The organism is Streptomyces sp. NPDC002888 (assembly GCF_042888465.1).
Taxonomy (GTDB): domain Bacteria; phylum Actinomycetota; class Actinomycetes; order Streptomycetales; family Streptomycetaceae; genus Streptomyces.
This window is the reverse complement of sequence record NZ_JBIAPU010000028.1, coordinates 57,672-160,283: the sequence shown is the minus strand read 5'-3', so window position 1 is coordinate 160,283 and position 102,612 is coordinate 57,672. Positions and strand designations below refer to the sequence as shown.

The 102,612-nt window shown below is 71.9% G+C and carries 76 protein-coding genes and 3 pseudogenes (1 of these 79 cut by a window edge); 36 read left to right on the top strand and 43 right to left on the bottom strand.

All coding sequences use genetic code 11. The features are described 5' to 3' along the window. The coding region (locus tag ACFYWX_RS35970) for an ABC transporter permease (RefSeq protein WP_389429043.1) at window positions 1-610 on the bottom strand (610 nt) is incomplete at its 3' end. Then, window positions 610-1,629, bottom strand: coding sequence for a sugar ABC transporter substrate-binding protein (locus tag ACFYWX_RS35965; protein WP_389429042.1), 1,020 nt, complete (start codon window positions 1,627-1,629; stop codon window positions 610-612). The genes ACFYWX_RS35965 and ACFYWX_RS35970, both read right to left, overlap by 1 nt. A 338-nt stretch (window positions 1,630-1,967) precedes the next feature. Here ACFYWX_RS35965 and ACFYWX_RS35960 point away from each other — a divergent pair, with 338 nt between their 5' ends. The 5 genes from ACFYWX_RS35960 to ACFYWX_RS35940 all read left to right on the top strand — a co-directional run bounded on the left by ACFYWX_RS35960 (window position 1,968) and on the right by ACFYWX_RS35940 (window position 7,344). Next, window positions 1,968-2,990: a LacI family DNA-binding transcriptional regulator gene (locus tag ACFYWX_RS35960; RefSeq protein WP_389429048.1), complete on the top strand. Its 1,023-nt coding sequence runs from the start codon at window positions 1,968-1,970 to the stop codon at window positions 2,988-2,990. A gap of 43 nt (window positions 2,991-3,033) precedes the next feature. Continuing rightward, window positions 3,034-3,489 carry a PaaI family thioesterase gene (locus ACFYWX_RS35955; protein ID WP_389429041.1) on the top strand — a complete coding sequence of 152 codons (456 nt, stop codon included), beginning with the start codon at window positions 3,034-3,036 and terminating at the stop codon, window positions 3,487-3,489. A gap of 58 nt (window positions 3,490-3,547) precedes the next feature. Then, window positions 3,548-4,723, top strand: coding sequence for a pyridoxal phosphate-dependent aminotransferase (locus ACFYWX_RS35950; RefSeq protein ID WP_389429040.1), 1,176 nt, complete (start codon window positions 3,548-3,550; stop codon window positions 4,721-4,723). 125 nt (window positions 4,724-4,848) lie between these two features. Continuing rightward, window positions 4,849-6,429 carry a bifunctional 3-(3-hydroxy-phenyl)propionate/3-hydroxycinnamic acid hydroxylase gene (locus ACFYWX_RS35945; RefSeq protein ID WP_389429039.1) on the top strand — a complete coding sequence of 527 codons (1,581 nt, stop codon included), beginning with the start codon at window positions 4,849-4,851 and terminating at the stop codon, window positions 6,427-6,429. Between the two features lie 555 nt (window positions 6,430-6,984). Further along, a complete protein-coding gene (locus ACFYWX_RS35940; RefSeq protein WP_389429038.1) occupies window positions 6,985-7,344 on the top strand; it encodes a hypothetical protein in 360 nt (119 codons plus the stop codon). Window positions 7,345-7,413: 69 nt separating this feature from the next. Here ACFYWX_RS35940 and ACFYWX_RS35935 read toward each other — a convergent pair whose 3' ends face one another. Beyond that, complete coding sequence (locus ACFYWX_RS35935) at window positions 7,414-8,271, bottom strand: alpha/beta fold hydrolase (RefSeq protein ID WP_389429047.1); 858 nt, start codon at window positions 8,269-8,271, stop codon at window positions 7,414-7,416. A gap of 60 nt (window positions 8,272-8,331) precedes the next feature. Between ACFYWX_RS35935 and ACFYWX_RS35930 the strand changes: the two genes are divergently transcribed. After that, on the top strand, window positions 8,332-8,928 hold the full coding sequence (locus ACFYWX_RS35930) for a TetR/AcrR family transcriptional regulator (RefSeq protein WP_389429037.1): 597 nt from the start codon (window positions 8,332-8,334) through the stop codon (window positions 8,926-8,928). A 54-nt stretch (window positions 8,929-8,982) separates the two neighbouring features. On the opposite strand, the gene ACFYWX_RS35925 is transcribed toward ACFYWX_RS35930, so the two are convergent. From ACFYWX_RS35925 to ACFYWX_RS35890, 8 genes are all read right to left on the bottom strand, one after another. After that, entirely contained in the window at window positions 8,983-9,825 is an 843-nt protein-coding gene (locus ACFYWX_RS35925; protein WP_389429046.1) for a PaaX family transcriptional regulator C-terminal domain-containing protein, read from the bottom strand. A gap of 53 nt (window positions 9,826-9,878) precedes the next feature. Continuing rightward, window positions 9,879-11,258, bottom strand: a complete 1,380-nt coding sequence (locus tag ACFYWX_RS35920; RefSeq protein WP_389429036.1) for an alpha/beta hydrolase family protein — start codon at window positions 11,256-11,258, stop codon at window positions 9,879-9,881. Further along, window positions 11,255-12,607 (bottom strand): MFS transporter, encoded by a 1,353-nt coding sequence (locus ACFYWX_RS35915; protein WP_389429035.1) that lies wholly within the window; start codon window positions 12,605-12,607, stop codon window positions 11,255-11,257. Before ACFYWX_RS35915 ends, ACFYWX_RS35920 begins: the two co-directional genes overlap by 4 nt. Before the next feature lie 135 nt (window positions 12,608-12,742). Next, window positions 12,743-14,137, bottom strand: coding sequence for an MATE family efflux transporter (locus tag ACFYWX_RS35910; RefSeq protein ID WP_389429034.1), 1,395 nt, complete (start codon window positions 14,135-14,137; stop codon window positions 12,743-12,745). Continuing rightward, window positions 14,137-15,210, bottom strand: a complete 1,074-nt coding sequence (locus ACFYWX_RS35905; RefSeq protein WP_389429033.1) for a cysteine synthase family protein — start codon at window positions 15,208-15,210, stop codon at window positions 14,137-14,139. The genes ACFYWX_RS35910 and ACFYWX_RS35905 overlap by 1 nt, the downstream gene beginning before the upstream one ends. 18 nt (window positions 15,211-15,228) lie before the next feature. After that, window positions 15,229-16,569: an alanine racemase gene (locus tag ACFYWX_RS35900; protein ID WP_389429032.1), complete on the bottom strand. Its 1,341-nt coding sequence runs from the start codon at window positions 16,567-16,569 to the stop codon at window positions 15,229-15,231. Next, window positions 16,566-17,585: an ornithine cyclodeaminase family protein gene (locus tag ACFYWX_RS35895; protein WP_389429031.1), complete on the bottom strand. Its 1,020-nt coding sequence runs from the start codon at window positions 17,583-17,585 to the stop codon at window positions 16,566-16,568. Before ACFYWX_RS35895 ends, ACFYWX_RS35900 begins: the two co-directional genes overlap by 4 nt. Then, on the bottom strand, window positions 17,582-18,526 hold the full coding sequence (locus ACFYWX_RS35890; RefSeq protein ID WP_389429030.1) for a TauD/TfdA family dioxygenase: 945 nt from the start codon (window positions 18,524-18,526) through the stop codon (window positions 17,582-17,584). The genes ACFYWX_RS35895 and ACFYWX_RS35890 overlap by 4 nt, the downstream gene beginning before the upstream one ends. A 263-nt stretch (window positions 18,527-18,789) precedes the next feature. On the opposite strand from ACFYWX_RS35890, the gene ACFYWX_RS35885 reads away from it, so the two are divergent. The 4 genes from ACFYWX_RS35885 to ACFYWX_RS35870 are packed head-to-tail and all read left to right on the top strand — an operon-like array spanning window position 18,790 to window position 23,820. Next, complete coding sequence (locus tag ACFYWX_RS35885) at window positions 18,790-20,346, top strand: ABC transporter substrate-binding protein (protein ID WP_389429029.1); 1,557 nt, start codon at window positions 18,790-18,792, stop codon at window positions 20,344-20,346. Further along, a complete protein-coding gene (locus tag ACFYWX_RS35880) occupies window positions 20,331-21,350 on the top strand; it encodes an ABC transporter permease (RefSeq protein ID WP_389429028.1) in 1,020 nt (339 codons plus the stop codon). Before ACFYWX_RS35885 ends, ACFYWX_RS35880 begins: the two co-directional genes overlap by 16 nt. A gap of 38 nt (window positions 21,351-21,388) precedes the next feature. Beyond that, entirely contained in the window at window positions 21,389-22,231 is an 843-nt protein-coding gene (locus ACFYWX_RS35875; protein ID WP_389429045.1) for an ABC transporter permease, read from the top strand. Beyond that, window positions 22,228-23,820, top strand: coding sequence for an ABC transporter ATP-binding protein (locus ACFYWX_RS35870; RefSeq protein WP_389429027.1), 1,593 nt, complete (start codon window positions 22,228-22,230; stop codon window positions 23,818-23,820). The genes ACFYWX_RS35875 and ACFYWX_RS35870 overlap by 4 nt, the downstream gene beginning before the upstream one ends. Window positions 23,821-23,863: 43 nt before the next feature. Here the strand turns inward: ACFYWX_RS35870 and ACFYWX_RS35865 are convergent, their stop codons facing one another. From ACFYWX_RS35865 to ACFYWX_RS35855, 3 genes are read right to left on the bottom strand one after another with little or no spacing between them, the layout of a single operon-like run. Then, window positions 23,864-24,892 (bottom strand): L-idonate 5-dehydrogenase, encoded by a 1,029-nt coding sequence (locus ACFYWX_RS35865; RefSeq protein WP_389429026.1) that lies wholly within the window; start codon window positions 24,890-24,892, stop codon window positions 23,864-23,866. A gap of 20 nt (window positions 24,893-24,912) precedes the next feature. Then, the gene (locus ACFYWX_RS35860; protein ID WP_389429025.1) at window positions 24,913-25,683 is read right to left on the bottom strand and encodes an SDR family oxidoreductase; all 771 of its coding nucleotides are present in this window, start codon (window positions 25,681-25,683) and stop codon (window positions 24,913-24,915) included. Window positions 25,684-25,696: 13 nt separating this feature from the next. Next, complete coding sequence (locus ACFYWX_RS35855; RefSeq protein ID WP_389429024.1) at window positions 25,697-26,689, bottom strand: 2-hydroxyacid dehydrogenase; 993 nt, start codon at window positions 26,687-26,689, stop codon at window positions 25,697-25,699. 129 nt (window positions 26,690-26,818) lie between these two features. Between ACFYWX_RS35855 and ACFYWX_RS35850 the strand changes: the two genes are divergently transcribed. Beyond that, window positions 26,819-27,586, top strand: a complete 768-nt coding sequence (locus tag ACFYWX_RS35850) for an IclR family transcriptional regulator (RefSeq protein WP_389429023.1) — start codon at window positions 26,819-26,821, stop codon at window positions 27,584-27,586. 395 nt (window positions 27,587-27,981) lie between these two features. Continuing rightward, window positions 27,982-28,308 carry an SCO4225 family membrane protein gene (locus ACFYWX_RS35845; RefSeq protein WP_389429022.1) on the top strand — a complete coding sequence of 109 codons (327 nt, stop codon included), beginning with the start codon at window positions 27,982-27,984 and terminating at the stop codon, window positions 28,306-28,308. Between the two features lie 64 nt (window positions 28,309-28,372). On the opposite strand, the pseudogene ACFYWX_RS35840 reads toward ACFYWX_RS35845, so the two are convergent. The 3 genes and pseudogenes from ACFYWX_RS35840 to ACFYWX_RS35830 form a co-directional block, all read right to left on the bottom strand. Next, window positions 28,373-29,334 (bottom strand): annotated as a pseudogene (locus ACFYWX_RS35840) (NADPH:quinone reductase). Beyond that, window positions 29,335-29,679 (bottom strand): hypothetical protein, encoded by a 345-nt coding sequence (locus tag ACFYWX_RS35835; protein ID WP_389429021.1) that lies wholly within the window; start codon window positions 29,677-29,679, stop codon window positions 29,335-29,337. A 24-nt stretch (window positions 29,680-29,703) separates the two neighbouring features. Further along, window positions 29,704-29,790 (bottom strand): annotated as a pseudogene (locus ACFYWX_RS35830) (PadR family transcriptional regulator); the annotation flags it as partial. 216 nt (window positions 29,791-30,006) lie between these two features. Between ACFYWX_RS35830 and ACFYWX_RS35825 the strand changes: the two are divergent. Further along, the gene (locus ACFYWX_RS35825) at window positions 30,007-30,807 is read left to right on the top strand and encodes a VOC family protein (RefSeq protein ID WP_389429020.1); all 801 of its coding nucleotides are present in this window, start codon (window positions 30,007-30,009) and stop codon (window positions 30,805-30,807) included. Window positions 30,808-30,868: 61 nt separating this feature from the next. Here the strand turns inward: ACFYWX_RS35825 and ACFYWX_RS35820 are convergent, their stop codons facing one another. From ACFYWX_RS35820 to ACFYWX_RS35805, 4 genes are all read right to left on the bottom strand, one after another. Beyond that, window positions 30,869-31,900 carry a LacI family DNA-binding transcriptional regulator gene (locus ACFYWX_RS35820; protein WP_389429019.1) on the bottom strand — a complete coding sequence of 344 codons (1,032 nt, stop codon included), beginning with the start codon at window positions 31,898-31,900 and terminating at the stop codon, window positions 30,869-30,871. A gap of 83 nt (window positions 31,901-31,983) precedes the next feature. Then, a complete protein-coding gene (locus tag ACFYWX_RS35815; RefSeq protein WP_389429018.1) occupies window positions 31,984-32,820 on the bottom strand; it encodes an ATP-binding cassette domain-containing protein in 837 nt (278 codons plus the stop codon). Further along, window positions 32,817-33,830, bottom strand: a complete 1,014-nt coding sequence (locus ACFYWX_RS35810) for an ABC transporter permease (protein ID WP_389429017.1) — start codon at window positions 33,828-33,830, stop codon at window positions 32,817-32,819. Before ACFYWX_RS35810 ends, ACFYWX_RS35815 begins: the two co-directional genes overlap by 4 nt. A 104-nt stretch (window positions 33,831-33,934) precedes the next feature. Then, window positions 33,935-34,951: a sugar ABC transporter substrate-binding protein gene (locus ACFYWX_RS35805; RefSeq protein ID WP_389429016.1), complete on the bottom strand. Its 1,017-nt coding sequence runs from the start codon at window positions 34,949-34,951 to the stop codon at window positions 33,935-33,937. A 249-nt stretch (window positions 34,952-35,200) separates the two neighbouring features. Here ACFYWX_RS35805 and ACFYWX_RS35800 point away from each other — a divergent pair, with 249 nt between their 5' ends. Together ACFYWX_RS35800 and ACFYWX_RS35795 are read left to right on the top strand one after the other, a co-directional pair. Next, complete coding sequence (locus ACFYWX_RS35800) at window positions 35,201-36,163, top strand: carbohydrate kinase (protein ID WP_389429015.1); 963 nt, start codon at window positions 35,201-35,203, stop codon at window positions 36,161-36,163. 28 nt (window positions 36,164-36,191) lie between these two features. Then, window positions 36,192-36,491 carry a putative quinol monooxygenase gene (locus ACFYWX_RS35795; protein WP_389429014.1) on the top strand — a complete coding sequence of 100 codons (300 nt, stop codon included), beginning with the start codon at window positions 36,192-36,194 and terminating at the stop codon, window positions 36,489-36,491. 57 nt (window positions 36,492-36,548) lie between these two features. On the opposite strand, the pseudogene ACFYWX_RS35790 reads toward ACFYWX_RS35795, so the two are convergent. Further along, window positions 36,549-36,974: pseudogene (locus ACFYWX_RS35790) on the bottom strand (hypothetical protein); the annotation flags it as partial. Between the two features lie 283 nt (window positions 36,975-37,257). On the opposite strand from ACFYWX_RS35790, the gene ACFYWX_RS35785 reads away from it, so the two are divergent. Then, window positions 37,258-37,689 (top strand): VOC family protein, encoded by a 432-nt coding sequence (locus tag ACFYWX_RS35785; RefSeq protein ID WP_389429013.1) that lies wholly within the window; start codon window positions 37,258-37,260, stop codon window positions 37,687-37,689. Between the two features lie 29 nt (window positions 37,690-37,718). Here the strand turns inward: ACFYWX_RS35785 and ACFYWX_RS35780 are convergent, their stop codons facing one another. Beyond that, a complete protein-coding gene (locus ACFYWX_RS35780; protein WP_389429012.1) occupies window positions 37,719-38,255 on the bottom strand; it encodes a CorA family divalent cation transporter in 537 nt (178 codons plus the stop codon). Between the two features lie 280 nt (window positions 38,256-38,535). Here ACFYWX_RS35780 and ACFYWX_RS35775 point away from each other — a divergent pair, with 280 nt between their 5' ends. Next, window positions 38,536-39,645: a winged helix DNA-binding domain-containing protein gene (locus ACFYWX_RS35775; RefSeq protein WP_389429011.1), complete on the top strand. Its 1,110-nt coding sequence runs from the start codon at window positions 38,536-38,538 to the stop codon at window positions 39,643-39,645. Window positions 39,646-39,762: 117 nt separating this feature from the next. Here ACFYWX_RS35775 and ACFYWX_RS35770 read toward each other — a convergent pair whose 3' ends face one another. The 3 genes from ACFYWX_RS35770 to ACFYWX_RS35760 all read right to left on the bottom strand — a co-directional run bounded on the left by ACFYWX_RS35770 (window position 39,763) and on the right by ACFYWX_RS35760 (window position 44,788). Continuing rightward, a complete protein-coding gene (locus ACFYWX_RS35770) occupies window positions 39,763-40,554 on the bottom strand; it encodes a S1 family peptidase (RefSeq protein ID WP_389429010.1) in 792 nt (263 codons plus the stop codon). A gap of 467 nt (window positions 40,555-41,021) precedes the next feature. Beyond that, window positions 41,022-43,835 (bottom strand): AAA family ATPase, encoded by a 2,814-nt coding sequence (locus ACFYWX_RS35765; protein ID WP_389429009.1) that lies wholly within the window; start codon window positions 43,833-43,835, stop codon window positions 41,022-41,024. A 191-nt stretch (window positions 43,836-44,026) separates the two neighbouring features. After that, window positions 44,027-44,788: a LuxR C-terminal-related transcriptional regulator gene (locus tag ACFYWX_RS35760; protein WP_389429044.1), complete on the bottom strand. Its 762-nt coding sequence runs from the start codon at window positions 44,786-44,788 to the stop codon at window positions 44,027-44,029. 200 nt (window positions 44,789-44,988) lie between these two features. On the opposite strand from ACFYWX_RS35760, the gene ACFYWX_RS35755 reads away from it, so the two are divergent. Beyond that, window positions 44,989-46,659, top strand: coding sequence for an AMP-binding protein (locus ACFYWX_RS35755; RefSeq protein ID WP_389429008.1), 1,671 nt, complete (start codon window positions 44,989-44,991; stop codon window positions 46,657-46,659). Continuing rightward, window positions 46,656-48,266, top strand: coding sequence for an AMP-binding protein (locus ACFYWX_RS35750; protein WP_389429007.1), 1,611 nt, complete (start codon window positions 46,656-46,658; stop codon window positions 48,264-48,266). The genes ACFYWX_RS35755 and ACFYWX_RS35750 overlap by 4 nt, the downstream gene beginning before the upstream one ends. Before the next feature lie 4 nt (window positions 48,267-48,270). On the opposite strand, the gene ACFYWX_RS35745 is transcribed toward ACFYWX_RS35750, so the two are convergent. Both ACFYWX_RS35745 and ACFYWX_RS35740 read right to left on the bottom strand, forming a co-directional pair. Continuing rightward, window positions 48,271-48,774: a GNAT family N-acetyltransferase gene (locus ACFYWX_RS35745; protein ID WP_389429006.1), complete on the bottom strand. Its 504-nt coding sequence runs from the start codon at window positions 48,772-48,774 to the stop codon at window positions 48,271-48,273. A gap of 89 nt (window positions 48,775-48,863) precedes the next feature. After that, window positions 48,864-49,577 carry a hypothetical protein gene (locus ACFYWX_RS35740; protein WP_389429005.1) on the bottom strand — a complete coding sequence of 238 codons (714 nt, stop codon included), beginning with the start codon at window positions 49,575-49,577 and terminating at the stop codon, window positions 48,864-48,866. A 208-nt stretch (window positions 49,578-49,785) separates the two neighbouring features. On the opposite strand from ACFYWX_RS35740, the gene gcl reads away from it, so the two are divergent. Further along, window positions 49,786-51,525: a glyoxylate carboligase gene (gene gcl, locus ACFYWX_RS35735; RefSeq protein ID WP_389429004.1), complete on the top strand. Its 1,740-nt coding sequence runs from the start codon at window positions 49,786-49,788 to the stop codon at window positions 51,523-51,525. Between the two features lie 91 nt (window positions 51,526-51,616). On the opposite strand, the gene ACFYWX_RS35730 is transcribed toward gcl, so the two are convergent. The 4 genes from ACFYWX_RS35730 to ACFYWX_RS35715 form a co-directional block, all read right to left on the bottom strand. Continuing rightward, window positions 51,617-52,234 carry a TIGR04222 domain-containing membrane protein gene (locus ACFYWX_RS35730; RefSeq protein ID WP_389429003.1) on the bottom strand — a complete coding sequence of 206 codons (618 nt, stop codon included), beginning with the start codon at window positions 52,232-52,234 and terminating at the stop codon, window positions 51,617-51,619. 135 nt (window positions 52,235-52,369) lie between these two features. Continuing rightward, window positions 52,370-52,615: a hypothetical protein gene (locus ACFYWX_RS35725; protein WP_389429002.1), complete on the bottom strand. Its 246-nt coding sequence runs from the start codon at window positions 52,613-52,615 to the stop codon at window positions 52,370-52,372. Between the two features lie 223 nt (window positions 52,616-52,838). Further along, complete coding sequence (locus ACFYWX_RS35720) at window positions 52,839-53,732, bottom strand: 2-hydroxy-3-oxopropionate reductase (protein WP_389429001.1); 894 nt, start codon at window positions 53,730-53,732, stop codon at window positions 52,839-52,841. Window positions 53,733-53,757: 25 nt separating this feature from the next. Beyond that, window positions 53,758-54,579, bottom strand: coding sequence for a TIM barrel protein (locus ACFYWX_RS35715; protein ID WP_389429000.1), 822 nt, complete (start codon window positions 54,577-54,579; stop codon window positions 53,758-53,760). A 136-nt stretch (window positions 54,580-54,715) separates the two neighbouring features. Here ACFYWX_RS35715 and ACFYWX_RS35710 point away from each other — a divergent pair, with 136 nt between their 5' ends. From ACFYWX_RS35710 to ACFYWX_RS35685, 6 genes are all read left to right on the top strand, one after another. Beyond that, a complete protein-coding gene (locus ACFYWX_RS35710) occupies window positions 54,716-54,964 on the top strand; it encodes a hypothetical protein (RefSeq protein WP_389428999.1) in 249 nt (82 codons plus the stop codon). Next, window positions 54,961-55,329, top strand: a complete 369-nt coding sequence (locus tag ACFYWX_RS35705; protein ID WP_389428998.1) for a helix-turn-helix domain-containing protein — start codon at window positions 54,961-54,963, stop codon at window positions 55,327-55,329. The genes ACFYWX_RS35710 and ACFYWX_RS35705 overlap by 4 nt, the downstream gene beginning before the upstream one ends. A 115-nt stretch (window positions 55,330-55,444) precedes the next feature. Further along, window positions 55,445-55,954, top strand: a complete 510-nt coding sequence (gene uraD, locus ACFYWX_RS35700; RefSeq protein ID WP_389428997.1) for a 2-oxo-4-hydroxy-4-carboxy-5-ureidoimidazoline decarboxylase — start codon at window positions 55,445-55,447, stop codon at window positions 55,952-55,954. 7 nt (window positions 55,955-55,961) lie between these two features. Beyond that, complete coding sequence (uraH, locus tag ACFYWX_RS35695; protein ID WP_389428996.1) at window positions 55,962-56,366, top strand: hydroxyisourate hydrolase; 405 nt, start codon at window positions 55,962-55,964, stop codon at window positions 56,364-56,366. Window positions 56,367-56,368: 2 nt separating this feature from the next. Continuing rightward, entirely contained in the window at window positions 56,369-57,271 is a 903-nt protein-coding gene (gene pucL / locus ACFYWX_RS35690; protein ID WP_389428995.1) for a factor-independent urate hydroxylase, read from the top strand. Between the two features lie 10 nt (window positions 57,272-57,281). After that, window positions 57,282-58,661 carry an 8-oxoguanine deaminase gene (locus tag ACFYWX_RS35685; RefSeq protein ID WP_389428994.1) on the top strand — a complete coding sequence of 460 codons (1,380 nt, stop codon included), beginning with the start codon at window positions 57,282-57,284 and terminating at the stop codon, window positions 58,659-58,661. Window positions 58,662-58,751: 90 nt separating this feature from the next. On the opposite strand, the gene ACFYWX_RS35680 is transcribed toward ACFYWX_RS35685, so the two are convergent. Beyond that, on the bottom strand, window positions 58,752-59,555 hold the full coding sequence (locus ACFYWX_RS35680; protein ID WP_389428993.1) for a helix-turn-helix domain-containing protein: 804 nt from the start codon (window positions 59,553-59,555) through the stop codon (window positions 58,752-58,754). A 96-nt stretch (window positions 59,556-59,651) separates the two neighbouring features. Between ACFYWX_RS35680 and ACFYWX_RS35675 the strand changes: the two genes are divergently transcribed. Beyond that, complete coding sequence (locus tag ACFYWX_RS35675; RefSeq protein WP_389428992.1) at window positions 59,652-60,503, top strand: NAD(P)H-binding protein; 852 nt, start codon at window positions 59,652-59,654, stop codon at window positions 60,501-60,503. A 107-nt stretch (window positions 60,504-60,610) separates the two neighbouring features. Here ACFYWX_RS35675 and ACFYWX_RS35670 read toward each other — a convergent pair whose 3' ends face one another. Beyond that, on the bottom strand, window positions 60,611-62,086 hold the full coding sequence (locus ACFYWX_RS35670; RefSeq protein WP_389428991.1) for an MFS transporter: 1,476 nt from the start codon (window positions 62,084-62,086) through the stop codon (window positions 60,611-60,613). A gap of 120 nt (window positions 62,087-62,206) precedes the next feature. On the opposite strand from ACFYWX_RS35670, the gene ACFYWX_RS35665 reads away from it, so the two are divergent. Then, window positions 62,207-62,608: a winged helix-turn-helix transcriptional regulator gene (locus ACFYWX_RS35665; protein ID WP_389428990.1), complete on the top strand. Its 402-nt coding sequence runs from the start codon at window positions 62,207-62,209 to the stop codon at window positions 62,606-62,608. 24 nt (window positions 62,609-62,632) lie between these two features. Here the strand turns inward: ACFYWX_RS35665 and ACFYWX_RS35660 are convergent, their stop codons facing one another. Genes ACFYWX_RS35660 through ACFYWX_RS35645 form a run of 4 tightly spaced genes read right to left on the bottom strand, consistent with a single transcriptional unit; the run spans window position 62,633 to window position 65,588 of the window. After that, window positions 62,633-63,055, bottom strand: coding sequence for an acyl-CoA thioesterase (locus ACFYWX_RS35660; RefSeq protein WP_389428989.1), 423 nt, complete (start codon window positions 63,053-63,055; stop codon window positions 62,633-62,635). A 30-nt stretch (window positions 63,056-63,085) separates the two neighbouring features. Further along, window positions 63,086-63,712: a hypothetical protein gene (locus tag ACFYWX_RS35655; protein WP_389428988.1), complete on the bottom strand. Its 627-nt coding sequence runs from the start codon at window positions 63,710-63,712 to the stop codon at window positions 63,086-63,088. A gap of 48 nt (window positions 63,713-63,760) precedes the next feature. Further along, window positions 63,761-64,360: a histidine phosphatase family protein gene (locus tag ACFYWX_RS35650; RefSeq protein WP_389428987.1), complete on the bottom strand. Its 600-nt coding sequence runs from the start codon at window positions 64,358-64,360 to the stop codon at window positions 63,761-63,763. A 19-nt stretch (window positions 64,361-64,379) separates the two neighbouring features. Then, window positions 64,380-65,588 (bottom strand): pyridoxal phosphate-dependent aminotransferase, encoded by a 1,209-nt coding sequence (locus tag ACFYWX_RS35645; RefSeq protein ID WP_389428986.1) that lies wholly within the window; start codon window positions 65,586-65,588, stop codon window positions 64,380-64,382. A gap of 87 nt (window positions 65,589-65,675) precedes the next feature. Between ACFYWX_RS35645 and ACFYWX_RS35640 the strand changes: the two genes are divergently transcribed. Beyond that, window positions 65,676-66,302: a winged helix-turn-helix transcriptional regulator gene (locus ACFYWX_RS35640; RefSeq protein WP_389428985.1), complete on the top strand. Its 627-nt coding sequence runs from the start codon at window positions 65,676-65,678 to the stop codon at window positions 66,300-66,302. 59 nt (window positions 66,303-66,361) lie between these two features. Here ACFYWX_RS35640 and ACFYWX_RS35635 read toward each other — a convergent pair whose 3' ends face one another. The 3 genes from ACFYWX_RS35635 to ACFYWX_RS35625 are packed head-to-tail and all read right to left on the bottom strand — an operon-like array spanning window position 66,362 to window position 69,974. Beyond that, window positions 66,362-67,165, bottom strand: coding sequence for a hypothetical protein (locus ACFYWX_RS35635; protein ID WP_389428984.1), 804 nt, complete (start codon window positions 67,163-67,165; stop codon window positions 66,362-66,364). Then, window positions 67,165-68,436: a VWA domain-containing protein gene (locus ACFYWX_RS35630; protein ID WP_389428983.1), complete on the bottom strand. Its 1,272-nt coding sequence runs from the start codon at window positions 68,434-68,436 to the stop codon at window positions 67,165-67,167. Before ACFYWX_RS35630 ends, ACFYWX_RS35635 begins: the two co-directional genes overlap by 1 nt. A 32-nt stretch (window positions 68,437-68,468) precedes the next feature. Then, on the bottom strand, window positions 68,469-69,974 hold the full coding sequence (locus tag ACFYWX_RS35625) for an IucA/IucC family protein (RefSeq protein WP_389428982.1): 1,506 nt from the start codon (window positions 69,972-69,974) through the stop codon (window positions 68,469-68,471). A gap of 101 nt (window positions 69,975-70,075) precedes the next feature. Between ACFYWX_RS35625 and ACFYWX_RS35620 the strand changes: the two genes are divergently transcribed. Then, complete coding sequence (locus ACFYWX_RS35620) at window positions 70,076-71,620, top strand: IucA/IucC family protein (RefSeq protein WP_389428981.1); 1,545 nt, start codon at window positions 70,076-70,078, stop codon at window positions 71,618-71,620. A gap of 46 nt (window positions 71,621-71,666) precedes the next feature. Here the strand turns inward: ACFYWX_RS35620 and ACFYWX_RS35615 are convergent, their stop codons facing one another. Further along, on the bottom strand, window positions 71,667-72,836 hold the full coding sequence (locus tag ACFYWX_RS35615; protein ID WP_389428980.1) for a cupin-like domain-containing protein: 1,170 nt from the start codon (window positions 72,834-72,836) through the stop codon (window positions 71,667-71,669). 641 nt (window positions 72,837-73,477) lie between these two features. Here ACFYWX_RS35615 and ACFYWX_RS35610 point away from each other — a divergent pair. The 4 genes from ACFYWX_RS35610 to ACFYWX_RS35595 all read left to right on the top strand — a co-directional run bounded on the left by ACFYWX_RS35610 (window position 73,478) and on the right by ACFYWX_RS35595 (window position 78,984). After that, window positions 73,478-75,223: a fatty acyl-AMP ligase gene (locus ACFYWX_RS35610; RefSeq protein WP_389428979.1), complete on the top strand. Its 1,746-nt coding sequence runs from the start codon at window positions 73,478-73,480 to the stop codon at window positions 75,221-75,223. Next, window positions 75,220-76,908: an acyl-CoA dehydrogenase family protein gene (locus ACFYWX_RS35605; RefSeq protein ID WP_389428978.1), complete on the top strand. Its 1,689-nt coding sequence runs from the start codon at window positions 75,220-75,222 to the stop codon at window positions 76,906-76,908. The genes ACFYWX_RS35610 and ACFYWX_RS35605 overlap by 4 nt, the downstream gene beginning before the upstream one ends. Further along, window positions 76,905-78,647, top strand: a complete 1,743-nt coding sequence (locus ACFYWX_RS35600; protein WP_389428977.1) for an acyl-CoA dehydrogenase family protein — start codon at window positions 76,905-76,907, stop codon at window positions 78,645-78,647. The genes ACFYWX_RS35605 and ACFYWX_RS35600 overlap by 4 nt, the downstream gene beginning before the upstream one ends. A 61-nt stretch (window positions 78,648-78,708) precedes the next feature. Next, complete coding sequence (locus ACFYWX_RS35595; protein WP_389428976.1) at window positions 78,709-78,984, top strand: acyl carrier protein; 276 nt, start codon at window positions 78,709-78,711, stop codon at window positions 78,982-78,984. Window positions 78,985-79,086: 102 nt separating this feature from the next. Here ACFYWX_RS35595 and ACFYWX_RS35590 read toward each other — a convergent pair whose 3' ends face one another. After that, complete coding sequence (locus ACFYWX_RS35590) at window positions 79,087-80,247, bottom strand: cytochrome P450 (RefSeq protein WP_389428975.1); 1,161 nt, start codon at window positions 80,245-80,247, stop codon at window positions 79,087-79,089. Window positions 80,248-80,805: 558 nt separating this feature from the next. Here ACFYWX_RS35590 and ACFYWX_RS35585 point away from each other — a divergent pair. Beyond that, window positions 80,806-93,696: an amino acid adenylation domain-containing protein gene (locus ACFYWX_RS35585; protein ID WP_389428974.1), complete on the top strand. Its 12,891-nt coding sequence runs from the start codon at window positions 80,806-80,808 to the stop codon at window positions 93,694-93,696. Then, window positions 93,696-102,612, top strand: partial view of an amino acid adenylation domain-containing protein gene (locus tag ACFYWX_RS35580; protein ID WP_389428973.1) — the 5' portion only. 7,085 nt of this gene lie beyond the right edge of the window; 8,917 of the gene's 16,002 nt are visible here — the first part of the coding sequence; it begins with the start codon at window positions 93,696-93,698; its stop codon lies beyond the right edge, outside the window. Before ACFYWX_RS35585 ends, ACFYWX_RS35580 begins: the two co-directional genes overlap by 1 nt.

Sequence of the window (102,612 nt, the reverse complement as noted above, 5' to 3'; positions counted from 1 at the left end):
TCACGTTGACGCCGCCGACCTCGAAGGTCGAGGCGAAGATCTTCTTGGCCTGGCCGAAGCCGTCCATGTCGCTGATGTCGTCCGTGGCCACGTTGCCGGTGATCAGCTTGGTGACCGCGAGGTTCACGCCCTGGAGGATCAGGAACGTGCCCAGCGTGACCAGGAAGCTGGGGAGGCCGGTCCTGACCAGCAGCCAGCCGTTGAAGAGGCCGACCCCCAGGGACGCCAGGAGCGCGACGAACACGCCGACCCAGACGTTCGTGGTCAGCTGGTAGCTGAGCATGGCCGCGGTGAGCGCCGAGGTGATCACGGCGACGCCGGCCGACAGGTCGAACTCGCCGCCGATCATCAGCAGCGCCACCGGCAGCGCCATGATCCCGATGGTCGACGACTGGTAGAGGATGTTGGCCATCGAGCTGCCGTCGCGCACCGGCGGCGCAGCGACGAGGAAGAACACGAAGACGGCGACGGCGCCGAGGAAGACGCCGACCTCGGGCCGGGCGAGCAGCCGGAGCGCCAGGGGGCGCTGCTTGGTCCGCCCGTCGCTCTGCTTCGGGCCGGGAGCCGGCGGTGTGCTCACCGCCGGCGCAGCCTGCTGGGTCATGCTCATCACCGAGTGCCCTTCGCGGCGAACTTGGCCACGGTCTCGACGTTGGACTTGTCGACGAACGCGGGACCGGTCAGCACCGGCTGCTCACCGCCTCCGCTGAAGTTGCCGTTGGTCTTGTAGAGCCAGAGGGAGTCGACGGCGAGGTAGCCCTGGAGGAACGGCTGCTGGTCGACGGCGAACTGGATGGAGCCCTTCTCGATGGCGGAGACGAGGTCCTTGTTGAGGTCGAAGGTGGCGACCTTGGCCTTGCTGCCCGACTCGGACACCGCCTGCGTGGCGGTCATCGCGACGGGGGCGCCGAGGGTGACCACCTCGTCGATGGAGCTGTCCTGCTTGAGCTTGGCGGTGATCGTCGACTTCACCGACGGCATGTCGGTGCCGTTGACGTAGAGGATGTCGGTCTTGCCGGAGAACGTCTTCTTCACGCCGGCGCAGCGCTCTTCGAGGTTGACGTCTCCCTGGGCCTGGATCACGCACAGCGCGTGCTTGCCGCCGGTGCCGTTGAGCTTGTCGCCGAGCGCCTGGCCGGAGACGGCCTCGTCCTGACCGAAGAACGACAGCAGGCCCTGCTGCTTCCAGACGCTCAGGCCCGCGTTGAGGCCGACGACCGGGATGCCGGCCTTCTCCGCCTTGGCGACGACGTCCTTCAGGGCGTCCGGCTTCGCCAGGGTGACGGCGATGCCGTCGACCTTCTGGTCGATCGCGTTCTGCACCAGGTTGGCCTGGTCGCCGGCGTTCTCGTCGTTGGAGTAGATGAGCTTGACGTTGTCCTTGGCCGCGGCGGCCTCGGCACCCTTGCGGATGGTGTCCCAGAAGGTGTCGCCCGAGGGGGCGTGGGTCACCATCGCGATCGTCATGCGGGGGGTGTCGGCCTTGCCGGCGGAGACGGGGTTCGCGGCTTCCTCGGCCTTCTTGCCGCCGGAGCTGCTGGAACAGCCCGCGAGGGTCAGGGCCGCGGCGGCGGCCACGGCCACGGCGGGAGCGATTCTGCGGGAGCGGGGGAGAAGAGTGCGGTTCATGATGCGTGCACCTCACTGTGCAACTGGGAGGGAGAGGTGGATCGGGAGACCGCCGGGCGGGCCGGGGCGGTCGCGACGGCCCGGGGCCGGGGCCGTGTGCGGGAGGGGAGAGCAGGCTGAATCCGTCGCGGGGCCGTGTCACCGGCGCCTTGTGGGCGTCGTAAACAATGGCCGGGCGGATCCCGGCGAGCAGTGAGCCGTCGTGCTCCCGGGCTGACTTCGTCGGAACAACAGAACAATTTAAAGCGCTTTAAGTCCTGGTACTATCAACCTTGTTTCACGAGGGTGTCAAGGGTGTTGCACGAGGAGTTTGTCCAGGGGAGGCGCATGTGGACGAGATGGGTTCCGCCCGTCACCGGAACGGCACGAACAGGCGCCCCCGGCTGGAGGACGTGGCCGCGCGGGTGGGTCTGTCGACGGCCTCGGTGTCCCTGGTGCTGCGCGGGGTGGCCGGCCCCAGTGAGCGTACCCGGCAGCGTGTCCTGAAGGCGGCCGCCGAGCTCGGCTACCAGGCGGACCGCACCGCGAGCCTGCTGGCCAGCAGGCGCACCCGGCTGCTCGGCGTCATGGTCGACATCCACAGCCCCTTCCACGCCGAACTGGTCGAGCACCTGCACACGGCCGCCGAGGACGTCGGCTACGACCTCGTGCTGAGCACCCTCACCCGCACCCGCGACGAGCACACCGCCGTGGAGACGCTGCTGGCCTTCCGCAGCGAGGCGCTGATCCTGCTCGGCCCCACCGCCCCCGCCGACACGCTCGCCGCCCTCGACGGCAAGTCCCCCGTCATCGTCGTCGGCCGCCGGATCGCCGACGCCGGCCTGGACGTGGTCCGCACCGCGGACGACGACGGAGTGGGCCAGATCGTCGACCACCTGGTCGGCCTCGGCCACCGCGAGATCGTCTACGTCGACGGCGGCAGGGGCGTCATCGCCACCGACCGGCGCCGCGGCTACCGTACGGCCATGCGCCGGCACGGCCTGGACGCGCACATCCGGGTCCTCGCCGGCGACAACACCGAAGCGGCCGGCGAACGCGCCGCCCGCCACCTGATCGACGGCGGCACGCTGCCCACCGCCGTCGTCGCCTTCAACGACCAGTGCGCCATCGGCGTCCTCGCCGCCCTCTCCCGCGCAGGCGTCGACGTCCCCGGTGAGGTCTCCGTGGCCGGCTACGACGACGACACCCTCTCCCGCCTGAGCTGCTTCAACCTCACCACCGTCAGCCAGAGCGCCAGGGAACAGGCCCGCCATGCGGTGACCGCCGCCGTCGAACGCCTCGACGAGGACCGCACCGAGCCCAGCGAGGTCGTCCTCACCCCGCACCTCGTCGTTCGCGGCACCACGGCCGGGCCGGCCTGAGCCGACGTAGAGCAGAGCAGTGGAACGGGCGTACAGGAGAGCAGTGGAACACCAGACGCAGCAGGAACAGGCCGAGCCCGAGGTGCAGGCGCGCATCCGGGCCAGCTTCGAACGCCAGGGGCTGATGGGCCACCTCGGGGCGCGGGTCACGCACATCGCGCCGGGGTGCGTGCACATCGTGCTGCCCGGCCGCCCCGAGGTGACCCAGCAGCACGGCTACTTCCACGCGGGCGCCACCAGCGCCATCGCCGACAGCGCGGGCGGCTACGCGGCGTTCACCCTGTTCCCCGAGAACACCTCGGTCCTCACCGTCGAGTACAAGATCAATCTCCTGGCGCCGGCCGAGGGCGATCACATCGAGGCCGTGGGCACGGTCCTGAAGTCCGGACGGACCCTGACCGTGTGCCGGCTGGAGGTGTTCGCCGTCCAGGGCGAGCGGCGGTCGCTCGTCGCCACCGGACAGCAGACGCTGATCCGCGTCAACAAGCCCGAACAGTGAAACCCGGGGAAGACGACATGAACCCACTCACCAGTGCCATCGAGCCGGAGGTCGCGGCGTGAGGATCTCGCAGCGTGCCCGGGCGGTCGCCCCGTTCTACGCCATGGAGTTCGGCAAGCATGCCGCGACGCTGGAGTCACAGGGGCACCACGTCGTCAAACTCAGCCTCGGTGAACCGGACTTCGGGGCACCCCCGGCCGTCCTCGGCGCGATGCGCGAGGCCATGGATGGACGACCCATGGCCTACACCCCGGCCCTCGGACTGCCCGCGCTGCGGCAGGCGATCGCGCGGTTCTACGAGGAGCAGCACGGCGTCAAGGTCGACGCGTCGCGGGTCGTCGTCACCGCGGGGGCCTCGGCCGCCCTGGTGCTGGCCACTGCCGCCCTCGTCGACCCCGGCGACGAGGTGCTCATCGGCGACCCGTCCTATCCCTGCAACCGGCAGATCGTCGAGAGCTTCGGCGCCCGCGTCACCCTCGTCCCCACCAGCGCCGAGACCCGTTTCCAACTGGACAAGGGATCCGTGCGCGCGCACTGGACGGACAGCACGCGCGGCATCATGATCGCCACCCCGTCGAACCCGACGGGCACCTCGGTCCCGGCCGAGGAACTCGCGGCGATCTGCGACCTCGCGCGCGAACGCGACGCTTGGCGCATCGTCGACGAGATCTACCTCAACCTCAGCGACCACGACGACCGGGGCCGGCCACCGCGCAGCGCGCTGTCCTTCGACCCCGACGCCGTCGTCATCAACAGCTTCTCGAAGTACTTCGGCATGACCGGCTGGCGGCTCGGCTGGTGCGTCGTCCCCGAGCCCCTCGTCCCGGCGATGGAGCGCCTCGCCCAGAACTACTTCCTCTGCGCCTCCGCCCCCGCCCAGCACGCCGCCCTGACCTGCTTCACCCCCGAGTCCCTCGCGGTCTGCGAGGCCCGCCGCGCCGAGTTCGCCGAGCGGCGCGCGCTCGTCCTCGACGGCCTCGCGGCGATCGGACTGCCGGTCCCCGTACCGCCCGACGGCGCGTTCTACGTCTACTTCGACGTCGGCGACACCGGACTCACCTCCTGGCAGTTCTGCGAACGGGCACTCCAGGAGGCACACGTCGCCCTCACTCCGGGCCGGGACTTCGGCGTGGGCACGGCGGACACGCACGTCCGCCTCTCGTACGCGGCGTCCACGGACGACCTGCGCGAGGGGATCACCAGGCTCGGGAAGTTCGTGGCAGCACTGCGCTGAGCTCCCGCAGCCCCGCCCTCTCGGCCCTGGGGGGATTGTCAGGGTCTTGACGGTCAGGCCTTTGACCAATACCGTCCCAGGTGTCTCGTGGGACGAGTGGCCGACCGACGCGGAAGGGCCTGCACGTGACCGACACCTTTGACGCCGATGTGGTGATCGTGGGCCTCGGCCCCGTCGGGGCCACCGCCGCGAACCTGGCGCACGACCTCGGTCTGCGGGTCGCGGCGTTCGACCGGGCCGCGGGCATCGAGCCCCGTCCCCGCGCCGTCGGGTTCGACCAGGAGGCGATGCGGGTCTTCGGCGGCCTCGGCCTCGCCGACGCGATCGCCGACCACGTCATGCCCTACCGGCCGTCCGAGTACCACAACGGCGACGGTCAGGTCATCAAGCGCATCGGCACCGCCCCACCACCCCACCCCCTCGGCTGGGCCCCCAACTACGTCTTCCTCCAGCCCCGCCTGGAAGGCGCACTGCGCCGACGCCTCGCGCGGGTCGACGGTGTCGACGTGCACCTCGGCACAGAGGTGACGGACGTACGGCTCGACGGCGAGGGCGCCACCGTGGAGGTGGTCGAGGCGACCGGATGTCGGCGCGAGCTCCGTGCGCGGTATGTGCTGGCGTGCGACGGCGGCGGCAGCCCGTCGCGAAGGCGCCTGGGACTGCGCATGGACGACCTGGAGTTCGACCAGCCCTGGCTGGTGGTGGACCTGTTGCTGCGCCCCGGCGCGGGGGAGGGCCTGCCGCGGACGAACGTCCAGTACTGCGAACCGGCGCGGCCGAGCACGTTCGTCGTCGGGCCGGGCAACCACCGCCGGTGGGAGTTCATGATCAATTCTGACGAGCGCCCCGAGGACGTGTCCGACCCGGACTTCATCCGCGCTCTGCTCTCCCGCTGGCTGGATCCCGAGGAATACGACCTGTGGCGCGCCGCCACCTACCGCTTCCACGCCCTCGTCCTGGGACAGTGGCGCGTGCGGCGACTGTTCTTCCTCGGCGACGCGGCGCACATGACCCCGCCGTTCCTCGCGCAGGGCATGTGCCAGGGCATACGCGACGCCTCCAACCTGATGTGGAAGCTCGCCCTGCACCTGCGCGCCGACGCCGCCGACACCCTCCTGGACACCTACCAGCAGGAGCGCGAGCCACACGTACGTCAAGTGACGCTCACCGCCAAGGAGTTCGGCCACGTCATCTGCGAACGCGACGAAGCCACCGCCGCCAAGCGCGACGCTGACCTGCTGGCGGAGCTGGCGGCACAGCCGGAGGGGACCATCCGGCAGTCCCTGATCCCCGGCCTGCTCGCGGGCTTCCTCGCACCCGACGGCTTCCCCGCGCGCGGCGACATCCTGCCGCAGCCCAGAGCGACCGACGTCGAGGCGAGGACCGGGCTGCTGGACGAGTTCACCGGAAGCCACTTCCGGCTGGTGACGCGGCACGACACGGACCCCGCGGCGGTGGCCTCCGCCCTGCGCGCCCACCACGCCGACAACGGCTTCCCGATCCGCCTCGTCCGCCTGACCGACGGCACCGCGCCGGGCGGACGGGACGAGTACCACGAGGACCACGGAGTCCTGGACAGCTGGATGCGCCGACATGCCTGCGCAGCGGTGCTCGCCCGCCCCGACCACTACGTGTTCGGCGGTGTCCGTTCCGCGGACGACCTCAGCTCCCTGCTGGCATCCGCACGGCGACAACTGCGCGGCTGACCCGATGCGGGTGACTGGGCTGCATGCCGGTCTCGCCGAAGTGGGCGTTGTCGAGGACGACGACTGTGAGGCTGGGCGGCAGTTGGGTCGCGCCGGCTTCACGGATGCTGTGAGCGTGACCGGAGTCCCGGACATGAACGATGTGCTGGACGCCGCGCCTCTTCAACGCGGCGAACACGTCGCTCCTGGTCACGGTCCCAGGCAGAACACCCCTGGAGAAGGTGCCAATTCAGGAGTAATTTGAACGGAGTCTGCATCCTTGGACAAAGGGGGAGTCCATGGTCATGCCTGCTCCGATGCCGTTACCCGAGCCCTCTCGGAGCCGGCACTCCCAGGTTCGCGAAGCCGGCGGGTGGGAGCAAACCGCCCAACGGCCGCCGCCACCGCCGCCCGGGGGCGGTGGCGGCGGCCGGGGCGGTGGGGGTGGCGGTCGTGGTCCGAACCCCGCAAGGGATCCAGCTGGGCTCATGGACCGACTGCTCGGAGCCGAGCCCGTCGCTGAGCTGAGGTCGATCGGTGAGGCGACCCGAGACCTGGCTCGGGAGATCTCAGCCGGTGGCGAGAACCCGAATCCCCTGCTGGCAGGCATCTACTGGTGGGCCGTCATGCACGGCAGGCAACCAGCTGACCTCTTCGGCGCAGCGCGACGACTGGGCCGGCATCCCGGACCTCTTGGCGGCGTACCAGGGGGTCCGGGGCGCCGCGAACCGGGGAGACCTGCAGGGCGCACAGCAGGCGCTCGCCTTGTTCGGGCGTACCGCGGTGTTCTGTCCCGACCTCCTGGCGCCGGACGGGCAACGGCTGCGCGATCTCGTCAGGCAGGAGGTCGAAAGGGCGTTCCCGGCGACAGCGACGGCGGGACGTCCCGGATCGGACATGCCGGAACTTGCAGAACTGCCGCTGTTCGCCCAGTAGCCCCCTCGGCGACGACCGCCACTGCGGGCGGGGCGCGCCCGAACCGCGGAGTGCCCACCGGCCCTGTGGTCAGCCGGTGTGCCGGTACGGCTCCGCTCCGGTGCTGATGAGGAAGTCGGTGAGGGCTTCGGCGAGTCGTTCTGGCTGGTCCTCCGGGACGAGGGTGGAGGAGTCGGCGATCTCGAGCAGTCGGCCCTTCGGGTACAGCGCCGCCAGCCGGGCGCCGTGCTCGCGCGGCATCAGTCGGTCTTCGGTCGCCCAGACGACCAGGACGGGGCGGTCGAAGTCGCGTAGGCGCTCGCTCCAGGCCAGCAAGGTCTCACGCTTGGGTGCCGAGGTGGCGAACTTGGCGAAGTCCCGGCGAATGGCCCTGCTCCGGGTCGCGGGAGCGAACCAGTCGTCCATGATCTCGTCCGGGATGCCGCGCAGACTCATACCGCCGTATCCGTTGCGGTTGTTCCGGAACGCGGGGATGCGCATCAGCCGCGTCAGCAGTCGGACGCCGCCGGGAACCCTGCACACGGTGGCCACCGCCTTGGCCGGTCCCGGGGGAAAGTTGTCGAACGCCTCGCATGCCACCAGCACGAGCCGCGCCACTCTTCGGCCCTGCTCTTCGGACACCAGGAACTGGCCACCGCCCCAGTCATTGAGGACGAGGGTCACCTCGTCCAGGCCCAGCCGTTCCACGAACTCGCCCAGCAGTCGTGCGACACCGCGGTGGGACAGGTCGGCGTCCGGGTTCATCGGCCGACGATGACCGCCGAGGGGCAGTGTGGGCAGGATGCAGCGATATCCGTCCAGCAGTGGTACGACTTTGCGCCACTGCGTCTCGTTCATCGGCAGGCCATGGCCGAACACCAGCACCGGCCCTGCACCGCCGGTGTCCTGATAGTCGATCGGTCCGGACGACAGTTCGATCTCCGGCATCATGCCCCCACTTGATAGATCGTTCTACTGTAGTCTGACAGGACGAAGGGTGACAGGTAAATGGGACAGCGACAGCCGGACACACGGAGCAGGATCGAGAGTACGGCCACGGTGCTGTTCCGCCGCAACGGCTACCCCGGCACCGGCCTGAAGCGGATCGCGACGGAGGCGGACGCGCCCTTCGGCTCGATCTACCACTTCTTCCCCGGCGGCAAGCAGCAACTGGCCGAGGAGACGATCCGCACGTCCGGAGCCGCGTACGGCCGGATGGTGCTGGAACTGCTGGACAGCGTCGCGGACCCGGTCGAGTCCGTCGCGCACGCCTTCGAGGCGGCCGCGGACGACCTCGCCGCGACCGACTATGCCGACGCGTGCCCGATCGCGACGGTGGCCTTGGAGGTCGCCAGTACCAATGAGGTCCTGCGGGTCGCGACGGCGGAGGTCTTCGCCGAGTGGGTCGTCGCCGGTGCACAGTGGTTCGGCCGCTGGGTGCCCGACCAGAACGCCGCGCGGTCACTCGCCCAGTCAATGATCATGATCCTGGAGGGGGCGTTCGTACTCTCCCGGGCCGCCCGAGATCCGGAGCCGCTGCGGGTCGCCGGCCGATCGATGGCCACGTTGCTGCGCGCCGCCTTGGAGCAGGCCGGCGAGGGCTGATGCCCATGGGCGGGAGGGGCGACAGGAAGGGGGGAGGCCCCCTGGCGCTGCTCCCTATCGCACCGGGGTCGTCTCCAGCAGTTCGCGGGCCATGCCCCGCGCGGGTGCCTCGGTCTGTTCCGCGACGCGTCGGAAGGTGTCCTGGGCGGCGCGGGCCGGCCAGGCGGGGGGCAGGTGCCGGGCGGGGAGTCGGGGGTCCGTGCGGATGGTCCAGAGCCATTCGCTGACCAGTCGCAGCCGCGTCGCGATCGGGTCGTCTCCGGTTCCCGTGACCGGATGGGCGGTCCAGCGCTTGTCGAAGGTGACGTAACGGGCGGCGACGCTCTCCAGGTCCCAGGTGTCGCGGACCATCAGCTCGATGTCCGTGGCACCGTCGGCCCGGGCATGGAAGATCTTGACGTGGTCGGTCAGACCGAGTTCCGCGACGACGGCGGAGACGTCGACGTCCCCGGGGGCGATCCACAGGCCGCTGTACAGCGCGCCGAATCCGGACCAGGTGAGCCGTGAGCGCAGGTCGTGGCGCTGGCGCTTCCAGGAGTCGGGGAGGGAGAAGCCCAGCAGCGTCCATGAGCCGTCCCAGTCGTCGTTGACGGCGCCCTGTCTCCAGATGCGGGTGCGGCCGTCCTCCAGGACGCGAGTCGCCTGGGGGGTGAGACCGAAGTACATCCTGCGGCCCTCGCGTTGGCGCCGCAGCAGGCCCCGGTTGACCATGCGGGTCAGCGTGGACCGTACGGCCTGTTCACCGACCCCGACGCGGCCGAGGACGTCGATGATGCTGCCCGAGTACACGCACAGGTCCCCCTCCTCCAGGACATGGTTGCCGAAGAAGGTGAGCATGAGCGACTGGGGACGCTGCTGCGGTCCGTCCGAGGTGTCCAGGATGTCGTCGTTCTCCACGATGGCAAGCGTACGGCCGCCCACCGACAGCCCGGCGGGCGGTCGTACGGAGGTCATCGGCCGTCGGTGGGGTGGGCGAGGTCGTAGGGGCGCAGGTAGGGGGTGGGACGGTACGCCACGTAGCGGGCGGGGGTCGTCGGGTCCGCCTTCGTGGCGCTCGCGTTGAGGGAGTCCGGGTCGGTGCCGTGCCAGCTGCCGGTGGCGAGGCGGTCCTCCAGCGTGTGCAGGGCCCCGAGCTGTTCGGCGGGGCTGAAGGTGCAGTGGCCGGCGTTGTCGATGTACGCCTGGCGGAGGAGGGGCGCGGAGCCGGCCGCGGTGACCGCCCGGTTCAGGGCGCTCTCCGTCTGGACGGGGACCAGGGCGTCGCCGGTGGTGTGGATGTCCAGCTGCGGCTTGGTCAGCTTGCCGGTGAAGGCGCTCGTGCGGCTCATCCAGGCGGCGGCGGACGGGTCGGCGCCGATGCGCGGGGCCTTGTTGAGCGTGGCGAGATCCTTGCGCAGGGAGAGACCGGCCTTCTTGTACAGCTCGGTGACCTCCTTGCGGACGGAGGACTGGCCGAGGAGCTTCGCGTAGTCCACGCCGGTGTTCCAGGACATGTTGCCGCCTGCCCGGGTCTCGGCCTCCAGCCGCCGGCTGAACGCGGGGATCTGGATCAGGCCCTTGAGGGCCGAGTACTGGTTGGCCTGCTGGGCGTCCCAGTCGGTCGCGGCGGGCCGGGTCTGGGACGGGTCGTTCCAGACCGGGATGTTGTGCAGGGCGGCGGCGAGGGCGACGCGGGCCCGTCCCTGGGGCGTGGTCTGCGCCGAATCCACCGCGGCTGCCAGGGTGTTGGCCGCGGTGGTGGCGGCCGCCTGGTCCGGGATGTTCACCAAGGGGACGCCGGATCCGGGGGCGAGGAGCGTCTTGACGGCGAAGACCGGGTCGAGGGTGTTGTTCCAGTTGGCGACGCCGCCGTGGACGAGGCCGCACATGGCGAGGGATCCGTCGATCCGCTGCGGGGCGCGTTCGGCGATGGCGGTCGTGACGAGTCCGCCGTACGACTGTCCCCAGGCGATGGTGCTACGGGCCTGCCCAAAACGTTCCTTGAAGAGGGCGAGGGTGGCGAGCTGGTCCGGCACCGCGTCCGTCACAGCCCAGCCGGTGGTGGCGTAGGAGGAGCCGACGAGGGCGTAGCCCTTGTCGAGCAGGAGGGCCTTGGTGGCGTCGTTCGGGGCGTTCTGGGCGGGGTTGGGGGCGCCCCCCGGGCGGTAGCCGTGGCTGAAGAGGAGCACGGTGCCGTTCCAGTCGGCGGGTACGTCCATCATGTACGCGGCGCCGGAGGGGAGTTGGCCGTCGACGTGGGTGGTGTCGGCGGCGGACGCGACGGCGGAGGTGGGGAGGACGGTGGCGGCGAGCAGGAGGGCTGCGACGAGAGCCGTGCGGGGGCGGGTCATGCGGTGATTTCCTCCGTGTGGGGGGCGGTGGGGCGTTCGGTGGCTTCGGTGAGGGACGCCTTGCTGGTCTCGCGCACGAAGCAGACGGTCAGTGCGGTGATGAGGGAACCTCCGCAGATCAGCAGCGCGACGGGGGTGCCGCCGCCGCTGCCGGCCACCAGGCTTGTGGCGATCATGGGGGAGAAGCCGGCGCCGATGAGGGTGGCGCCCTGGTAGCCGAGGGAGGCGCCGGTGTAGCGGACCCGGGTGCCGAACATCTCGCTGAGCAGGGCGCCCAGCGGGCCGTACATCGTCGACTGGGCGATGCCGTGACCGAGGACGACGGCGAGGATCAGCAGCCCGGGAGACCTGGAGTCGACCAGCGCGAGCACGGGGAAGGCGAGCGCGGCCGAGGCGAGGGCTCCGGCGAGGACGACCGGGCGGCGGCCGACCTTGTCGGAGAGCGCGGAGGCGCAGGGCAGGACGAAGAGGGCGACGCAGGCGGAGACCGTGAGCGCGGTGAGCACCTGCGGGCGGGCGTAGCCGATGCCGGTGGCGTACGCGATCATGTAACTGGTCAGCAGGGACTGGGCGGTGAAGGCGCCGATGCCGACGCAGCAGGCCAGCAGCACCGGGCGCGGGTGGCGCAGTACGTCGAGGATCGGCAGCCGGGACTCGGCGCGATCCTGCTTCACCTCGGCGAACAGCGGGCTCTCCACCACCTTCAGCCGTACGAAGAGCCCGACGCCGAGCAGCACCACGCTCAGCAGGAACGGCACGCGCCAACCCCAGGCCGTGAACTCGTCCTTGGGGAGGGTGACGACGAACGTGACGACGGCGGTGGACAGCAGGGAGCCGAGCGGTGCTCCCATCTGCGTGAAGCTGGACCACAGGCCGCGGCGCCGCTCCCCGGCGTGCTCGACGACCATGAGGGTGGCACCGCCCCACTCACCGCCGATGGCGATGCCCTGGACGACACGCAGGGTGATCAACAGGGCCGGTGCCCACACGCCGATCGTGTCGTAGGTCGGCAGCAGGCCGATGAGGAAACTGGCGCCGCCCATCAGGCCCATGGTGAGCAGCAGTACGGACTTGCGGCCGAGCAGGTCGCCGAAGTGACCGAAGAGGACGCCGCCGAGCGGGCGGGCGACATAGCCGGCGGCGAACGTGCCGAACGCGGCGATGGTGCCCACGGCGGGGTCGGCACCGGGGAAGAAGATTTCGCCGAAGACGAGGGCGGCGACGGTGCCGTAGACGAGGAAGTCGTAGAACTCCACGGCGGTGCCGAGCAGTCCGGAGAGGGCGACTCGGCGCAGCTGCCGGGTTCGTTCGCGGTTCGGGGGCGGTGATGCGAGGGGGGACGGGGGCATCGCGGTCTCCCTTGACCGGGGGAAGGACACCGCGAAACTAGGGCTCTATCCTTACCGTCGTCAAGAAAGTGCACAACATTGGCTGGTGGGCGGCAGGGGCCGCCCACGCCTCACAGCTCCACGGCCGCCCACGCCTCACAGTGCCACGGCCGCGGCCTCACGCCGCTGCTCCACCCCCCGCCCGAACCGGCGCAGCAGCAGCAGCGCGGTCGTGGCGAGGCCGATGAGCAGCCCCAGCCAGATGCCCACGGTGTGCCAGCCGGCGGCGAAGCCGAGGAGGGCGGCGGTGGGCAGGCCGACCAGCCAGTAGCCGACCAGGGTGACCCGGAAGCCGCCCTTGGTGTCGTCGAGGCCGCGCAGCAGACCCACGCCGATGTTCTGGGTGCAGTCGAAGAACTGCATCACCGCGGCGATCAGCAGGAGTTGAGTCGCGAGGTCGGTCGCCGACTTGTTCTCGCCCTCGAAGAACGGCGCCAGCACGAGGCTCGGCACGGTGACGTAGACCAGCGCGACCACCGCCATGACCGCGGCGGCGCACGCCAGGGCCGTCGACTTCAGCCGCTGGGCCGCCGCCGTGTTGCCCAGGGCGAGTTCGCGGCTCACCCCGAGTGACGCGGCGTGCGAGAGGCCGACCGCGATCTGGAACACGATGTACACGAGCTGGTTGACGGCCGTGTGCGCGGCCAGCGCGGCCGTGCCGAAGCTGCCGACCAGGAGCGCGACCACGGAGAAGAAGCCCGCCTCGGAGCCGTAGGTCGCGGCGATCGGCACTCCCAGACCGGTCAGCCGGCGCAGGGTGGCCGGGCGGGTCTTCCAGATGCTCAGCGACAGCACCGGTGCCAGCGCGGGGTCGCGGCGGGCGGAGACGTACAGCGCCAGGAACGACAGCGTGTACACCGACGAGGTGGCCAGCCCGATGCCGGGCAGGCCCAGCTTGGGCAGACCCCAAGTGCCGTGGATGAAAACCCAGTTGAGGCCCGCGTTGACCGCGATCGAGGCGATCGTGATGCGCAGCAGGGCCTGCGGGCGGCGCATGCCGACCGTGAACTGGCGGATCGCCTGGAACCACAGGCAGGGCACCAGTCCGGGCGCCATCGCGTACAGCACCGGCTTCGCCGCGTCGACGACGTCCGGGTCCTGGCCGAGGAACACCACGGCGTGCCCGATCAGCACCATCAGCACCGCGCCCGCGAGACCGGCGAGCGTGGACAGCAGCAGGCTCGCCCGGACCAGGTCCCGGACCTCCTCGTGGGCGCTCTCCGCCTCGGCGCCCTCCTTCTCGGCGCGCGCGTCCGCCGCGGCGACCTGGTTGCCGACGGCGGTGACCAGGCCCACGCCCATGGTCCGCAGCTGGTTGAAGATGACCATGGCGAGACCACCGGCGGCCAGGGCCTCGGTGCCGATGAGGCCCATCATGACCGTGTCGGTGGTGGTGAGCGCGACCTGGGCGAGCTGGGTGAGCGCGAGCGGGACGGCGAGCGTGGCCAGGGCGCGGCCGTCGACGAGGAGGCGGGAGAGGGCGGGCGGCATCAGTTCTTTTCCTGCGGGGTCATTTCCTGCGGGGACTCGGGGGCCGCGGTGCGGCGGAGCTTGGTCAGCAACTCGTCGACCTCACGCTCGACTTGGGGGGAGAGGAGATCACGCGCGGCCATCCAGTCGTCGTCGAAGACGGTGTCCATGTACTTCTCCCCGCCGTCGTTGACCAACGCGACCATAGTGGTGCCCGGCGCCAGGGCGGACATCCGGGTCAGGGCCTCGTACACCACCCCGCCCGCCGAGCCGCCGAGGAGCAGACCGGTGCGGCGGGCGACGGCCCGGGCGGTGGCGAACGCCTCCACGTCTCCGACCTTCGCCCCCTCGTCCAGCAGCGTGTAGTCGACCATGGCCCCGATCGTCGCCCCCTCGGGCGTGCCGGTGCCGGACTGGTAGTAGTCGTGCGCGGGCGGCCCGAAGGCGATCGAGCCCTTCGGCTCGACCCCGACGATCCGCACCCCGGGCACGGTCTCGCGCAGCACGCTCCCGGTCCCGAACAGGCCGCCGCCGGTGCCGACCGCGCCGATCAGGATGTCGACCCGGCCGTCCAGGGCGGCGTCGATCTCACGGGCCACCGGGTGGTAACCGACCCCGTTGGCCGGGTTGTTGTGCTGCTCGGTGAAGTAGGCGTTGTCGGACTCGGCGGCCATCTTCTCCGCGAGGTCCTCGCGGGCGGCGGTGGCCAGTTCCTCGTCCCCGTCCGCGGCGACGTAGACCAGCTCCGCACCGAGGGCCTTCATCGCGCGCAGCTTGTCGACGGCCGCGTGATGGTCGACGACGGCGGTGAAGGTGTAGCCACGCTCGGCGGCCACGACGGCCAGACCGAGCCCGGTGTTGCCGGAGGTCGACTCGATGATCCGGCCGCCCGGGCGCAGCAGACCGCGCTCCTCGGCGTCGATGACCATCTGCCGGGCCATCCGGATCTTGGCGGTGCCGGTGGGGTTGAACTGCTCCAGCTTCAGCAGCAGCCGGGCATCGCTCTCCGTACGGCACAGCTCGAACAGCGGGGTGGCGCCGATGAGTTCGGAGACCTGCCGCACGATGGGCGGCCGGTACAGGGGGTCGTCCATGGGTGCTCCAGGGATGTCTCAGGAGGGGCGGCGGTCGAGGCGCCAGCGGAAGGAGGAGGCCGACGGTTCGACGACGACCTTGGGCGGCAGCGCAAGCTCGTGGAACGGCGACTCGTTGGAGTCCATCTGGTAGCCCGCGGTGTTGAGGTACACCAGCAGGTCGCCGACGGCCGGTTGGAGGGGGAAGGGGATCTTGCGCCAGGTGAGCAGGTCCGACTCCAGGCAGGTGGCCGCGCCCACGCACGCCGGGTACGGCCCCGCGTCGGCGACCGGACCGGACCCGGCCGGCACGAGCACCGGGTCCGGCAGGAACTCGCTGTCGAACCACTGCTCGGACAGACTGAGGCTGCTGCCGTCCACGGTGAGCACCGCGTACCCGTCGCGCTCCTTCACACCCTGCACCCGGAACACCGTGAACCCGGCCTGGTTCAGCAGCGCCCGGCCCGGCTCGACGAGCAGCGCGACACCGGCCGCCCGCAGCAGCGTGGCCAGGTCGGCGCCCTCACCGGTGGGGGTGGCCGCCAGGATCGCACGCAGGGCGTCGGCGCCGGCGACGGGGGAGTGGTACGGATAGAAGCCCCCGAAGGACTTGCCCGCGTGGAAGTGCTCGGGGCGTCGGCTCTCCTCGAACCGCCGCCAGTCCTCGGCGTCCACGTAGTCGACGGCGAAGCCGCCGCCGATGCTGATCCGGTCGGCGCGCAGGCCGAACGTGCGGGCCTCGGCGCACAGGTGGATCAACTCGGCTGCCAGGTCGACGCGTTGACGGACGTCGTAACCGGAGAGGTGGAAGCTGAAGCCCTCCATGTCGACGTGCCCGTCGGCGCATCGCCGCAGGGCGCCGCGCAAATCGCCGTCGTCCAGACCGAAGCGGCTGTGCGGCTGCTGTGGGGGCACGCGGCGCAGCAACACCCGTGCCGTACGGTCGAGTTCACTGGCCAGAGCGAGCAGGCGGTCCAGTTCGTCGAGCGCGTCCACCGCGATCAGCGCGCCCTGGAGCACGGCGACACGCAGCAGGTCGTCGCCCTTGGCCGGGCCGGTCACCACCAGGTCCTCACCGCGCACCCCGGCCGCCAGGGCCTCGCGCAGCTCCCCGTGGCTCGCCACGTCCACGCCCAGGCCCGCCACGGCGGCCCGTTCGGCGTAGACGGCAGCCTTGTTGGCCTTCTTCGCGAAATAGACCCGGCCGTCGACGCCGGCCTCGGTGAACACCTCGCGGAACGCGGCCGCGTTGGTGTCGAAGCGCCCCTGGAACAGCACGTGGTACGGGCCGCCGAGCCCGTGACTGAGCTCGTGCAGCAGCGCGTCGCCGAGGAGCGCGCGCACCTCGGGTGTGGTGTGCGAGGGGAGTGCCGGCGTCACTTCCACAGCGATACCGCCGTGCCCAGCCCCTGGGCCAGGGCGAGTTGGGCGAACCGGTGCCCGAGCGCGATGTCGGTGACGACCAGCCCGCTGTTGTACGCGAAGATCCGCTGCCCCGGGTCCGTGCGCCCGGCGGCCCGCCCGGCCAGCACCTCGGGGAACTCGGCGTCCACGTCCCGCAGTTGCCCGTCGGCGTCGGCCATGTCGGTGCCGGTGACGCGCATCTGGGCGGCGCTGGTGGCGATCACACGGTCGGCCCGGTGCAGGGTCGAGGGGCCGATGCCGTAGCCGATGAGGACGGACAGCGCGGCGGGCTTGAGCCACTCCGCGTCCACGGACGCCGGGGTGTTGGGTCCTGCGGTGGCAAGCACGACGTCCGCGTCCCCGGCCGCCGCGCGCAGGTCGGTCACGACCTCCAGCTCACGGTCGGGGAAGTGGGCGTGCAACTGCTCGCGGACCGCCCGTATGCCGTCCGGGTGCGTGCCGAACAGCATCAGCCGCTCCAGGTCCGGCAGCGTGGTCAGCAGGAACGGCAACGCGAGCCGCCCCTGCGTGCCGGTGCCGATGACAAGTGCGCTGCGGGCTCCCGGGACCGCCAGCTCCCGGGCCAGCAGTGCCGAGACCGCCGGGGTGCGCAGCGCGCCGACCCGGCCGCAGTCCAGCATGGCGACCGGCAGGCCGCTCTCGTCGTCGTACAGGGTCAGCGTCGTGTAGTAGTGCTGCTTGTCGCGGTCCTCGTGCAGCCCGTACTTGTACGACGTCTTCACCGCGACCACGCCCCGCACCCCGTCGCGGCCGAGCATCGCGTAGGCGACGGAGTGGCCGTCCTCCGGCTTGACGGTGAGCTTGCGCGGGTTGTCCGACCTGCCCTCGGCCAGCGTGCGGTACGCCTGCTCCACGACGGAGACGACATCGGACAGCGTGATGTCGATGCCCGCCACGTCGCTGGTGCTGAGGATGCGCAGGGTCGTGTCGTCGGTCGCCATGGTGCTCCCCGGGGTGTGTGAGTCGGTCATGCGAACGCCTCCACGGCCGCCTGGCCATAGCCGTGCTCGAACCGCTCGGCCTGTGGGCGGGTACGGCGGCCGGGCACACGCACGGAGGAACGTTTCAGCCAGCGGTCCGAGCCGTCGTAGCGGGCCTTGAAGGGGACCCGGCCGTGGACGACGAGGTCGTTGTCGACGACCAGGACGTCACCCGGTGTCAGGGCCACCGCCACGGAGACCCGGGACAGTTCGGCCTCGAGCCGGCCGTAGGCCGCGCGGTGCTCCTCGGGCGCCTCGTCCAGCGGGGTGTAGGCGGGGTCGAAGCGCAGCGTCGGTCCGTCCGGCGACTGCCACACGGTCGGTACGGGGGGCGGGTCACCGGCGTAGCCCCGCGCCTCGGCGTAGGCGTCGTCGGGCAGGATCGGCAGCAGCGGGCGACTGAGCAACTCGGCGTCGTCGGAGTCGAGTTGGATCTGCCGGATGCTGGCGGCCGTGGTGGCGACGGCGTCCGGGTTGCGCAGGCAGCCGAGGACCAGCAGATGGGCGCGGCCCGGGTGGAAGGCGTCCTCGGTGTGCGGGCTGAGCAGCACACTGCTGCTGGCGCCGGTCTGTTCCTCCTCGTGCCCGGGCGAGGGCACGATGTTGTGTACGAAGCGGCCGTCCTGCTGGCCCTCCCAGGCGAGCGGTGTCCCCATGACCGTGGAGAGCAGGAGCAGGACCACGTCGTGGAGCGCGCCGGCGTTCCGGGCGGTCGACCAGTGGTCCGGGGTGGGGCCGATGGCCTCGTCGTCGACCGGGAGGCCGCGCAGGACGAAGAGACCGTCGGCGGTGTCGACGGGGCGGCAGGCGTGGCGGATGTCGTCGCTCAACGCGGCTGCGGCAGTGGGGACTTGGGTGAGCAGCCCCGGGTGGGTGGAGGCGCCGTCGAAGGCGTCGAGCAGGGTGCGGGCCGTGCTGAGCAGTTCGGTCACGGCCTGGGGGTGAAGCTGACGTACAGGCGTGGCTGCCGTCGGCATGGTGAACCGTCCGTTCCGGTGCGGGTGGGGGTGCGGGCGGTGGGGGCTTCCGTCGAGGGAAGCCGCGTTAGCCGAACGGAAACATAGCGACCCCATAGGTAGTAGGCAAGGCTTACCTAAGTTTGATCTAGATCACGTTGCCTGCCCCCTTGTGCACCCCATGCGATTCAGGGTAGGCAAACCTAAGCAATTGAGCCACGCGTGAAATCGAGGACGAAGTGGACCTGACCAGACGTCAACTCCTGTGGGCCGGTGGCGCTGTGGGCGCGACCGCCCTGCTGGCCGCCTGCGGCGGCGGCGATGACGCCGAGCCGGCCGGGTCCGCCACCGGCGGCTCCGCAAAGCCCCGCAAGGGCGGCACCCTGCGCGTCGGCGCCCTCGGCAGGCCCGGCGCCATCACCCGCGACCCGCACGGCTCCCAGGCCAACGAGAGCGACTACCTCATCCTCAGCCTGGTGTACGACACGCTCACCGTGCCCGGCACCAAGCCGAACACCGAGCCCCGGCTCGCGGCCAGTTGGCAGCCGTCCGCGGACCTGAAGACCTGGAAGTTCAAGATCGCCCAGGGGGCGAAGTTCCACGACGGCTCCCCGGTGACCGCCAAGGACGTCGTCTTCTCGCTCAAGCGCCTGCGCGCCACCCCCTCCGGGGCCTCGCGACTGCCCGGCATCCAGGCCAAGAACATCACCGCCGAGGGCACCGACACCGTCGTCCTGGTCTCCGACTACGCCAACGCCGAACTGCCCCTGCTCACCCGCCTGACCACCTTCGTCGTCCCCGACGGCACCACCGACAAGGACATCGCCAAGGCCCCCGGCACCGGCCCCTTCAAGCTCGACTGGTTCCGCTCCGGCAACGCCCGCCTGGTCCGCAACGACGACTGGTACGGCGGCGAGGTGTACCTCGACGCCATCGAGGTGAAGATCTTCGAGAGCCCCCAGGCCATGGCGAACGCCCTGCTGGCCGGGCAGATCGACCTCGCCTCCAACGTCGGCGCGGTCGCCGCCCGAACGGCCAAGGCCCGCAAGGACGTGTCGACCGTGCGCCGCCCCAACGACATGGCGATGCCCATCGTCATGCGCACCGCCGACGGTCCCTTCGCCGACCCCAAGGTGCGCGAGGCACTCCGCCTCGCCGTCGACCGCGAGGCCATGGTCGACCAGGTCCTCTCCGGCTACGGCACCGTCGCCAACGACATCCTCGGCACCGGCGACCCCGCCTACGACAAGGGCATCCCGCAGCGCGCCCGCGACCTCACCCGGGCCAGGCAGCTCCTCAAGGAGGCCGGCTTCGACACCTCCAGGACGTACGAACTGCTCACCACCGAGGACATATCCGGCCTCGCCGAGTCGGCCACCCTCTTCGCCACCCAGGTCCGCGAGGCCGGCGTGAAGGTGAAGGTCGTCAAGCAGGAGTCCGCCGTCTTCTGGGACAAGACCTGGCTCAAGGGCGACCTCTACACCAGCTACTGGGGCACCAACGACTCCGTGATCTTCTTCGCCAGCAAGACCATGGTCTCCTCCAGCGCCACCAACGAGGCCGGCTGGAAGTCCAAGGAGTTCGACGCGGCGTACCAGAAGGCCATCGGCACCGCCGACGCCAGCGAGCGCACCCAACTCCTCAAGCAGCTCCAGCAGATCGAGTACGACAGCTCCGGCTACCTGCTGTGGGGCATGGCCGACGGCATCGACCTCGCCGGGGCCAAGGTACGCGGACTGCCGACGCTGCCCGGATACGGAAGGGTCCAGCTCGAAGGCGCATGGCTGGCCAGTTGACACCCGACACCGCCACCCCGGCCTCCTCCCCGCTCACTCCGGAGAGGAGGCCGGGGCGCGGCCCCGCCCTGCTCCTGGCCCGCGTCGGCGCCACGCTGGTGAAGCGGGCCGCCTTCCTCGCGCTGCTGCTCGCGCTGGTCTTCGTCACCGTCGAACTGCTCCCCGGTGACGCCGCCAACGCGACTTCCGAACGCGGCGAGAGCGCGGCCGACCTCGCCGAGCGCCGTGAGCTGCTCGGGCTCAACCGCCCGGTCCTGGAACGCTTCTGGGACTGGATGACCGGCCTGCCCACGGGCGACCTCGGCACCTCGGCGCGCGGCGAGAAGGTCACCGACCTGCTCTCCACCGCCTTCCCCAACACCCTCCTGCTCGGCGGCGTCGCCCTGCTGCTCACGGCCCTGCTGTCCCTCGCCCTGGGCTGCTGGGCCGCGCTGAGGCCCGGCGGACGCCTGGACCGAACCGTGTCGGGAACGGCGACCGCGGTCCTCGCCCTGCCGGAGTTCGTCGTGGCGGTGGCCCTGGTCCTGGTGCTGTCGCTGTGGACCGGCTGGCTGCCCGCGGTGACCCTCACCGACGCCGACGGATCCCCCGCGTCCTGGGAGATGCTCGTACTGCCCGTCCTCGCCCTGACCGTCCCGCAGGTCGGCTGGAACACCCGGATCGTGCGGGCCGCCCTCGCCGACGAGGCCCGCGCCCCGCACGTCGAGACCGCCGTCCTCGACGGACTCCCGCCCCGCCGCGTCCTCACCCACCATGTGCTGCCCGGCGCCCTGCCCGCCGTCGCCGCGGGCCTGGCCACCTCCACCGGCATGCTGCTGGGCGGCGCGGTCGTCGTGGAGACCATCTTCAACTACCCCGGCATCGGTACGGTCCTCGCCTCGGCCGTCGCCGACCGCGACAGCCCGGTCATCGCCGGGGTCACGGCGCTGTCCGGCGCGGTGATCACCGGGGTGCTGCTCCTGGCCGACCTCGTACGCGACACGGTCACGGGAGGCCGACGGTGAGCGAGAAGACCGCCCGCGGGGGCGTCACCCCGCGCGACCTGCCCGCCCGGCGCTCCGGTGCCCGGTCGCGGGCCCGCTGGGGCCTCGCCCTGCGCATCCTGCCCGCCCTGCTCCTGACGGGCCTCGCCCTGATCGGCCCCTGGATCGCCCCGCACGCCGTGGACGTGCCGGTGGCCGCGCCGTACGCGGAGGTCGGAGCGGACAAAGCCCTGCTCGGCGGGGACCAGCTCGGCCGGGACGTGTTCAGCAGGCTGCTGGCGGGCGGGCGCGAACTCGTGCTGTCGTCGCTGCTCGTCGCGGTACTCGTCACGGCGGCGGCCGCGATCCTCGGTGCGATCGGCGCCGTACGCCCGTTTGTCGGACGGCTCGTGGAACGGACCGCCGACGTGCTGATGCTGCTGCCCGCCGTCCTGGGCATCCTGCTGGTCACCCTCTCCTGGCCCGGCGGCGGCCGGCTCGCCGTCATCGCCGCCGCCGTCGTCCTCGGAGTGCCGTACGCCGTCCGGCTCGCGGCGAGCGCGGCGGCCCCGGTCGCGGAGGCGGGGTACGTCGAAGCGGCGGCCGCCGGCGGCGAACGCCTCTGGTACCTGGTCGCGCGCGAGATCCTGCCCAACCTGCGCGCCACCCTGCTCGCCCTGTTCGGTCTGCGGTTCGTCGCGGCGGTGTACCTCGTCGCCACCGCCGGATTCCTCCAGGTCGGGCCGCAACCGCCCGCCGCCGACTGGGCGTTGATGATCCGCGAGAACTCTCCCGGGATCCTCCTCAACCCCTGGTCCGTCGTCGCGCCCAGTATCGCCATCGGCCTGCTCGCCCTGAGCGTCAACCTCGCGGCCGCCGCCCTCGCCCCCCAGACCGGCCGGAAGGCGGTGACCGTCCTGTGAGCCATGTGCGTGACCGGTACGCGAAGCCCGAGGGCCCGCCGAGCGACACACCCGCGGTGCGGGTCACGGACCTCGCGGTGACCGCGTCGGACGGCCGGTTCCTGCTGCGGGAGGCGTCCCTGACCGTCCGCCCGGGCCGACTGGTCGCCCTGACCGGCCCTTCGGGCGCCGGCAAGACGACACTGCTGCGCGCGGTGACCGGCCTCCTGCCACCCGGCACGACCCGCACCGCGGGCCACGTCGACGTCCTGGGCCACGACGTCTTCGCCCTCACCGAGCAAGACCTGCGCACCCTGCGCGGCACCCGCCTCGCCTACGTCGGACAGGACCCCGGCTCCGGCCTCAACCCCCGGATGCGCGTGCGCAACCTCGTCCGCGAACTCTCGGCCGACCGCAGCCCGGAAGCGGTGGCCGCGCTCCTCTCCGAGGTCCGCCTCCCGGACGACGGCAGGCTCGCCGCCCGCCGCCCCGGCGCCCTGTCCGGAGGCCAGCAGCGCCGCGTCGCCCTCGCCCGAGCCCTGGCCCGCCGCCCCGACATCCTCCTCCTGGACGAACCGACCGCCGGCCTGCACCCCGAACTCCGCGACGAGATAGCCGAGTTGCTGCGCCACCTCGCCCGCGAACACCACCTCGCCGTCGCCTTCTCCTGCCACGACCCGGCAGTGGTCGAGCGGATCGCCGACGAGGTCGTGGAACTCGGCACCGCGGGCGTGGGCGGATCGCACGACCCGGGTCCGACAGGGGTGACGGGGCAGACAGGGCCGGGCGGGCCCGCGCCACACCCCACGCTCACAGCGCGGCCCACCCACCCGCCGGTCACCAAGGTCAGTTCACCGATCCTCGAAGTCCGAGACCTGCACGTCAGCTTCCGCGGCACACCCGCACTCACCGGCGTCGGCCTCACCGTCGCCCCCGGCTCAGCGGCCGGCATCGTCGGCGTCTCCGGTTCCGGCAAGACCACCCTCGTCCGCACCGTCGTAGGACTCCAACGCGGCACCTCCGGCACGGTCCACCTGGCCGGCACCGCGCTCAGCACCGGCCTGCGCGGACGCACCCGCGACCAGCGGCGCGGGCTGCAACTCGTCACGCAGAACCCGCTCGGCGCGCTGAACCCCAGCCGCACCGTCGGCGCCGCCGTGGGCCGACCGCTGCGCCTGCACCGCCGTTGCGCCTCGGGGGAGGTCCGCGACCGGGTGGCCGACCTCCTCCAACAGGTCGGTCTGCCAACCGAGTTCGCCGACCGCTACCCGCACGAGCTGTCCGGCGGACAGCGCCAGCGGGTCGCCGTCGCACGGGCACTGGCCGCCGAGCCCGACGTCCTCATCTGCGACGAGATCACGTCCGCCCTCGACCCCGAAACGGGCCGGTCCATCATGGACCTCCTCGCCGACCTGCGCGAGCGACGCGGCACCACCCTCGTCCTCATCAGCCACGACCTCCCCCTCATCGCCGACCGCACGGACACCGTCACCGTCCTGCACGCGGGCCACGCCGTGGAGTCAGGCCCCACCGCCGACATCTTCACCGCACCCCAACACGCGGCGACCCGAGCACTGTTGGGCCCGACCGTTCCGGCGGCACGGCCCTGAGAGCGACCGCATCGGCCGGGCCCCTCCCGGGGTCGTCGCCCCGTCAGGCCCCGGAGAGGTCCAGCAGGACCTTGGAGGCGACCGTGCGGTCCTGGGCCATGTCGAAGGCGGTGACGGACTGGTCCAGGGGGAAGGTGTGGGTGACGACGGGCTCCACGGGCAGGGCCCCGGCGAGGAGTGAGAGGGCCTCGTCGAACTCGGTGTCGAAGCGGAAGGCTCCGCGCAGTTCGAGTTCGCGGGTGACCGTGACGTTGCCCAGGAGGCCCACCTCGCCGGGCGGCAGCAGGCCCAGCAGGACGACCGTGCCGCCACGGCGTACCCGTTCCACGCAGGTGCGCAGGCCGGCCGGTGCCCCGGACGCCTCGACGGCGATGTCGAAGGCACCGGACCAGGCCGGGTCGTCGGCCCGGTCCGCGCGGGCCGTGGCCGTCGCGCCCACCGCGGCGGCGATCCGCAGCGGCTCGTCGAAGAGGTCGGCGGCGACGACCTCGGCGGCGCCGCCGTGCCGCAGCGCCGCCACGACCAGGCATCCGATGGGGCCCGCGCCGGTGACCAGGACCCGCTTGCCGCTCACGTCGCCCGCGCGGTGCACGGCGTGCAGCGCCACCGACAGGGGTTCGGCGAGCACGGCGCGACGCAGGCTCAGCCCGGGCGGCAGCGGCCGGATCTGCTCGGCGGGCACGTTGATGAGCCGGGCGAATCCGCCCTGGACGTGCGGGGTGTGGGCGGCGCTGCCCAGGTAGCGGGTGTGGGCGCAGATGTTGCGCCTGCCGCCCGCGCACTCGGGGCAGGTGCCGCACGGGGTGGCGGGGTGGACCGCGACGGGGGTGCCGACCGCCGGTCCCTCGGTGCCCGGTCCGAGGGCGGCGACGTGGCCGACGACCTCGTGCCCGAGCACCATCGGCTCGTGCAGGGCGAAGTCCCCGACCCGGCCCCGGTGGTAGTAGTGCAGGTCGGATCCGCAGATCCCGCCGAGCGCGACGGTGACCGTGATCTCGCCCGGCCCGGGGTCGGCGGGCGGCCGCTCCTCGACCCGCAGGTCGCCGGCTCCGTGAACAACACACGCATGCATGAGGGACGACTCCTTGGAGGTCACAGGACGGAGAGCATGCCGCCGTCGACGTACAGCAGCTGCCCGTTGACGAAGTCGGAGGCCGGGGAGGAGAGGAAGAGCAGGGCGCCCACGAGGTCCTCGACCTTGCCCCAGCGGCCGGCCGGGGTCCGCTTGCGCACCCAGGCGCTGAACTCCTCGTCGGCGACCAGCGCGGAGGTCAGCTCGGTGTCGAAGTAGCCGGGACCGATGCCGTTGACCTGGATGCCGTGCGGACCGAGGTCGGCGCACATGCCCTTGGTGAGCATCTTCAGGCCGCCCTTGGTCGCCGAGTAGGGAGCGATGCCGGGGCGTACCGCCTCGCTCTGCAGCGAGCAGATGTTGATGATCTTGCCGTGCCCCCGGGGCACCATGCGCCGGGCGACCTCGCGGCCGACGAAGAAGGCGCTGGTGAGGTTGGTGTCGAGCAGGCCGTGCCAGTCCTCGTCGGTGAAGTCGAGGAGCGGGGCGCGGCGTTGGGCGCCCGTGTTGTTCACCAGGATCTCGATGGGCCCGGCGCGGTCCTCGATGCGGGTGACGGCGTCGGCGACCGCGGCGGAGTCGGTGACGTCGAACGCCTGCGCCAGGACCGCGTCGCCGAACGTGGCGGCGAGTTCCTTGCGGGCGGACTCCAGGGCCTCGGAGTCGCGGCCGTTGAGGACGACCGTGCAGCCGGCCTCCAGCAGGCCCCTGGCCAGCGCCCGGCCGATGCCGCGGCTCGACCCGGTGACCAGGGCCACCTTGCCGGTGACGTCGAAGAGGGGGTGGGTCATCTCGGTCGTCCTCTCAGGCCGGGCTCGGGGCGGAGGGCAGCGCGGCGCTGCCCGGCAGGGGCGTGCGTGCCGGGTGGCCGGACAGCACGTCGAGGACGTTGTCCGCCGCGAGGTCCACCATGGCGGCCCGCGTGGCCTCGGTGGCCGAGCCGATGTGCGGCAGGGTCACGACGTTGGGCTCGCCGACCAGTGGCGACAGCTCGGCGCCCATCGGTTCGCGCTCGAAGACGTCCAGGCCGGCGGAGTGGATGACCCCGTCCCGCAGCGCCCGCAGCAGTGCGTCCTCGTCCACGACGCCACCGCGCGAGGTGCTGACCAGGGTGGCGGTGGGCTTCATGGCGGCCAGCTCGGCGGCGCCGACGAGGTGGCGCGTCCCCGGGGTCAGCGGGACGTGCAGGGAGACCACGTCGGCCTGAGCGAGCAGGGTGGGCAGGTCCACCGCCGTGGACAGGTCGTCGTCCGGCGCGTACGGGTCGTGGTGCAGCAGCCGCATGCCGAAGCCCTGGGCCCGCCGTGCCACCGCGCGCCCGATCTGGCCGTAGCCGACCACGCCGAGCGTGGCGCCGTGGATGTCCAGGCCCAGGTAGTCGTCCATGCGGAACAGGTCCCACCGTCCGGCGGCGAGGGAGTCGCGGGCGGCCGTGAGCCGCCTGCGGGCCGACAGGATGAGCGCGAAAGTGAGGTCGGCGGTGGTCTCGGCGAGGACGGCGGGCGTGTGGGTGACCACGACACCGCGCTCGGCCGCCGCGTCCCGGTCCACGGCGTCGAACCCCATGCTGGCCAGGGCGACGACCTTCAGCGACGGTCCGGCCGCGTCCAGCAGGGCGGCGTCCACCCGGTCGTTGCCCAGGCAGAGGATGCCGCTCACGCCGACGGCGAGGGCGTGCAGCTCGGCCGGTTCCGGCTTGCCCCGTCCGTCCCAGCACATCAGGTCCGAGCGGTCGGCGAGCCGGTCCAGGCCCCTGCCGGGCAGGGCGGACCGGGTGGTGAGCACTCGCTGCGGCATACGCGACTCCCTCAATTTTCCCACTCAGTGGAAAAAGTATCTGCTCAATGGAAAACATCGTCGGCATCGACCGCCGGTGATGTCAACCGCTGAGTGGGAATGCTTTCCGTCCAGTGATAATTTGCCGGGGTGAGCACCAGTGAGGTACCGACCGATGTCGTCGGCCGGGCGATCCGGCTGCTCGTCCTGGTCGGCGAGCGCCCGCACGGCATCACGCTGTCGGAGCTGGCCCGCGCGAGCGGCGTCCCCGTCAGCACGGCGCACCGGCTGGTCAACTCGCTCTGCCGCGAGGCCCTGGTGGAGTTCGAGGCCGACGGCAAGCGCTACAAGCCGGGCCTGCGCCTGTTCCAGCTCGGCCAGCAGGCAGGGCAGGTGTACGGATTCGCCGGCACCGCCCTCCCCGTGATGCAGCGCGTGACGGGGCAGACCGAGGAAGCCACCCTGATGTCCGTCCTCGACGGCACCCGGCACCTGTACGTGCACTACGTGGACGGCCCCCTGCCGGTCGGCGTGCGCAGCGAACCGGGCCGCCACGGCCCGCTGCACTGCACCTCGATGGGTAAGGTCCTGATGGCCTTCGCCCCCGAGGACGTACGCGCCGACCTCCTGGACCGCGTCGAACTCACCCCGCACGGACCGAACAGCATCACCGACCGCGATGTCCTGCGTGAGCAGGTCGCCCGCGCCGCCGAACGCGGCTACGCCACCGCCGACGAGGAGCACCACGCCGGCCTGCGTGCCGTGGCGGTCCCGATCCTGCGGCCCGACGGCACCGTCTTCGCCGCCCTGTCCACCGCCGCGCCCGCCTTCCGCCGCGGCATGGACGACCTGGTCGCCATGGTGCCGCTGCTCCAGGCGGCGGCGTCCGAGCTGGGCGTCCGGCTGCCCGCCCGCTGACCTGGCCCCCGGAGTCGTGCGCGCCGACCGCCGCAGGCTGGACGCCGGTATCGATCTGGCCGCCGTACGGGCGGTGTTCGAGGACGGGTTCGCCGAGGCCCTCACCGTCCTCGACGCGACCTGGGCGACGAGGCGCTGTACCTGTGGAACGCCCTGTTCGACCCCCGCGACATCCTCGACCTCAGCAAGAGCGGCCGCACGGAGGACGAGGCCGCCGCCCGCCTGGTGTCCGCCCTGCGCGGCGCCCTCATCGGCTGGGCCACGGCGGCGGGGGAGACGGGCGGGGGCCCCGCGACTGGGTAGCCGTGCCCGCGGACTTGAGTACGGCTACTCAGGCCGCCGCGGCCGACTCGAGGGATCGTGGGAAACCGGTAAACGATCTCAGGAGGCCTGACATGAACGGTCCGCAGCGTTCCCTCGCCGCGACGGTGCGCCACCACCTGCTCAACCCCGCGGCGCTGGGCTACCTGCTGGTGGTGGCCGCCGTCCTGGGCTGGGTGGGAGCGGACCTGCTGTTCGTCGAGCACCAGGACGCCAGCCTCGCCGGCGTGTGGGCGTTCGTGGTCACGGCCCCGACCTCCTGGCTGTTCCTGGCGCTGCCCGGCCCGCTCCCGTGGGCCGGCGTCGTCATCGGCGCCCTGTTCCAGGCTGCGGTACTCGGCACCGCGTACCACCGCTTCTCCGGCCGCCTCCCGCACCGCACCGGAACGAACGGCGCCTGACCGCAGGGGCGCGACGATCTTCGCCCGCGCCACCGGGACCCGTACGACGGTGTGATCCCCCCGGTCACTCGGGGACGGTGACCAGGACGCGGCCGCGACCGCCGGCGTCGACGCGGTCATGGGCCTCGGCGATGTCCTCCAGCGCGTAGCGGGCGCCGACGTCGACCGTGAGGGCACCGACGGCGGCCGCGGCGGTGAGGTCGCGGGCGGCCTGTCGTCCGGCCGCGGCCGGGAAGTCGTCGCTGCCGATGAGGCGCAGCGTGACGTTGTTGAACAGCAGTGTCCAGAACGGGACTTCGGTGCGGTCGGCGCGGGTCGCGTAAGCGGCGACGACCGCCTCGTTGGCCACGACGGCGTTGTCCAGATCGGCGTTGTCCGACAGGGACACCTCGACGACGCGGTCCACGCCCTCGCGCGCGAACGCTCGGATCTCCGCCGCAGGGTCGTCGGCATCCAGGGCGACGGCATGGGAGACGACGGCCGGATCGACGCGGTCCAGATCGGCGCCGCGACGCACCGTGGCGAGCACGGTCGCCCCGCCCCAGTGGGCGAGTTGCGCGGCCAGGGACCCGACCCCGCCGAGGACGCCGTGCACCAGCACCAGCTTGCCGTCGACGGGGCCGTCGGCGAACACGGCGCGGTGCGCGGTGATCCCGGGGATGCCCAGGCTCGCCCCGAGTTCGTCGCCGAGGTGGCCGGGGAGGACGACGGCCCGGTGGTCGGGTACGACGGTGTACTGGGCGGCGGTGCCGAAGGCCCGGTAGGACTGCGCGCCGTGCACCCACACCCGCTGCCCGACCCGACGGGCGTCGACCCCGTCCCCCACCGCGTCGACGACCCCGGCGGCGTCGCTGTGCGGAATCACCCGTGGGTGCGGCATCGCCGCTTCTTGGTGTCGCCGGGGTTGACGCCCGAGACGGTCACTCGGACGCGGACCTCGCCGGGTCCCGGGGTGGGGTCGGGCAGTTCACCGACGTGCAGGACGTCGGCGGCGGGACCTTGTTCGTCGTACCAGGAAGCGAGCATTCAGTCCTCCTTGCCGTGGCGTTCCCGAACGCCACGCAGAACCTCGTGCAGCCACGCTCGTTCAGCACCGCTGATGGCGCGGGCGGTGAGCAGCATGCCCCGCCGATAGGGGTCGGCGACCTCCTCGGCACGGACGGGCCGGTCGCCGTCGTAGAAGAAACCGGCCGGCGTTTCCAGGAACTCCAGCCGCCTGCGCAGCACCGCGTGCTGTTCGGCCACGTCCGGCAGGTGGGAGAGGAACGCCAGGATCGTGAAGAAGCGCGTGAAGTCGGTGATCTCGTGGTCGGCGGGCTCGCGCAGCCGCCGAAGCATCTCGGCCCGCCCGGCGTCGGTCAGGCTCAGCACATAGCGCGCGGCGCCCGCGTCGGCGCTCCGCTCCAGCAGGCCCGCCTCGGCGAGACGGTTGATCGCCGGGTAGAGGCTGCCGTCACTGACCGGCCGCGTGTAGCCGGTCAGCCGCGAGACGCGGCGACGCAGCTCCTGTCCGGGAGGGGGCCCTCGGCCAGGAATCCGAGGATCGCCAGTTCGAGCATGACTCCATCATGGCATGCCACATCGATTCGATGCGGCAGGCGCCCTGTGAGCAGCAGGCGCCCTGTGATCGGCCGACGCGCGCTTGTCGGTGCCCGGTGTCAGGCTGAAGTCACACAGGATCTGCGAAAGGGAAAAGCCGTGATCACCACTGACGTCACCCCCGGCTCCCCCTGTTGGCTCGATCTCGGTGCCCCCGACGTCCGGGCCGCCGCAGCCTTCTACGCCGCGGTGCTCGGCTGGGAGTACGAGTCCATGGGCGAGGGGGAGGACATGGAGGGCGGGATGTTCCGGAAGGACGGCAAGATCGTCGCCGGACTCGGCAAGCTCACCGAGGAGGGTGCGCGCTCGGCCTGGATGATCTATTTCACCGTCACCGACGCGCAGGCCACGACCCAGGCCGTGGAGCGCGCGGGCGGCACGGTGCGGGTGGCGCCGAGGGATCTCGACGACTGGGGCTGGATGGCGCAGTACAGCGACCCGTCGGGGGGCCAGTTCGCCGTCTGGCAGCCGGGGAAGAACGAGGGCTTCGAGCTCGCGGACGAGCCGGGCTCGCTGTCGTGGACCGAGTTGTTCACGAGTGACGCCGCGGCCGCCAAGGAGTTCTACGGCGACGTCTTCGGCTGGCAGTACAGCGGCATGGAACTTCCGGGCGGCGGGGGCACGTACACCGTGATCACCCCGGCCGGGCTCCCCGAGGAGCGCATGCAGGGCGGCCTCATGGAGCTCAGCAAGGAGGACCTCGCCCTGGCGGACGGGCGGTCGTACTGGCACCCGGTCTTCGCCGTCGCCGACTGTGACGCCGCGGTCGCCAAGGTCACCGAGAACGGCGGCAGCGTGCAGATGGGACCTGAGGACATGGAGGGCGTCGGCCGGCTGGCCATCTGCCTCGACCCGGCGAACGCCGATTTCGTGGTGCTCACCCCGACCAGTGGGAGCTGAGCCCGCTCACTCCCGGCGGCGGGCGTGGGGCCGCCACCACAAGCGTTTCGCCCGGGCCCGGTCAAGCCCCCTGCAACACGGGAGCCGGGCGCTCGCCCGAGCCCCTGACGATCAGTCGGGTGGGGACGGTGACGGTGAGGGCGCGGGCGCGGTCGCCGTCCAGGCGGGCCAGGGCGGTGGTCGCCGCCGTCCTGCCGATGTGCTCGGGGTCCTGGGCGACGACGGTCAGGGCCGGTTCGAGTGCCTCGGCGAGCGCCACGTCGTCGAAGGCGACGACGGCGACGTCCTTACGGTTCCTGCGGGCGAGTTCCGTGACGATGCCCAGCGCCACGATGTTGTTGCCGGCGAACAGCGCCGTGGGGGGATCCGCCAGGCCAAGGAGCTGGGACGTGGCGGCGGAAGCCCCGTGCTGGTCATGGGCGTTGGTGACCAGGGAGCGGTCGTGGGGGAGGCCGGCCTCCTGCAGGGCCGCGCGGTATCCGGCCAGGCGCTCGCGGCGGGTGTAGAGCCGGGTGGGAAGGTCGCCGACGAAGCCGATGCGCCGGTGCCCGTGGGCGATCAGGTGGGCGACGCCGTGGTGGGCGCCCGCGCGGTTGGAGCTGACGACGCTGTCCGTGGCCAGGCCCACTCCCGGCCGGTCGAGGAAGACGACGGGCAGGCCCGCGGCCCGGTGGGTCTTGAGGTGGGAGTGGTCGGCACCGACGGACGGCACGACCATCAGGATGCTGATGCGGCGGGCGAGGAACTTGTCCGTCAACGCGCGTTCGCGGCCGGGGTCGTCCGCGGAGGAGCCCATGAGCAGGGTCAGGCCGCGGTCGCGGACGGTGTCCTCGATGCTCCTCGCCACGGCCCCGAAGAAGGGGTTGCCGAGGTCGGGGACGACCAGCCCGATCGTGGTGTCGGGTCCGCCGACGCGGATGTTGCGTGCCATGAGGTTGGGCTGGAAGCCGAGCTTGGCCACGGCGGCGAGGACTTGTTCCCTGGTCTGGGCCGAGGCGGGGCCGTCCTCGTTGAGGACGCGGGAGACGGTCTTGGCGCTGACGCCCACTTCTCGGGCGACGTCTGCCAGGGTGGGGCGGCGGTTCGCTGCCATGGAGGAAACGGTCTCCTGTGCTCGTCGGTTCCGGCCGCGGCCTCGGCCGGAACCCGTGAGTGCTTCAGTCGTGTCGAGCGTCGTCAGCCGGCCTGGACTCCAGCGGCCTTCGCCGCCTTGGAATCCGCCACGACAGTATCTCCGGCCTCGTCGACGGCGAGTGCGCCGGTCATGATGGCGACGACCTCCGCCATGGAGTAGTCGGAGGGCTTGATCACGGCTGCGCGCCGGCCCAGCCGGTGCACGTGGATCCGGTCGGCGATCTCGAAGACGTGCGGCATGTTGTGGCTGATCAGGACGACCGGCATGCCCTTGTCCCGGACGCGGCGGATGAGGTCCAGGACCTGACCGGACTCCTTGACCCCGAGGGCGGCGGTGGGTTCGTCCATGACGACGACGCTGCGGGCCCAGGCGACGGAACGGGCGACCGCGACGGCCTGCCGCTGCCCGCCGGAGAGGGTCTCGACGGACTGTGTCAGCGAGCGCAGGCCGATCTTCAGGTCGGCCATGTGCTCGGCGGCCTCCTGGCGCATGCGCTTCTTGTCCAGCATGCGAAAGACACTGCCGAGGACACCGGGGCGGCGGAGTTCGCGCCCGAGGAACATGTTCGAGGCGATGTCCATGGAGGCGGCCACGGCGAGGTCCTGATAGACCGTCTCGATGCCGTGGGCGCGGGCACTTTGCGGGCCGGAGAAGGTGATGGGCTCGCCATTGAGGCGTATCTCGCCCTCGTCCGGGGTGAGTGCTCCGGTGAGGGCCTTGATCAGGCTGGTCTTGCCGGCTCCGTTGTCGCCGATGACGGCGAGGACCTCGCCGGGCAGCAGGTCGAAGTCGGCGCCGTCGATGGCGGTGACATGGCCGTAGCGCTTGACCAGACCGCGGGCCTGCAGCACCGGGGTGGGGGAGGAGGTGGCGGTCATCGGGCCTTCTTCCGGGAGATCTGGTCGACGGTCACCGCGAGGATGACCAGGACTCCGGTGATCAGGGTCTGGTAGATGGAGGCGACGCCCATCAGCTGCAGGCCGTTGCGGAAGACGCCGACGATGAGGACGCCGATGAAGGTGCCCAGGACCGAGCCGCGTCCGCCGAAGAGGCTGGTGCCGCCGAGGACCACGGCGGTGATGCTGTCCAGGTTGTCGGTCTGTCCCGCCTGGGGGTCGCCGACTCCGGTGCGGGAGATGAGCAGCAGGGCGGCGATGCCGTAGAGGACACCGGCCGTGGTGAAGATGCCGATGGTCAGCCGGGAGGTGCGGATGCCGTTCAGACGCGCCGCTTCCTGGCTGTTGCCCAGCGCGTAGACGTGCCGGCCCCAGCCGGTGCTGCTCAGCGCGTAGGCGAGGAGGAGGAAGAGGGCGATGGTGACCAGGGAGCCGTAGGTGATGTCGGTGTGGCCGAGCGGGAAGGTCTGCCCGAGGGCCGTCAGCGGGCCCGGCAGGTTGGTGACCGTCTGCTCCTCGGAGTAGATGTGGGTCAGCGCGAACGCCACGTTGAGCATGCCGAGGGTGACGATGAACGGGGGCAGCGGGATCTTCTGCACCAGCAGCCCGTTGAGCAGCCCGAAGCCTCCGCAGACAACTATGCCCAGAGCGATGGCGACGAGCGGGGGCACGGAGCCCTCGGCGGCCATTTTGGCGATCACGATGCTGCCGAACGCCATCACGGCACCGCACGACAGGTCGATGCCCGCGGTGAGGATGATCAGGGTCTGTCCGATGGCGAGGGTGCCGACGACCATGACCTGCTGCACGATCAGCGAGAAGTTCCCGCCCGTGAGGAACTGGTCGGTCGAGAAGGAGAAGAAGGCGCAGGCCAGGAGGAGGGCGACCAGCGGGCCGGTGGTCGGTGCCGTGAGCAGTCGGCGGGCCGCGGTCGGTGCTTTGAGCTCGGCGTACGGCGAGGACGTGCCCGGGGGCGTGGTCGTGGCTGTCATGCGGAGTCCTTGAGGACGAGGGGGCGGCCGCCCCCGGTCGGGGAGGAGGGGCCGGCCGCCCCGCTGAGGGGAAAGGCGGCGTCGTACGGTTCGCGGGGGGCGGCTCAGCCCCAGCAGTTCTCCAGGCCGTAGCCGGTGTCCTTGGACGTGACCCCGTCCTGTGCCTTGTCGGTGATGAGAGTGACGCCCGTGTCGGTGTAACCGGACGCCTTCTTGCCGTCCTTGGCGTACGTCACGACGGCCTTGACGCCCTCGGCGGCCATCTTCAGCGGGTACTGCTGCGACGTGGCGGCGATCTTGCCGTCCTTGACCGCCTGGGTCCCCGTGCAGCCGCCGTCGACGGAGACGATCAGCACGTCCTTCTCCCGGCCCTTGGCCTTCAGCGCGGTGTACGCGCCCAGGGCGGCCGGTTCGTTGATGGTGTAGACGACGTTGATGCCGGGTTCCTTCTGGAGACAGTTCTCCATGGCGGTCTGGCCCTTGGACTGGTCGCCGCCGGTGTCCTGGGCGCAGGCGACGTCCTTGTCGGTGGCGCCGAAGCCCTTGAGGAAACCGTTGTGCCGCTGGACGCCGACGGAGACGCCGGGCGCGAGGTCGAGGGCGGCTATCTTCGCGGTCTTGCCCTTCATGGCGGCCTTGGCGTACTCGCCGATCAGCTCGCCGGCCTTGAGGTTGTCGGTGGCGAAGAGGGCGTCGACCGCGCTTTCCGGCTCGGTCGGGGTGTCCAGGGCGATGACCAGGACGCCCTTGGCCTTGGCCTTCGCGATCGCGGGCACGATGGCCTTGGAGTCGCTCGGGGTGATGAGAATGCCCTTCACACCGGAGGCGACCATGTTTTCGATGGCCGTGACCTGACCGGCGTTGTCGCCGTCGAACTTGCCCGCGGCGGTGACCAGTTGGGCGCCGTTCTCCTTGGCGGCCTTCTCCGCGCCCTCCTTCATCTTCACGAAGAAGGGGTTGGTGTCGGTCTTGGTGATCAGACCGACCTTGACGGTGCCTGAACCGGAGCCGACGGAACCCGATCCGGAGCCGGACCCGCAGGCCGTCAGGGTGAGCGCCGCGATGCCTGTGCACGCGGCGACTCTGAGGAGAGAAAGGGGCAGACGAGTGGTGCGAGACATGAACGACTCCTGCGGGATCACGAGCGGCGCGGCCGGCATCGGAGCATGCCGTCACGAGATGTCATCGTTGACTTATGTCATCGTTGACACTGCATGGCGAGGATGATGGACTCCGTCTCCGGGAAACGTCAATGCCCTGCACTCGTCACAAATCGGCAACGCTCGCAGCCACCGTCCACGTGTAGCTGTCCGGCCGCTGTGCCACGACGCGCCCCGTAGGCCCGTTCGTTCGTCAGAGAAGAGCAGCCCATGAGCCCGAGTCGGATCACGGTGTTGGGGGAGTGCGTCGCGGACGCGTTCGCCGAACCCGCAGGCGCCTCGAACGAACTCGCCCTGCGCGTACTGCCCGGCGGCGGACCCGCGAACACGGCGGTGGCGCTGGCCCGCCTCGGCACCCCGGCCCGCTTCCTCGCGCGCCTGTCCGGCGACGTGTTCGGCCGCCTGTTCCGGGCCCACCTGGAGGCGTCGGGCGTGGACCTGTCGAACACGGTCACGGCCGCGGAGCCCAGCACACTGGCCGTGGCGGAGCTGGACGCGCAGGGGCAGGCCGCGTTCTCCTTCCACGCGCAGAACACCGCCGACTGGCAGTGGACGGCAGGGGAGTTGGCACGGGTGGACCTGTCCACAACGGCCTGTGTGCACACCGGCTCCCTGGCCCTGGTCCGGGAGCCCGGTGCGGCGGTGGTGGAGGACTTCCTGGCGTCGGCCGCCCCGCAGGCGACCATCAGCATCGACCCGAACGTCCGTCCGCTGCTGGTGCGCCCCGAGGTCTACCGCGCCCGGCTGGCGCACTGGTGCGGCCTCGCCGACGTGCTCCGGCTGAGCGAGGACGACCTGCAACTCCTGCTGCCGGACACGCCGCCCGAGCAGGCGTGCGACCTCTGGCACGCGGCCGGCGCGCGCCTCGTCGTGATCACGCGCGGCGCCGACGGTGCCCTGGCCTCGCTCGACGGCGTACGGGTTCAGGTGCCCGCCGTGCTGACGAGCGTCGCCGACACCGTCGGGGCGGGGGACTCCTTCACCGCCGGACTGCTGCACCACCTCGGCACCCGCGGACTCCTCGGCGGCCGGCTGACCGAACTCCGCCTCGACGACGTCGCGCAAGCGTGCCTGTTCGCCACCCGGGTCGCGGCCCTGACCTGCTCGGTCGCCGGTCCCAATCCGCCGTGGCAGAGCGAACTGGCGCAACTCGAGACCGCCGACCGCGACTGAACCCCCGCCTCCGAAGGAGACCACACCGATGAACAAGACCCTGCTCGCCGAGTTCACCGCCCGCGAGGGAGCGCAGGACGAGGTCGCCCGCCTGATCCTGGACTACGCCCAGAAGGTGCGCGAGGAGGAAGGCAACCTCACCTTCGACGTCCACACCAAGTCGTCCAACCCGCGCGCCTTCTGGATCTACGAGATCTACCGGGACGAGGACGCCTTCCAGGCCCACCTGAAGGCCCCGTACGGCGGCCCCTTCAACACCGCCCTCGCCCCACTGATCGAGGAGGACGCCTCGGTGCTGACCTTCCTCGATCCGGTGAGTTGTCTCTGACCTGCGCGGACGGCTCTCTCCCCAGGGACGGCCTCCACTGCCCGGCGGCGGAACTTCCGCAACCTGCGAGCGGTTCCGGGCGAAGACAACGAGGCGCAGCACCGCGAACCGCGCGACACCGGCGAGTGCGGAGGCGGACAGGTAGACGAACTGCTCGAGCATCGCGCCGGGTGCCGCCACCAGCTGCTGCAGGGCGAGCATCGCCACGCAGGTCATCGCATACGCGGCTGCAGCGGACCCGGCCGACTGCGCATGCTGGCGCCAGGTCGCGCGCCCGCCCGTGCCGAAGGTGAAGCGGGCGTGCAGCTCGGTGGCGAGGAGCGTGGAGGCCACGGTGATCAGGGCGTTGGCCAGGACCCAGGGAATCCAGGAGGCGAGGGCCGCCACGGCGAAGCTGGAGGCGAGCCCCACTCCGCCGCCGCAGAGCACGAAGCGGGCGAAGGCGCCGCATGCCGTCTGCTGCTGGCCCTGCGCTGCCTCCATGATCCGCCCCCTCTGACCGCTCACTCCGCGAAACGCGCACCGCTCGACCTGCGAGGCCTTCGGCTCTCTGTTTCCCATGATGGAAACGCTACGTTGCGTTCAAGAATTTGGCAACGATGTTGTTGCGTAATACCTCTATCCTTGCAGGCGAGAGCCGTAAAACCGTTGCAATGATTCTGCAGGTAATGCAACAAGGTGGCGCTTGTTCGTTGCAATAAATTGAGAGTGAACGCTATGCACAACGCGCCAAAACGGCGAAAGACCCCACCTCTATGATGGGCCGATGGCGTCGATCAAGCAGTTCCAGGTCACCTTCGACTGCGCAGAACCTGAGCGCGTCGCTCGTTTCTGGTGCGAGGTGTTGGGGTACGTCGTACCGCCGCCACCGGAGGGGTTTGCTACTTGGGACGATTACGATCGCTCGCTGTCGCCCGAGCATCAGGGTTCAGCGGTCTGCGTTGATCCCTCAGGTGTGGGCCCGCGACTGTTCTTCCAGCGCGTTCCCGAAGGCAAGGTCGTCAAGAATCGGGTGCATCTTGATGTGCGGGTCGGCACCGGGCTCGTGGGTGAAGAGCGCGTCGCGGCGCTTGAGGCCGAATGCGCACGACTGCTCGCGCTCGGCGCGATACGCGTGCGACTACTGCTTGCCGATGGCGACTACGAGTCGTGCCTCTTGATGCAGGACATCGAGGGCAACGAGTTCTGTCTCGACTGAGTGGCCGCGAACGTGGCACCGCAGTTACTTCAGGCAACGCATCTCACGAAGAAGTCGATGTCGTTCTGGACACCGGCCACGACCGGCTCGTACCCGTCCACGACTGCGTCGAGGATGGCGTACAGCACCGCCTCCGGGCCCAGCTTCAGCAGGTCCGGCGTCTCCTCCAGGCGGCGGCGGACCGCGGACAGGTCCGGGGCCGCGCCGGGGCGGACCGTGATGACGAAGTCGGGGCCGACGAAGACGTGCAGCTCGCCGAAGTCGACCTCCTCGGGGGCGTCGAGGTAGCGCGCGGCCCGCAGTACGACGAAGAGCGTGTCGCCGTAACGCTCCAGCTTGGGGCGCTGGTGGGCCTCCATCGCGTCCTCGACGGCGAGCGGATGCAGGTCGAACTCGGCGGCCAGGGAGAGGAGTTCGCCCTCGGTGGGGCGGGCCAGGCCGATCCACGCCATGCCGGGGGGCTGCTGCTCGCGCAGCTCGCTGTAGGTGTCGGCGAGGGAGGCGGGGGAGGAGACACGCACGCCGTCGCGGTAGAGGGCCGCCTCCACGACGCTCGCCACCTCCATCGGCTCCGGCGGCGCCGGGGCGGTCGGGGACGCGGGGACTCCGGCGCCGACGGGGGCAGCGCACGGCGCCGGACCGACCGCTTGCCGGAGTTCTTCGGGGCGGGGCGGGCGCGTCGCTCGGACATGCGGCTGCCTCTCGGGTCGCGCTGCGTCTGGCGTGCCGGGGGAGTGATCCCGGGCAGGATATACGGGGCAAACAGTGCCGGACGTGCGGGCTGGGCGGGGATCCGGTGAGAGTTGCGGACGTTCCCTGTCCGCAAGTCCCGCTAGCGTGCCTGACATGACGAAGACGACGTCCGTGACGGCCCCCGTGCTCGACGCCCGCGCCCTGAACCGCGCGACCCTCGACCGGCAACTGCTGCTGCGCCGCTCGGCCCTGAGCGCCGAGGCGGCCGTCACGCACCTGGTCGGGCTGCAGGCGCAGAACGTGAAGCCGCCGTACTACGCCCTCGCCGCCCGCCTCGACGACTTCGCCCCCGAGCAGCTGTCCGGGCCCATGGCCGAGCGCCGGATCGTCCGCATCGTCACCCTGCGCTCGACCATTCACACCCACACCGCCGACGACTGCCTCACGCTGCGGCCGCTGGTCCAGCCCGCCCGGGACCGGGAGATCGGTATCTTCCGCAAGGGGCTCGTCGGCGTCGACCTGGACCGGCTCGCGGCCCTCGCCCGCGACCTCGTCGAGGCCGAGCCGCGCACCATGAAGCAGCTGCGCGAGGCCTTGCTCGCCGAGTGGCCGAACGCCGATCCACAGGCCCTCGCGATCGCCGCCCGCTGCACACTGCCGCTGGTCCAGGTCACCCCGCGCGGCCTGTGGGGCAGGAGCGGCCAGGTCACGCTCACCACCGCCGAGCACTGGCTCGGCCGCGCGAGCGAAGAGCCGCCCGCCCCGGATGCCGTCGTCCTGCGCTACCTCGCCGCCTTCGGCCCCGCGTCCGTCAAGGACATGCAGACCTGGTCCGGCCTGACCCGGCTGCGGCCCGCCTTCGAGCGGCTGCGCCCGCAACTGGTCACCTTCCGGGACGTGAACGGCGTCGAGCTCTTCGACCTCCCCGACGCACCCCGCCCCGACCCCGGCACCCCGGCCCCGCCCCGCTTCCTCCCCGAGTTCGACAACCTGCTCCTCTCCCACGCCGACCGCACCCGCGTGGTGCCCGAGGAGTACCGGGGCCGCAGCTGGCAGGGGAACCTGGCGTATCCCACCCTCCTCGTCGACGGCTTCCTCGCGGGCGTGTGGAAGCTGCAGGACGACGCCCTCGTCGTCGAGCCCTTCGGTCACCTCACGAAGGCCCAGCGGGACGAGGTGGAGGGGGAGGGGCAGCGGATGCTCGCGGTGATGCACCCGGGAGGCGCGTACGACATCCTGTTCGGGACCGTCGTACGCCCCTGAGAACCGTCGTACGACAGTGCACCGGGACATGGAGAGGGGGCGCTGCGGGCCGCTCGTGGAGGCTCGCAGCGCCCCCTGGTATTTACCTGAGGGGTGCTCAGGAGTTCTTCTTCGGGGTTACGAGTTGACCTGCGTGGTCACCAGGCTGGAGAAGGTGGTCAGCCGGGTGTAGACACCCGGGTAACCGGCCTGCGCGCAGCCCTCGCCCCAAGAAGTGATCCCTGCCAGGACGCCCCCGATGATCAGGGGACCGCCGCTGTCGCCCTGGCAGGTGTCTGTGCCGCCGGAGGTGTATCCGGCGCAAACCATGTCGCTCGCGACGAAGTCGGAGCCGTACGAGCTGCCGCAGCTGGAGTTGGAGACGATCGGCACGGTCGCCGTCCGCAGCTGGTTGGAGGAGCTGCCGTTCGAGGAGGTGGTGCCCCAGCCGAGGATGCGGGCGGTGGTGCCGGCCGCGTACACGGAGGTGTCCGAGGAGGAGACGTACTTCGCCGTGGTGTACGGCATCGACGTCGACAGCGTCAGGACCGCCACGTCGTCGCCGTTGGTGGCGTCGGTGTAGCTGGGGTGGATCCAGATCTTGCTGACTCTGCTGACCGTGCCGTTGGTGCCGTTGAGGTAGGTGCGGCCGCCGACCACGCGGACGCTGCTGGTGGTCTCGTCGACCATGCAGTGCGCGGCCGTGACCACCTTCGTGGGCGAGACGAGGGTGCCGCCGCAGAACTGGTTCTGCGAGGCGTCCGTGATCTGCATGACGTACGGGTACGCGGTCGTCGTCGTGGTCGTGCCGCCCACGATCGGCTGGGGCGCGGCGACGGCGGTGGGGGCGCCGGCCAGCGCGGTGGCGGCCGCGGCGGCGGTCGCCGCGAGTGCGGCGGCGGTCTTCTTGGCACGGGTGAGCCCGAACATGGGTCTCCTCGGTGGGGGTTGCCGGTGGGGGGTCGCACGGGTGTGGGGGGTGATGCACGGGGGCCGCGGGACCGACCCCCGTGTGCCCGGGCGAGCGGCACGTCCCAAACGCTATGGCCCGTCACCCCCGCATCCCAATGAGGGAACCCCCTATGAACCCCCTACCGCCCGCGGGAGTTGGGCAGGGAAAACCCTCGGTGGCCCCTCGGGAAACCTGCGACGACGGGCGGCCTCCCGCGAGGGCGGTGCACCCGCGCCGCGCTCACCAGGGCCTGTCCGCGGATCATGACGCAGACGCGGGGCCTGGCACGCCCTCCCCCACGCTCGGCTTCGCTCGAGCGGGAGGTGCCCCCACCGGCGTTGTCGTCGGTTGCCGAACTCCCCCACGCTCGGCTTCGCTCGCGCGGGGGCCTCCATCGCGGCGACGCCCTCCTCCGCCTGCAGCTGGACGCTCCCCCACGCTCGCCCTAGGCCCGGCGCCCCGCCGCCAGTCGGACGATGTCCACCCGCGAGCGGATCCCCAGCTTGCGGTAGACCCGGGTGAGCGTCGCCTCGACCGTCTTGACGCTGATGAACAGTCGCGCGGCGATCTCCCGGTTGGTGGCGCCCTCCATGACGAGGGCGGCGACCTGACGCTCCATCGAGGCCAGGCCCTCCAGCGCGGCCGACGCGGTGTCCCGCTCGGGGGCGGCGGCCGGCTGCGTCCCGACGGTGGCGGCGGCCGCGTCCACCTGGCGCAGCCAGGGCAGCGCCCGGCACCGCCGGAACAGCCGCGCCGACTCGTCGTACGACGTCGGGCCCGGCCGCCCTGTGCGCAGCAGGGCCAGCGCGAACGCGGCCCGCGCCTCCTCCAGGCCGTAGCCCAGCTTGGCGAGGCGGTCCTGTACGGACGTCAGGCGTGCGAGTGCCTCGTCGTGGTCCCCGCGCGCCGCCCGCACCAGCGCCTCCGCCCGGTCCAGTACGGCGAGGATGCTCTCCCGGCCGAGCCGCAGCGCGTGTTCGCGCGTCACGTCGATCACGTCCTGCGCCTCGCCCGGCTCCCCGATCCGTACCAGGGCCTCGGCGAGGTCGCCCTGCCAGCGGCCGCGCGCCGGGTCGGTGATGCCGAGCCCCTGCTCCAGCTCCCGCACCCGGCGCAGCGAGCCGACCGCGCCCGTCGCGTCCCCGGCCACCAACTGGGCGTGCCCGAGGGCGGCCAGGGCCCGCGAGAGGTACATCTGGTCGCCGTCCTCCTCGGCCCGCTCGGCCGCCTCCCGGGCCAGCGCCAGCGCCCGGTCCACGTCCCCGCCGGAAGCCTCCGCGAGGGAGGTGAGCATCGCGGAGGCACCCAGGCCGATGCCGGAGTCCCGGGCCAGTCGCAGGGACTCGCGGGCCAGGTCGAGGGCGCGGCCGCAGTGCCCGGAACGCAGTTCGGTCTCGGCGAGGAAGCGCTGGAAGTGCACCTCGCTCTCGACCATGCCGCGCCGCTGCACCTCGCGCAGCAGCGCGGTGATGGTCGTACGGGCCTCGGGCAGCTGGTCGTTCATCAGCAGCCAGCGGAACCGGGCCGCGCCGACGCCGTTGTGATGGCACGCCACGTACGGGTCCTGCGGCTCGCGCAGCGCCCGTTTGATGGTCGCGGGCGCGTCCGGGTGACCCATCAGGATCTCGGTGGAGGCCTGGAAGGACAGCGCCATCAGCTCGGTACGGCGGTCCTCGCCCCGCGCGGCCAGCTCCGCCGCGTGCGCGGCCTGCCGACGGGCCTCGGCGAAGTCGCCCACCACGACCAGTCCGCGCCAGGCCAGCCGGTAGTGGACCAGGGCGAGCAGCCGCGGGTCGTCGCCCGCGTCGGCCAGCACCTGCGGGAAGACGGCGTCGACATCGCCCAGGGACTGCCCGGCCGCCTCGATCACCACCTCCCAGGCCCGCACCCGCTCGGCGGGCACCGTGGCCCGGGTCAGGACCTCGCGCGCGATGTCCCGGGCGAGATCCACCTCGCCGCAGGTGATCGCGTCCTCCGCCGCCTGCAACCGTCGCTCGTCGGGGCCCGGGTCGCCGTCGGCAGGGGTGTGCCGGGCGGCGAGCAGCCCGAGCGAGGCCGCCACCGACGGGGCGCCGCGGTCCCGGGCCAGCGCGGCGGCCTCGGCGAGCCGGGCGGCCACCTCCGGGTCGGTGCCGGTGGTCGCCAGGGCGAGGTGCCGGGCCCGCTCTATCGGGTCGGAGGCGGCGGTGGACAGCGCGGCGTGCGCGGCGCGCCGCTCCTGCGCGGTCGCCTCCGCGTACAGCGCGGCGGAGATCAGCGGATGCGCGAACCGTACGGCCGGACCCTCGGGCTCCGTCGCCAGCAGCCCGAGTGCGGCGGCCTGCGCGGTGTCCGCCTCGGCGTTCTCCAGGCCGGCCGCGTGCAGCAGCGCCAGTGTGGGGCGCGCGCCCGCGCTGGCCACGAGGAGGGTGCGGCGCGCCTCGTCCGACAGCATGTCCAGACGGCTGAGGACCAGGGCGCGCAGCGAGGTGGGCACCGGCAGCGGTTCGCCGGGGCGCGGCGGGGTGGGGTTGTCGGCGAGGGCGCGGCCCAGCTCCAGGGCGAAGAGGGGGTTGCCGCCGCTGGTGCGGTGGATGTCGCGGACCGTGGAGCGCGGCAGGTCGGTGTAGCCGCGGTGGTCGAGCAGCGCGGAGACCTGGGCGCGGGAGAGCGGGTTGAGCCGTACGGCCAGGGTGTCCGGCGGGGACGCGCGTAGATGACGGTCGTACTCCTGCCCCTCGGTCCGTACCGCGCACAGCAGTTGCACCGGGGTGTCGCCGAGGCGGCGGGCGGCGAAGCCGAGGAGTTCCGCACTGGCTGAATCCAGCCACTGCAGATCGTCGGCGACGATCAGGACGGGGCCCTGGGCGGCGAGGGCGCGCAGCGCCGACAGCACGGCCAGGCGCAGCGCGAGGCCGTCGCTCTGGAGGGTGGACTCGCCGCGGCCGGTGAGCGCCGACTCCAGGGCCGTGCGCTGGGCGGCGGGCAGCTGGTCGGAGACCTCGCCGACGACCAGTCCGAGGAGGTCGGCCAGGGCCAGGAAGGGGAGATGGGATTCCGACTCGGTCGCCGAGCAGCGCAACACAATCCGTGCCGTATCGCCGTATTCCGCGGCCAACGCCCGCAGGACGGTCGACTTTCCTATTCCGGCGGGGCCGTGGAGCAGCACACTGCCACCGCGGGCGAGCTGCTCCCGCGCCGCCGTGGTCAGCTCGTCCCTGCCGATGACCAGGTCGGGGCGGCATCTCGCAGGCTCCTGGAAGTCCCGTCGCACGGTCACCGCTCCCCTCCGTGTGTCGTGTCCTGGCCAATATTAGGCAATCGCCCTTTGAAATTCGGACGTACGGCGTGGTGAGGGAAATAACAGCGCCGGAGCATAGGGAAATTCAAAGCGCGCGTGAATGAATGAGAAGTCGTCGCCCAGTGGGCCCGGAGGATCATTCGGCCCTACGGCGGTGCCCCCACCCGGCGCTACGGCAGCACCCCCGCCCGGCGCGCGGCGGCGACCGCCTCTCCGCGGGTATGGGCCCCCAACTTCCGCATGACCGACCGGAGATACCCCTTCACGGTCTCCGGCCGCAGCCCCAGCCGCTGCGCGGCCACCGCGTTAGTCGCGCCCTCCGCCACGCATGCCAGCACGTCCACCTCGCGCGGCGCGAGGCTGATTCCCACCGTCGGCGAACCCGCCGCCAACAGCCCGCACGCGGCGAGCAGCTCGGCCCGCAGCACCGGGTCGGCGATGCGCGGGGCGAGCGCCCGCAAGGCCGCGTGGGCCTCCCGCACCTGCTCCCAGGCGGCACCCGAGCCGGCGTCCCGGCGGGCGGGCTCCGCCCGCACCGCCGTCAGCAGCGACCCGGCCTCCTCCCGCACCACCAGCGCCTGCTCCACGTCCCGCGCCGCCTCCACGGCCGCCGACAGCGTGCGGTCGCCCAGCGGCTGGGCCGTGCGCAGGGCGCCGTACAGCACACCGCGCACCCGGCGCCGTACGACGACCGGCACCGCGAGCACCGAACGCAGCCCCTCGGCGGCCACGGCGGCGTCGTACTCGTGGCTGATCTGCCGCGAGAGCGAGTAGTCGGTCACGGCGCACGGGCGGGCCCGCGCCACCGCCTTGCCACCCAGGCCGTTTCCCGAGGTCACCGTGAGGGCGCTGAGCGCGAGCGTGGTGTTGCCGCTCAGTTCGCTGATACGCATCTGCTGCCGCCCGGTGCCCACCAGGCCGCCGAAGGCCATCGGCAGGCCGGTCGTGCGGCGCAGCCGCGCCAGCGCACCCCGTATCTCCGGCACCCCGGCCGGGTCCACTGTCACCTGATCGCCCCTTCATCGCGGCCGACTCGTGGCCCACACCCCCGTTCGGGGGTAGTGAGACCTGCATCACGGATTACACGATGGCAGAGAGCCGCCCGGCAATGGTCCGGTCATGAGGAGGACAGATGACATCGGTGACGGAGGACTTCCGCAGGGCGCGGGACTTTCTGCTCGCCCACCGCGAGGACTACGCCACGGCCTACGAGGGCTTCGCCTGGCCGCGCCCCGAGCACTTCAACTGGGCGCTGGACTGGTTCGACGTCATCGCGGACGGGAACGACCGCACGGCCCTGCACATCGTCGAGGAGGACGGCTCCGAGACCCGGCTCTCCTTCGCCGAGCTGGCCGAGCGCTCCAACCGGGTCGCCAACCTGCTCCGCGAGAGGGGCGTCGGCGTCGAGGACCGCATCCTCGTGATGCTCGGCAACCAGGCCGAGCTGTGGGAGACCGCGCTGGCCGCGATGAAGCTGCGCGCCGTCGTCATCCCCGCCACCCCGCTGCTGGGCCCCGCCGACCTGCGCGACCGCGTCGACCGCGGCCGGGTGCGGCACGTGATCGTGCGCGCCGAGGACGCGGCGAAGTTCGACGACGTGCCCGGCGACTACACCCGCATCGCCGTCGGCGGCGTACCCGAGGGCTGGCAGCCCTACGAGGACGCCTACGCCACCTCCGCCGACTTCGTGCCCGACGGCCCCACCCTGGCCGACGACCCGCTGATGCTCTACTTCACCTCGGGGACCACCGCCCGGCCCAAGCTCGTCGAGCACACCCACACGTCGTACCCCGTCGGGCATCTGTCGACCATGTACTGGATCGGCCTCAAGCCCGGTGACGTGCACCTCAACATCTCCTCACCCGGCTGGGCCAAGCACGCCTGGTCCAACCTCTTCGCGCCGTGGAACGCGGAGGCGACCGTCTTCATCCACAACTACACGCGCTTCGACCCGGCCCGGCTGATGGCCGAGATGGACCGGGCGGGCGTCACCACCTTCTGCGCCCCGCCGACCGTCTGGCGCATGCTCATCCAGGCCGACCTCACCCAGCTGCGCACCCCGCCCCGCGAGGTGGTGGCCGCCGGCGAGCCGCTCAACCCCGAGGTCATCGAGCAGGTCCGGCGCGCCTGGGGTGTGACCGTCCGGGACGGCTTCGGGCAGACGGAGACGGCGGTGCAGATCGCCAACAGCCCCGGCCAGCCGCTGAAGACCGGCTCCATGGGGCGCCCGAGCCCCGGCTACCGCATCGAACTCCTCGACCCGGTCTCCGGCGCGCCCGGCGCCGTCGAGGGCGAGATCGCGCTCGACCTGTCGGTGAAGCCGGTCGGCCTGATGACCGGCTACCACGGCGCCGCCGACCGTACGACGGAGGCGATGGCGGGCGGCTACTACCGCACGGGCGACATCGGCACCCGCGACAAGGACGGATACGTGGTGTACGTCGGCAGGGCGGACGACGTGTTCAAGGCCTCCGACTACAAGATCAGCCCCTTCGAGCTGGAGAGCGCGCTGCTGGAGCACGAGGCGGTGGCCGAGGCGGCCGTCGTGCCCGCCCCGGACGAGCTGCGGCTGGCCGTCCCCAAGGCGTACGTCGTCCTCGCCGCGGGCTGGGAGCCCGGCCCGGACACCGCGAAGGTCCTCTTCGAGCACTCCCGCGAGGCCCTCGCCCCCTACAAGCGCATCCGCCGCCTGGAGTTCGCGCCCCTGCCCAAGACCGTCTCCGGCAAGATCCGCCGGATCGAGCTGCGCGAGGCCACGGCCGCGGGCTCGGCGAACGAGTACCGCGAGGAGGACTTCCGGTGAGCGACGACCTGTCGTACACGCACGGCACGAGCGAGACCCCGCTGCTCGGCGACACCATCGGCGCCAACCTCGACCATGCGATCGCCGCGTACCCCGACCGCGAGGCTCTCGTGGACGTTCCCTCGGGACGGCGATGGACGTACGCCGAGTTCGGCACGGCGGTCGACGAGGTGGCGCGCGGGCTGCTCGCGAAGGGCGTGGCGAAGGGGGACCGCGTCGGGATCTGGGCGGTCAACTGTCCCGAGTGGGTCCTCGTCCAGTACGCCACCGCCCGCCTCGGCGCGATCATGGTGAACATCAACCCGGCCTACCGCGCCCACGAGTTGGAGTACGTGCTGAAGCAGGCGGGCATCTCGGTGCTGATCGCCTCGCTCGAGCACAAGAACAGCGACTACCGGGCGCTGGTGGACCAGGTGCGCGGCAAGTGCCCGGAGCTGCGGGAGACGGTCTACATCGGCGACCCCTCCTGGGAGGCCCTGACCGCGGGCGCCGCCTCGGTCCCGCGGGAGCGACTCGGGGAGATCGCGGCGGAGCTGAGCTGCGACGACCCGGTCAACATCCAGTACACGTCGGGGACGACCGGCTTCCCGAAGGGCGCCACGCTCTCCCACCACAACATCCTCAACAACGGTTACTGGGTGGGCGAGTTGATCGCCTACACCGAGCAGGACCGGGTGTGCGTCCCGGTGCCCTTCTACCACTGTTTCGGCATGGTGATGGGAAACCTGGGAGCCACTTCCCACGGGGCCTGCATCGTCATCCCGGCGCCGTCCTTCGAGCCGAAGGCCACGCTGGAGGCGGTCCAGCAGGAGCGCTGCACCTCGCTGTACGGCGTACCGACCATGTTCATCGCGGAGTTGAACCTCCCCGACTTCGCCGCGTACGACCTGTCGTCCCTGCGCACCGGCATCATGGCGGGCTCGCCCTGTCCGGTGGAGGTGATGAAGCGGGTGGTCACCGAGATGCACATGGAGGAGGTCTCCATCTGCTACGGCATGACCGAGACGTCCCCGGTCTCGCTGCAGACCCGCAGGGACGACGACCTGGAGCACCGCACCGGCACCGTCGGCCGGGTCCTGCCGCACATCGAGGTCAAGGTCGTCGACCCGGCGACGGGAGTGACCCAACCCCGAGGCACCGCAGGTGAGTTGTGCACCCGCGGCTACAGCGTGATGCTCGGCTACTGGAACGAGCCCGAGAAGACCGCCGAGGCCGTCGACGCGGGACGCTGGATGCACACCGGCGACCTCGCCCTGATGCGGGAGGACGGGTACGTCGAGATCGTCGGCCGCATCAAGGACATGATCATCCGGGGTGGCGAGAACATCTACCCCCGCGAGATCGAGGAGTTCCTCTACGGCCACCCGAAGATCAGGGACGTCCAGGTCGTCGGCGTACCGCACGAGAGATACGGCGAGGAGGTCCTCGCCTGCGTCATCCCGCGCGACCCGGCCGACCCGCCGACCCTTCAGGAGCTGCGCGCCTACTGCGAAGGGCAGTTGGCGCACTACAAGGTCCCGAGCGGGCTGCGGATCCTGGACTCCTTCCCGATGACGGTGTCGGGGAAGGTACGGAAGGTGGAGCTGCGGGAGGCGTACGCGGACTAGTTCTTCAGTCCGCGCGCATGCACACCCGCGGCCATCGGTCGAGGCCGTGCTCCGCCTCCGCGGCGCGGATCGCCCTCAGGCCGGGGGTGAGCTCGGCCTCCGGCAGGGCGCGGAAACCGAGGCGGGCGTAGTAGGGGGCGTTCCACGGGACGTCCCTGAAGGTGGTCAGGGTCAGCCCGGCCAGCCCCTCGGCCCGCGCGTGGTCGGCGGCGTGGGCGAGGAGAGCGCGGCCCACGCCCCGGCGGGCGGCACGCGGGTGCACCGAGACCTGCTCGACGTGGAACGCGCCGTCCACCGGCTCTCCGATCAGATACGCGACCGGCCGGTCCACGTCGTCGACGGCGACCCAGGCGTGCCCAGCCCGGCGGTAGCGCTCCAGTTCCGCCGACGTGGGCGGCTCGTCCTCGGCGATCTTTGCCATGCCGACCTCACGAAAGGCCACACCGGCGGCCCGCTCGATGTCCTGCAGTGCGGCGAGTTCGGTGGGGGCTGCGGGGCGGATGCGCATGGGCCGAGTATCGGTGCGGGGCGGCACGGACGTCGCGCGGATTTCGGGCATGGAGCGGGGAACCGGACGGCGCCGGTCGCCCTCTCCGCTCACCGCTCCCCCTCTCTCGCCCCCGTCGCGTCCAGTCGTCCCGCGGGGGCGTTCACCGGCTGGGGGATGCCGGTGAGTTCGAGGACGAACAGGGGGATGTCGAGGCCGTCGGCACGGTCGCGGGCGGCGTCCGTGTAGCCGGAGAGGGAGAAGTAGACGCAGGCCGCGGACTCCGTCATGGCCGTGAGCCACAGGCACTCCACGTCGCGCAGGGACGCGGGGCGGATGGCCGGGTCGACCTGGGCGAGGAGGCCGCGGGCGGCGAGGCCGATGCCGGAGGGGGGACGCTGGTCGGCGCGACGGATGTCCTGGTAGCCGAGGCTGCGGAGGTACAGCGCGGCGGCGGTCACCGCGTCACGGGCGGTACGGATGGTGACCGGCTGGAGGACCCTGGGCGCGCGGACCGGTTCCACCGTCGTCGGGGGGCGGGCGACGGCGTCGGTCGTGGAGCCGGGGGCCGTGACCGGGACCCTCAGTACCGTTCCGCACGGGCACCCGAGTTCCGGCCGCGGCCACTCGTCCCTGCGGCCGCAGGACGCGCAGCGCACGGTGACCCACTGCTCGTCCCACACCTGGTGGGTGACCGCCGTCGCCGTCCCCGCGGGATCCAGCGGCGGGTGGACGGGCGCGCCGCACACGCACGGGTACGACGGAGCGGCGTAGAGGTGCTCGCGCCGGCAGGCCGGGCAGCGCACGGACACGCTCTCGGACATGGCCCCATCGTCGCCCACGAAACCCCTGCCTGTCCGTCCCTTGGCGTGCTTCGGCCAGCCCTCCGGCCTCCTTCGGCCGACTCTTGACGGTCCCCGCCCCTCCACCTACATTATTTCCAGATAGTAGAAGATATTTTCCACTATACGGAAGTGCTCACCGCGGGGCGCGACGGGAGAGCCCATCCGGCAGCCGAAGCAGGAGTACTCCATGGCTCGTATGACCGCTGCCCGCGCGGCAGTCGAGATCCTCAAGCGCGAGGGTGTGACCGACGCGTTCGGTGTCCCCGGCGCGGCGATCAACCCGTTCTACGCCGCGCTCAAGGCCTCCGGCGGCATCCATCACACGCTCGCCCGCCATGTGGAGGGCGCCTCGCACATGGCCGAGGGCTACACCCGCACCCACCCCGGCAACATCGGCGTCTGTGTCGGCACCTCGGGGCCGGCCGGCACCGACATGATCACGGGCCTGTACTCCGCCATCGGCGACTCCGTCCCGATCCTGTGCATCACCGGCCAGGCCCCGACCGCCGTGATCCACAAGGAGGACTTCCAGGCCGTCGACATCGCCTCCATCGCCAAACCGGTCACCAAGATGGCCGTGACCGTCCTGGAGGCCGCGCAGGTGCCCGGCGTCTTCCAGCAGGCCTTCCATCTCATGCGTTCCGGCCGCCCCGGCCCGGTCCTGATCGACCTGCCCGTCGATGTCCAGCAGACGGAGATCGAGTTCGACCCGGAGGCCTACGAGCCGCTGCCCGTCTACAAGCCGGCCGCCAGCCGCGCCCAGATCCAGAAGGCGCTCGGCATGCTGGGTGCCGCCGAGCGTCCGCTGATCGTCGCCGGCGGCGGTGTCATCAACGCCGACGCCTGCGAACTCCTCGTCGAGTTCGCCGAGTTGACCGGCACCCCGGTGGTGCCGACCCTGATGGGCTGGGGCGCCATCCCCGACGACCACGAGCTGAACGCCGGCATGGTCGGCCTCCAGACCTCGCACCGCTACGGCAACGCGACCTTCCTGGAGTCCGATTTCGTGCTTGGCATCGGCAACCGCTGGGCCAACCGCCACACCGGCCGCGTCGACGTATACACACGCGGCCGCACCTTCGTCCACGTCGACATCGAGCCCACCCAGATCGGCCGGATCTTCGCCCCCGACTACGGCATCGCCTCCGACGCGAAGGCCGCCCTGGAGCTCTTCGTCGAGGTGGCCCGGGAGTTGAAGGCCGAGGGCACGCTGCCCGACCGCTCCACCTGGGCAGCCGCCGCGCAGGAGAAGAAGGCCCGGCTCCGGCGCCGTACGCACTTCGACGACATCCCGATCAAGCCCCAGCGCGTCTACGAGGAGATGAACAAGGCCTTCGGCCCGCAGGCCCGGTACGTCACCACCATCGGCCTCTCGCAGATCGCCGGCGCCCAGATGCTGCACGTCCAGCGGCCGCGCCACTGGATCAACTGCGGCCAGGCGGGCCCGCTCGGCTGGACCGTCCCGGCGGCGCTGGGCGTGGCCAAGGCCGACCCGGAGGCCTCGGTGGTCGCGCTCTCCGGCGACTACGACTTCCAGTTCATGATCGAGGAGCTGGCCGTGGGGGCGCAGCACCGGATCCCGTACGTCCACGTCCTCGTCAACAACGCCTACCTGGGCCTGATCCGCCAGGCGCAGCGGGCCTTCGACATGGACTTCCAGGTCAACCTGGAGTTCGAGAACATCAACACGCCCGAACTGGGCGTCTACGGCGTCGATCACGTGAAGGTCGCCGAGGGGCTCGGCTGCAAGGCGATCCGGGTGACCGACCCGAACGAGCTGGCCACCGCCTTCGAGCAGGCGAAGAAGCTCGCCGCCGAGTACCGGGTGCCGGTCGTCGTAGAGGCGATCCTGGAGCGCGTCACCAACATCTCCATGTCGACGACCAACGACATCAGCAACGTCGTCGAGTTCGAGGAGACCGTGTAGCAACCCGACCGGGCGCGTGGCGCACGAAGGCCCGACAGGTTGTCCGACCTGCCGGGCCTCCGTCGTCTTCGGCGCACCGGTGTGTGACGCCTCAGTCCGAGCCGCCGCCCCCGCCGCCGCAGGAGGAGTACTCGACGCCTCCCGTGCCGCCGTCCCGGGGGCGCCCGTGGAACCCCTTGTCCGCCACCTCGGCGCGGGCGAGGAGCCCCGCCCGGAAGGCGAAGCGCGGGAGGAGCGCGCGCAGGGCCGCCTCGCCGTGGAGGGCGACGGCGAGCAGCTTGTCGTGGTCCGTCAGGCCGCGCCCGGCCGCGGGCAGGGGGTGCAGCTCCTGCAAGTCCCGCACCTGGCGGCGGGCGGCGCGGGTCGGGCCGAGCAGCGGGTAGCGCAGGAGACCGGCCTCCGCCAGGGGGATGCGCATCAGGGCCACCGCCAGACGGATGTCGGGTCGCTTCGCCAACTTCCGCGGCTCACAGGGCTGTTCGAGGGAGGCGCGCACCGCGCTCTCCAGCGGCGGGAGGGGAGGCGGGGGCTGCCCCGGGGGCGCGTCCACGGGGACCGCGTCCGCCGTCCTCATCGTCCCCGGCCGACCGGCTTCCACCGCACCCCGCAGGTGAAGGCCCACCGCGGCGACCGTGACGGCGGCGCGGGGACCGCCGCGCAGCAGTGCGATCTCGTGCGGCTGGAGCCGGATCCCCGCATGCTCGCGCATGGCACACCCCCTGGGGCGGGGCCCGCCGCCCCCGTGCCGGCGGGCCCCGCGTGACCACAATGTGCCCGTGCCCACAGGGCGTTGAAGCCTGCACGGCCATGTTTCAGAGGTTGATTTGAGGTTGACGTACCCGGCCTACGTCTCATCCGGTGAGTGTGCTTCCGACAGCCCCGGCCAGTCGTCCGGCCCGCCGCCCTGCCATTCGATCAGGTCGCTCTCCTCGACCTCGATCCGGTCCAGGTCGGCCAGCCGGAGGATCTCGACGACGTCGTCCAGATGGGTGGCGATGCCGAGGGTCTCGTCGCCCAGGGTGACGCGGCGGGAGCCGTCGAGGGCCGGGGAATGCACCACGATGTGCGGGTACTGCGTCGGATGTCCCATGCCCTCAGGCTGCTGCGCGGGGCAGGAATCCGCACGTCGGAAGGACCGTGGCGGTGCGACGGAACCGGTGGGCCGCTTCCCTCAGGTCGAGAAGCGGGCCCCCGGAGCCTTCACCACCGCACTGGCTCGCAGGCCGCCACGGTCCGGTTGGTTCCGGGCGGCGCCGCCACCTGGGCGCGACAGGACAAGTGTCGGCAGCGGCGTCGCCCGGGGTCTGTGGAGGTCAGGCCCGGGCGCCGGAGAGGCGCTCCACCGACCGCAGCAGGGCCGAGTGGTCGAGGCCGCCGTCGCCCTGCGCGCGCAGGCTCGCGACCAGCTGGGCCACCACGGCACCGACGGGCAGGGCCGCGCCGACGGAGCGGGCGGCGTCCGTGACGATGCCCATGTCCTTGTGGTGCAGGTCGATGCGGAAACCCGGCGTGAAGTCGCGGTTGAGGAAGTTGTCCTTCTTGCGCGTCAGCACGGTGGACCCGGCCAGGCCGCCGTTCAGTACATCCAGCGCCGCCCTCAGGTCCACGCCCGACCTCTCCAGGAAGACCACGGCCTCGGCGCACGCCTGGATGTTGACGGCGACGATCAGCTGGTTCGCGGCCTTCACCGTCTGGCCGGAGCCGTGCGGACCGCACAGCACGATCGTCCTGCCGAGCGCCTCGAAGATCGGCTCCGCGGCGTCGAAGTCGGCCTGCTCGCCACCGACCATGATGGACAGCACGGCCTCGACGGCACCGGCCTCACCGCCGGACACGGGCGCGTCCAGGACGCGGATGCCCTTCTCCTCGGCGGCCTTCGCCAGATCGATGGAGGTCTGCGGGGTGATCGAGGACATGTCGATCAGCAGCGCGCCGGGCTTCACGTTCTCCAGGATGCCGTCGCGCCCGTAGGCGATGGCCTCGACCTGCGGGGAGGCGGGCACCATCGTGACGACGACATCGGCGTCGCGCACGGCCTCGGCGATCGAACCGGCCGCGGTGCCACCGGCGGCGGCCAGGCGGTCCAGCTTGTCCTGTTCGAGGGTGTGGCCGGTGACGTCGTAACCCGCCTTGATCAGGTTCTCGGACATGGGGGAGCCCATGATGCCGAGGCCTATCCAGGCGACCTTGGGAAGTGCGTTGCTCATGGGGAATGCCTCTCGGTACGGGGGATCAGCGGGGCAGCCAGTCGAAGGCCTCGGCGCTCGGGCGGTCGCCCGGCTTGTACTCCAGGCCGATCCAGCCGTCGTATCCGGCCTTCCTGAGCCGGTCGAGGAGTTCCGCCAGCGGCAGCGAGCCCGTGCCGGGCGCACCACGGCCGGGGTTGTCCGCGATCTGGACGTGGCCGGTCTTCGCCGCGTACGTCTCGATCACCTGCGGCAGGTCCTCGCCGTTCATCGACAGGTGGTACAGGTCCATCAGGAACTTCGCGTTACCGAGTCCGGTCGCCGCGTTGACCTTGTCGACGACCTCGACCGCCGCGGGCGCGCTCACCAGCGGATACAGCGGCGACTCGGGCCGGTTCAGCGCCTCGATCAGCAGGATCGCCCCGATCCGGTCGGCGGCCCGGGCCGCGAGGGCCAGGTTCTCCAGCGCGAGCGCGTCCTGCGCGGCCGGGGCGACGCTCTCGACGCGGTTGCCGTACAGCGCGTTGAGTGCCGTACAGCCGAGGGAGCGGGCGAAGCCGGCGGCCACGTCGATGTTGGCGCGGAACCTCTCCGACTCCTCGCCCGGGACCGACAGGGCGCCGCGGTCCGGGCCGGGGAGCTGTCCGGCGTAGAAGTTCAGGCCCGTGAGCTGCACGCCCGCGTCCTCGATCGCCTTCCTCAGGGCGTCGAGTTCGGACCGCTCGGGGGTGGGGGAGCCGACCCAGGGCCACCACAGCTCGACCGCGGTGAAGCCGGCCGCGGCGGCGGCCGCGGGGCGCTCCAGGAGCGGGAGTTCCGTGAAGAGGATCGACAGGTTGACGTTGAAGCGCTGCTCCGTGAATCCCATCGGCCGACGCTCCCTTCCCTCGGTCTATATTCCGTATAGTGGAAGTAAGTTTCTGCTTATTGGAAGATTGCCGCCGGTGGTCAGAGCTTGTCAAGAGGGGTCAGCGGAAAGCTGCACCGCGCGTTAGGTTGGGCGCGTGCGATTGAGAGTGGAGTTCACGACCGAACCCTTCGACCTCGACGAGGCGCCGGCGCACGCGCTGGTGGCGCGCGAGGTCGTCGAGGCGGCGGATCTGGACGCCGTGGACGTCGGTCCGTTCGGCAACACCGCGGAAGGGCGCGCCGATGCGGTCCTCACCGCCGTGGACGCCCTGCTGCGCAAGACCCTTCAAGTCGGTGCCACCCGGATCTCGTTGCAGGTCAACGTCGTCGGGGAGGGCGAGTGACCGGCGCCGGGGACGAGCCGTTCATCACGGCCGTGAAGCCGCTGGTCGACGCCATGGGCGGCGAGATGCTGCCGCCCGACGAGGCCGGCCCCGACGACGTGGTGCTCGTCTGGGAGGGTGCCGACGTCGTCGCCGTACGTCTGCCGCAGCTCGCCGACTCCCTCGATCACATCCTGGCCGCCATGGAGCGCAAGAAGGGCAAGCCCCTCGCCGACCTGGACCGCAAGGCCAAGCAGGAGGTCGTACGCATACTCGAGGCGCGCGGCGCCTTCTCCGTACGGCACGGCGTGGAGACCGTGGCGAGCGCGCTCGGGGTGAGCCGCTTCACGGTCTACAACTACCTCAATCGCGAGAAGGAGGGCTGAGGGGCGAGGGGGAGGTCTGGGGGAGGACGTCCGGGGGAGTGGCCCGCAGGGCCCGCAACCCTGTTTTTTCAACAAACTGTTGACGCGCTGAGTGGGTAGGGCGTTAGCTGTCGGCATGACGTCGACTCCCACGCCGCCGGGCCTCACCCGCCTCAACGCCCTGGAGGAGCAGGCGGCCATTGCCGCGCTCCACGAGGCGTGCGCCTCCACGGCGTGGATCCGGCGTCTGCTGGCCGCCCGCCCCTACGCCACCGTCGACCACCTCTACGCCGCGAGCGACGCCGCCATGGCCGAGCTGACCACCGCGGACCTCCAGGAAGCGATGGCCGGGCACCCGCCGATCGGCCGCCCCAAGCCGGGCGATCCGGCCTCGGCCCGTGAACAGCGCGGCATGGCCGGAGCCTCCGACGAGCTCAAGGCGGAGATGCTGGAACTGAACCTCGCCTACCAGGACCGGTTCGGCCACGTCTTCCTCATCTGCGCCACCGGACTGACCGGCGAGCAGATGCGCGACGCGGTCAAGGAGCGGATCGGCAACTCGCCGGACCAGGAGCGGGAGATCGTCCGCACCGAGCTGGGAAGGATCAACCGCATCCGACTGGCCCGACTCGTCGAAGAGGACTGAGAGCAGCATGAGTACCCGCACCACAGCCTCCGTGTCCACGCACATCCTGGACACCAGCGTCGGCCGCCCCGCCGAGGGCGTCGCCGTCCACCTCTACGCCCGTGGCGGCAGAGACGCGGACTGGCAGGCGCTCGGCGGCTCCGCGACCGACGCGGACGGACGGTGCAGGGACCTCCCGGCCCCGCCGGAGGGGACCACCCACGTACGGCTCGACTTCGCGGTGGAGCCGTACCTCGAGAAAACCGCGAACAAGCAAGCCGATGCGCAGCAGGACGCCCCCGCGAATCGGGACAGCGGTGCCGGTGTGTTCTTCCCGGAGGTGGCGATCACGTTCGCCGTCGTGCCCGGCGAGCACTACCACGTACCGCTGCTGCTCAACCCGTTCGGCTACTCCGTATACCGAGGGAGCTAGCGATGCCCGTCTTGGGACAGAACCAGTACGGCAAGGCAGAGAACCGGGTCGTCAAGATCACGCGGGACGGCGCCACCCACCACATCAGGGACCTCAACGTCTCGGTGTCGCTGAGCGGTGACATGGACGAGGTCCACTACTCCGGCTCCAACGCCAACGTCCTGCCGACCGACACCACCAAGAACACGGTGTACGCGTTCGCCAAGGAGCACGGCATCGAGTCCGCCGAACAGTTCGGCATGCACCTCGCCCGCCACTTCGTGACCTCGCAGGAGCCGATCAGGACGGCCCGGATCCGCATCGAGGAGTACGCCTGGGAGCGCATCGAGCACGCCGGCAAGGGCGCGCACTCCTTCGTCCGCAGGGGCCAGGAGACCCGCCTCGCTCAGATCACGTACGACGGTTCGTCGTGGGAGGTCGTCTCCGGTCTCAAGGACCTGACCGTCATGAACTCGACCGACTCCGAGTTCTGGGGTTACGTCAAGGACAAGTACACGACCCTTCCCGAGGCCCGCGACCGCATCCTGGCCACCGAGGTCTCAAGCCGCTGGCGCTTCAACTGGACCGACGACGCGCAGCGGATGCCGGCCTGGGACGAGTCGTACGCACAGGTCAAGGGGCACCTTCTGCGAGCCTTCGCGGAGACTTACTCCCTGTCGCTCCAGCAGACCCTGTACGCCATGGGCGCGCGGATCATCGACCACCGCGGCGAGATCGACGAGGTCCGCTTCTCCCTCCCGAACAAGCATCACTTCCTGGTGGATCTGGAGCCGTTCGGCCTGAAGAACGACACCGCCGACGGAGCTGTCTACCTGGCCGCCGACCGCCCGTACGGCCTGATCGAGGCCACCGTCCTGCGGGACGGGTGCGAGGCGACGATCCCGGCGGACCTCACCAACCTCTGAAGGACGAACCATGGCAGCAGCCCAGCGCATCGTCATCGAGAACTGCTCGATCGCGACGGTCGACGCGCACGACACCGAGTACGCGAACGGGTACGTCGTCCTCGCAGGCAACCGCATCGAGTCGCTCGGCGCGGGCACGGCACCCGAGGGTCTGGAGAACGTGGTACGGCGTGTGGACGCCACCGGACACCTGGTCACCCCCGGCCTGGTCAACACCCATCACCACTTCTACCAGTGGATCACCCGGGGCCTGGCCACCGACCACAACCTCTTCAACTGGCTCGTCGCGCTGTACCCGACCTGGGCGCGCATCGACGAGCCGATGGTCCGCGCGGCCGCCCAGGGCTCGCTCGCGATGATGGCCCGCGGCGGCGTCACCACCGCCATGGACCACCACTACGTCTTCCCGAAGGGCTCCGGCGACCTCTCCGGCGCCATCATCCGCGCCGCCCGCGACATGGGCGTCCGCTTCACCCTCGCCCGCGGCTCCATGGACCGCAGCGAGAAGGACGGCGGCCTGCCACCGGACTTCGCCGTCGAGACACTGGAGGGCGCCCTCGCCGCGACCGAGCGGACCGTCGAGGAGCACCACGACACCTCCTTCGACGCGATGACCCAGGTGGCCGTCGCCCCCTGCTCGCCCTTCTCCGTCTCCACCGAACTGCTCAAGCAGGGAGCCGAGTTGGCTCGCCGCCTCGGGGTGCGGCTGCACACCCATGGCTCGGAGACGGTCGAGGAGGAGAAGTTCTGCCACGAGCTGTTCGGCATGGGCCCGACCGACTACTTCGAGTCCACCGGCTGGCTCGGCGAGGACGTGTGGATGGCGCACTGCGTCCACATGAACGACTCCGACATCGACGCCTTCGCCCGTACGAAGACGGGGGTCGCCCACTGTCCCTCGTCCAACGCCCGCCTGGCCGCCGGTATCGCCCGCGTCCCGGACATGCTCGCGGCCGGCGTCCCGGTCGGCCTCGGCGTCGACGGTACGGCTTCCAACGAGTCCGGCGAACTGCACACCGAGCTGCGCAACGCGCTGCTCATCAACCGCCTCGGCGCGCACCGCGAGGCCGCCCTGAACGCCCGTCAGGCCCTGCGCCTGGGCACCTACGGCGGCGCCCAAGTCCTGGGCCGCGCACGGGAGATCGGCTCCCTGGAGCCGGGCAAGCTCGCCGACCTGGTGCTGTGGAGGCTCGACACCCTCGCCCACGCCTCCATCGCCGACCCGGTCACCGCGCTGGTCTTCGGCGCGGCGGCACCCGTCACGGCGTCGTTCGTGAACGGCCGTCAGATCGTGGCGGACGGGCGGCTCCTCACCGCTGACGAGGACGCGATCGCGCGCGCCACCCGCGAGGAGGCCCGGCGCCTGGCACGGATCGCCGCGCAGGGCTGAGCACCCGAGAACTCCGGCCGAGGGGGACGGCCCTCGACCGGAAGCCGTGCCCGGGGCGCGCGCGAACGCGCGCGCCCCGGAACGGTCTCCTCAGTTCCCGTCGAACGCCTGACAGGCCCGCGCCTGCGGCAGCCGCCCCGTGAAGAACGAGCGCGGCGGCACGCCCATCAGGGTGCGGAAGTCGGACGTCATGTGCGACTGGTCGTAGTAGCCGGTGGTGGCGGCGAGTTCGGCCCACGGGGTGGTCGCCGCATGGGTCAGGACGTGCCGTACGCGGTTGATGCGGGCGTAGTGCTTGGGGGAGAGGCCGACGCCCTCGGTGAAGAGGTTGCGCAGCTGACGCTCGCTGACCGCGAGGTCGCGTGCGACGTCCCTGACCTGGGCGGGGGTGGTGTCGGAGCGAGTCGACAGGGCCTCCACGGCGGCCCGCAGCAGCAGGGTGCGAGAGCGGTCGACGACCTGGGCGAGCCGGCCGGGCAGTACGCGCGCCAGGTGCGTCGGCATGTCCTCCGGCTCCAAGGCGACCAGTTCTCCGGCGAGTTGGCGTGCCGTGCTCGTCGGCAGCGTGCCCAGTGGCAGGACCTGTCCGACGAGGTCGACCGCCGGGGTGCCGAGCAGCGGGCGCACCGTGCCCGGGCCCAGGCGTAGTTGCACACAGGACACCACACGCCGCTCCGCGTCCGCGTGGTACGAGGCGCGGGTGCGCGGGCCGACGACCAGAGCGTCACGGCGGCCGCCCTCCTCGACGCGTACGACCAACTTGGTCGCGGTGTCCGGCACATGGGCGATCGACTTCGGCAACTCGCCCCGTACGGCGACCGATTCGATCTCGGCGATCCAGGGGCGCAGCGCGTCGGGGACGGCCAGGGGGTGCTCGGCAAGGGCGTTGGTCACTCGTCCACGGTAAGCGCGCGGCCCGCCCGCGCGGGGGCCGCAACCGTGCCGGAATTTCCTAGAGGCGGGTGACCGCGGCCCGCCACCGTTGGGACCATGATCCTTGTGACGGGTGCCACGGGCACCATCGGCAGTGAAGTCGTACGACAGCTCGCGGCGCGTGGCGAGAAGGTGCGCGCGCTGACCCGTGATCCGGCGCGGGCGCAGGTGCCGCCCGGTGTGGAGGTGGTGCGCGGCGACTACCTCGACCCGGGGGCGCTGGAGGCGGCGATGTCCGGGACGGCCGCCGCGTTCCTGGTGGGTGTGCCGGGCCCGGAGACGCGCCATGACCTGGACCTGGTGGCGGCGGCGGGGGCGGCGGGCGTGCGCCGGCTGGTGAAGCTCTCCGCGATCGCGACGGGCGATCCCGGGGTGGGCCCCTCCGGCACGTGGCACCTCGCCGGTGAGCGGGCCCTGCGGGAGAGCGGGGCGCAATGGACGGTCCTGCGCCCCTCTTCCTTCGCCTCGAACACGTTGAGCTGGGCGGAGCCGATCGGTGCGGGCAAGCCGGTGCCGAACATGACCGGGGACGGGGTGCAGGGGGTGATCGACCCGCGTGACGTGTCCGAGGTGGCGGTGCGGGCCCTCGTCGAGGAGCGGCACGCGGGGCGGACGTACACGCTGACCGGACCGGAGACGATCAGCGTTCCCGGTCAGGCCGCCGTGCTCGCCGCGGTCCTCGGCCGCCCGGTCACGACGCACGACCTCTCGCCCGAGGAGATGCGTGACTTCCTGCGCACCTGGGGGCTCGACGAGGCCCAGGCCGAGGGGGTCCTGGACGGTACCGCCTTCGTCCGCCAGGGTGGCAACGCCGTCGTCACCGAGGACGTACGCGAGGTGCTGGACCGGCCGGCGCGAACGTACCGGGAGTGGGCCGAGGACCACAGCGAGGTGTTCGCGCCGGCGTGAGGCGGTGCCGTCGGGCCGTGTCCGCGTGGGCGGGGGCAATGGGTGCGTGCGCGTGCGCATCCGGCCTGGCGTGCGGTGCGAGATGCGACCTGGGTGGTGGCGGCCGGTCAGTCGGCGGTCGGCTCGGTCCGTGACCTGAGCACCGCCGCCGCCAGCACCAGCGCCGTCACCGCGATGCCCGTGGCCACCCGGAACGCCAGCTGGTAGCCCTCCGCCGTGGCCGGGAGGAGCTGCGTACCGCCGTCGAGCAGGCGGTCCGTGCGGCTCGCGGCGAGGGTCGACAGCACGGCCAGGCCCAGGGAACCGCCCACCACCTGCGTGGTGTTGAACAGACCGGAGGCGAGGCCGGCGTCCTCCTCGCGGGCCCCGGACATGGCGAGCCCGGTCAGCGCGGGCATCGCCGCGGCGAACCCGGCGGAGAGCAGCAGCAGCGGCGGCAGGACGTCGGCCGCGTACGAACCGTGCACGGGTGCCCGGCTCAGCAGTGCCATCCCGGCGACGATGAGGACGAGCCCGGCGAGCAGCACGCGGTACGCGCCGAACCGGCCGATGGTCCGCGCCGACAGGCCCAGCATCAGCACGCCGATCGCGACCGGCGCGGGCAGGAACGCGGTGCCGGTGGTCAACTCGTCGTAGCCGAGGACGCGTTGCAGGTACAGCGCGCCGATGAACTGGAAGCCGTACATCGTCCCCACCATCAGGATCTGCACGGCGTTCGCGCCGCTGAGCAGCCGGGAGCCGAACAGCCGCAGCCGCAGCAACGGGCGGGCGGCCCGGGCCTGGTGGAGGGTGAACGTCACGAACAGGGCGAGGGCGAGGGCGGCCGGCAGCAGGGTGGCGGTGAGGCCGCGGTCGCCGGCGCCGACGATGACGTACACGGTGAGCATCAGCGCACCGGTGACCAGCGCCGCGCCGGGATAGTCGGCGCCCTCGCGGAGCCCGGTGCCCCGCCCCGTCGGGAGGACGCGGAGTGCGGCGAGCCAGGCGGCCACCCCGATCGGCAGGTTGATCAGGAAGATCCAGTGCCAGCCGACCGCCTGGGTCAGCGCCCCGCCGAGGAACGTGCCGAGCGCCCCGCCCGCCGCACCGACCGCGCTGAACACCGCGATGGCACGGGCCTGTTCGCGCGGTTCGGGAAAGAGCGCGACCAGCATGCCGAGCACCACGGCCGTCGTCATCGCCCCGCCGACGCCCTGCAGGGCACGGGCCGCGATCAGCATGCCCTGCCCGTTCGCGACCCCGCACAGCACGGAGGCCGCGGTGAACACGACGAGCCCCGCCGTGAACATCCGCTTGCGGCCGACCAGGTCGCCGAGCCGGCCCACCAGCAACAGCAGCCCGCCGAAGGGGATGAGATAGGCGTTGACGACCCAGGCGAGCCCGGGCCCGCTGAAGCCGAGGTCGCTCTGGATGGCGGGCATCGCCACGGTGACGATGTTGCCGTCCAGGATCGTCATCAGGGTTCCCGCACACAGGACGACGAGGGACGCCCAGCGGGAGTACGTTCGTTGCGTCGTGCGGTTCGTGCGGTTCGCGCGGGGTGTTCGGGTCGTCCGCGTCCGGGACTCGGTCAGGGCCGTCATGGCGGCGTGGCCTCCGTGATCTCCATGGGTTCCGATGGTTCCGATGCGTGCTCTTGGTGCACGACTTGTAACGGGGAACATCGTGGGTGACCATGGAGGTCGGCGTAAGGAGGCAGTTCGATGTCCCAGAGGAACACCGGTGTTACCGCGCAGGTCGTGAACGCGCACGCGTGCCCGGTCCGCGAAGTTCTTGACAGGGTCTCCGGCAAATGGAGCGTGCAGATCCTGGTCGCCGCCGCACACGGCCCCATCCGTTTCACCGAGTTGGAGCGCAGCATCGAGGGCATCAGTCGCCGCATGCTCACCCTCACCCTGCGCAACCTGGAGCGCGACGGGCTCGTGACCCGCACCGTGTACCCGACGGTGCCACCGCGGGTCGAATACGAACTGACCGAGGTGGCCCGCGAGTTGCACGAGACACTGCAACGACTCACCGACTGGGCGGAACGCAACCGCGTCTACATCGCCGAGTCGCGTGCCGTGTACGACACCGAGCACCGCCCGGAACTGATCGACGCGTAAAAGTTCCTGACGGCTGTCGTACCCCTAGAGGCCCAACATGGCCGGGTCCGCGGCGAGTTCCTTGAAGTACTCCCGTGGATCCGCCACCAGCCTGCGCTGTTCCAGGTCCAGCAGCCCGCCGACGGCCGTGACCTCGGCCGCCACCGTGCCGTCGGTCTTGCGGATCGCCTGCCGCATGCGGAACGTCTTGCCCTCACCCCACTCGAAGGTGCAGGTCACCTCGACCTCGTCGCCCGCGAGCAGCTCCCGGTGGTAGCGGATGGTGGTCTCCAGGGCCACCGGTCCGACGCCCTTGCCTATGAGCCCGGACTGGCTGATTCCCGCCGCATGGAGCAGCGCCCAGCGGGCGTGCTCGGCGTAGTTGAGGTACACGGCCTGATTGAGATGCCCCTGGACGTCGGTCTCGTAGCCGCGAACGGTGACGGGGACGGAGAACGGCTCGGTCATGACTTCCCCTTTCGATGGATCTTGGCATGCTCATCTCGCTCGGCGCGGGGACGCCAGTAGATATCGAGCCCTCGTGCGGGGTTCGGTGTGTTCGCCGACCTGCCAGCCCGCCGCATCCAGGGTGGCCGCGCACGCGCGCAGCGCCTCGGGGTCGGGCTCCCGCACGGCCACGGCCTCCGGCTGCGGGGTGGCTCGCACCCGGTAGCCCCCGCCGTCCTGCGCTGCGGGGTGGTGCCCGGCGGCCTCCAGGGCGAGTGCGGCGGCCTGCACCAGATGGGTGCGCTCCCAGCCGCACGGCCGGTCGGTGGCGCCGTCCGGGTTGGTCATCCTGCGCAGCTCCAGCAATCCCTGCCAGGCGCTGTGCACCTCGCGGACGCGGGCGGGCGAGCCGTCCGGCGGATCCTCCTCGCCGCCGACGCGCGCCGTGAAGACGCCCGATGCGGCCGACTTCGGGGGCTCGGGAGTCTCGGGCACCGCCTCCCGTATCCGGTGCCCCGCCGGGGTCAGGAAGTGGTCGTGCGGCGGGCGCGGGTGCCGGAAGGCGAGCCCGTGCTTCACCAGGGCCGCGAGCTGCGTTTCCGTACCCCGCAGGCGCCCCGTGACGGGATCGGCGGCGTCGATGACACGCCGCTGCGCGGCGGTCGGCGGTCGTGTCACGGCGGGCTCCTTCCCGGTCCGGGTCATCGGTCCGACCCGGGTCCGAGGTTACGACGGTGGTCTGACATTCCACCCGGCGATCACCGGCCGCCCGTGCTCGGTGCCGAGCCGGCTCATCGTCCCCGTCGCCAGCTGGAACAGCGCCCCGTGCGACGCCGCCAGCCCCAGCCGCCGGGCGGTGAGGACGCGCAGGAAGTGCCCGTGGGCCACGAGGACGACGGCGCCCTCGGTGTTGGCGAGTGCCGCGTCCGCCTTGGCCAGCACGCGGTCGGCGCGCTCGCCGACCTGGTCCGGGGTCTCCCCGGGGTGTTCCGGCGGTCCGGGCGCCACGCCGTCCGTGAACAGGAACCAGCCCGGCCGGGTCCGCTGGATCTCGGGGGTCGTGATCCCCTCGTACCCGCCGTAGTCCCACTCCCGCAGGTCGGCGTCGACCCGTACGTCGTGCAGCCCGACCAGCTCGGCCGTCTCCCGCGCCCGCTGCGACGGACTGACGAGCGCGGCCCCGATCCGGTGCGAGCGGATCAGCGGAACCAGCCGCCGCGCCTCCTCGCGGCCGCGCTCGGTCAGCGGGACGTCCGTCCACCCGGTGTGCCGCCCGGACCGCGACCACTCGGTCTCACCGTGCCGGACGAGGAAGAGATCACCCATGCCCCCAGGCTACGAGGCGCTACTGACGGTAGCCGCTCAGGAACCGCCCGATCCTGCTGATCGCCGCGTCGAGGTCGTCCGTGTGGGGCAGTGTGAGGATGCGGAAGTGGTCGGGGGTCGGCCAGTTGAAGCCGGTGCCCTGGACGACCTGGATCTTCTCGCGCAGCAGCAGGTCCAGGACGAACTTCTCGTCGTCGTGGATCGGGTGCACCTTCGGATCGATGCGCGGGAAGGCGTACAGCGCGCCCTTCGGCTTCACGCAGGACACGCCCGGGATCTCGTTGAGCTTCTCCCAGGCCACGTCACGCTGTTCGCGCAGCCTGCCGCCCGGCGCGGTGAGCTCGTGGATGGACTGGCGGCCGCCGAGCGCGGCCTGGATGGCGTACTGGGCGGGCGCGTTGGCGCACAGGCGCATGGAGGCCAGCATGGTCAGGCCCTCCAGGTAGTCCCGCGCGTGCTGCTTCGGGCCGGTCACGACGAGCCAGCCGGAGCGGAAGCCCGCCACGCGGTACGTCTTCGACAGGCCGCAGAAGGTCAGGACCACCAGGTCGGGGGCGAGCGCGGCGGCGGAGTGGTGCACGGCGTCGTCGTACAGGATCTGGTCGTAGATCTCGTCGGCGAAGACCATCAGGCCGTGCCGGCGGGCGAGGTCGAGGATGCCCTCGACGATCTCCTTGGGGTAGACCGCGCCGGTGGGGTTGTTCGGGTTGATGATGACCACGGCCTTGGTGCGGTCCGTGATCTTCGAGGCCATGTCGTCCAGGTCCGGGTACCAGTCGGCCTGCTCGTCGCAGAGGTAGTGCACCGCCTTGCCGCCCGCGAGGGTGGTCACCGCCGTCCACAGCGGGAAGTCGGGGGCGGGGATCAGGATCTCGTCGCCGTCCTCGACCAGCGCCTGTACGGCCATCGAGATCAGCTCGGAGATGCCGTTGCCGAGGAAGACGTCGTCGACTCCGACCTCCAGGCCCAGGGTCTGGTAGCGCTGGGCCACGGCACGGCGGGCCGAGAGGATGCCGCGCGAGTCGGTGTAGCCGTGCGCCTGCGGAAGCATCCGGATCATGTCCTGGAGGATCTCCTCCGGCGCCTCGAAGCCGAACAGCGCCGGGTTGCCGGTGTTCAGGCGCAGCACGCTGTGCCCCGCCTTCTCGAGCGCGTTGGCGTGCTCGACCACCGGGCCGCGGATCTCGTAGCAGACCTCGCTGAGCTTGTTCGACTGCCGGAACTCCATGCGCGCTCGCCCCTCCGGTTCGGTGTGTTACTTGGTTTTACCAAGTTCGAGCTTGGAAAGTCCAACAACATGTCTAGACTGCGTCGCATGTCACCTCGCCGAAGCTACGACCAGTACTGTTCCGCCGCCCGCGCGCTCGACGTCGTCGGTGACCGCTGGACCCTGCTGATCGTCCGGGAGCTGCTGGCCGGTCCCCGCCGCTACACGGACCTGCACGCGGACCTGCCCGGCGTGAGCACGGACGTACTCGCCTCGCGTCTGAAGGACATGGAGCGCGACGGGCTGACCACCCGCCGTCGGCTGCCCCCGCCCGGCGCTGCCTACGTCTACGAACTCACCCGTCGTGGGGGGGAGTTGCTGCCGGTGCTCCAGGCGCTGGGGGAGTGGGGGCGGCCCGAGCTCGGCGAGCGGCGCCCCACGGACGCCGTCCGCGCCCACTGGTTCGCCCTGCCGCTGCTGCGCTCCCTGGAAGGCGGGGGCCTCGTCGAAGTGCGGCTGGACGAAGGGGACTTCCACCTGCACGTCGGCGCCCAGGACGGCCCGGTCTACGGTGACGGCCCCGCGCCCGTGGAACCCGACGCCCGCCTGGCCCTGGACGGCGAGACGTGCACGGCGCTGGCCCGGGGCGAGTTGAGCCTGACGGACGCGGTACGGGACGGGCGGGTCGAGGTGACCGGCGAGGGCACGCTCGCGAAGGCTTTGCGGGAAGCATGAGCGAAGGCCCGCTGCTGTCGAACGCAGCGGGCCTTCAGGGGCTGGCTATTGACGGTTTCTCAGGCGCCCGGCGGTACCCGCGACGGCCGTCCCGAGCCACGCGTCAGCGTGTACCCGCCGATGCCCGCGAGCGCGGCCAGCAGACCGCCCACCGCGGTCCACACCCACCGGTCGGACCACCAGCCGGAGGACCAGCCGTCGTCGGGCTCGATGGCGGACAGGACGGCGGAGTCCGAGGAGTCCTCGTCGTCCTTGTCCGACGTGACCGCGATGCCCGGCACCAGCGGCTCGGCCAGCGAGCCGTCCACCGCGGCCGCCCCGCCGATGTCCTTGGAGTCCGCCCGTACCTCCGCGCTGACCGGGAGGCCCAGGTCGGACGTGGGCAGGCCGACGACGGTCAGCCGGACGTAATAGGTGCCCGGCAGCGGGTCGTTGGCCCACGGCTCCGACCAGCCACGCACGGTGCGCAGCACGCATGTCAGGTCGAGGGAGGAAACGCTGCCGGTCGCGGTGCGCGTCTGGGCCCCGTACTGGCAGGCCTGGCGGCGCCGCAGGCCGTCGTACACGTCGACCTGCCAGGTCTGCGACGCGTGCGTGTCGGGGAGCTTGACCGTCGCCTTCACGGTCGGGCGCTGCCCAGTGTCCGCGGGGAACGACCAGTACAGGTAGTCACCCGTGGAGCCGCTCGCCGTGGCCGTCTGCCCCTGCTCGATCTCCGTCGCCGTACGGAACGACGTGCCCGCCCGGGTCGGCGCCGAGCCGTCGTCCGAAGGGCTCGCGGACGGCGAGGAGTCGGCCGCCGCGGGGCCCGCGGCCAGCCCGAGCGTCAACAGGGCCGCGCTCAACACACGTGTGATTCGCATCAGTTGGTCCTCCAGACCGCGAAACGCCAGCGCGACAGCCAGCCCCACAGCAGACCGGCGACGAAGCCGGTCAGCACCAGTGCGCCGAGCAGCCACCAGCCACGCCCGAGGCCGAAGGAGGCCACGTCGCTCGCGTTGCTCGGCCCGTCCACCACGTCGACCGTCAGCTCCAGCGGCATGCCCGGCGTGGTCTTCACCCCGGACGCCGCCGAGAAGGAGTTGGTCACCTGGAGGCACACCGTCTCGGCGGCCGGCTTGTCGCTGTCGTCGTCGTCCCGCTCGGGCTTCGGGTAGCGCAGCCCGGTGGAGATGACGTCCGTACGGCCGTTGCCCGCGGCCTCGCCGCGCACGATCTCCCGGCCGTGCACGGTCACGGCCCGCAGCAGCGTCCCGTAGTCGGGGTTGACGGCCCGGTCGGCCGCCACGCTCACCGAGGCACGCAGCTCCTGGCCCGCCTGGACGTCCACGCGGTACCAGCGCTCCTGGCCGAACTCCTCGCGGTCGGTGTACAGACCCGACTTGAGCGTGGGCGCCTTCGCGCACGCGTCGGCGCCCTGCGTCGCCACCGGCGTCACCACCGGGTCGGCGGCACGGTCCACCAACTGGTTGACGCGGTCGGTGAGTTCGTCGGTGTGCTCCACCGAGGTGTACGTGCCGCCGGTCGCCTCGGCGATGCAGCTGAGCTGCTTGCTCAGCTTGGTGCTCGGCACCAGGCCGAGCGTGTCGATGGTGAGGCCGATGCCCTTGGCGGCGATCTCGCGGGCCACCTCGCAGGGGTCGAGCGGGGCGCAGGTGTCCTCACCGTCGGTGATCAGCACGATCCGCTGGGAGCCCTCGCCGCCTTCGAGGTCGTCGGCCGCCTTCAGCAGGGCGGGGCCGATCGGCGTCCAGCCGGTGGGCGTGAGGGTCGCCACCGCCGTCTTCGCCTCGGTGCGGTCCAGCGGGCCGACCGGGTAGAGCTGCGCGGTGTCCTTGCAGCCCGTCTTGCGGTCGTCGCCCGGGTAGTTGGCGCCAAGGGTGCGGATGCCGAGCCGGACCTCCTCGGGCGTCGCGTCCAGCACCTCGTTGAACGCCTGCTTCGCCGCGGCCATCCGCGACTGGCCGTCGATGTCCCTGGCCCGCATCGAACCGCTCACGTCGAGGACGAGGTCGACCTTCGGCGCGTTGGCTGTGGTCTCGTCGGCGGTCGCCGCGGCCGGGAACGCGATCCCGGCGGCGAGCGCGGCGAGCAGGGCGCAGACGCCCGCCGCCAGCCGTTGTGTTCTGATCATCGGCGGATCCTATTGATCAGGAGCCTCCCGCTTCAAAACGGGTCCGCCCCGAAAGGGTTCGGCAGCTGCGCCCACTGATCCCCGGGCACCCCGGGAGACAACCGCATCAGCGTCAACGCCTTGACCGGCAACGGCTCTTCGCACAGCGCCACGACATCCGGCGTGCGCGTGAGCCCCCTTACGGCCGTCTCCAGCGCCGCACGCAGCGCCTCGCCCGAACCGGCCGCCCCCGCCAGCGCCCCGGCCACCAGCGACCCGAACAGCTTGCGGCGCAGCGTCGACACGTCGTCCGTGACGACCCGTCCGGTCAGCTCCGGGACGGGGATGCCGTGCCGGGCCAGCCGGGCCGGGCTGATCCGGACGTCGGCCAGGTCGCGGTAGACCAGCCGCAGCGGGGCGCCCGTCGCCGACAGCACGACGAGCAGGTTCTGGCCGTGCGCCTCCAGCGCCACCCCCAGCTCCAGCAGCCGCAGCCCGACGGTCAGGGCGAGCCGCGCGAAGTCGGCCAGCCACTCGGGGGAGCCGGGCAGCCCGGTGGCGGCCAGGGCGGCCACCGGCACGACATGCTCCCCGGGCGCCGCGTACGTCTGCGGCGACTCCCGCAACACCGCCGCCAGATCGGGGGAGTTCGCCGTCGCCGCACCCAGGGTCCGCGTGACGTGCAGCAACCCGTCCAGGCGCGCCGCCAGCGCCTGAGCGAACGCCGACAGCGTCGCGGACAGCGCGATCGACTGCACCGAGATGTCCCGCACCGACGACGTCAGCCGGGCACTCAACGCGGTCTTCACATGCGGCCCGCCCGGGAGCGCGAGGGTGCGCAGCGACATCAGCGGATGGGCCGAAATCCCCTCCGTACAGGACACCTTGAGCACATGAGCCGCCTGCCACGGATGCACGGGGACCAGCAGCCGCCCCCCGTCCCGCATCCCCTCCGGCCACGTCCCCGACACCAGACACTCCTCCACCGGGACCGGCACGAGACCCAGCTCCACCACCGGCCGGTGCTCCGGCCCGTACGCCAGCTGCTCGGCCACCGAGAACCCGGGCCGCGAACGGCAGTTGGGGTGGTAGGGATGCCCGTCCACCACCCGCTGCTCCCACTCCCACCCGTGCGCGGGCCACGCGTTCGAGTGGGGCGGCTGCCCGGCCCGCGACAGCGCCAGCGACGCCACGCTGTGACCCACTTCCGCCGCGAAGCCCGCCCCGTGCGGCACCGCCAGGTCGCCCAGCAGCCGCGCGGGACAGTCGTACGCCACCTCGTCGAGCCGTACGGCGGTGACATACGCGGAGGTCGCGTACGGATCCGCGTGCGGGCCGTGCAGGCGGCGGCCGTCGGCGAGGCGCAGGGTGAGCCCGTCCCGGCCCCGCTCACGGCCGGTGACCCAGGGCAGCGGCTCATGGGCGAGCGCCCGCCACAGACGGGTCAGCACGGCCGCCCGGGCGCCCGGCAGCACGGCCGCGTACCGCGCCCCGAGGTCGGGACGCACAGCGGCCAGTTCGGCCGCGACCTCGGCCTCGGCGGCGGGGGCAGGGTGCACGGGCGGGCTCCTCGGGTACGAGTCGTACGACTGGGGCGTCACGGCGTGACGTGACGACGGCGATACTGATCATCTCCGTCCGACTGGACCGTAGGGAACGAGTGGATCGCGTGGACCTCCTGCCCCCGACCGCAGGCGACGACGCCCCGGCGCACGATGATGCCGCAGCGCGCGTGGCCCGGCGCGCCGACGCCCAGGCGGCCGCGCCGCTGCTGAACTGCCTGCTGCGGGAGGTGGCCGAGCCCCTACCGGCCCAGGGCGGGCGGCGGGTGTACCGGCTGCCCGGCGGAGGGCGGCTGCTGCGGGTGCGGGGCGAGCGGCGGCCCGCCGAACCGGAGGTGTACGCGGCGGGCGCCTGGCACCGCCTCGACCACACCGAACTCGTCAAGCTCGTCGCCGAGGAACTGCGCCACCACACCGGCCTGTCCAACCACGAACTGCCCACCGAGATGATCGACAGCCGCGACGCGGTCGCCGCGCTGCTCGCCGCACGCACGCGTGCCATCCCGCCCGACGACCCCTACCTGCGCTCCGAGCAGTCCCTCCTCACCGGTCACCCCTACCATCCCGCGCCCAAGGCCCGCGGCGGCGGGCCCGTCGCCGCCTGGCTGCCGTACGCACCGGAGGCGTACGCCCGCTTCCCGCTGGTGCTGCTCGGCGTGCGCGAGGACACGGTCGTCGAGGAGGGCGACACCTCCGCACTCGACGCCCTCGGCGAGGCCCCGCCCGGCTACCGGCTGCTGCCCGCCCACCCCTGGCAGCTCGACCTCATCGGACAGGAGCTGGCCGAGGCCTTCGCCGACGGCCGGCTCGTCCGGCTGGGCACGACCGCGGTCGAGACCTGGCCGACCGCCGCGATCCGCACGCTGTACGCCCCCGACCGCGACCTGTTCCTGAAGTTCAGCCTGGACGTCCGCATCACCAACGACATCCGCCGGCTCTGGCGCCACGACCTGCTGAAACTCCGCCGGACGGACAGGGCCGCACGCGACGCCTTCGCCGCGATCGACGGCCCGGCGGCCTGGCTGAGCGACCGCGGCCACCGCACGGCGGACTTCGCCTTCGAGGAGCTGGCCGTGCTGGTGCGGGACGGCCTGGGCGGACATCTCCTGCCGGAGGCGACCCCGCTGCTCGCCGCGGGCCTGGTGGAGGGCTTCGAGGGCAGCCCGCTGGACGCCACCACCGATCCGGGCGCCTGGTGGGAGGCGTACCTGGAGGCCGTCGTGCCTCCCGCCCTGGCGGCCTTCGCCGACCACGGAGTCGTCCTCGAAGCGCACCTCCAGAACACCCTGGTCGCCGTCGACACCGACGGCATCCCCGTGCAGGCGCTGTTCCGGGACGCCGAGGGCGTCAAACTGCTGCCGGACGTCTCACGGGCCGCCGGCTGGGAGCGCCTGGTGTACTGCCTGGTCGTCAACCACCTCACCGAGATCGCCGGCGCCCTCTGCGAACGCCACCCCGGCCTGGACCCCTGGCCCGCCGCCCGCCGCGCCCTGGCCCGCCACGACCTCCCCGAGACCGCCGGGCTGCTCGCCTCACCGACACTCCCCGGAAAGACGAACCTCCTGCTGCGCTGGACGGGCGCGGACGGCGCCGACGCCCGCTACCTGCCGCTGCCGAACCCGCTCGCCATGAACACGCGGTGAGCGCCTGGCCGGTCCTGGCCGGTGGGCTGCACGTACGTCGTGAAGTTCACTTGCCAGGACCTGCGGAGACGCGCGCGGCCTGTGCGGGGTGTTCCCACTTCAGGGCCGATGCGCGGAGTCCCTCGATCGTCCGCCGGACGTCCGCGACCGGCACGCTGTGGCCCGGCCGTGCGGCCGCGGCCAGGGCCAGGCTCCGGCGGGCCAGCTCGCCGTCGTCCGGGGACCAGACGGAACGCTTCTCGAGGTCCGTGAGCGCGTCGTCGACGCCTCCCTCGGCCTCGACGCCCAGCTCCGCGACAGCGGCCTTGACCGCGGCGACGACGACACCGCCGCAGAGCCTCGCCGCGACACCGGCCTCGCCCTCGTCGGCCGCCCGCTCGGCGAGCGCGAGAACGGCGTCGGAACCGCTGCCCAGCGCGCTCATGTCGTGCGTCGGGAACAGGCCGCGGACGTCCTCCACGACGACGTCCAGGTACAGCTGCCGGTAGAACGACGGGCAGACACAGTCCCGTACGTCCGCCCGCCACCAGTAGTTGACCGAGACCGAGGCTTCGTCCTGGGCGGAGACCTGGTGCCACCAGAAGGCCGGGAGGAAGAGCAGGTCACCCGGCTCGACCACGGCCTCCCAGTACTCCGCCTGCTCGAACCTGGGGAACTGCTGCAGGTCGGGGGCCTTGACGTCGACGCGGCTCAGATGCCGGGTGCGGATGTCGAGCGGACCCGGGTAGAGCAGGTCGCTCTGGGCGGGGTTGAAGAGCAGGAACCGCTTCGTCCCGGCCAGCTGGGCGAACAGGTTGTTCATGTTGTCGTAGTGCAGAGGCGTGTTCGACGCACCCGAGGCCATCCACAGGTTGATGTCGGTGATGGCCTCGGACGGAACGAACGGAGGGACGATCAGCTCGCCGTGCAGCTCGGGGAGCGCGCCGGGGATCGACATCTGCTGCATGCTGATCCGGCGGCCGGACGAGGTGTCGCGGAACTCGGCGGCGAGCCGCGATCCGGGCATCGACTCGTAGCGCAGCCCCTCGCGCGCGTCCAGGTTGTACCGGAACGCGCCGTCCGCGTCCGCGATGCTGACGGGCATCTCGCGGTCGCCCAGACGCTCGGAGATGTACTCGGGAGTCCACTTCCGCATGGCGCCGAGCGCGTCGGTGCCGCGGATCACCACCGGGGTCGTGGTGAGGACCGAAGCGCGGGTGAGGGGCTCTTCGGGCAACGAGGAAACGATGTCCACATGTCCCAGCGAGCGGGCTCCCGGCATGACAGCTCTCCCTTCCGAAGCTTCGGGCGATCCGCACCACGATGATCGACAGCGGTGTTCCTGTCGAGGCACGAGCCTCCGAACGCCCGCCCAGCAGCCCATCAGCGCGTTCAACCTGCGCACCCGCCGCAGTTGATCGGGCTGACGAGGGTGGCGACCCGTCCGCCCGCTGCGGCAGACTCCGGGAGAACCGAGTCCCGGCCCGCTCGATCGCGCGGCAACACGAAATCCACGGCGGTCGCTCACCGCCCGGTGCGAGGACCGGGGACCGCCCCGGACACGCGGGCGCAGAACATCCCCGCGTCGTCCCGGTACCCGCAGGCAACCCACACCGGCGCATCGCGTACCGCTTCGGAAGGAACACCCCACGCATGAGCCACAGCACAGCATTCACCGGCCCGCGCAAGACAGCGGTCGCGACGGCCGAGCCCTTCCATCCGTAATCCCGGCGCAGCGGCGATGGCGCGTACCGCATGTCCAGCTGCCGACACACTTCAGGCCGCGCTGAGCGGTTCGGGCATCGCTTGCCGGCAGCCGGATTCGCGGTTCTCGCCCGCGCCCGCCCGCCCGTTCGCCCGCGCGGAGAGGAGAGCCCCGTGAATCCGACGCTCGAACCCAGCGTGCTCCATCTGCTGCGCCGCCACGCAGCCGAGCGGCCCGACCGGACCGCCGTGACGTTCGTCCACGACCACGACGCGCCCGACGGCGCGCGGAGCCTGACCTACGCCGAACTGGACGCGGAGGCCCGCCGCGTCGCGTCCTGGCTGCAGGAACGCTGTGCCCCCGGCGACCGGGCACTGCTGCTGCACCCGGCCGGGCTGCCGTTCGTCACCGCCTTCCTCGGCTGCCTCTACGCCGGGGTCGTCGCGGTGCCCTCACCGATGCCGGGTCAGTTCCAGTACCAGCAGCGCCGCGTGACGAAGATCGCAGGCGACGCGGACCTGAGCGTGGCACTCACCGACGTCGGCCAGCTGCACGAGGCACAGCAGTGGGCCGCCGGCAGCGGACTCGACCTGCCCGTCGCGGCCAGCGACGCCCCCGACTTCGGCGACGGCGGGAGCTGGCGCGACCACGGCGCCACCGCCCAGGACCTGGCGCTGCTGCAGTACACCTCCGGCTCGACGGGCGACCCCAAGGGCGTCATGGTCGACCACGCCAACCTGCTGCACAACGCGGCCAGCTTCGGCCGGGCCCTCGGCTTCACCGAGGAGACCAACTTCGGCGGCTGGATCCCCCTGTACCACGACATGGGCTTGATGGCGCAGTCGCTGCCCGGCCTCTTCCTCGGCAGCCAGGTCGTGCTGATGTCGCCGATGGCCTTCCTCAAGCGCCCGCACCACTGGCTCAAGCTGATCGACCGCTACGACATCGGCCTCTCGGCCGCGCCCAACTTCGCCTACGAGCTGTGCACCCGGCGGGTCACCGACGAGCAGATCGCCGGACTCGACCTGTCCCGCTGGCGGTTCGCCTGCAACGGCTCCGAGCCGATCCAGGCCAGCACGCTGCGGGAGTTCGCCGAACGCTTCGCCCCGGCCGGCTTCCGGGCCGAGCAGTTCGCCCCCTCGTACGGCATGGCCGAGGCCACCGTCTTCATCTCCGCCCGCGCGTCCCGCCCGCCGGTCTTCCGCGCCGTCGACGCGCAGGCGCTGGAGAAGCACCTCGTCCAGGACCCCGAGCCGAACGCCCCGGTGCGCGAGCTCGTCGGCTGCGGCGACGCCCTCGACTTCGACGTGCGCATCGTCGACGAGCAGGGCACCGTGCTGCCCGACGGCACCACCGGTGAGATCTGGCTGCGCGGACCGAGCGCCGCCCGGGGCTACTGGGGCCGCCCGGACGCGACCGAGCAGACCTTCCACGCCCGCACCGCCGACGGCGACGGCCCCTATCTGCGCACCGGCGACCTCGGAGTCCTCGTCGACGGCGAGATCTACGTCACCGGCCGCACCAAGGACCTTCTCATCGTGCACGGCCGCAACCTCTACCCGCACGACATCGAGCACGAACTGCGGCTGCAGCACGCGCAGCTGAGGACCCTGGCCGGCACCGCCTTCACCGTCCCCGTGCCGCACGAGGAGGTCGTGGTGGTGCACGAGATCCGCGGCCGGTTCACCGAGGACCAGCTGCGCGAACTCACCGTCGCCATGCGCGCCACCGTGCACCGCGAGTTCGGCGTGCACGCCGCGGGCATCGTGCTGCTGCGGCCCGGTGCCGTCCGCAAGACCACCAGCGGCAAGGTGCAGCGCAGCGAGATGCGCGGCCTCTTCCTGGCGGGAGACCTCACCCCGCTGTACGCGGACCTGGCCCCCAGCCTGCAGGCGGCTCGGGCGGGAGCGGCCGGGTGAGCGCGCGCCTGCCGCAGTGGCCCGTCGGCGTGCCGGCCGCGCTGGCCGAGGCGATGGACACGGCGGCTGCGGCGGGCGGCCCGTTCAGCGGGCGCCGGACCGCGGAGCTGGACGCCGCGGAGGCCTTCCCCGACCAGGAGTGCGCCCTGCTGGACGCCGCCGGCTTCCCCCGCGCCTACGTACCGGCCCGGCTCGGCGGAGCCCCCGGGGGCCTGCCCGAACTGGTCGACGCGCTGCGCGTGGTGGCCGCCCGCGACCTGACCGCCGCCGTGGCCCACGGCAAGACCTTCCTCGGCTCGGTGTCGACCTGGGTCGCCGGAACCGAGGAGCAGCAGCGGGCCCTGGCCGCCCTGGTGCTCGACGAGCACGCGGTGGTCGCCTGGGGCCTGACCGAGCCGGGCATCGGCAGCGACCTGTTGGCCGGCAACCTGGCCGCCGCCCCCGCACCGGACGGCGGATGGCGGCTCACCGGCGAGAAATGGCCGATCAACAACGCCACCCGGGGGCGGCTCATCTGCGTCCTGGCGCGCACCGGCCCGGACGGCGGGCCGCGCGGGTTCAGCCTCTTCCTGGTCGACAAGTCCACTCTCCCGGACGGCGCCTGGCAGCCGCTGCCCAAGGAGCCCACCCACGGCATCCGCGGCGCGGACATCAGCGGGATCCGCCTGAACGACGCGCCCGTCCCGGCCGACGCGCTGATCGGGCGGATCGGTGACGGCCTGGGCATCGTCCTGAACGCGCTGCAGCTCACCCGCACCATGTGCGTCGCGCTCTCCCTGGGCGTCGGCGAGCACGCGCTGCGCCTGGCCGCCGACTTCGCCGCCGAGCGGGCCCTCTACGGCACCCGGCTGCTGCTTCTGCCGCTGGCCCGGCGCACGCTGGGCCGGGCCGCCGCCTCCCTGGCCCTGGCCGACGCCGCGACCCTGCTCGCGGCGCGCTGCGCCCACGGACTCACCGGCGAGATGAGCACCGTCTCGGCCGCCGTCAAGGCCGGGGTGCCCTGGATGGTCCAGCAGGCCATCGACGACCTCGCCGAAGTGATGGGCGCCCGCGGATTCCTGACGGACCATCATGCGGACGGCGCGTTCCAGAAACTGGAACGTGACCACCGGATCGTGGCCGTCTTCGACGGCAGCACGGCGGTCAACCGCTCCCTGCTCATCTCCCAGTTCCCCCTGCTGGCCCGATTGATCCGCACCGGCACCCACGACGCGGCCGGACTCGCCGCGGTCACCGGGGAGACCCCGCTGCCCGACCTCGACTTCCGGGCCCTGCGCCTGGTGAGCCGCACGGGCTGCAGTGTGGTCCAGTCGGTGCCGGACGCCGCCGGGCGGGTCGCCGCTCTGGCCGCGGCCGGCTCCCTGCCGGACCGTGCCGCCGAACTGGCCGCCCAGCTCTCCGCGCAGACACGGGCGCTCGCGGACGCCATGGCCGAACTGCCGCCGAGCACAGGGTCCGCCCCGGCCGCGGCCTTCGCCGTGGCCCGGCGCTTCGAGCTGTGCTTCGCCGGTGGCGCCGTCCTCCACCTGCTCGCCGCGCCCGGCGGCCGGGAGCGCACGGTGACCCTGACCGCGGCCCTGGAACGGTGCCTGGAGCTGCTGGTGCCCGGCCACCGGCCGCCCTCCGACGCCTACGAGCCCCTCGTCCCGCCCCTCGCACACCCCGTGGAGGAACCGGTCCGATGACTCTCGTCGATCCTGCCGGAAGCACCGCCCCCGCAGCAGCCGCCGACCCGAGCGACCGGCTGGAGGCCCTGCTCGGCGACGCCGGCGACCCCGCCAACCCGGTCGGCCGGGCCGCGGTGCTCGCAGCCGACGCCCAGGGCACCCTGCTGGCGGCCGGTGAGGAGCTGCTCACCGCCTTCGGCCTGAACGCCCAGTTCGTCCCTCAGGCCCTGGGCGGCCGGTTCACCGGTCCGGAGGAGCTCATCGCCGTCATGCGCGCCGTCTACCGGCGCGACCCCTGCCTGGGCCTCGGCTACGGCGTCGGCTCCTTCATGGCCGCCGTCAACGTCTGGACCGCCGGCAGCGACGAGCAGCAGGCCCGGCTCGCCGAGCACCTGCTCTCCGGCGGCCGGGTGGCCTGCGGCTACCACGAGCTGGCCCACGGCAACGACTTCGCCCGCGCCGAGGTCCGCGCGCTGCCCGGTCCGGACGGGCGGCTGCTCCTCAACGGCCGCAAGGAGGTGGTGGCCAACATCACCCGGGCCGGCGCCATCGTGGTCTTCGCCCGCACCAGCGACGCCCCCGGCAGCCGCAGTCACTCCCAGCTCCTGCTGGAGGCGGACCGGCTGCCACCGGAGACCGTCACCCACCTGCCCCGCTACGGCACCGTCGGGATGCGCGGCGTACCGCTCGGCGGGATCGAGTTCACCGACTGCCCCGTCCCGGCCGACGCCGTGGTCGGCACCCCCGGCCACGGACTGGAGACGGCCCAGCGGTCCTTCCAGCTCACCCGGATCGCACTGCCCGGCATGACCGCCGGCCTGCTCGACACCGCGCTGCGCACCGCCCTGCGCGGCGCGCTCGGCCGCCGGCTGTACGGCGGCACCGCCGCCGACCTGGCCCTGTCCCGGACGGTGCTCGCCGAGGCCTTCGCGGACCTCCTGCTCGCGGACGCGTTCGTCACCGTGGCCGCCCGCGCGGCCCACACCGCTCCCGCGCAGTGCGCCGTGTACGCCTCGGCGGTCAAACTCCTCGTCCCGGCGCTGCTGATGGCGGCCGTCCGGCGGCTCGGCGACCTGCTCGGCTCACAGTTCTACCTGCGCGACGCGGAGCAGCCGCTGTTCCAGAAGCTGCAGCGCGACGTGCTGCCCTCGGCCTTCGGCCACGCATCCCGGGTCTCCTGCCAGTCCGCGCTGCTGCCGCAACTGCCGCTGACCGTACGGCGGACCTGGAGCAAGGAGGACGGGCCGGTGCTGCCCGACGTCACCTTCCGGCCCGGGGAGGCGCTGCCGCCGATGGACTTCGGCGCCCTCGCCGTCACCGCAGGCGGACGCGACCCGCTCTCCCGGACCCTGCTCGAGGGGGCCGAGCGGCGCACCGGCGAGGACCCGGCGATCGCCGGGCAGGCCGTGGAGCATGCCGCCGAGGTGCGGGCGCTGGCCGCGGAGGCAGCCCTGCTCACCCCCGCCCAGCTGGGTCCCGCGGCACCGCCCGAGGCCTTCGACCTGACGACCCGGTGGGCCTCGGCGCTCGCCGCCGCGGCCTGCCTGGGCCTGTGGTGGCAGCGGCCGCGGGACGGGCGCGGCCTGGGTGCCGAGCCCGCCTGGGTCCTGGCGGCGCTGCACCGCCTGGGAGCCCACACCGGGCGCCATCACGACCCGCTGCCCGAGCCGCTCACCGAGCGTCTGTACGCGGAGCTCCTCCGGCGCCACGACGCCGGCCTCACGTTCGACCACGCGTGCCGCCCCACCGGCGCGTGAGCCCGTCGTGACCGTCCCCTCAGACCCGACACCCCTCAGACCCGACTACCAGGGAGGTTCCATGGCCGAGACCACCGACCACGCGGACGCCGTCGACACCGAAGAGATCCGGCAGTGGCTGCGCGGCTGCGTGGCCGCGAGCGTCCGGATTCCCACCGAGAACATCGACTTCGAGGTTCCGCTGTCCGAGTACGGCCTCGACTCGGTGTACGTGCTCAGCCTGTGCGCCGACATCGAAGACCGCTACGGCATCGAGGTGGAGCCCACCCTGCTCTGGGACCACCCCGCCATCGGCCCGCTCGCGGACGCCCTCACGCCGCTGATCGCCGGCCGCTAGAACCTGTCCGGCCGAGCAAGTCGGTCCCAGGCGCACGACGGACGGAGGGCCGCCGGGTTTCCCGGCGGCCCTCCGTCCGTTGCGTCACCCCCACAGCCCGTGTCAGGCCGCGGTCAGTCCGACCGGTAGGCGTTCGGGGCCGTTGACGACGATCGAGTCGAGCAGCTTGGGCTCGCCGGCGAGCTCCACCCGCACCGACCGGTTCAGCAACTCGCCGTAGAGCAGTCGCAGTTCGACCTTGGCCAGCATGCTGCCGAGGCAGAAGTGCTCGCCGAACCCCAGGGCCAGGTGCCGGTTGGGCTTGCGGGTGACGGTGAAGGTGTCGGGGTCGTCGAAGACGGTCTCGTCGCGGTTGGCCGACGGCAGCCAGAAGACGACCGGGTCGCCCGCCTCGATCTTCTTGCCGTGGATCTCGGTGGTCCGGGTGGCGGTCCGCATGATGTGGGTGGCGGTCGACGTCCAGCGCAGCACCTCCTCGACCGCGGACGGCAGCAGCTCCCGGTCCTCGGCCACCTGCCGCCACTGCTCGGGGTGTTCGAGGAAGGCGAGCATGCCCCCGGCGGCGGCGATCCGGGTGTTCTCGGTGCCGCCGACCAGCAGGTTGTCGCAGTTGAGGATGACGTCCTCCGCACCGAGCCGCTCGCCGTCGAGGGTGGCCGTCGCCAGCACGCTCACCAAGTCGTCCGCCGGCCGCCGCGCCTTCTCCGCCTGGAGCGACTCGAAATACCCGAGGATGTTCAGGTGGGCGAACCGGCGGTCGAGCGGGTCGCCGGCCGCGAAGGCCTGGCTGGTCAGGTCGTAGAGGTACTCCCAGTCGGACTCCGGCACCCCCATCATCTTGCAGATCACGTAGAGCGGCACGCGCGCGGCGACGTCCGCCACGAAGTCACAGGTGCCCTGCTGCAGCGCCTTGTCGACGATCCCCTTGGTGATTCCCGCCATCTCCGCCTCGAGTTGGCGAACCGAGCGCACCGAGAACCACTCGTCCACCAGGCCGCGCAGCTGGCGGTGGCGCGGCGCGTCGGTCAGGGCCAGGGTGCGGCCGCCGCCCGGGTCGACGCCGTGGTCGGCCGGCCGGAGCAGGATCCCCTGGGCCGAGCTGAAGGTCTCCGCATCCCGGTAGGTGGTGCGTACGTCCTCGTAGCGGGTCAGTGCCCAGAAGCCGGGCAGCTCCGTGGCCGGGTGCCAGTACACCGGATCGTTGGCCCGCAGCCAGCGCCACTGCACAAAAGGATCGCCGTGCGAGTAGAGTCCGGGATCCACCAAATTGATCGGCGGGGCCGATTCGGCCGGCGCATTGTGCATGGGAATGCCTCACAGGATCGTCGGAATTCGAGACCGAAATATCATGCACGTGTCCGGGGCGTTGGCGGAATGTCGTCCGGAATCCCGGGGCCGGGCGCAGGCGCCGATGTGAAGCTCCATTCCGTACGACTGTCAACCGCGTTCGGGCAGCACGTCCGAACAGTGTTCAACCGGCGCGGCGGCACAGTTGAACGGCCTGCCCCGAACCCGCCAGGTCGCAGGCGCGGCAAGGCCGTTCGAGCGGCCGTAGCTCATTGATCGCATCAGCGTCCCTGAGCCATAGTGGATCACGTCCCGGGCGGCGGAGAGTGCGTGCCGGGGGAAACGTGTTCGGCGTCGAGGACGCCTTTTGCGGCAAGGGGCCGCATTTTGCGATTCCATCGGGACGCCAAGTATTCAGTTCCGGCTGGCCCGCCTCATGACTGCATCGCAGGGTGTCGGTCGAACCTGCGCGCTGCTTGAGGTTCCTGCTGTCGCCTGCCGGCCGATGAGTCGAACCGAATGGAGTGCGCGGGAATGGCTACGTCTGAGGGTGGACTCCGGGAGTTGATGGCCGGCCAGCTCGCGATCTGGTATGGCCATCAGCTCGCGCCCGAGAACCCGTACTTCAACGGTGGCGAATACCTGGAGCTCGACGGAGACGTGAACCTCGCGCTCCTGGTGCAGGCCTCACGACGCCTGATGGAGGAGGCGGACGCCGTTCGGCTGCGGATCCGCGAGGTCGACGGGCAACCGAGGCAGTACTTCCACGACGTGGCGGACTACCCGGTGGACGTCATCGACGTCAGCGGCGATGCCGACCCGCGTGCGGCCGCCGAGCGCCTGATGTGGGAGGACCTCCGGCAGGAGCGAGGGACGGCCGACCGCGCCCTCTACCGCATCAAGATCTTCACGGCCGGTCCCCGCCTCACCCTGTGGTACCAGCGCGCCTACCACGTCATCCTGGACGGCCGCAGCATCGGGCTGATCGTCGGCCGGCTCTCGCAGATCTACAACGCGCTGCTGCAGGGCGGCTCGGTGGACGAGACCGCCCTCCCGTCCAGCACCGTGCTGATGGATGCGGAACGCGACTACCGGGCCTCCGCCGACTACCAGGCGGACCGGGAGTACTGGAGAGGCGTCCTCGCCGGGATCCCGGTGGCGGAGGGCCTCGGCGGGAGCCACGCGAGGCGGGTCCAGGGAGCCCCCGTCCGGTTCTTGGAGGACGTCGACGACTCGGTCGCCGCGGACCTGAAAGCGACCGCCCGCCGGCTGGGTACCAACTTCGCCGGCCTGATGATCAGCGCCGCGGTGCTCTACCAGCACTACCGCACCGGGCAGCGCGACGTGGTCGTAGGCGTGCCGGTGAGCGGACGCGTGGGGACGCGGGACCTCGCGGTTCCGCTCATGACCCACAACGTCCTCCCGATCCGGGTGGAGATCACCCCGGACACCACCGTCGCGGACCTCGTGCGGCGCACGACCCGCGCGGTGTTCCAGGGCCTGCGCCACCAGCGCTACCGCTACGAGGAGATGCTCCACGACGCGGCGCTCGGCGAGGGCGACCTGTGGGACCTGACGATCAACGTCATGTCCTTCGACATCTACGCACTGCCGTTCGGCGACTGCACCATCACCGCGCACAACCTGGCCAGCGGGCCGGTCGACGGCACCCGGATCGACGTCTACGACCGGTCCGGCATGGAGATCGCCGTCGACATCAACGGCGACGCGCCCGGCCTCACACCGGGCGACGAGGTCTACCGCCGCTTCCTCGCCCTGGCGAACTGGCTCGCCTCCGTCGAGGCCGACGAACGGGTCAGCCGCTCCGGCCTTCTGGACGCGGACGAGCGTCGGCGGGTGTTGGTGGAGTGGAACGACACGGCGGTGGAGGTCGAGCCGTCGACGCTTCCGGGGTTGTTCGAGGCGCAGGTGGCGCTCACGCCTGATGCGGTGGCGGTGGTGTTCGAGGGTGTGGAGGTGTCGTACGCGGAGCTGGATGCGCGGGCGAACCGCTTGGCGCGTCTGCTGGCCGGCCGCGGCGTCGGCCCGGAGTCGGTGGTGGGGGTGTGCCTGGAGCGCGGGGTCGAGTTGGTGGTGGCGCTGCTGGCGGTGGTGAAGGCGGGTGCGGCGTATCTGCCGCTGGATCCGGGCTACCCGGCGGAGCGGATTGCCGTGGTGCTGGAGGATGCCGTGCCGGCCGCGGTGGTGACGGCGCGGGCCTTCACCGAGGTGATCCCGGCTGGTGCACCGGTGGTGGTGCTGGATGCGCCGGCCGTCGTCGAGGAGTTGGCGGGTCTGCCGGGCACGGCGCTGGGTGCGGCCGTGCTGCCGGGGCATCCGGCGTACGTCATCTTCACGTCGGGTTCGACGGGGCGTCCGAAGGGCGTTGTGGTGGCGCACGAGGGCATCGTGAACCGGCTGGCGTGGATGCAGTCCCGCTATGAGCTGGGTGCTGAGGACCGGGTGGTGCAGAAGACGCCGTTCGGGTTCGACGTGTCGGTGTGGGAGTTCTTCTGGCCGCTCTCGGTGGGCGCGGCCCTGGTGGTGGCGCGTCCGGGCGGGCACCGGGATCCGGAGTACCTGGCCTCGCTGATCTCCGGGCAGGGGGTGACGACGGCGCACTTCGTGCCGTCGATGCTGGAGGCGTTCCTTGCCGAGCCGTCCGCGGCGGGTTGCGGTGCGGTGCTGCGCCGGGTGGTGTGCTCGGGTGAGGCGCTGTCGCCGGTGGTGGCAGATCGCTTCTTCGAGGTGTTCGACGGGGTGGAGCTGCACAATCTGTACGGTCCGACGGAGGCCGCGGTCGATGTCACGGCGTGGCGTTGTGAGCGGGGCAGTGGAAGCGGTGTCGTGCCGATCGGTGGGCCGGTGGCCAACACCCGTCTGTATGTGCTGGACGAGTACTTGCAGCCGGTCGCTCCCGGTGCGGCGGGCGAGCTGTATATAGCCGGCGTGCAGCTCGCGCGCGGGTACGCCAACCGGGCCGCGCTCACCGCGGAACGTTTCGTTGCCTCGCCGTACGGCACCGGGGAGCGGCTGTACCGCACCGGTGACGTGGCCCGTTGGACCGCTGATGGTGTGGTGGAGTACCTGGGCCGTGCGGACGAGCAGGTGAAGATCCGCGGCTTCCGTATCGAGCCGGGGGAGATCCAGGCTGTCGTTGCCGCGCATGCGCGGGTCGCGCAGGCGGCTGTCGTCGCGCGTGAGGATGTGCCGGGTGACAAGCGTCTGGTGGCGTATGTCGTCCCGGAGGGCGGCAGCAATTCCGAACTGCCCGAAGACGTAAGGCGGTTCGTCGCTTCCCGTCTTCCCGAGTACATGGTGCCCTCGGCCGTCGTCGTCCTGGATGAGCTGCCGTTGTCGGTGAACGGCAAGCTGGACCGCAAGGCCCTGCCCGCGCCCGAGTACTCCACCGGCTCCGGTCGTGCCCCCGCGAACGTGCGTGAGGAGGTCGTCTGCGCGGCCTTCGCCGAGGTGCTGGGTCTGGAGAGCGTCGGCGTGGACGACGACTTCTTCCGTCTTGGCGGCCAGTCGCTGATGGCGATCCGCCTGGTGGGGAGGCTCCGCAAGCTCGGTGTGTCCGTATCGGTACGGGCGTTCTTCGAAACACCGACGCCGGCCGGTCTCGCCCGGTCCGTGGGTGCCGCGGAGGTCGCCGTGCCGGCGAACCTGATCCCCGCCGACGCGATCGCGATCACGCCGGAGATGCTTCCGCTGGTCGAGTTGACCGCTGAGGAGATCGAGCGGGTCGTCGCCACGGTGGAGGGCGGCGCAGCCAACATCGCGGACATCTACCCGCTCGCCCCGCTCCAGGAGGGCCTGCTCTTCCACCACCTCCTCGATGACGGCGACGACGACACCTATCTGGCCTCCTTCGTGTTGGAGTTGGACTCCAAGGAGCGGCTCGACGTCTTCGCCGACGCGCTGCAGCAGGTGCTGGACCGGCACGACATCTTCCGCACGGCGATCGTCTGGGAGGGGCTGCCCGAGCCGGTCCAGGTGGTGTGCCGGCGTGCTGAGCTGCCGGTGACCGAGGTGGCTCTCGACCCGCAGGCCGCCGACCCGGTTGCCGAACTGGCCGCGGCGGTCGGCCGCACGGTGGACCTCACCCGGGCCCCGCTGCTCGGGCTCCACGTGGCCGAGACCGCGGACGGCCGCCGCCTCGCCCTGCTGCGGCTGCACCACATGGTGCAGGACCACACCACGGTCGAGGTGCTGCTCGCCGAGATCCAGGCCATCATGCAGGGGCGCGACACCGAGCTGCCGCAGCCGCTGCCGTTCCGCGACGTCGTGGTCCAGGCCCGGGCGGGGCTCGACGGTGAAGGGCACGAGCGCTTCTTCGCCGAGCTGCTGGGCGACGTCACCGAACCGACAGCGCCGTTCGGGCTGCTGGAGACGCGTGCGTCCGGGACGGAGACGGTCGAGACCGAGGCGCGGATCGCCCCCGATCTGGAGCGCAAGCTCCGCGAGGTCTCCCGGAAGGCCGGCGCCAGCCCCGCGACGCTGATGCATGTCGCCTGGGCGCGGGTCCTCGCGGTGGTGAGCGGCCACGACGACGTGGTGTTCGGCACGGTCCTGTTCGGCCGGATGAACGCCGACGCCGAGGCGGACCGGCAGCTCGGCCCCTTCATGAACCTGCTGCCGGTGCGCGTGAAAACCGGAGACCTGGGTGTGCTGGCCGCCGTCGGCGCGGTGCGAAGCCAGCTCGCCGCACTGCTCGAACACGAGCACGCACCGCTCGCCGTGGCGCAGAACGCCAGCGGAGTGGAGGGCGAGAGCCCTCTGTTCGCCTCCATGTTCAACTTCCGGCACAACGACCGTTCCGTCCGTAAGAGCGGCACCCTCTTCGACGGCGTCGAGCTCCGCCACTACCGGGAGTACACCAACTACCCACTCGCGGTGAACGTCGACGACGACGCTGACGCGATGCGGGTGAGCGTCGACGTGCTGCCCTCCGTGGACCCACGGCTCGTCATCTCGCTGCTGTGCACGGCGACGTGGAACCTGCTGGTCTCATTGGAGACGGCGCTGGACGGTGGTCCGGAGGTCGCGCTGGGTGCGGTTGAGGTGCTGGACGCGGTGGAGCGTCGGCGGGTGTTGGTGGAGTGGAACGACACGGCGGTGGAGGTCGAGCCGTCGACGCTTCCGGGGTTGTTCGAGGCGCAGGTGGCGCTCACGCCTGATGCGGTGGCGGTGGTGTTCGAGGGTGTGGAGGTGTCGTACGCGGAGTTGGACGCGCGGGCGAACCGCTTGGCGCGTCTGCTGGCCGGCCGCGGTGTCGGCCCGGAGTCGGTGGTGGGGGTGTGTCTGGAGCGCGGGGTCGAGTTGGTGGTGGCGCTGCTGGCGGTGGTGAAGGCGGGTGCGGCGTATCTGCCAATGGATCCGGAGTATCCGGCGGAGCGGCTCGGCTATGTGGTGGAGACGGCGGGCGTGTCTGTGGTGGTGACCACCGGCGGGCTTGCGGAGGTGCTTCCGGCGGGTGTGGCGGGGGTGCTGGTGGAGGATCCGGCCCTGGCGGATCTCGACGGTGGCGCGCTGGGTGTGGTGATAGAGCCGCAGGATGCCGCGTATGTGATCTTCACGTCGGGTTCGACGGGGCGTCCGAAGGGCGTTGTGGTGGCGCACGAGGGCATCGTGAACCGGCTGGCGTGGATGCAGTCCCGCTATGAGCTGGGTGCTGAGGACCGGGTGGTGCAGAAGACGCCGTTCGGGTTCGACGTGTCGGTGTGGGAGTTCTTCTGGCCGCTGCTGGAGGGTGCGTGCCTGGTGGTGGCGCGTCCGGGTGGGCACCGGGATCCGGAGTACCTGGCGTCGCTGATCTCCGAGCAGGGGGTGACGACGGCGCACTTCGTGCCGTCGATGCTGGAGGCGTTCCTTGCCGAGCCGTCTGCGGCGCGGTGTGTGAGCCTGCGCCGGGTGGTGTGCTCGGGTGAGGCGCTGTCGCCGGTGGTGGCAGATCGCTTCTTCGAGGTGTTCGGCGGGGTGGAGCTGCACAATCTGTACGGTCCGACGGAGGCCGCGGTCGATGTCACGGCCTGGTCGTGCGAGCGCGGGCAGAGCACCGGTGTGGTGCCGATCGGTGCGCCGATCGCCAACACCCGGGTGTACGTCCTGGATGCCGGGCTGAGCCCGGTTCCGGTGGGTGCGGGCGGTGAGCTCTATCTGGCGGGTGTGCAGTTGGCGCGTGGTTATGCGGGCCGTGCTGCCCTGACGGGGGAGCGGTTCGTTGCGAACCCGTTCGAGCCGGGCGCGCGGATGTATCGCACCGGTGACATCGCCCGTTGGCGGGCGGATGGCCAACTGGAGTACCTGGGCCGGGCCGATGAGCAGGTGAAGATCCGCGGCTTCCGGATCGAACCGGGAGAGGTGCAGGCCGTGATCGCCGGGCATCCGCTGGTGGCGCAGGCCGCGGTGATCGCTCGCGAGGATGTGCCGGGTGAGCTGCGTCTGGTGGCCTACGTCGTCCCGGACTCCGACTCCACAGCTGAACTTCCTGAAGCTGTACGGGAGTTCACGGCACGGCAGCTGCCGGACTACATGGTGCCCTCGGCCGTCGTCGTCCTGGACGAGCTGCCACTGAGTGTCAACGGCAAGCTCGACCGCAAGGCCCTGCCCGCCCCCGCATACACCGCGGGAGAGGGCCGAGGCCCGGCGAACGCGCGTGAGGAGATCGTCTGCGCCGCCTTCGCCGAAGTCCTCGGTCTGGAGAGTGTCGGCGTCGACGACAACTTCTTCCGTCTCGGCGGCCACTCCCTGCTGGGTATCCGCCTCGTCGAGCAGCTTCGCCTGCGGGGTGTAGCGGTGTCTGTGCGGACGTTGTTCCAGGCCCCGACGCCGGCCGGTCTGGCCGCCTCCACCGGTGTCGTCCAGGTGGAGGTGCCGGCGAACCTCATCCCCGCCGACGCGCGGGAGATCACCCCGGAGATGCTCCCGCTCGTCGACCTGACCACCGACGAGACCGAGCGGATCGTGGCCACCGTCGAGGGGGGCGCCGCGAACATCGCGGACGTCTATCCTCTGGCCCCGCTCCAGGAGGGCCTGCTCTTCCACCACCTCCTCGCCGAGGGCGGCGAGGACGCCTATGTGCTGCGGGCGGCGCTGGAGTTCGACACCCGGGAGCGTCTGGACGCGTTCGTCGAGGCGCTGCAACTGGTCGTGGACCGGCACGACATTTTCCGTACGTCCTTCGTCTGGGAGGGCCTGCGCGAGCCCGTGCAGGTGGTGTGGCGCCGCGCCGTCCTGCCGGTGGCCGAGGTGACCCTCGGCCCGGACACCACCGACCCGGCGGCCGAGCTGCAGGCGATCGTCGGCTCCTCGATGAACCTGGGCCACGCACCGCTCCTGCGGGTGGACTACGCGGCGCTGCCGGGCGGAGGCTGGATGGCGCTGACCCGGATGCACCACACGGTGCGCGACCACACCGCGCTGGAGGTCGTGCTCAGCGAGGTCCGGACGATCGTGGCCGGGCGTGCCGCGGAGCTGCCCGCGCCGATGCCGTTCCGCAACTTCGTCGCACAGGCCCGCCTTGGAGTGCCGCTCGCGGAGCACGAGCGGTACTTCGCCGGACTGCTCGCCGACGTGGACGAGCCGACCGCGGCGTACGGAGTGCTGAACGTGCGCGGCGACGGCGCGGACACCGTGCACGGGGTGACCGCCTTCAGCGGGGATCTGAACACCCGCCTGCGGGAGATCGCACGCCGCCTGGGAACCAGCCCCGCGACGCTGCTGCACGTGGCGTGGGCCCGGGTGCTGGCCGCGGTCAGCGGCCGCGAGGACGTGGTCTTCGGCACCGTGCTGTACGGCCGGATGAACTCCGGGGCCGGTGCCGACCGGGTGCCCGGACCGTTCATGAACACGCTGCCCGTCCGCGCCCTGACGGACCGCCACGGTGTGCTCGCCGCCGTCACCGCGATGCGCGACCAGCTGGCCGAGCTGCTGGAGCACGAGCACGCGCCGCTGGTGGCGGCACAGCGGGCCAGCCGCATCGTCGGCGACGCTCCGCTGTTCACCTCGTTCATCAACTACCGGCGCAACGAGGCGCAGAGCCCCGAGGAGCGCGCCGGCGAGGTGATGGAGGGCACCCGCCTGCTGCTGTCGCGGGAGCGCACCAACTACCCGCTGGTCATCCTGGTCGACGACAACGGCGACGGGATCGAGGTCGCCGTCGACGCCGTGGGCTCGATCGACTCGGCCGAGGTGGGCACGCTGGTGTGCACCACGACCGAGAACCTGGTCGGCGCACTGGAGAAGGCGCTGGACGGTGGCCCGGAGCTGCCGCTGAACGAGGTCCGGGTGCTGGGCGAGGCCGAGCGCTCGCGCCTGCTCACGGAGTGGAACGACACGGCGGACGAAGTGCCGGCCGGCACCGTCGCCGACCGCTTCGAGGCCCAGGCGGCACGCACCCCCGACGCGGTGGCGATCGTCGCCGACGGCGAGCGGGTGTCGTACGCCGAACTGGACGCCCGGGCGAACCGGCTCGCGCACTACCTGGTCGGCCAGGGCGTCGGCGCCGAGTCCGCGGTGGGCCTGGCGCTGCCGCGCGGCGTCGAGATGATCACCGCGATGCTGGCGGTCTGGAAGGCCGGCGCCGGCTATCTGCCGATCGACCCCGAGCAGCCGGCCGACCGGGTGGCGTTCATGCTCACCGACTGCCAGGTGGCACTGGTGCTCACCACCGAGGAGTTCCTGGACGAGCTGCCGGCCGGCCGGATCCGCGCGGTGACGCTGGACGGCACGCTGACGGCGATGCAGCTGGCCGCGGCCCCCACGACCGCGCCGGAGACGGCGGCGGACCCGGGCTGCCTGGCCTACGTGATCTACACCTCCGGCTCGACCGGCCGTCCGAAGGGCGTGGCGGTCACCCACGGGGCGCTGGCCAACTACGTCGCCACGGTTCCGCCCCGGATCGGGTACACCGGGCCGGGCGCCCGGCACGCCCTTCTCCAGGCGCAGGTCACCGACCTGGGCAACACGGTTCTGTTCGCGAGCCTGGTGACCGGCGGGGAGCTGCACATCCTTCAGGAGGGCGCGGTCACCGACCCGGCCATGGTCTCCGGCTATCTGGCCGAGCACCGCATCGACCACCTGAAGGTCGTCCCCTCGCACCTCGCGGCGCTGAGCGCGGTGGCCGGCCTGGAGCAGGTGCTTCCGGCGCGGTCGCTGGTCCTCGGCGGCGAGGCCGCCGCCCCGGACTGGGTGCGGCAGCTGGTGGCCGCGGCCGACGGGTGCGCGGTCCACAACCACTACGGCCCCACCGAGACCACCATCGGCGTCGCCACCACCCGGCTGACCGCCGAACTGGTCGCGGACGGAGTGGTCCCGATCGGCAGGCCGGTCGGCAACACCCGGTTCTACCTGCTGGACGCCCGCCTGCAGCCGGTGCCGGTGGGCGTGGCGGGCGAGCTGTACGTCGCGGGCGCACAGCTGGCGCGCGGCTACGTCAGGCGTCCGGGCCTCACGGCGGAGCGGTTCGTCGCCAACCCCTTCGAGCCGGGCCTGCGGATGTACCGCACCGGTGACCTCGCACGGTGGACCGCGGACGGCCAGGTGGTCTTCCTCGGCCGGGCCGACGAGCAGGTGAAGATCCGCGGCTACCGGATCGAGCCCGGCGAGGTGCAGGCGGCGCTGGCCGCGCACCGGCAGGTCGCCCAGGCGGCCGTCGTCGCGCGTCAGGACACCCCCGGCGAAACCCGCCTGGTCGCCTACGTGGTGCCCGGCGACGGCGTGGACGGCGAGAGCCTGCCCGCGCAGCTACGGCAGTTCGCCGCCGAGAAGCTGCCGGAGCACCTGGTGCCGTCCGCCGTGGTGGTGCTGGACGCGCTGCCGCTGGCAGCCAACGGCAAGCTGGACCGCAAGGCGCTCCCGGCCCCTGACCTGGCGGGCCGGGCCGGCACCGGCCGGGGACCGGCCGACGCCCGCGAGGAGCTCGTCTGCGCGGCCTTCGCCGAGGTTCTGGGCCTGGAACGGGTCGGCGTGGACGACGACTTCTTCGAACTGGGCGGGCACTCCCTGGTGGCCGTCCGGCTGGTGGAGATCCTCCGCTCCCAGGGCGTCTCGATCTCCGTCCGCACCCTGTTCGACACCCCCTCCCCGGCCGGGGTGGCGGCGTCCGTGGGCGCCGAGCGGATCACCGCGCCCGCCAACAGGATCCCCGCGGGCGCGCAGGAGATCACCCCGGAGATGCTCTCCATGGTGGACCTGACGGAGCAGGAGGTCGCCGCCGTGGTCGCGGCCGTCCCCGGCGGCGCGGCGAACATCGCGGACGTCTACCCGCTGGCCCCGCTCCAGGAAGGCCTGCTCTTCCACCATGTGCTCGCGGACGGCGGCGACGACGCCTATGTGATGCCCGCGGTGCTGGAGTTCGACTCCCGGGCCCGCCTGGACGCCTTCGCCCAGGCCATGGACCAGGTGGTGAACCGGCACGACATCTACCGCACCGCGTACGTCTGGGACGGCCTGCGCGAGCCGGTGCAGGTGGTGCTGCGGCATGCGCCGCTGTCCGTCACCGAGGTCGCGCCGGCCCCGCAGGCCGCCGACCCCATCGCCGAACTGGTCGCCCACGGCGGCCACTCGATGGACCTGGCCGACCCCCCGCTGATCACCCTGCACATCGCGGCCGCGCCCGCAGGCGGCAAGTGGCTGGCGCTGGTCCGGGCGCACCACATGGTGCGCGACCACACCGCGCTGGTGGTGCTGCTGACCGAGGTCAAGGCCTTCCTGACCGGCCGCAGCGCCGAACTCCCCGCACCGCTGCCGTTCCGCGACTTCGTCGCCCAGGCCCGCGGCGGCGTGGCGCGGGAGGAGCACGAGCGGTACTTCGCGGGCCTGCTGGGCGACGTCGAGGAGCCGACCGCGCCGTTCGGGCTCGTCGACGTGCGCGGTGACGGCGCCGCCCTGGTCCGCAACCGGGTCGAGCCCGCCCCCGAGGTGGACGCCCGGCTGCGCGAGGTGGCCCGCCGCCTGGGCACCAGCCCGGCGACCCTGCTGCACGTGGTCTGGGGCCGGGTCCTCGCGGCCGTCTCGAACCAGCCGACCGTGGTCTTCGGCACCGTCCTGTCCGGCCGTATGAACGCCGCCGCCGGCGCCGACCGGATCCCCGGCCCGTTCATCAACACCCTGCCGGTGCGCATGCCGGGGCGGCGCCTCGGCGTGGTGGCGGCCGTCGCCGCGATGCGCAGCCAGCTCGCCGAGCTGCTGGAGCACGAGCACGCCCCGCTGGTGCTCGCCCAGCGCGCCAGCGGCGTGGCCGGCGGCAGTCCGCTGTTCACCTCGTTCATCAACTACCGGCGCAACGCCGGCCAGAACCTGGACGAGCGCTGGGACGGCGAACTCGACGGCAGCCGCCTGGTGTTCGCGAACGAGCGCACCAACTTCCCGCTGGCGCTGATGGTCGACGACAACGGCGAGGACATCGCCCTGTCCGTGGACTCGGTGGCACCGGCCGACGGCGCCGCGGTGGGCGAACTGGCCCGCAACGCGATGGCGAACCTGGTGTCGGCGCTGGAGACGGCGCTGGACGGCGGCCCGGAGCTGCCCCTGGACGCGGTGGCGGTGCTGGACGAGGGCGAACTGCACCGCATGCTCGACGAGTGGAACAGCACCGGCCGCGGCCTGGCCGCGGCGACGCTGCCGGAGCTGTTCGCGGCACAGGCCGCCGCGACTCCCGACGCGACGGCGGTGGTCGCAGACGGCGTGAGCCTGTCGTACGCCGAGCTGGACGCGCGGACCAACCGGCTGGCGCGGCTGCTGATCGGCCGCGGTGTGGCCCCGGAGTCGGTGGTGGCGGTGGCCCTGGATCGGGGCATCGACCTGGTGGTCGCCCTGCTCGCGGTGGTGAAGGCCGGTGGCGCCTATCTGCCGCTGGACCTCTCGTACCCGGCGGAGCGCATCGCCCACATGCTGGCGGACTCCGCGTCGACCCTGCTGCTGACCGACGGCCGCGGCACCCTGGCCACCACCGGCCTGGCCCGGGTGGTGCTGGGCGAAGAGGAGACGGCACGCGAGCTGGCGGGCTTCGACGAGGGGCCGCTGCGGCCGGCGGAGCTGCGCGCGCCGCTGGGTGCGGACAACGCCGCCTACGTCATCTACACCTCCGGCTCCACCGGGCGGCCCAAGGGCACGGTCGTGCCGCACCGGTCCGTCGACCGGCTGGTGCGCGACGGCGGCTACCTGGAGCTGGGCCCGGGGAACGTGGTCGGCCAGCTCTCCTCGGCCTCCTTCGACGCGGCGACCCTGGAGATCTGGGGCCCGCTGCTCAACGGGGCGACCCTCGCGGTCGCCGCGCCCGGTGCCCTCTCGGTGACCGAGCTCAAGGCCTTCCTGACCGCCCACGCCGTGGACACGGCCTGGCTGACAGCCGGCCTGTTCCACGAGGTGGTCGACCAGGACGTGTCCGCCCTGGCCGGGCTCCGCCGCCTGCTGGCCGGCGGCGACGCCCTGTCACCGGCGCACTGCCGCCGCCTGCTGGCCGCACTGCCCGAGGTGCGGCTGTTCAACGGCTACGGCCCGACCGAGAACACGACCTTCACCACGGTCCACGAGATCCTCGCGGCCGAACTGACCGAGGGCACCGCCTCCGTGCCGATCGGCAGCCCCATCGCCGACACCCGGGTGTACGTGCTGGACGCCGGGCTGCGCCCGGTGCCGGTCGGGGTCGAGGGCGAGCTCTACACCACCGGCTCCGGCCTGTCCCGCGGCTACACGCAGCAGGCCGCGCTGACGGCCGAGCGGTTCGTGGCCTGCCCTCTCGAGCCGGGCGCACGGATGTACCGCACCGGCGACCGGGCGCGCTGGACGGCGGACGGGCGGCTGGTGTTCGCCGGCCGTACGGACCACCAGGTGAAGATCCGCGGCTTCCGGGTCGAGCCGGGAGAGGTCGCCGAGGTGCTCGCCGGGCACCCACAGCTGGCGCAGGTCGCGGTCGTCACCCGCGAGGACGCCTCCGGCGGCCCGCGCCTGGTCGCCTACGTAGTCCCCGCCGACCCTGCGGGCACCGAACTGACAGTCGGCGTACGGGAGTTCCTGGTCGACCGGCTGCCCGAGTACCTGGTCCCGTCGGCGGTCGTGGTGCTCGACGCGCTGCCGCTGACCGCCAACGGAAAGCTCGACCGCGCGGCCCTGCCCGCCCCCGCCTACTCGACCGGCGGGGGCCGCGGGCCGGCCGACAGCCGCGAGGAGGCCCTCGGCGGCGTGTTCCGCGAGGTGCTCGGCCTCGCGGAGGTCGGAATGGACGACGACTTCTTCGCCCTGGGCGGCCACTCCCTGCTGGCCACCCGCCTGGTGACCAGGGTGCGGGAAGTCCTGGGCGTCGAACTGCCCCTGCGGGCGGTGTTCGAGGTACGCACCGTGGCCGGCCTGGCCCGGCGCGTGGGAACCGAGAAATCAACCAGGCCGGCTCTGCGGCCGATGCGCAACCACGAGGAGTCCTGATGGTTCCCCTGTCCTTCGCCCAGCGCCGGCTGTGGTTCATAGGCCAGCTGGACGGCCCGAGCGCCAGGTACAACCTCCCGGTCGTGCTCCGCCTCTCGGGCCGGGTGGACGGCGCCGCGCTGGACGAGGCGCTGCGGGACGTCATCGGCCGCCACGAGGTGCTGCGCACCGTCTACGCCGTCACCGACGGCGAGCCGTACCAGCGGATCCTCGAACTCGGCGAACTGGACTGGGCCCTGACCGTGGCCGAGGTCGCCCCGGCCGACCTCGACGAGGCGGTCACGGCCGCGGCGGAGTACGCCTTCGACCTGGCGCAGGAGGTCCCGATCCGGGCCTGGCTGTACTCGACCGGCCCGGAGGAGCACACCCTCGTCCTGACCACCCACCACATCGCAGGCGACGGCTGGTCCATGCCCGTCCTCGCCCGGGACATCTCGGTGGCGTACGCGGCGCGCACGGCAGGCCGGGCGCCCAAGTGGGAGCCGCTGCCGGTGCAGTACGCGGACTACGCGCTCTGGCAGCGCGAGCTGCTCGGCGACGAGAGCGACCCGGACAGCCGGCTGTCGCGGCAGGTCGCCCACTGGCGCGAGGCCCTGGCAGGCGTGCCCGAGGAGCTGGCGCTGCCGGTCGACCGCCCGCGCCCCGCCGTCGGCTCCTACCGCGGCCACCGGGTGCCCCTGGAGGTGCCCGCCGAGGTGCACGCGAAGCTCGCGGAGCTGGCGCTGGCCGAGGGGGTGACCCCGTTCATGGTGCTGCGCAGCGCCCTGGCCGTCCTGCTCGCCCGTCTCGGCGCCGGGGACGACATCCCGATCGGCTCGGCGGTCGCCGGGCGCGCCGACTCGGCGCTGGACGACCTGGTCGGCTTCTTCGTCAACACCCTCGTCATCCGCACCGACCTGACGGGCGACCCCAGCTTTCGCGAACTGCTGGCCCGGGGGCAGGACACTGCCCTGTCGGCCTTCGAGCACCAGGACGTCCCCTTCGAGAAGCTGGTGGAGGAGCTCGCGCCCACCCGCTCGATGGCGCGCCACCCGCTCTTCCAGGTCATGCTGAACCTCCAGAACAACACCGCGGCGGTGCTGGAACTCCCCGGGCTGCGCGTCGAGGTGGCCACGACGAACGTCCACGGCGCCAAGCTCGATCTCGAGGTGGACTGCTGGGAGACGTTCGACGAGGCGGGCCGGCCGGCCGGTCTGCGCGGCTCGCTGACGGTGGCCGCCGACCTGTTCGAAGCGGACTCGGCCCGGTCACTGAGCGAACGCCTGCTGCGGGTGCTGGAACAGCTCGTCGCCGACCCGTCGGCGCCGGTGAGCACGGTCGAGGTGCTGGACCCCGCCGAGCGTGAGCGGCTGCTCCTCGAGTGGGGCGGCGCGGCGGCCGGGACGGAGCAGTCGGCTCTCCTGCCCGAGCTGTTCGCGGCGCAGGCAACCCGGACCCCGGAGGCGACCGCGGTCGTCTTCGAGGGCGTCGCGGTGTCGTACGCCGAGCTCGACGCGCGGGCGAACCGGCTGGCACGTCACCTGGCCGGCTCGGGCGTGGGCGCCGGCTCCGTGGTGGGCGTGTGTCTGGAGCGGGGCGTCGAGCTGGTGGTGGCGCTGCTGGCGGCGGTGAAGGCCGGCGCCGCGTATCTGCCGCTGGACCCGGAGTATCCCGCCGAGCGGCTCGCGTACGTGCTGGAGGACGCCACGCCCGTGTGCGTGGTCACCTCGGCGGAGTGCGCCCCGGTGCTGCCCGAGGGTGTCGTGCGAGTGCTGGCGGGAGACCCCGCCGTCGCGGGGCTGGACGGCGGGCCGCTGGGCACGGTGGTGCGGCCGCAGGACGCGGCCTACGTGATCTTCACCTCGGGGTCGACCGGCCGGCCCAAGGGCGTCGTGGTCCCGCACGCCGCGCTGGCGGCGCACCTGCGGGGCGCGGGGGAGCGGGCGCCACTGTCGGGCGGTGACCGGCTGGTGGCCGTGACCACGGTGTCCTTCGACATCGCGGCCCTGGAGCTGTTCCTGCCGCTGGTGTCCGGCGCGTCGGTGGTGGTGGCCTCCCGGGACGCGGTGCGGGACCCGGCCGCGCTGCTGGAGCTCGTGGTCTCGTCCGGGGCGACCGTGGTGCAGGGCGTGCCGTCACTGTGGCGGGGCGTGCTGGAGGCGGGCCCCTGGCCGGCCTCGGTACGGGTACTGGTGGGCGGCGAGGCGCTGCCCGGCGAGCTGGCCGCGCGCCTGACGGCGACCGGCGCGCAGGTGGTGAACGTGTACGGGCCGACCGAGGTGACGGTGTGGGCCACCTCCGCGCCGGTCTCGGACGAGGGACCCGTGGTGATCGGCCGTCCGTTCACGGGTGTGCGGGCGTATGTGCTGGACGAGCGCCTGCGGCCGGTCGCGCCGGGCGTGGCGGGCGAGTTGTACCTGTCGGGCGCCCAGGTCGCGCGCGGATATCTGGGTCGCCCCGGGCTGACGGCGGAGCGGTTCCCCGCGAGCCCGTACGAGCCGGGCGTGCGGATGTACCGCACCGGCGACCTGGCGCGGTGGACGCCGGACGGACAGCTGGAGTGCCTGGGGCGGGCCGACGACCAGGTGAAGGTGCGCGGCTTCCGGATCGAACCGGGCGAGGTCGAGACGGTGCTCGCCGCCCACGACGCCGTGGCGCAGGCCGCGGTGGTGGCCCGCGAGGACGTCCCGGGCGACGTGCGCCTGGTCGCCTACGTCGTGCCCCGGGCCGGCGCCGCCGTGGACGGCGCGCAGCTTCGCGCGCACGCGGGGCTGAGCCTGCCCGCATACATGGTCCCGTCGGCGGTCGTGGTCCTCGACGCGCTGCCGCTCACCGCCAACGGCAAGCTGGACCGTAAGGCCCTGCCGGCCCCCGAGCACACGTCGGGTGCGGGCCGCGGCCCGGCGACCGTCCAGGAGGAACTGCTCTTCGGCGCCTTCGCCCAGGTGCTGGGGCTGCCCCAGGTCGGGGTCGACGACGACTTCTTCGCGCTCGGCGGCCACTCCCTGCTCGCGACCCGGCTGGTCAGCCGGATCCGCGCGGTGCTGGGAGTCGAGCTGCCGCTGCGCGCCCTGTTCGAGACGCCCACCGTGGCGGGTCTCGCGAACCGGCTGGCCGACGCGGCCGCGGCCCGGCCGGCCCTGACCGCGGGCGGGCGCCCCGAACGCGTCCCGCTGTCGTTCGCACAGCGCCGCATGTGGTTCATCGGCCAACTGGAGGGCCCCAGCCCCACCTACAACATCCCGGTCACCGTACGGCTGACCGGAACCGTCGACCCTCAGGCCCTCGACGCGGCCCTGCGCGACGCCCTCGCGCGCCACGAACTGCTGCGCACGGTGTTCGCGGTGGCGGAGGACGGCGAGCCGTACCAGCGGATCATTCCCGTCGAGGACCTGGAGTGGGAGCTTTCGGTCGTGCCGGTGGCGCCGCAGGAGCTGGACGCCTCGGTCGCGGAGGCGGCCGGTCATCTCTTCGACCTGGCCTCGGAAGTGCCGATCCGGGCCTGGCTCTTCTCCACCGCGCCGGATGAGCACGTCCTCGCCGTGGTGGTGCACCACATCGCGGGTGACGGCTGGTCGTGGGCGCCGCTGGCCCGGGATCTGTCGGTCGCGTACGCGGCTCGTTCAGCGGGTGGGGTTCCTCAGTGGGAGCCGCTGCCGGTGCAGTACGCGGACTACGCGCTGTGGCAGCGTGAGCTGCTGGGCGAGGTCGGAGATCCGGAGAGTCCGCTGTCGCGTCAGGTGGAGTACTGGCGTGGGCAGTTGGCGGGGGTGCCGGAGGAGTTGGCGCTGCCCTTGGACCATGTGCGTCCGGTGGTGACGTCGAACCGTGGCCATGAGGTGGCGGTGGAGGTTCCGGCGGGGTTGCACGCGGAGCTGGCGCGGGTGGCGCGGGCCGAGGGCGTGACGATGTTCATGGTGCTGCAGTCGGCGCTGGCGGTGCTGTTGTCGCGGTTGGGCGCGGGGACCGACGTACCGGTCGGCGCGGCGAACGCGGGTCGTACGGATGCGGCGTTGGACGATCTGGTCGGGTTCTTCGTGAACACGCTGGTGATCCGGGCTGACCTGTCGGGTGACCCCTCGTTCCGTGACGTTCTGGGGCGGGTGCGGGAGACGAGCCTGTCGGCGTTCGAGCACCAGGATGTGCCGTTCGAGCGGCTGGTGGAGGAGCTCGCGCCGACGCGTTCCACGGGGCGCCACCCGTTGTTCCAGACCGTCTTCACGATGCAGAACAACGCGCGGGCCGCACTCGACCTGTCGGGCGTGCAGGTGAGTGACCTGCCGATGGCCGCCGCCGCGGCGGCCCGGTTCGACCTGGATGTGCTGTTGGGTGAGCTGTTCGACGAGCGGGGTGCGCCTGCCGGTGTGTCCGGGTCGGTGATCGGCGCGGCGGACCTGTTCGAGGCGGAGTCGGTCGAGCGGATCGCGGAGCGCCTGGTGCGGGTGCTGGAGCTGGTGGCCGCCGATCCGGGGCTGCGGCTGAGCGCGGTGGACGTCCTCGATGACGCCGAGCGTCGTCGGGTGTTGGTGGAGTGGAACGACTCGGCGGTGGACCTCGGTTCGGACTTGGTGCCGGGGTTGTTCGCGGGGCAGGTGGCGCGGACGCCGGATGCGGTGGCGGTCGTCGCGGATGGTGAGGAGGTGTCGTTCGCTGAGCTGGACGGCAGGGCGAACCGGCTTGCTCACTATCTGCTGGGTCAGGGCGTCGGCGCCGAGTCGACCGTCGGCGTGTGCCTGCCGCGCGGTGTGGACGCGGTGGTGGCGATCCTGGCGGCGTGGAAGGCCGGGGCTGCGTTCCTGCCGATCGATCCTGCTTATCCGGTCGAGCGGATCTCGTTGATGCTGGCGGACAGCGGTGCGGTGCTGACGCTGACCGACGAGGAGGTCCTGGACGAACTGCCCGCGGGCCGTGCTCGGATGGTTGCGGTGGACTCCACCCTCATGGAGATGCAGCTGTCGATGCTGCCGGTGACGGCGCCTGAGGTGTCGGTGTCGGCGGAGGGTCTGGCGTATGTGATCTTCACGTCGGGGTCTACGGGTCGGCCGAAGGGTGTGGCGGTCACACAGGGTGGCCTCGCCAATTACGTGCGGTGGGCCGCCGGTGCGTATGAGACGGCGGGTGGTGCGCCGCTGCACTCGTCGCTGGCGTTCGACCTGACGGTGACCAGTGTCGTGGTGCCGCTCATCTCCGGCTCGCCTGTGGTGGTGAGCGGTGAGGGCGGTGCGGAGGGTCTGGCGGAGCTGGTGCGTGAGCGTGGTGGCTTTGGTCTGGCGAAGGCCGTCCCGGCCCACCTGCCGTTGCTTGCCGAGATGTTGACGGATGCTCAGGTGACTGGTGCGGCGGCGACCTGGGTGGTCGGCGGCGAGGCGCTGCCCGGTTCCGTGGTGCGGGCGTGGCTGGAGCGTGCGCCCGAGTCGGTGGTGGTGAACGAGTACGGTCCGACCGAGACGGTGGTCGGTTGTGCGGTGTTCGAGATCCGGGCCGGTCAGGAGGTCGGCGAGCCGGTGCCGGTGGGCCGTCCGATCGCCAACATGAGCCTGTATGTGCTGGACGGGTTTCTGCGTCCGGTCGCCCCGGGTGTGGCGGGTGAGTTGTACATCGCGGGTGCGCAGGTGGCTCGTGGTTACGTGCGGCGCCCGGGTCTGACGGCGGAGCGGTTCGTGGCGAACCCCTTCGAGCCGGGTGCGCGGATGTACCGCTCCGGGGATGTGGCGCGCTGGCGTGCTGATGGTCAGCTGGAGTTCCTGGGGCGTACGGACGAGCAGGTGAAGGTCCGTGGGTTCAGGATCGAGCCCGGCGAGGTCGAGGGTGTGATCGCCGCTCATCCGCAGGTGGCGCAGGCCGCCGTCGTCGCTCGTGAGGACGTACCCGGTGATGTCCGCCTGGTCGCGTACGTGGTTGCGGACGACGACGAGGCCGGCGAACTGTCGGAGCAGCTGCGGGCGTTCGCGGCGCAGAGGCTGCCGGAGCACATGGTGCCGTCCGCCGTGATGGTCCTGGACGCGCTGCCGCTGACCGGCAACGGGAAGCTGGACCGCAAGGCCCTGCCCACCCCCGACTACGCGGCGGGCGCCGGCACCGGCCGGGCGCCGGCGAACGCGCGCGAGGAGACCCTCTGTTCGGCGTTCGCCGAGGTCCTGGGGCTGGAGAAGGTCGGCGTCGACGACGACTTCTTCGCCCTGGGCGGTCACTCGCTGCTGGCGGTGCAGTTGGTCGAGGTGCTGCGCAAGCAGGGTGTGTCGGTGTCGGTGCGGGCGCTGTTCGACACCCCGAGCCCGGCGGGGCTTGCCGTCTCCGCGGGTGCGGATGAGGTTGTCGTTCCAGCGAATCTGATCCCCGCGGACGCGGTGGAGATCACTCCGGAGATGCTTCCGCTGGTCGATCTGACCGCTGAGGAGATCGCCCGGGTCGCGGCGACCGTGGAGGGCGGCGCGGCGAACATCGCGGACGTCTATCCGCTGGCTCCGTTGCAGGAGGGCCTGCTGTTCCATCACCTGATGGCGGAGGGCGGCGAGGACGCCTACCTGATGCCGGTGGTCGTCGAGATGGACTCGCGGGAGCGTGTCGAGGAGTTCGCGCGGGCCTTCCAGCAGGTGGTGGACCGGCACGACATTCTGCGGACCTCGTTCGTGTGGGAGGGGTTGCGCGAGCCGGTGCAGGTGGTGTGGCGCAAGGCCGTGCTGCCGGTGACCGAGGTGACCCTCGACCCCGAGGCCGCCGACCCGGCGGCCGAACTGCAGGCCGTTGTGGGCCTGTCGATGGATCTGGGCCGGGCGCCGCTGATCAGCGTGCACGCGGCCGCGCTGCCCGAGGGCGGGCGCTGGCTGGTGCTGCTGCGGCTGCACCACCTGGTGCAGGACCACACCGCGCTGGAGGTGCTCCTGAACGAGGTGGCGTCCTTCCTCGCCGGGCGCGGCGGCGAACTGGCGCAGCCGCTGCCGTTCCGCGACTTCGTGGCTCAGGTGCGCGGCGGAGTCGAACGCACCGAGCACGAGCGCTACTTCGCGGAGCTGCTGGGCGATGTGACCGAGCCCACCGCGCCGTACGAGCTGGTCGATGTCCAGGGTGACGGTGCGGCCGTCGAGCGCGCGGTGGTCCCGCTCGCGCCCGAGGTGATCGACCAGCTGCGGGCAGTGGCGCGCCGGGTCGGTACGAGCCCGGCGACGCTGATGCACGTCGCCTGGGCCCGGGTCCTCGGGGCGGTGTCGGGCCATGCGGACGTGGTGTTCGGCACGGTGCTGTTCGGCCGGATGAACGCGGGTGCGGGCGCGGATCGGGTGGCGGGCCTGTATCTGAACACGCTGCCGGTGCGGGTGAGGACGGGTGAGCTGGGCGCGCTGGAGGCGGTGACGGCGATGCGCGGCCAGCTCGCCGAGCTGCTGGAGCACGAGCACGCCTCCCTGGCGCTGGCCCAGCAGGCCAGCGGCCTTCCGGGCAACACCCCGGTCTTCACCTCGCTGCTCAACTACCGCCACAACACCGGTGCGGAGGCCGAACAGCAGGGTCACACCGCGCCCGAGGGCATGCGCGTGCTGTCCTCCCGCGAGCGCACCAACTACCCGCTCGGTGTCTCCGTCGACGACAACGGCGACACGATGGCGCTGGCGATCGACGCGGTCGCCCCCATCGACCCCGCCGCCGTCGGCCTTCTCATGCGGACCGCCGTCGCGAACCTGGTTCTCCGGGTCGAGGAGGCACTGGACGGCGGACCGGACGCTGCGCTCCGGGACGTCGAGGTGCTGGCCCCCGCGGGCCGGCACCGGATGCTCGTGGAGTGGAACGAGACATCGGCCGAGGTGAGGTCGGCGGCGGTGCCGGAGCTGTTCGCGGCTCAGGTGGCGCGGGATCCGAGGGCGGTGGCCGTGGTCGCCGACGGAGTCGAGATGTCGTACGGCGAGCTGGATGCGCGGGCGAACCGACTGGCCCGGTACCTGGCCGGCCGGGGTGTCGGTGTGGGCTCCGTGGTCGGGGTGTGCCTGGAGCGCGGGGTCGAGCTGCTGGTGGCGGTGCTCGGTGTGCTCAAGGCCGGTGGGGCGTACATGACCATCGATCCCGAGTATCCGGCGCGGCGTGTCGCCCACATGGTGGAGGATGCCGCGCCGGCCGTGGTGCTGGCGTCGGCCGGCACGCAGGCGCTGGTGCCTGGTGCGGTGCTGGTCGAGGAGCTGGACCTGGCGGAGCTGGACGGCGGCCCGCTGGACGGGGTGGTGCGGCCGCAGGACGCCGCGTACGTGATCTACACCTCGGGTTCGACGGGTCGCCCCAAGGGCGTGCTGGTGTCGCACGCGGGTGTGGCGTCTCTGGTGGCGGGTCAGACGCGCTACCTGGGCGTCGGTCCGGGTTCGCGGGTGGGCCAGTACGGGTCGGTGGGCTTCGACGCGTTCGCCTGGGAGTGGTTCATGGCCCTGCTGACCGGCGCGACGTTGGTGGTCATTCCGCAGGAGCAGCGTCTGGGTGAGGCTCTGCCGCGGTTCCTGACCGAGCGGGCGGTGACGCATGTGGCGTTGCCGCAGGCCGCGCTGGCGACGCTCGACGAGACCTCGATCGGTGAGGACGTCGTTCTGGTGACGGGCGGCGAGGCACTCCCGCCGGACGTGATGGCGCGCTGGTCGCGTGGCCACCGGCTGTTCAACTCCTTCGGCCCGGCCGAGACGACCGTCGACGCGACGCTGTGGCCCTGCGATCCGTCGGCGGACGAGGTGGCGATCGGGTCGCCGGTGGTCAATACCCGGGTGTTCGTGCTGGATGAGTTTTTGGCTCCGGTGCCGGTGGGTGTGGCCGGCGAGCTGTATGTGGCGGGTGCCGGTCTGGCGCGGGGTTATCTGGGCCGTCCTGGACTGACGGCGGAGCGGTTCGTCGCGCATCCCTTCGGTGGGCCGGGCGAGCGTCTGTACCGTACGGGTGACCGGGCGCGTTGGACGGCGGACGGGCAGTTGG

Excerpts from the sequence above, each read along its gene's own strand:
- ACFYWX_RS35965 (WP_389429042.1), bottom strand. The coding sequence starts at position 1,629 with ATGAACCGCACTCTTCTCCCCCGCTCCCGCAGAATCGCTCCCGCCGTG.
- ACFYWX_RS35960 (WP_389429048.1), top strand. The coding sequence starts at position 1,968 with ATGGGTTCCGCCCGTCACCGGAACGGCACGAACAGGCGCCCCCGGCTG.
- ACFYWX_RS35935 (WP_389429047.1), bottom strand. The coding sequence starts at position 8,271 with ATGCCGGAGATCGAACTGTCGTCCGGACCGATCGACTATCAGGACACC.
- ACFYWX_RS35930 (WP_389429037.1), top strand. The coding sequence starts at position 8,332 with ATGGGACAGCGACAGCCGGACACACGGAGCAGGATCGAGAGTACGGCC.
- ACFYWX_RS35920 (WP_389429036.1), bottom strand. The coding sequence starts at position 11,258 with ATGACCCGCCCCCGCACGGCTCTCGTCGCAGCCCTCCTGCTCGCCGCC.
- ACFYWX_RS35915 (WP_389429035.1), bottom strand. The coding sequence starts at position 12,607 with ATGCCCCCGTCCCCCCTCGCATCACCGCCCCCGAACCGCGAACGAACC.
- ACFYWX_RS35910 (WP_389429034.1), bottom strand. The coding sequence starts at position 14,137 with ATGCCGCCCGCCCTCTCCCGCCTCCTCGTCGACGGCCGCGCCCTGGCC.
- ACFYWX_RS35905 (WP_389429033.1), bottom strand. The coding sequence starts at position 15,210 with ATGGACGACCCCCTGTACCGGCCGCCCATCGTGCGGCAGGTCTCCGAA.
- ACFYWX_RS35895 (WP_389429031.1), bottom strand. The coding sequence starts at position 17,585 with ATGACCGACTCACACACCCCGGGGAGCACCATGGCGACCGACGACACG.
- ACFYWX_RS35880 (WP_389429028.1), top strand. The coding sequence starts at position 20,331 with ATGGCTGGCCAGTTGACACCCGACACCGCCACCCCGGCCTCCTCCCCG.
- ACFYWX_RS35865 (WP_389429026.1), bottom strand. The coding sequence starts at position 24,892 with ATGCATGCGTGTGTTGTTCACGGAGCCGGCGACCTGCGGGTCGAGGAG.
- ACFYWX_RS35860 (WP_389429025.1), bottom strand. The coding sequence starts at position 25,683 with ATGACCCACCCCCTCTTCGACGTCACCGGCAAGGTGGCCCTGGTCACC.
- ACFYWX_RS35855 (WP_389429024.1), bottom strand. The coding sequence starts at position 26,689 with ATGCCGCAGCGAGTGCTCACCACCCGGTCCGCCCTGCCCGGCAGGGGC.
- ACFYWX_RS35845 (WP_389429022.1), top strand. The coding sequence starts at position 27,982 with ATGAACGGTCCGCAGCGTTCCCTCGCCGCGACGGTGCGCCACCACCTG.
- ACFYWX_RS35820 (WP_389429019.1), bottom strand. The coding sequence starts at position 31,900 with ATGGCAGCGAACCGCCGCCCCACCCTGGCAGACGTCGCCCGAGAAGTG.
- ACFYWX_RS35815 (WP_389429018.1), bottom strand. The coding sequence starts at position 32,820 with ATGACCGCCACCTCCTCCCCCACCCCGGTGCTGCAGGCCCGCGGTCTG.
- ACFYWX_RS35810 (WP_389429017.1), bottom strand. The coding sequence starts at position 33,830 with ATGACAGCCACGACCACGCCCCCGGGCACGTCCTCGCCGTACGCCGAG.
- ACFYWX_RS35805 (WP_389429016.1), bottom strand. The coding sequence starts at position 34,951 with ATGTCTCGCACCACTCGTCTGCCCCTTTCTCTCCTCAGAGTCGCCGCG.
- ACFYWX_RS35800 (WP_389429015.1), top strand. The coding sequence starts at position 35,201 with ATGAGCCCGAGTCGGATCACGGTGTTGGGGGAGTGCGTCGCGGACGCG.
- ACFYWX_RS35795 (WP_389429014.1), top strand. The coding sequence starts at position 36,192 with ATGAACAAGACCCTGCTCGCCGAGTTCACCGCCCGCGAGGGAGCGCAG.
- ACFYWX_RS35785 (WP_389429013.1), top strand. The coding sequence starts at position 37,258 with ATGGCGTCGATCAAGCAGTTCCAGGTCACCTTCGACTGCGCAGAACCT.
- ACFYWX_RS35780 (WP_389429012.1), bottom strand. The coding sequence starts at position 38,255 with ATGGAGGTGGCGAGCGTCGTGGAGGCGGCCCTCTACCGCGACGGCGTG.
- ACFYWX_RS35775 (WP_389429011.1), top strand. The coding sequence starts at position 38,536 with ATGACGAAGACGACGTCCGTGACGGCCCCCGTGCTCGACGCCCGCGCC.
- ACFYWX_RS35770 (WP_389429010.1), bottom strand. The coding sequence starts at position 40,554 with ATGTTCGGGCTCACCCGTGCCAAGAAGACCGCCGCCGCACTCGCGGCG.
- ACFYWX_RS35760 (WP_389429044.1), bottom strand. The coding sequence starts at position 44,788 with ATGGCCTTCGGCGGCCTGGTGGGCACCGGGCGGCAGCAGATGCGTATC.
- ACFYWX_RS35755 (WP_389429008.1), top strand. The coding sequence starts at position 44,989 with ATGACATCGGTGACGGAGGACTTCCGCAGGGCGCGGGACTTTCTGCTC.
- ACFYWX_RS35745 (WP_389429006.1), bottom strand. The coding sequence starts at position 48,774 with ATGCGCATCCGCCCCGCAGCCCCCACCGAACTCGCCGCACTGCAGGAC.
- ACFYWX_RS35740 (WP_389429005.1), bottom strand. The coding sequence starts at position 49,577 with ATGTCCGAGAGCGTGTCCGTGCGCTGCCCGGCCTGCCGGCGCGAGCAC.
- gcl (WP_389429004.1), top strand. The coding sequence starts at position 49,786 with ATGGCTCGTATGACCGCTGCCCGCGCGGCAGTCGAGATCCTCAAGCGC.
- ACFYWX_RS35730 (WP_389429003.1), bottom strand. The coding sequence starts at position 52,234 with ATGCGCGAGCATGCGGGGATCCGGCTCCAGCCGCACGAGATCGCACTG.
- ACFYWX_RS35725 (WP_389429002.1), bottom strand. The coding sequence starts at position 52,615 with ATGGGACATCCGACGCAGTACCCGCACATCGTGGTGCATTCCCCGGCC.
- ACFYWX_RS35720 (WP_389429001.1), bottom strand. The coding sequence starts at position 53,732 with ATGAGCAACGCACTTCCCAAGGTCGCCTGGATAGGCCTCGGCATCATG.
- ACFYWX_RS35715 (WP_389429000.1), bottom strand. The coding sequence starts at position 54,579 with ATGGGATTCACGGAGCAGCGCTTCAACGTCAACCTGTCGATCCTCTTC.
- uraD (WP_389428997.1), top strand. The coding sequence starts at position 55,445 with ATGACGTCGACTCCCACGCCGCCGGGCCTCACCCGCCTCAACGCCCTG.
- uraH (WP_389428996.1), top strand. The coding sequence starts at position 55,962 with ATGAGTACCCGCACCACAGCCTCCGTGTCCACGCACATCCTGGACACC.
- pucL (WP_389428995.1), top strand. The coding sequence starts at position 56,369 with ATGCCCGTCTTGGGACAGAACCAGTACGGCAAGGCAGAGAACCGGGTC.
- ACFYWX_RS35685 (WP_389428994.1), top strand. The coding sequence starts at position 57,282 with ATGGCAGCAGCCCAGCGCATCGTCATCGAGAACTGCTCGATCGCGACG.
- ACFYWX_RS35675 (WP_389428992.1), top strand. The coding sequence starts at position 59,652 with ATGATCCTTGTGACGGGTGCCACGGGCACCATCGGCAGTGAAGTCGTA.
- ACFYWX_RS35670 (WP_389428991.1), bottom strand. The coding sequence starts at position 62,086 with ATGACGGCCCTGACCGAGTCCCGGACGCGGACGACCCGAACACCCCGC.
- ACFYWX_RS35665 (WP_389428990.1), top strand. The coding sequence starts at position 62,207 with ATGTCCCAGAGGAACACCGGTGTTACCGCGCAGGTCGTGAACGCGCAC.
- ACFYWX_RS35660 (WP_389428989.1), bottom strand. The coding sequence starts at position 63,055 with ATGACCGAGCCGTTCTCCGTCCCCGTCACCGTTCGCGGCTACGAGACC.
- ACFYWX_RS35650 (WP_389428987.1), bottom strand. The coding sequence starts at position 64,360 with ATGGGTGATCTCTTCCTCGTCCGGCACGGTGAGACCGAGTGGTCGCGG.
- ACFYWX_RS35645 (WP_389428986.1), bottom strand. The coding sequence starts at position 65,588 with ATGGAGTTCCGGCAGTCGAACAAGCTCAGCGAGGTCTGCTACGAGATC.
- ACFYWX_RS35640 (WP_389428985.1), top strand. The coding sequence starts at position 65,676 with ATGTCACCTCGCCGAAGCTACGACCAGTACTGTTCCGCCGCCCGCGCG.
- ACFYWX_RS35635 (WP_389428984.1), bottom strand. The coding sequence starts at position 67,165 with ATGCGAATCACACGTGTGTTGAGCGCGGCCCTGTTGACGCTCGGGCTG.
- ACFYWX_RS35630 (WP_389428983.1), bottom strand. The coding sequence starts at position 68,436 with ATGATCAGAACACAACGGCTGGCGGCGGGCGTCTGCGCCCTGCTCGCC.
- ACFYWX_RS35600 (WP_389428977.1), top strand. The coding sequence starts at position 76,905 with ATGACTCTCGTCGATCCTGCCGGAAGCACCGCCCCCGCAGCAGCCGCC.
- ACFYWX_RS35595 (WP_389428976.1), top strand. The coding sequence starts at position 78,709 with ATGGCCGAGACCACCGACCACGCGGACGCCGTCGACACCGAAGAGATC.
- ACFYWX_RS35585 (WP_389428974.1), top strand. The coding sequence starts at position 80,806 with ATGGCTACGTCTGAGGGTGGACTCCGGGAGTTGATGGCCGGCCAGCTC.